The following is a 115,343-nucleotide window of genomic DNA, read 5'->3' on the forward strand; positions in this document are numbered from 1 at the left end:
TTTTATTGATTTATCAACCTGGTCAGGGAATCTCACCAATAGCACCTGGCATAATAATGTGACTTTAATGTACTGGGGATGGTGGGCATCTTGGTCACCTTTTGTAGGAACATTTATTGCTAGGATTTCAAGAGGAAGGACCATCAAAGAATTTATTTTAACGGTTTTAATACTTCCCGCAGCGGTAACTTTTTTATGGTTCTCAGCCTTTAGTGGCACAACCATTCAAGGCTTACTTGCCGGTGATCTAGCTCTTGTTCACGCGGTGGATGACAACATATCTACAGCATTATTTGTGTTTTTTGAGAAATTTCCATTCTCTATGGTTTTAAAAATTCTAGGTATGGTATTAATATGTAGCTTTATTATAACCTCGGCAGACTCGGGGGCCTTAGTAGTTGATGGAATTACCTCGGGTGGAAGTGCTAAAACAAAAGCTTTCCAAAGAATACTTTGGGCTTCTTTATCGGGAATAATAGCTGCTACGCTTTTAACCGGAGGTGGTCTAGATACCCTACAAGCTGCGGTTACTATCTCGGGATTACCTTTTGCTATTTTACTGGTTGTTATGGCCATTTCTCTTTTAATAGGTATAAGAGAGGACTATAAAACACAAATTAAAAAAACTAAAATCAAACAAGATAAGACCAATCAACAACTACTAAAGAATTTACTTGAACAACAGACCAATAAAAATCCAGATCATGAATAAAATTGCCATTACCTTAGATTTATCGCAAATCGATGCTAGTTTAATAAAATATGCTTTTGATTACCAAAAGGTTAATTCGGTTTGTGAAATACACTTTATTCATAATTTAATTCCTTCGGACCTACAACATATATGGGAAGATTATATGGAAGAGTTGGACATCGAAGCCTTACTGATAAACAAAATAAAGCAGAGCATCGAACCATACTTTAAAGATTCCAAAAAAGTTTATATTCACCTAACCCAAGAAGAACAAAGTGAAGCGGCAATTCAACAGGTTTGTTTATCCAATAACATATCTATCGTATTTTGTGGATGGAAAACTCTGGAGAATGGCTCTGGTGCCATGGCCCAAAAATTATTGCGTATTTTTAAAGCAACGTACTTTTTTGTCCCAATTAACTTTAAATACAATAACTCAAATATATTAATCGCCTCGGACTTATCGTGGCCCTTAAAGGGGCTTGTTACAACTCTTAAAGACACGAATATTATTTCGGTAAATTCCACTACAACCCTAATTAGAGCCTTTAATATTCCAGCTTTATTCTTTCCTATGGTTAAAGATGATAAATTAGAACAAAAAACAGCTAAACATTTAAATAAACTATTTTCCGATTTGGTAAAAAAGAACCCTGTTTTAGAGAAAATTGACTTTCAACCAATCTTTCAAGACAGCAAAAAGATTGTAGAGATACTACAAAATCAGTGCAAAATAAAAAAAGCAGATATGCTTTGTTTAGCCGCAAAGGGAGACAGTAAATTACGTTCGATACTAATTGGAAGTCTGACCAATAAGATACTAAACGCTCAGCCTTTTACCAGTCTGGTGATTGTACAAAAAACACTATAAACTATATTATTAAATACAGAAAAAGCCGTGAATATTAATAATTAATTCTCACGGCTTTTACTTTATTTTATCTAAGTATTATGCAATACTTGTTTGTATATTAATCTGAGAACTTAATATTTTATGTACCGGACATTTACCAGCAACACTCTCTAATCGTAATAACTGTTTGTCTAATAAATCTTTGTTTTCAAAACTAAGAGTTCGTATAAAAGTCACCAAAGAGGTCTCAGGATCCTTCTCCATGGTTATATCAATGGAAATTTGACCTAAATCCCACTGTTTCTGAGCGCTATACATGCGAAGTGTAATAGCGGTACAACTAGCCAATGAGCTAGCCAAAAGCTCGTAGGGTGTAAATCCTAAATCTTTACCTCCTAAACTCACCGGTTCATCGGCCAATATCTGTTTTTCTCCAGCTGTAATAGTTGTCTGGTAATTATCTTGTTTTAAATGTGCAATAACTCTAGCTTCCATAGTTGTTGTTTTTTAATCGGTTTTTATTTTAAAATTCTCCATCTCCTTAGGAAAAGGTACATAGGAATCACAATCAGTCTTAATTAACGGAAACTTACTGTAATCTTGATCAATCCAGGCTTGTTTTGCACGTTGCAACTCTAAGGGATCACTAGATAAAAAGTTCCACAGCAAATGCCTTGGCTGCTCAAATGGAGTCCCACCAAAAATATAAACCACAGAATCTGGAGCCATCTGAAATTCACAGAGTTTACTATCTTTAGCTATTAGAATATTTTTTTCAAAATAGGTATGCCCCTCACTAACCACAGAGCCCTTTAAAATATATAAAGCCGACTCACCATAAAGCCCGTCTCCAATGGAAATGGTAGCTTGCTTACTTGATTTAATTTCTAAGAAATATAAATCACTAAAAACAGGTACCGGAGATTCTTTTCCCAGGGCTTTACCTGCTATTAGTTTATAGGTTACTTGATCTTGAGTCCACTGCGGGAGTTCAGCCTTATCAATATGCACAAAAGAAGGTTCCATATTCTCTAACTCCTTTGGCAGGGCTACCCAGATTTGAAGCCCGTGAAGCATACCATCGGGATTTTTTTCACGAAAATTGTTACAAATTCGCTCCGAGTGCACCACTCCTTTACCAGCATTCATCCAATTTACATCCCCTGGGGTAATAACCTGATCACTACCAATACTATCTTTGTGATGAATCTGACCATCAAACAAATAAGTAAGAGTGGATAACCCGATGTGAGGATGAGGATCTACATCTAAATTATCATGATCTTTAAAACCAATTGGTCCCATATGATCGATAAAAGCAAATGGACCTACCATTCTTTTTTGTCGAAATGGAAGTAGCCTTCCAACAAGAAAATTTCCAATACTTGCCGCCCTCTCCTCTATAACTAATTCTACATTACTCATACCTTTAATTTATTAATTATATACCTTTTAAAGGTAAGAAAATATTAAACAAAATAAGTTAATCTAGGTTAATAAAACAGCCTTAAAAAACCCAGTATCAATACGAAATGCTTTGCACCACGCCCATTAAAGGTATTATATGTACTGTTTTTTGATCATATAAAAATAACATATCACTTGTTTTACCAATAAGTATTCCGCTTTGCCTTTGTCCTGGTGTAAACTGGACTCTTACCGGATTTTGCTTTAAGGTTTGTTTATAGGTAATCTTCCCATAAAACCCAGCAGCGAGTATCAAATAGACAACAAAGCATAAAACACTAAAAATACCTTTTATTTTTTTGTAAAACCAAAAGCGGTCTACATGCAATATACTTTTTGAATATTGCGTAGGAAAATTTTGCTGCCAAAAGTGATCTAAAACAAATAACCCATAAGTAAGTAAAAGGGTAATTAAGGTAAATAGCAGAATTCGAAAATCAGCAAAAGGGGCTATTAAAAAATCAAATACACTTGCGTATTCAAAAATATTAATCCCAAAAGCTTTATACTTATAATCGCTAAAAAGCATTCCAATACCAATTGCAAAAAGGTAAAAACCACTTATAAGAAATTGAAAATTCTTTACAATTTTAGCCGAAAAAAATTTAAAAAAATCAGAAGATTTCATAGCCAACACTTCTACTTATTATTAGTTATTCTTTTATCAAATATAAGCTTTTGGTGTGTATTTACTAACCACGATCTTTTTTATAATCAAATAAAAAACTAACAATTACCCTACCTATCTATAAAGGTATCAAGTATAAAGACTCAAATCTGTATTTTTACGTTAACTCTGGCCCATAGAATCTTTGTTTTATCTTTTATTGAATAAATCTTCTTTAACTATCTAAGCATACAAAAAAGGCAATCAACTTTTTAACAAGTTAATTGCCTTTAAAATTTATAAGAAAAACAAAAAAAATTACATATGCTTAAACCACTCTTTTAAACGAGAGAACTGCTCGGTAAAGAAATTCTCAGGTTCTTTATGTGGATCTATTTCATTAGGATCTGGTTTTTCCATTTTATCAATTGGTAAGATATGTTCATAGTAGGTACCTTTTAATAATCGTTTTAAAATTCCCTCACCCACAAAGCTCTTTCCATCATTTAATGCTTTAACAGCTTTTAATAATTGTCTGATATCGTATTGGAAAGGGGCAATATCGGGAACCTGTTTATTAGAGTTTGTCAACCCATATACTGCTAAACGAGCTGTTCGTACCGAACTCTCCATGGTAAATACCACATCGTTATTGGTCTCCACAAACTGCCCAACTAAACCTAAGTTAGAACAAGATTTTGGTACAATATCAGGTCTATCTCCCTTGGCTCTAGGCATAAACATGGAAGTAATATAAGGCATATAAGATGTTCTTACAATTGTATTTGCCGTTACATCATCTAATTGATCCTCGATTCCTAGGTGATAACATAATTCGGCTAAAATTTCATTACCTGTACACTCAGGCATTGCTTTTTGCACATAATTACCTTTTTTATCCATAAATAAAGCATAAACCCACAATACCAATACATCTTTTGGTTGGTCAGGGAAATGTGGTTGTCTATTACATGTAAAACTCATCAGCCAATTTGAATCGGTAATGGTAATAATACCTCCTGTTACGGTTTTCCCTGAAAAAGGATCATTGGTTGAGTGTTGCTTTAGTTTATCCACAAAAGCAGACTGACGACATGTTAAAGTAGCACTCATCCATCCACTTTTATCTATATCCGAGCAGAATTTCTCTGGATTACCAAATTCTTTACTCTTAGAGGCTAAGTTTTTCCATAATCTCCACCCTGGACTCTTACCACTAGTTGAGTTATCAATGGCTAAAACTGGTGCTTTTTGGTTATCTCCATAAAAAGTATCCTCGGTCATAGAACCTGTTGTGATAATCACATAATCCTCTGGTCTTACTTGAATAACCTGTTTCTCCCCTTTTTTTACAGTATGAATGGCACTTACCGACTTTTTACCTTCTATTTCGGTAAAGTCTAAATCTTCCACTAAAATTCCAAGCTCTAATTGAACACCTTTTTTACTTAAAAAACCACCTAGAGGCTTAACAAAAGTATCATGTTGGTTGTATTTAGGGAAAACTAAAGCAGAAAGATCATGTAAACCATCAATATCGTGTAAAAAACGGTGCATGTAGAGTTTAAATTCCAATAAACTATGCCAGTTTTGGAAAGCGAACATCGTTCTCCAAAAGATCCAAAAATTACTTGCTAGAAAAGTATCTGAAAAATACTGCTCGATTGTGACATTATCACATTCTTCTTTTTTCTTTAAAAGTACCTTTACAAGGGCATACTGGTCTTTTTTAGTTAAACCAAAATTATCAAAGTTTTTTACTATTCCTTTGTTATGGATCAAACGAGATACAGAATAATTCGGATCATTATCATTAATTAATCTATATTCATCTAAAACACTATAAGGCTCAGGAAGCTCCAAGGCTGGAATATCTTGGTACATATCCCATACGTTCTCATAGGTCATATCCATTTCACGTCCACCTCTAATTAAATAACCATCAGTTGGGTTACCTGATCCATCTAAAGACCCTCCTTCTACTTCTAATTGGTCTAAAAAAACAATATTACTAGGGGTGGCCCCTGTATCTCGAATAAAATAATAAGCAGCAGCAAGTCCTGCGATTCCCGAACCTACTATATAGATCTTACTATCTTTGATACATTTATTGGGGATTCCAATATTTCTTTGGTAATTTCCTAGTTCATCTGCCCAAGGCATGGTACGCTGGGTAGAGTTAACAGGAGCTGTTGTACTAGCATCTGGCTGGTGATCCACAGGTTTAATTGTATATGAATCACTAAGCACTTTTCTCAAATTTGGGTTTTCTTGGTTCATGTAATAGATTTTATTTTTTTACAATATCCTAAATTTAGCAAATTATTTAGCAATTAGCATATTTTTTAAATAATAATATTGAAAAAAAGTATTTTTTTAGCATATACAGTTCAACCAAATCAATCTAAAACCCTTGTAAATCCAAGAAAAACACCCAAAAAACAGTAAAAAAAATAAACCTTAATTTTATTAACATTTATTTTACAAACAAACCCTACCTTTACCTTTTTAACACCTAAAAGCATAAAAACAGCCTTTAAAGATGAAACCAAGAAAACCAAACCGCAATCTATTATCTATTGTCTTTAGTATAATTGCTGTACTAGGAATCTTATATATGCTATATACCCAAAATTTACTTTAAGTACCTTCAAAAGTAACTTACCAATAAATACTAAAAAAACACCCCAAAAAGTGTCTAACTTTTTGGGGCATGTCTATAACTTTAATCGGGGTACTACTAGTAAATTCTCCTATTATAATTATTTTTTTTGGCAACAGGGTATCCCCTACCTTTTTTAAATGATTTCTTGTATTTCAAAAGTTACCTTTTCGATGGGATAATCCTTCGAATCGGTCTTTACTTTACTTATCTTTTGCAAAACATCTAAACCTTCATACACCTCACCAAACACCGTATAATCACCATCTAAGCGCGGAGCACCTCCTTTGTGTAAGTAATCCATTGTTTGTTCGTCATTATAAGACCAGTTTCTATCTGACTTGGCGTTTAAAGCCGCCAAATCCTCTTGCGTAACTTTATCTCCTACTACAAAGTAAATCTGATTTAAAAACGAGCCTTTTTCTGGATTATCATCCCTACCGGCTCCAAGAGCTCCTACTTTATGATATGCTTGGGAATTAAATTCCGGGGCTAATCTCTTTTTCTTTTTTAAGGGAAGATCTTTCTCTCTTTGGGCTATATCAATATCATGCTCACCACCTTGAACAACAAAATTCTCCACCACCCTGTTAAACAAAGCATCGTTATACTCACCTTGTTCTATGGCTTGTAAAATAAGGGCTTGATGCTTAGGTGTAAAATCATATAACACCACTTTAAAATCACCATAATTTGTTTTAAATAGCAATTTATGACTCTGTGCCAAGGCACCACTTATACACAAAAAAGTAGCAAGGAATAATATTGTTTTTTTCATAGTAATTACATTTTGGAGTTAATAACAATAATTTAAAGATTCAATAAAGCATTTTATAAATGTAAGGAATCTTAAGTTTTAAAACTATAAAAAAAATTAATCACTAAGTAATAGATTTACCGATACACTAAAATTTATCTTTTTACCCTTTGCCTTAATTAGGTAGATTTAAAAAAACACACTGTAAAACATAACTACTTATTAATAATAGCTTTTTACTTTTTGTTTTTTTTAAATTTAGCTTTTAAAGTTTTCAAACTCAACAGTAGCCGAGAATTAAATTAAACTTAACCAAATAAAAAATCATTGCTTATATAAATGAAAATTCGTAACTTTTAACAAATAAAAATTTAATGTTATGACAAAAATGAAAGCTGCCCGTTGGCATGGAGCAAAAGATATTCGAGTAGAACAAATTGATATTCCTACCCCAGGTGATAACCAAGTAAAAGTGGCCGTTAAATTTGCGGGGATTTGTGGGTCAGACCTTCATGAATATAATCATGGTCCTCAATTAATCCCCTTTGATGCGCCATATCCCTTAAATGGTCATCAAGGAGTCACCACCCTTGGACATGAATTCTCAGGAATTGTAGAACAAATAGGAGCCAATGTGAAAGGCATTAAAAAAGGAGATCGAGTAGTTATCGAGCCAATCTACAAAAATCCTCAGAGTCCCTTTTATGCAACCGGACAATACAATCTTGGAGAACACCTTGGCTTTATTGGATTAACCGGAGATGGAGGTTTTGCAAACTATGTTGTTGTCGAGGATTATATGATCCATAAAATGCCAGAGAATATGACCTTCGAGCAAGGAGCAATGGTTGAACCAGCCGCCGTGGCAGTATATGCCGTTATGCAAAGTAACTTACAATTAGGACAAAGCGTACTGATCAGTGGAGCAGGTCCAATTGGTCTTTTATGCGCCCAAGCGGCTATAGCTGCAGGAGCAAGCCAAGTGATAGTAACCGATGTGGCACAAGCACGATTAGATAAAGCCAAACAAATCGGAGCCAGCCACGTTTTTAACGCAACCGACAAAGATCTAGACCAAAAAGTAAAAGCGTTAACCAATGGTCTAGGGGCTCATGTTTTCTTAGATTGCGCTGGTGTACAAAGCTCCTTTGATACGGGTTTACGTTTAATAAGAAATGGAGCAACGGCAGTCCTAGTAGCTTTATTTGGTAAGCCAGTACAACATAATGCCCTTGATCAAGTCTTACGTGAGATCACTATAAAGGGTGTGATAGCTTATCGAAATATTTTTGGTCAAACTATGGATTTAATAAGTAGTGGGAGAATGCCAGTTGAGAAGTTAATTACCAATAAAATTTCTTTAGACAATGTGGTTAAAGATGGTTTTGAAGTACTAGTATCTAATCCCTCACAGGTTAAAATCCTGATAGATATCAACAAATAGAACCTTGTTTAGCTTATCTTAAAGATATCTTTATACAGCTTAAAAAGATTGAAATTTTTTCGTTTCAATCTTTTTTTTTGCCTTTACCAAAAAAAATAGCCAAAATCTGGTAGGCTTTACTTTGAAAATAAAGCCTCAAACAAAAAGTGCCTGCTTGTTTGTTGTCATACAAATCACCAAATTTTAGAATTAATAAGTATATTTTGACTTCATTTTTTTAAAAAAAACAGAAAAAGAGAAAAGATTTATAGAAAAAAAAATATTTTTTTTCTGTGAAATTACCCACTTAAATACCGTTTTTTAGGTCAAAATCCCTATTATCTCTTGCCTGTAATTGACATTACCCCTGTTTTGATGGCCAATAACTGCGGCGAATATTTTTTTAAAAAAACAAAACAACAAACACCATATCAGCCACTTACAATCCAAACTAGCGATTACTCATTTTTTTTAAAAACGTCCTTTATAAAGTTAATAAAAAGTTTGATTATCTAAAAAATGATAAATATCATAAAATCTGTTTTTTCACAATTTTATCAAATTTACATCAACAAAACACTTTCTAATCAAATTTTAATTTGGATAATATTCAAAAATTTACATATTTTTGTATCAACACAAAACCAAAATATCGGTAGTTGTTAAACAAAGAAACAGTTTGTTTATTCACTTATTGATTTTTTTGATTGGGTGTAAAAATTGAAAAAGAAAAAGAAAATAAAAAAAAGTTAAGAAAATGAACAATCCACTGTTACAACCAATTAACCGTATCTCTTTGCAGGATTATGCTGCAATAACTTTAAAAATGACCAATGGATGTCCTTTAAGTGATATTCTAGAGGTATTGAATATTGATCCATTACAATATCAACAAGCCTCTGAATTATGGAATCAGCGAATGGTAAATGATAGTTCTTTACAACTATCTGCCATGTATGGCCAGATGTTTACAACTGCAACACATCATCCCATTTTATGTCAGTTGCAGCCAAATTTACATTTGTCTACCTTCTTACAATAAAACAAGCTGTAACACTTAAAAAATCAGGTTATTTGTAAGGTCTAGATTTACAACAAAATGGCCTAATAAGCAAACAACCAAAAACAACTTCACTTGGCTCTAGGCTATCCAAAAAGAGTAAGTGAGGTTGTTTTTATTTAAAATCAACAGTATTGTTTCTCACCCCATGACAATTAACTAATAGAAAAACAGAAAACTTAGCAATAATCTTTTTAATACTTGTTCTTTTTTTAGTACTTTGGGCATCTTAAATCACAAAAATAAAGACATCCCATTATGAAAAAAACATTATTAGCTTGCCTTTTGACAGTTTGTACCTTTAGCCTTTTTAGCTGTAAGCAACAAAATCCAACCCAAGATAATCTAGTTCAAGATGCTAGTGAAGTTCAGGATACAAAAACGCCAGAAGAATTGGAAAAGGAGCGTTTGGCAAGAGAAAAAGCAGATCAAGAAAAACAGCAGTTATCAAAGCCTTACAATGAGACTGAGAATGCACAAGAAAAGTTAGATCAATTAATTGATTTAGCTAAAGAAAATGGACAATATGTGTTTGTACAAGCTGGAGGAAATTGGTGTATTTGGTGTCTAAGATTTAACGATTTTGTACAAGATAATCCACAATTAAAAGCTATTGTAGATAAAAACTATCAATATTACCACCTTAATTACTCTCCTAAGAATAAAAACCAAGAGGTATTTGATAAATACGTACCTCAGGCCAAAGGTTTAGGGTATCCGTTCTTTTTTATCATTAATCCACAGAATTCCCAGGTAAAAGTTTTTACCTCTGGAGATTTAGAACAAGGTAAGAGTTACAGTTTAGAGAAAGTAACACAATTATTTGTAGAAAACGCCCCTAGTAAATAAGTTAGATCTATTTACAACAAACCTATATTATCAAATCCCTTGCCTTTAAAAAGCAAGGGATTTATAGTATTACCTAGTTGCTTAAAATTTATTATGTTTTTGTTTAGTTATTTTTATAACATCTAAATAAATAATATTAAATTTTACTATATTTACTTAAATACAAAACAGATTAAACAAAAAACATATATTATCCTTAAAAAAAAACACTATGACTAAAGACAACTCTAACAATCCTTATGAGCAGGGTCCAATTTACATACAGCAAGTTAAAAGCCAAACAAACGCTTTAGGCTTGGCTGGTTTTATCCTATCTATTTTATCGTTATTCACTGGATGGATACCGGTTCTTGGATGGGGAGTATGGTTTTTAGGCGCTTTATTCTCGGTAATTGGGGTCTTTAAAAAACCAAGAGGATTTGCAATCGCAGGTATTATTATTTCTTTTATAGGAATATTGTTTTTATTAATATTCTTTACTGCCTTACTTGCCTTGTAGAATTACAAGTTTTATAAAAACTGCTTTTTTAAAGTAATATAAAATACATTTAAAAAAGCATCGTTTTTATAAGTTTACTCTTAATGGCAATTTTTTAATTCTCATCAACCTCAAATCCTTTTTAAAGAGATGAAAGCTTACAGATTAAAAGTTCCGTTATTTCCGGCCATTTTACTACTTATCCCGGTTATCAATATACTATTTGTACAAGAGAAAACCCATAGCTTAAGTACTTTTTCTATTATTTTACTTTTTTCAAGTGGCTGTTTACTGCTTTTGTATATAAATAGTTTTTTTAAATCTCGCTGTGTGATAAACAACAATGAGCTACACATTTTTGAGGGCTTTTTTAACTACAATAAAACCATTGATATAGCAAATATTACAAGAATTGAAAAAATAAAAAGTAAAAAACTATTTAAATCTAAAGACTTCGCCCCTGTCAAAATTTACTTTAACAAATTTGATTCTGTTATTCTAACAATAACAAACCAAGAAGATTTTATTTCAATACTTAGACAATTAAACTCCAAAATCACCCTAACTAATTAGAGTTAATCATTAAAAAATACATTTTTTAATAGCCATACCTGCATTTTTAAATAGCTACTTTCTTATGGTAATAGGAAAAAAGATTTTAGAGTCACTCGGTTGATTATTTAAATCCATTAAAACATCAAAGTCCGCAATATTTAAATCATCCAAAACACTTATATAAGCAAGCTCGATAGCTTGCTTTTTCTTATCCGAAAGCTCGGTATTATAGCCCTGAAAGTAATATTCTTTTTCCTGGGTGTTTACATCCAAATTTACAGTTAGCAAAAAAGATAAATCATTTTTTAGATCAAGGGTGGAATAAAGCATTTTTGAAATGTTCTGTATTTGTTTGACAGCTTTAACAAACTGTGGTTGTTTATCATAAGCTAAGAAACAAGAGGAGTTTTTAATCACATTTCCTAACGAATCCACACAAGTGATCGTTTCTTTAGAATTTATCTTTACGCTTTTTTGTTGTAATCCGCTATTTAAAAACAAGGTAGTTTTTTCTGTGTTTTTTTGTCTTTTAGACTTGTTGAAGTAATATAACTTGTTTAACGATTTACTAAGCTGCGAGTCATCTTGATTACTAAGTTTTATATAAGAGGTTAAATTCACTGTGTAACCATCACTTGTATTAATACCTTGATAGGTTCTTTTCTCACTATACACACTGTCTTTATTAGTTGGTAAGAGTCCAAAATAATAAACATCTACAATTGTATCTTTTTTTAAGCTCTCTAACTTTTTAGCCTCATGTTCTTCCTTATAGTTTTTCATGATTTGCGACACAGTTATAGGTTGTTCTTTTTTTTGAGCATAGCTAATATTAACCAACATAAAGCAACCCGCTAAAACACTAGTAATTCTTTTCATATCTGTAGTTTATAAGTATAATACCGTTACATTTTTTTAATATCGTAGACTTAATTAATAGATTTTTCCTTGGCTTATTTTTAAACCCATCTAGAAAAGAAATCACAAGTAAACTAAGTTACGTTTTTATTTATGCGGTCTTAAAAAAAAACGTGTTATAAATATTTCATTAAATTAATCCGCAAAGCATTAATATAGTAGTAAATTACATAATAATAACAAATATGTGAAAAAGAATATTTTCAAAACTAAACTTCATCTAAGAGTAATCTTCTTATCTCCGTGTCCACTATACTAGGGAGCTGCCACTTTTCAATAAAAGCTAAAACCATTTTCTTTCCTCTTTGCTCTATGGATTGCTTATCCCAGGTAGAATAATTAAGTAATTCCAATTCCATTTTTGTAAGCCTTGCCTTATTTTGCTGAGCCTTAATAATCCTTTTTTGTAAATTTTCAAAACTCTGTACTGGCATTCTTTGGTAAGATAAATACATGTTTCCAATACTATAGCAATATCTATCACGATTAACCTTTTGCATGGTGTTTATATCCCTAAAACTACCTCTTATTTCATGCTGATCATCCTGCGGGTAGATTAAGCAAACCTTTGGCTCACCTTGACCAATATACCCCCCGAGTAGTTGTTCGATTTCCTTTAAAAAATATTCCAAACCAGCCCATGATTTAAATCGGCTTGCCTTGTGAATGTGTCCAATTACATCTCGCCATCGAAAGTGCTCTACTCGCCTTTGGGCAATGGTGTCTAATAAATACTCATTACTATGTGCCCTTGCTCTTTTATAATAATAATTGATATCACGAAAAGTATCCTCTTGGTTTAAATTTGAATTATTGCCCTGTAATAAAAAGCACATAATATTATGCCTTTCAATATAAAACAATAATTCTTGAATCTTAGCTAGGTTCTTGGCTTTTTCCCCGGACTCCAAAGTGGAGGATTTACTTGGTAGATCTCGCATAAAAATGGCTAATATAAGACCTAACATGTACTTACCGTATCCCCTTGGAAAGCTACCTATACGATATAAACTATACTGAATCTCACTTGTATAATAGTAATCAAAATCTTTATCGGTATCTACCAAATAAGGATTGTTGATAAAAAACCATAACATAACAGACTTTTTCATGGAGTCCAACCAAAGATTCAGTTCTTGATACCCCGCATAATTCACATGGTTATCTGCTTTTAACTCATCGAGTTTAAAATCAATTGTAAATAGGTGTTTTTGATAAGATTTAAAATCTGCAGACACCATATTGGCCCTTGAGAAATACAATAGCCAAAATGCTTTTAGAAAACCATCGTCATCCAAGGGTTCCTGTGGATGTCTTCCTAGCCACTTATAGACCTGTAACCAACTTTGATTTATGCGTTTTCTACTTTTATCAATTATTCCAGAAGCGGCCAATTGTTTGGATGTAATATAAAGCACTCTGTTTTTTAATCGCTCTAAACTAGAGAGCTGTTTCCCTCTAAAATTTAACGTCTCAAAAACCATGGAAACATCTAAATTCTTGGTTTTCCCCTGATGTAAATTTAAAATAGAAAACAAAAGAGATTTTGTAATTTTATCAATCCAAAACTCAAGGTCCTTCTGGGTAAAGTCAGCTACCTTTTGATAAAAATACGACTTGGCAAAACTTAAATTATGGGTATAAAGCGTTTCGGTTTCTTCTAAATCATAACTTGAGTCACTATAGATTTCACGAATTAAATAATTATGAGACGGTACATCTACGTGATAGCCAAAACGGTAAAGACTATTGCCATTAAACTGAATTTTCAAATAAGCTTCAATAAGAGAATCTTTAAAATCTGAGTCTTGCAAAGCAAAAATAAGCTGAGAAAGTAAAATTAAAATACTGGTTAAACGCTGTTGACCATCCACTATATTATATCCCGAAAAAACTTTATTGTTTACCAGTAAATTACCCGAGCCAACAATAAAACCTTCTTTTTTTATACTTTGAAGATCAAAAGAATTAAAGTCTGTTAAAGTTAAAATACCTGTAAAATGATAATCCCCTCTTAAATGATGGGTATTTTCTAAATCAATCCACAATTCCTCTAGTTCTTTTTTACTCCAAGAGTAACCACGTTGGTAATCTGGAATTCTAAAGATACGACTGGCAAATACCTGTTCAAATGAGATTATATTCATAGTTATATAGCTACTATTGATTTCTATGGCAACCATAAAAGGTTGGCGGGTATACAAACCATGCAAAATTAGTCAATTCTACCCAATGACTTGGGTAAAGTACCTTAAGCTACCTAGAATTTCTTTTTTTTTAGTCAAATCATTTCCGAGTTACTTATACTTTAGAGTAACTTGGATACAAAATTGCACTTTAAAAAAGTAGTATCTGTTATATCTACCAAAATAAACAACCCTAAAAACACTTGTCTAAATGTAAAGGGCTTACTTAATTACTCTTTTAAAAAAATAAAAATCCCAGTTTGCTCGCAAACTGGGATTCTCTATTTTTTTAAGTCCGGCTCCCCTATGGTAACTCTTGTAGGTTAACTTGTGGTTTTTCCAAAGGATAGTTTACTTCAAAATCTTGTCCTATGGGCGTATAATTATCGAAAAAACCTCCATTTTTTAAATAGAACTTTCCGTTTTCCACGCCACCTTGATAATCCATTCGAAATCCAATTCTAGCGGTGTTATCCGCAGAGAACTTCGCCTTTGTAACTGGAATCCACTGCCCGGTGGTATCTCTTACCCACTGATTTGTAAAATAAACCTCTCTGGATTTATCACCCTGTAAAGGAATAAAATTCTCTAAAAAGCTATGGAATCGTTTCAAGTAAGAATTAGTTTTTGGTCTAGAAAAACTAGCTATTAATTGCCACTGTGCTAACTCGGGAGCAAAAAACCAGGCTGTATATTGGGTATAGGAGTCTTGTAAGGGTTCCGCCTTTAATAAAAACTTATAGGTAAGGCCAGCCTTCCAATTATAAACTAAATAACTTTGTCCCCCAGATCCTTCATTTCCAAATTCACCTGTTTGTACATTTGGTCCTTTTCTTTGCAATAAAATCCTATCTTGGGCTGGAATCTCACCTGGATTATCGGTAACATACGGACTCCAAACTGAAAATAGTACGCGTCTTTGATCTTGTGAATTAACCTGTATACCGAAATATCCTACGTCAAAACCATTTGCCATGTAATAAGATCCAATAACATCTTGCCCTTTATCAACTGTAATTTCATTATAATAATATTCAATATCATTTGGTGTATCTACCTGGTAATTAAGATGTACAGAAGGTCCTCTTTGTCCCCAATAAAACATATTACCTTGATTGTCTTTCACCCAGTTATAACCATCTTCAAGTTTATCCGAGCCCACATAGTAGGCCACAACCTGGGCATAAGGACTTTTTTGAGAATCCAGAGCGGTTAAAGTAATCTCACAATACCCCGGTTTTTCAATGTTGAATTTACCAACAAACTGTTTTTTGGTAACTCCTTTATCTAGAGTAATAATCTTTTTTTGGTCTAATATCTGTATTTCATAACGTCCTTGTTCCATGTTTTTAGCAACACTTATCCAAAGGCTTATTTCTTGGGGTACACTTAATCTAAAATAGGTTTTAAAACTAACTTGTTTTTGTGTCCAATTCATGGTCCCTGAATCGTTATCCAAAGCTTGCATGTCTATACCAGGTGGAATAGCCCATGTATTACCACCAATTGGCAATAATGCTTCTTTGTCTGTAGAGCTGGCTTGCTGAGCAAAACCAAAATAAAAAAAACATAGAAAACTAATCCACAAATACAGTGTTCTCATATTAGGTAAAATTATCATAATTAACAGCCTGCTAAAATAAAACTATAATTACTATTTCACTTAAAAAACACAATTTAATTTAAAATTAAAACTTGACTAACCCAATCCATATCATCTTTTAAAATAACATCTGGTTTTATTCCTACTCCCTCATAGGGTAAAAACATCTTCCAATTATCCTTTAAATCGGTAAAACTCAACTTAAAATTAAGTGAAGGGCTGAAAATATAACTTCCATAATTCCTACCATAGGTAATAGTTCCCTTGGTGAAATTTCCGGCAATAGTAATTTGTCTATGCCTTTGAAGCCTTAAAACAAACTGCTCGGCATTACTTACAGTATTGAAATTTACTAACACAATTATTTTCCCGGAATACTTCCGCAAAAACTTCTCATATTTTCTTGAGTTCTTTTGACCTCCCCCAGTATTGTTTCTAAGATCAACTATAAGTACTGGATTTATTTTGGACTGTTTGAGTTGATTATAAAATTCTTTACTTTTTTTTAAGGTATTTGGATTCACAGCAAAACTACCTAGCTTTAAATAAGAAACAGAACTATCTATATCTACTAAGTCATAGACTTTGGCAGATCTTGTTTTATTGGCATAATTTTTTTTATCGCCTTTATCCACCTTAGTCCATTTACTTGCTTGAAATTCACCATCTTTAAATAAATCTAAACCACTAAAAAAAATTGATTTATCTTTTAAATCCTTAGTTACTAAGCGAAAACGATTATTACCCTTATCCAATAAATAAAATATAATCTCTGCTTTTTGCCAATTATCTAGCTTAGAATCTAATACCACAGCTTGATAAATCAAAGGAGATTCTTGAAATACCCCTACTGTAATTTTATGATCATAGTGATATATTCCCATGTAGTTATCAAAAGCAACATCCCTTAAAACACGGTTTAAACTATCTAAATTCAAATCACTTACGCTAAATGATTTACTCACGGAATCTGGGGTTGTCTTACTTAAAGGTTTTGGGACAATATGACCTATTAAATCATTATGGTAATCGGTAATATGATCAACTAATTCATATAAATATAAATAAGCACGAAGTTGTGATATGGATTCATGTGTAAATGTGTTTTTCAACTCCTGGTAGTATTGATCCGTTAAAGCTTGTTTGTTTTTTTGGGTCAAATACGAACTGCTTTGTTGTAAATTTTGATAGACAAAATCCAAGTCACTCAGCAAGGTAGCACTGGATATTTGGCAAAGACAGACCTGAAAAGATAGCAGACAAAAAACCAGTAACTTTTTTCTCATAAAACAACACTTGCTTAACTTAATTACAACTGCTACTAAAGTTATAAAATATTAATCAATAAGCTGTTAAATAAAATTTAATTCCTAAAACTATCTATTTAATAAAAGGTTTTTTATCATAGGGTAAATGACGTAAATCCCTAAAAAATAATTTTTATTGCTATTTTTTTTTTCTGCGCTCTTTAAAGTAGCCCAAAGACACAATCATCGATAAAATAAGAAGAGAAGCAGATATAATACCGTAAAAATCTCGGTACTGCAAAAAGCCCTTTTCCTGAAAAATTTCAACAAGTCCATAGCCATTTAAAAAAAACCAAATACATGCTATTACAAGCAAAGTAATTCTAAATCTTCTCATGCACAACGTTATTTATAGCACATCCTGTTTTAGTAAAATTATAATTTTTGATAACTCTCTAGAGTTAAGTCTTGTAAAAACTTAATCAATTCTTGGGGATTTTCACTAGTTAATAGATGAAACTTCCCTAAATTAATATGGACAATTACCTTGTTATCAGAATTTTTTTTCGCCCGACATTTTAAGGTCTGTCCCCCAATAATCACACCATGCTTTGCTTGATCAGAATCTGATATTGCCTTAGATATGCAATTAGCTAAATTTTTAGCGTCATTTTGATCTAGCTCTAAAGTTTTTGAATTAGAACAAATCACTACTTGCTTAGATTCTGATTCAAAATTAATTAATGGATGGTTTGCCATATTTTTTTTATGATTTTAGTATATAAAGAATCCTTTTAAAAACGCAATATTTGGTTTTTTTAAGATTCCTGCCAAGATACAAAAAAGGAGCTACTAAAAGAGTAACTCCTTAAACTAATCGCAATTTTATATCCACTTGGGGTATCAAAACAACGAGAATCAATTACCTTATAATAAAACCCATTTAAAAAACGGGACAATTACTAAAACCATTACGTTCCATAAAAGGATACTGTTTTTATTTTGAGCTCCAAAAACAGTAAAAACAAATTTCTTACCACCGATAAACCCAAGAAAACAGCATTTTTTATTTAATAAACTATTTCCCTATGCTTTCTCTGTTGTATTTCACACACTGTTTGATAGCTACTTTTTTGTCTTGATAGGTTTATTTTCTCTATTTTAAAAACAATTGCATCATCTAGAAAAAAAAGCCCCTTAGATGAATAAAATTCAACAGGGGCTTATTTATATTATTTCACAATGGCTTACTTAAAAATAAATCCACAGCACCAAAAACATAGGATACACCAAGTAAACTCTTATCTATAAAAGGGTTAAACAACACGACTAATTGTTTGCTTGTTGTTTTTTTTAAAACCGCTATCTCTGTTTTGTTTATTTGGTACTTGTTTTTTTTTATTTATTTTTAACTAAGAGCATTAAACTTTCCTGTCTTTTTAGTATTAGTATAAGATTAATCCAAAATGTTACACAAAAAGCGAAATATTTATTTAGAAACTAATATTTCGTTAAATTTACTTATTTAAATAACTTCCAATCTCAACCTCAGGGTATAACTCATCGTAACACAAGGTTTTATTATCGAGTTTTTTATAGATAAATCCGCGAGATAATTCTTGGGTACTATTACAACCAGCTGCGGCTAATAAATCTAAGAAATCCGATAGAATTCGCTGGTGGTAATTGGTAACTCGTTGGTGCTTTTGTTCTATTACCAGACCATTAACTAGTCTTGGGTTATTAGTTGCCACTCCAGTTGGACACTCATTTGTATGGCACTTTAGAGCTTGAATACACCCTATGGCAAGCATCATTCCTCGAGCTGAATTAGTTAAATCTGCTCCTATACAAAGCGCTTTAAAAATATCAAAAGCTGTAAAAATACGAGTAGCTGTAATAACGGTAATATCTTTTTTCAAATCATACCCTCTTAATGTGTCTACCACAAAAACCAATGCTTGTTCCCAAGGCATCCCAACATGATCGGTAAAATCCAGTGGAGCCGCACCGGTACCACCTTCCGCGCCGTCCACAATAATAAAGTCCGGCTTGATTCCAGTTGTTAACATAGCCTGGCAGATTTGATCAAATTCCACTTTACTCCCTATTGCTAATTTAAAGCCAACTGGTTTTCCGTTTGATAATTCGCGAAGCTCTGCGATGAATTGCATCATTTCAATAGGATTGGAGAAAGCCGAGTGACTAGGTGGGGAAAATATGGTTGTATGGGGTACAACACCACGAATTGCAGCAATCTCTTGATTGTTCTTTGAAGCTGGTAATATTCCTCCGTGTCCTGGTTTAGCGCCTTGTGATAATTTCACACTAATCATCTTCACATTTTCGATATTTGCACTTTTAGCAAAGTTTTCTCTAGAAAATTTACCATCAGTGGTTCGACAACCAAAATAACCTGTACCCACTTGATAAACTAAATCTCCTCCTAGTAAATGATAAGGTGAAATACCGCCCTCCCCTGTGTCATGCATGAATTTACCATTTTTAGCTCCGATGTTTAAAGCCGAAATTGCATTTTTAGATAAAGATCCAAAACTCATGGCCGAGATATTAAACAAACTTGCCTGATAGGGAGCCTTACATTGTGAATTACCTACAACAACTCTTGGAAAATCAGATAACCGTTTACCGGCATAAATACTATGACGCATCCAAGTGTAATTATCTTGGTAAACATCTAATTCGGTACCAAAAGGGTGATTTTCATTCTCTAGTTTAGCCCTAGCGTACACATAGGTTCGAACATTTCTACTTATTGGCTTACCTTTGGTGTTACCTTCTATAAAATATTGGTGCAATTCCGGAGAGATACTCTCAAGTAAAAACCGCATATGACCAATAATGGGAAAGTTTCTTAAAATAGTTCGTTTGGTCTGAAATATATCGTAAAGACCAACACCTAGAAGTCCCAATACAATAGCAGCAATACCAATGCTAGTTTTGACAAAAGTCAAAAATATCAAAACTACAACAACAAAGAAAAATACAGTAAAACGAATAGCAATTCTCATATCTAAAAAATTAATATCCTAAATTTAATTAATTTTAATCGACAATCCTATAAATTATTGGTAAAAAAAATAAACAATATAAAATTTTACGCAAAAATCACGTTATGCCCTTTGTGATGTTTTTTTTAATCCACACCAACAAAAACACGCGTTAATATAAAGGCAAAGGACCTATCAAACTGTATTATGATAGATCCTTTTTCTTGTCTTTAATACCTGTACCGCTATTAAAAACAAACCAATTTGAAAATTACTAATTATTATATCTCTATTTTTTACCAAGGGTTTTTTACCCAAGGACTTTGTGAATCATTCAATAGGCTTTCAACCAATTTTAAAGTATGACTCAAATTAGCATCACTTCCACCCCACATAGCTCTACCAAGGATATAACTATATGCAAAATCTTTCCAATTACTAAATTTTGAATTAGCCTTATCACTTACCTGGGTTATATACTGCCAAGCCTGTTGTTGGGTTAAATAATTCGCATCAAGGCATAAACGAGCGATAAAGATAACTCGACCTACATCCCAAGCCTCTACACCTAATTTTTGGATTTCCTGTACATTAGAAACAACATGTAACTTTTCAAGCTCTTTGAAGGTTGCTAAGAGGTTTTCCCACAAAGAAAAAGATTTATTTAATCCGGTTTGATCCTGATGATATGCCTTGCGCAACAAATGCTCACCTTCATCTTGATCTCCTAATAAAAAAGCCTTGTACACGGTATCAAAATAATAAGAAGAACCTGTGTTTGCAATGGTATCTAAAGTCTGTAAAGCTTCATCAGTATCGTGAATCCCCCACCACTCTACCAACAATGTAGTCACTTTATTACTGGTCAGGCCGGTTTGTAGAGAATTCAAATTAGCTCCTTGCTCTAAAGCATTAATTGACCCTTTTAATAGGGCTTGGTATTTATCTTGTGGCAAACTCACATCTTTATCCATATCTAAATAAATTAAGGTTTTACATTTGAATATCTATAAAAAAACACCTTTGAATTACAAGGTATTGCTTTACTAAAAAAAGCATTTATCAAAAAACATTTACTACATAGGGATAAAAACAAATTACAAGAACTAATTCCTTGATGACCTGTAGCGGCTATTTTTGAACTAAATGATATTCTAAATGTACGCCATTAGTATAATAAAACCTAAAATTAATTATGTTTTTTTATTTTAAAATACTAAAAATACAATATTAGAGCATTTATTTAACATAGAAAAAAACTAAATCACTATACAGGACAAGGCTTTGGTTAACTTAGAAATAAAAAAAGCTACTAGGATTCACTAGTAGCTTAAAACAATAAAATTATTTGTATACTATCAAACAAGTACTTCTTCCGCGCTTTTTCTAAAAACAAAATTTCCATAAATATGTCTTTTTGCAAAGCGAGTTGGCGAATCGGCATTTACCATCTTGATGTAGGTATTTCTAGGTACGCCTAAATATTCAAAACTAACACCATTGAAATGGGTAATCTTTAATGTTTGCTTTTCATAAAAAAAGTCATGAATGGCAAAACCGGTAATTATTTGCTCGTATTCTAGGTTGTTTTTCTGGTGCGTTTCCGGATGAATACTCACCAAAAAATGATACGCTTCAATAACAGTTTTACTGGTCTGCTCAGCTTGAGTTAAGCCAATGGGATCATTGGCAAACTTATCGGGATGGGATGCCTTCATAGCATTTCTATAAATATTCTTTAATTCTTGCAATGTAGCAGTTTTATCCACACCTAGAACTTTTCTAAACTCAATTACTCTTTTCATGTATTTTGACCTTTATTTCGGGGTGCAAAAGTATAAAAAAAAACAACCCAAATAACATAACTATCTCATTATTAATTTATTTAACTCTTTTTAGCATTTACCTCTTACTTGGTTTTAAATGCTATACATTACAGAATTATAAACTTGTTGTGTATTGTTTTTTTACTACCTGCTATTTTTAAAAGCTAAAAAAACAAGCTAACTTACTTTGGTTTGCATAGCAGTTTGCTTTGCCATTATAGCTTTCCATTTCACATATCCCACTATAGCCATTACAAATAAAAACGCGCTTAACAAGGCATAAAGATACAAGCCCTTATGAATCATAAGGGGAATACAAATGATGTTACTAATATTTAGATACAACCAATTTTCAATCTTTCTTTTTGCCATTAACCACATACCCGCCCAAGCAAATCCGCTAACCAATGAATCCCAGATTGGAACATCAGAGTCGGTATAATTGCTTAAAAACAAATAAAATATGGTGAAACTTACCAAAATAATACCCCATACTATAAAAACTTCACGCAAGTTGAGTTTGGTTATTTCCGCTTGTTTTTTCTGCCCACCAAACTTCCAATACAACCAGCCGTAAATACTCATTACCAAATAATAAATATTTAAGATAAACTCACCGTAAAGCTTGTGGATAAACATCACATAAAGGCCCAACACAATACCGGCTATACCAAATAGGTAAGTGTGCACATTATTTTTTGTGGCTAAAGTAACTTGTAAAACAGAAAAAAGTACCGCAAATGATTCGGTCCATGAAAACTGAAGAATAATGTCCTGCATCATAATATCTTTGATTAAATACATGATGAGATGATAAAGTAAATTAATCCCTTTCTAGCATTATCTAAAAGGTGTGGAAATAAATTCCAGGGTATCATCTCAGCCAAGGATCGTTAATCCTAAGCACCCCTTATTTAAAGGCCCAAAGGTAAACTTTTTTACAACACTAACTAACAGATTAAAAACAATATTATCTACCGAAAGACTATATAAGAAGTAGTCCATTAAATACAAAAACATTTTTTAACTTTAAAAAAAGCTTTGGCACTAACCAAATAAACAAAAAGCTTGGTAATCTCATAAGCTTGGCTGGGGAGATTAAACAGCCTAAAAAAAACACCTAAAATAACGCTTCCCCTTTAGCTCCCTTACTCTAATAAGAGCCAATAAAGCCGTATTAGGTTAAAAAGAACCTTTAAAAAAAAGTCATTTTTTCTTTTAAAAATTACCTTTTATTAGCAACTGGCAATTACATACTTTGTTTGTAAAGAGCAACCTAGAAATCAATTACTATTTAGTTTAAAAATTTCGTATTAAACAAATTCCCTCAGATTTACCTTTTTGCAAATAAAACTAAAAAACACCATAACTTGTTATATATAACAATCCATAAAACCCAAAGTAAATTGGAAACATATTGGGGCTATTATTTACATATAAATTTCTAAAAATCAAATATTTAATTACAATAATTCTCACTTTAGAAACCTTTATTAATCTATAAAAGCAAAAATTTACGTTAAAAAAATAACAAGTAACTAAACCTACATCTAGTCAGTTATAAAAAACAAATCTTTTTTAGAAAATAAGTTACAAAAACACACGATAGTTGAATAAATAATCATTTATACACAATATTTAGTGACATATTTTATACTTCATAAACTTTACATCTAATTATGTATATTTGCTTTACATCCCTAATTACTCAAATATCATGAGAGCATTAAAACTTGCTTTTACATATATTATCTTTTTTACCTCTACGTTATTACTAACCACTAGTTGTCAATTATTTAAAAAAGACACCCAATTAGATAATAAACCAATAGTTGAGTTTTTATCCAGTTATAAACGTCAACAAGCAACTCCACAGGAAAAACAAAAAGCCGACTCGATAGGTCAGTTAGTCTTACAAAGAGAAAACACCTTAAAGAACAGAGAGTTACTTGCCACTTACATCCAACATGTAAGTCCTGATTTACCTTATATTGATGAATTAGAAACAAGGTCCAAAAAACACAATGACCTTACTCATTTAGGACTTTCTCATTTTTATCGAGCAAAGCATTTTGAAAAAACATTTTCAAAGGATAGTTCTCTTTATAATTACACAAAAGCCGAGATGCTTTTCCGCCACACCAATGACACACTTAACTTAAGTCAAACCCTTACCTTTAAAGGAATAGTACTTGTAAACAATCGTATTTTTGAGGAAGCTGAAACTACCATTATTCAGGCAATGTCTTTGACAAATCACGTAAAAAACAGCAACCTTTTATATACGCAAAACCTAATGCTAGGGGCTACATTTTCAGGTCTTGGACAATATGACAAAGCCGAGCAGCAAATACAAAAGGCCATTGCGTATCTTAATAGTCCTGAATCCGATGCAGCTTATCCCCCGTATTTAAAGCAGTTAAACTTACTATCTGCTCAAAATAGTTTAACAAGAAATTACTTGGAATCCAAAGAGTTCAATAAGGCCTATGACTTAATAGAACAAGTGCAAAGCAATGCTGCAATTCAAGATCAAAAAAACTATTACGAACAAATCATATATGCAATTTCCCTGCAATCCTTAGCCAATATTAACCTACAGGTCAATAAATTAAAGAATATTGAAAAAGATATCAAACAAAGTATTTTTCTTTTGAATAAAAACAATGCTCAGGATGAAGAACAATTCTCTCAAATTATACTGGCCAAATACTTTTTAAAAACAAATCAAAAGCAAAAAGCTATTGATTTACTACAAAATATAATAAGTCACGCCAAACAAGAAAAATTACTTTTCCAAGAAAAACAGGCTCTAGCAGTTCTTTTACAAGCAACCTCGGATAATACCAGTGAGATTTTTAATCGATTTCAGCAAATAACCGATTTAATCAGTCAGGATGCCAATTCAATGCATAATACCTTTGCACGTATAAAACTAGAGACAGATGATTTATTAAAAGAAAACCGAACATTAGCCAAACAAAAAAGATGGATTACCACCACTTCCTTGTTCGTGCTTTTGATGACTAGTTTGCTTTTCTCTTTCTTTTTTGTTAGACAAAAAAACAAGCAGTTAAAAACTGTTGAACTTCTTCAAAAAGATACCGAAAAGTATTATGATTCGATTCTACAAATTCAAAGTGAGCTTAGTCAAGCTCGTAATTTGGAACGTAAAAAAATTGGGCAGGATCTTCACGATGGAATTATGAATAAAATCTTTATCACCCGCTTTTTATTAGAACAAATGAGCAACGAGGATTTTCAAACAAAAAAACAAGATTTAGTAAAAGAATTCCAAGAGATTGAAAAAAATATTCGTAACGTATCTCATGTTTTAGCTAAAGACAATGTATTTAGCACCAATTCGTTTTGTTCACTTTTAAGTGACTTGGTAGATTTGCAAAACAGAAACAATAAAACGCAATTTACATTCGAGATCCAAAATGGGGTTGATTTAGAAAAACTAGATACCAAAGCAAAAATTCATATCTATCGCATTGTACAAGAAGCTCTTCAAAATGTTCAAAAATACGCCAAAGCAACAAAGTCCGAGGTTTGTTTTAAAGAATCTGACAATAAAATTGCTTTGTCTATTACAGATAATGGCATCGGCTTTGAAGTTGGCCAAAACACCACTGGGATAGGTCTATCTAATATCAGAGCAAGGGCTAGTTTTATTAAAGCGCAATGCGAGATACAAAGTGCACCAGGTAAAGGCACCAGAATTCAAATACTATTTGGAGATTTAACTTAAAATCTTTCCAATTATAATGATTTCATTACAAGCCAGGTAGTGGAAGAAAATCTATAACAAGTACCATTTTTTAATTAAAGTAGTTAACCTACCATTTTTTAACTCACCTTTATTGTCAACGAATTATTGTTCAGCTCAAGGTGAGTTAAAAAAAGATATAGTGTGGTAGGGTTTTATTATGCTTTTTATACCCAAATCTTAATTATTTGCTATACCCGAGTTACAACAAAATTAATTTTGATCTACAGGTTCTTTAATTAAAAAGCACAACAGATATAAAATATGGCAAAATACAAAGGCTATTGCAGTTAGCATTAGTATGTTAATTGGTATTAAATTGGTAATGGCAGAGATTAAAAAAGTGACAAAAAGCTGCATAGATCCAAGTAATGCCGATGCCGATCCGCTATTTTGTAAAAAAGGTTCTAAAGCTATTTTTGTAGTAGTGGGAAACAATACCCCTAGGGTTAATATTAAAAAGAAAAGAGGTATTAATAAAAACTCTATTGGTTGTTTATTAATGCACATAACACATAAAATAATACTTATAACAAGGCCAAAAAAGATGGTATATTTAATAACCTGACGTATGGTTAACCATCTAGAGAGTATCCCACTACTAAGCCAAGCACCAAGAACTAAACCAATGGCATTAAAGGCAAATATGTAACTAAACAAAGTAGATGACAACCCGCCGTATTCCATAATTAAATAGGGTGCATTGGCCAAATAAATCATTAAAATACTATAGGTGATACTGCCAATTAAAGTATATTTCAAAAATGTATTTACCTGCAATACCTTTTTAAACTCAGCCACCATACTTGTTTTAACCTCTATGGTTTTATCTTTTGTCTCAGGTAGTAATAAAACTACACTAACCAAACAAATTATCCCTAGAACTACTAAACTAACAAAAGTGGCTTGCCAAGAAAAACTAGTGACTAAATAATTTCCCGCCACCGGACCTATAATTGGAGCTATACCGGCTATAATAGCCAGCAAAGAAAATACTCCCATGGTTTGAGACAACTTAAAATACTCATTGACAATCGCTCTTGCAATCACCACACCGGCACATCCGGCAAAGGCCTGAAAGAATCTAGCAATCCAAAACTGCTCTATGTTTTGGGAGTAAATACATCCTAGACTAGCTAAAATAAACAACAATAAAGAGATAACAATTGGCCATTTACGACCATAGCGATCAGAGATAGTTCCCCAAAATAACTGCCCTATAGCAAAGCCAGCCAAAAAGGTAGATATAGAGAATTGTACACTACTTAAATCAGTGTGGAAATACTGGGCCATTTGTAAAAATCCTGGCAAGTATAAATCGATACTAAAAGGCTCTAAGGCCGAAAGTAAAGATAAGATGACAACCACAAGTAGTTGTTTTTTGTTTAATTTACCCATATTTATTTTTTAGGGGCAAATCTACTGCCAACAATAATTTAAAAACTTATCTAAAAGGGACAAATCATTAGACTTTTTTGACTTTTGCTCGAAACTCCAATGGGGTTAAACCAGTAGCTTTTTTAAAGAAACGATTAAAGTAAGAAACTTCGGAAAAATTTAAACTATGTGATATACTTTGAATATTATCTTGACTGTAACCAACCAAACGCTTTGCCTCTAAAAGTAATCTTTCTTGCAACTGAGCCTTTAAACTTACCCCTATCCCTTTTATTAAAATCTGATTCATACGCTTTGGAGAAAGCCCAACTTTATCGGCATAAAAACAGGCATTTCGTTGGGTTAAAAAATACCTCTCAATTAAATCCAAAAGTGTGTGTAAACGCGAATCAATACGAATGTCCACCATATTTAAAACCGGCAAATCCTGTAGATGTATAATTAGAAGCTGCAAATATTTCTCTAATACATGAAAGCGCTTTTTCCCCTGGTATTCCAGGGAGATTAAATCCATTATATGGGTAAATAAATCAATTTTATCCGGAGTCAGACCCAATTGTAAATGGGTGTTTTTTGTAAAACTTTGCCATTTTGCCTCTAGGTGTAAAACCCGATGAAAACAATCCTTATCTACCGTAATACAGTACCCTTGCATACCAGTTGAATCCAAATAATGAACCTGTCCGGGGTAGGTAATCCACAATTGGTTTGCACCGAGTTTGTAACTCGTAAAATCTATTTCATGGCTTTGGTCTTGAACATGAGTAAACCAAAATATCTGATAGAAATTATATTGAAAATGTCCTTTAAAATTAAAAAAATCACCTAAGTCTTGAATTTTAAAAAACTCAATAGGGGTAGTTTTATCTAATTGCTCTAAACATACTATCTTTTTACTGTGATCCATCCAAGAAATTTTACCAAGATAAATAAATCCTATAACCCATTTGATTACCTAAAAAAAAACAAATTCTTATTTACCATATCTTGGCACAAAGGTAAATCTTATTGTTCTTCTTTGGTTTATATAACCCGATAATCTTCTTGTATTATTTTTTAAAAATTAGACTCTTTTCAAAAAGCTTCGCTATGGCAATTACTTTAAAAAACAAAGTACCCAAGCAAAGTCATTCCAAGTAGCTTTTGCTTATAAAAACAAATCCTAATTCACATTACATGGTTAATTGCCAGATTAAAAACGATTGATTTTTAAAAAACTTACTTTTAACCAATTACAAGTGAAATTTAATAAGCTCTGTAACACATACAAGCCTGTAGAGAAGAACCAGAAAAAAAAGTAATTTTTAATATTTTTTGACAATTTTGACAGAAAATGACAAGAAATTAACCTAAAAAAGTCGTGGTAACAGCCCTTTTGGGTACAGATTATTTAAAACACTCCATTTTAGATAAAAAAAATTTATATTTGCCAGAATAACCTTACTACACTTATTTTTATGGACAATCTAGTAATTGTGATTATAGATGACGAACCTAATAATCGCGAGCTACTTAAAAGATATATAGAACTTTTATATCCGCTAAGCAACCACACTTTTCACCTATGTAATTCTGTTAAAGCTGGTGTTGAAATAATTAAATCTAACCCGATAGATTTAGTTTTCTTAGATATTGTAATGCCTGAACAAGATGGTTTTGAGCTTTTTAAACATGTCAACCACTACAAATTTGAGGTAGTGTTCACCACGGCTTACCAACAATATATGCAGCGATCCATTAATGACTTTCAGTGTTTTGGTTATCTAACAAAACCAATTATAAAGGATGATCTTAAAAATATTTTTAATCGCTTTTATGATAAAATAAATAACACTAAAAAATACCGTTTAATCTCTCACAACAATAACAAACGTGAATTAATCAATTTAGATGATATCATTTATTGTAAAGGTGAGGGAAGTTATTGTGCTATTTATACCAGTGAAGATAAGTACGTACAAAGTAAAACCCTAGGAGAAGTAGAACAGGTCCTGCCCAGTGATAATTTTATGCGCGTTCATAAGTCCTTTGTTGTTAATTTGAATCATGTGAAAAACTACAGTAGAGAGTTCAAACAATTGCAACTTAAAATATCTTGTGTGGAAGAGCAAAACCTAATTCCAGTTTCTAAATCTTATAAAGATAAAATAGAGAGTTTAAATCTTTTAAAATCAAGCTCCAAATTAGTGGATAAAGTTTAATTTTCAAATTAGAGAATAATATTCAATTTTAAAATTGAGATATTACCTAAAAATAAACAGGCAAATTTATGCGAGTAATTCTGTTTGTTCTACTGCTATTTTTATCCCTATCTAGTAGTGCACAACATACAATAACCCAACGCTACACGGTTAATCAAGGACTAATATCCAATAAGGTAAATAAAGTTTTTATAGACTCACAAAACAATCTATGGCTTGGAAGTCCAGCAGGGTTAGTAAAAAAGCAATTGAATAAATTTGTCCAAGATCCACAGAGTATAAAATGGAAGTTCAATAATATTTTTGATATTACCCAAGATAGTTCAAAGGCAATGTATGTTGCTAGTTACGGACAAGGGGTACTTTTCATTTCGGATTCACAGTCCAAGGTTTACAGCACAAAAAACGGGCTTGTTAGCGATATGGCTAGAAGCCTGTTTTACTATAACGATCAAATTTTTGTAGGTACAAACAATGGCGTATCCATTATAAATACCAAAGATTTTTCCATTACAAATCCAGGATTTACCCAAAGTTATTGGCATCCGTTTGAGGTAAGTAGTTTTTTTCAAAGTAACGGTAAAGTATACGCCACTACCATTAACGATGGAGTTTTCCAAATAACGGATCAAAAATTAATTCCCGATGTAGATATCAAACGTATTTTTTCTAGCTTCGTGTATAAGGATTGGGTCTTTTTAGGTACTGCAAATGGGTTGATCCAACTACAAGCCAATACGTTAAAAACAATTGCTACCTATCCGATTAACAATGTTATGGATTATTTTGTTTTAGCAGACAAACTTCACGTTGTTTCCTCGGGAATCTATCAAAATTCAGGAGGTATTTATGTACAAAGTGATAAGGCATTTTTACCCATTGCAGATTCCTTAAACGTAAATGTAAATTCGATAGTTAGCGTAAGACTAGACAAAGAAAATCAATTCCTTTACTTGGCCAGCAAAGACCAAGGTTTGTACCGAATTGATCTAAACACTCCTATTTTTCATCAAAGTAGTTTTCAACTAGTTTACACCTTGAGCGTGAAAGACAAAGAGCACTATGTTTTTCATGACAAAGGTTTTACCTATTTATCCAATCATAGACCTTTAAAAGAGTTATCTCTACAGGACTTTAAAGATTACCAAGTTCAGCATGACTCTGCTTTAAAACATATCACTACCTTAGAAAACGACTTTTTTCCTTTAGATTATAATACCAAAGCACAAGACATTATCTTTTATAAGTCCATGTTAAATAAAGACCATGTTTGGGTTTGTAGCAATATTGGTATGTTTGAACTTGATTCCACAGGAGAAATTATAGGTTATTTACCAATCCATGTTTATCAATTTACCTTTTTTAACAACCAATTAGTCACACCGGTACCCTATGCAGGGGTTAGAATCTTTCAAGATATCTATAACTTAAAGTATAATTACTACCATAACTGGCAAGACAATACGATTCCTACCGATGTGGTATCTGTGGCAACCAGTAAAGATGCTGTCTATTTTGCAAGTGCTTTACAAGGGATATTTGAGTACAAACAAGGTAAATTTACCTCTTGGAAAGCAACAAACAAATTCGATGAATTAAAAATAAGGCATTTACTGGTGACTCCACAAAACATACTAATGGCCATTACCGATTTTAATGATATCTATAGTTTTGATTTAAACCAACCAGGCAAGCAAGAAGAACAACTCTTAATCCCGCATTCTAAAATAAAGGGACATGAACCAGCATTATTACAACATATTGATGGTGTTTTATATGTAGGAACAAACCTAGGAATTAATGTATTTTACCAGGATAGACAATTTTTCATTGACAAAGAACAAGGCATTATTGACAATACAATTTCTATGGGAGTTGGCCTTGATAACCAGCTTTATATCGCTACTAAAAAAGGATATTTTATTTTAAAAAACACAGTTTTTAAAAATAGACAACTGGTTAACTTAAAAGTTAAGCTAACTGGGATAACGGTAAACAACTCTGCTTATCCCCTACCTATTGACAGCCAAAAAGAGCCTTGGATAACCTTAGGGGCAAAACAAAATAATCTTAAGCTTAGTTTTGAGATTCAACAACCAAGTTACCCTGGAAAAATTGAATTCAAATATCGCCTAAAACAAGCAGAACCCTGGAACGTGGTTAAAGATGAGAAAAATATCCAACTTTATCACCTAAATGAAGATACCTACCATATCGAACTATTAACCACCGATTTACATACCGGTTCTAAGAGCATTTCCACGGTATTAAAACTAACGATAAAGCCGGCGTTTTATAAATCATCTTGGTTTTTAGTATCGTGTTTCATTATTGTTTTAGCTGCGGGAATTATAGGTTTTAAAATCCGAGTTTCACTACTAACAAAAAAACAAAATGAAAAGCTTCAGGCCATAAAAGAAAAAAACGAGCAACATAAAAAACAATTAACCTTTGAGAAAAAATTAGCCGATGTAAAACTACAGGCCTTAAAGAGTCAAATGAATTCTCATTTTTTATTCAATGTATTAACCTCTATTCAATTTTATATAATAACCAACAATATAGATCAGGCTCTATATTACATTGAAAAATTCGCTTCTTTAATTAGACTTACGTTAAACTACTCGGATTTAACAAAAGTTACACTTGCCCAAGAGATAGACTATCTCCAAAAATATTTAGAGATTGAAAATGTAAGAATGGAAACCCCTGTGAAGTTTAAAGTAAAAGTCCAAGGCGATTTTGACCTAAACCAAATCTTTATCAACCCTTTGTTATTACAGCCATTTATGGAGAACTCACTCTTGCATGCCTTTAACAACACCATAGAAAACCCTACCATTACCTTAAAGGTCCGAAAACAGAACCAGCGCTATGTTTTAACCCTAAGTGATAATGGAATAGGTTTTGACAAAGCATCAAATTCCAACCATATCTCCAAGGGGATTTCTATTGTTAAAAAACGACTAGCACTAACAAAAGAACATATTGGAGAATCTCTGGAGATTAAATCCAGTAAAAATGGTACAACAGTACATATTACTTTATAGAAAATAGACCTGTAATTCATAAAACAGAATTAATCTTTCTTAAAAGTCACTAAATTATCGCAAAACAATCTGCAAGGTAAATCCTAGGGTTCTTAGTAGAGTTCCTTCACAATAGGTTCGTACACTAAAAAAAATCAAGCATTGACTAGTTTTTACCCTTTGATTATAAGCTTAACTACTAATTTAGCATTCGCAATTTTTTAGTTATAGATCTGGAAAAGGGATTAATTTACTACCAATTTATAATCAATAACTTAGATGGCTTAAAGTGGTAATAATTACATTCTTTAGCTGTAAAAGGTTAGTCAGTATGAATTAAACTTGGAAATAACTAATAAATAAAAATGAAGTATTAAATTAAAAAACACCTGTTTTTTAATCTAAACAAGGCCTAAAATAACTGGCCTATGTTATATAGTTTTATAAGTCCCCACAAGATAATGGAATCTATAAAACCCAGTTGAGCATGAAATAAAATAGTTTGTTTTAAGGATCTTTGTCTGCAAACCACTTTATTTTAATAAGGAAGTTCTTTAGACTGGTTTAGATTCCATTTTCTTTTTTAAAGTTTACTATTGGCAGCTTCTTTATAGATTAATTTTTTAAAGACTAGTTCGTGCTTTAAGCTTTACAGGATTAAGTCCTTAGGCTATTTCTTCTTGGTTTACTGATTTTAATTCCATTTGCTTTCAAGGTAGTATTTACTTTGTAAAATCTTTCAAAAAAAACATTGACTTACTAGGTGCTATAACCTTTAAAACGAATATTGTTAACTATAAAATTCTTTGAATTTTAAAGTTATAACTAAACCCTTTAGATTTATTTTTTTACTCTTTTAGCCTCGGCTATTTTTATTGCCGCGTTGTATATATATAAGTTCTTTTTTGTCTTTTAATTCAAAAGTTAAGTCCCTTTATTTACCATCAATACCAAATAACTTTACAACAAAACAAATCCAATTTAAACTTTAATTACCTTATTGCTTTACATGCCAAAAAATATCATGATCACCCAGCTCACTTCCCTTACTATAAAAATCCTTTGGATTGTGATTTGTTAAATCTTTATATACCTTATTAAAGTGAGATTGATCTGAAAAAAAAGAATTAGCAATACGGGTAAAAGAATCTTTATCCTGTCCTTGGAGCCTATATTCCAAGGTTTTTCTAAATAAACATATTAACTGAAACCGCTTGGCTGAAACACCTAAATTAGTTTTAAATAGTCGATTTAAATGTTGGCGGCTCACTAAGAGCTGCTGGGCTAATTCAGCAATAGATTCGGGTGGACAAGGTCCTAAGATTCTTTGAACTCCTTGGGATAAAACCCCAAAATCGACTTCTATAAATCGCTTGGAAAGAAAACTATCCAACAATTCTCTTATATCATCTTGTTGGCAATTTTTAAATAAGATTTCTAGCTCTTTGTTTGTAAAAAACTCACCTACTTCTGCTATTTCATTAAATCGACCTTTTTTAAAGAATTGTTGAACCCCAAGTGGATAAAAAACAATCACAATTCGAAACACTCTACCAAACTGTCTAACCTTTAAAACCGAATCTCTTACGGTGGTATAAATCTGTAAAAAACCAGCCTTGGGATCAAACACTACTTCTTTGTCTTTATTTTGCAAATGAGACCTATATAATGATAAAGTAGATTTGTAGTGGGGAAAACAGTCAATCTGCCTGAGTGTACTATCATGTTTGTAATCCAAATAATAATACTCAACGTATTTTTTTACAAGCTCACATTTAGGAGTGAACGTTTCGAATCGATCCTTGGTTTGCATAGAATTCACAAAAAATATTAAACTTTTAAAAAACAAAAAAAACCTGTAATCTTATAATGCAAAATACAAATAATTATTAATAACTAATCACTTACAACTAATCACTTACAACTAATCACTTACAACTAACCATGTACAGATAATTAGCCGGTTTAACACAGTAAATAAATTTGCCATTATTTATTTAAGTGCCTACAAATAAAAATAAAATTGCGTTGAATTTTGTTTTAACCGTCTTTAATATCTATAAAAACCTACTAGATCTCCCAAGAAATGCTCTTGCCTTATTTCTACCTATATGTATTATTCTTATCTTTTAAAACAAAACCACTTGTTATTGGTAAATACATTTTTTTATATTTCAAATTCCCTTTATAACCTATAGCTACTAAGTAAATATTGACTCAATTACTTAGAGAAAAGCTAAAGAATAGTTTTTTTTAACCAGATCAATAAAAATTTTAATCCCAGCTAAATTTTGTTATATTTAAATAATTAAAACCTTTTTCAATATCCTTGTAATTGCTTTTTTAATCCAATATGTTTTTTTTGTATAATATAAGTTCTATATGAGAGTTCTATTTTTATTACTTTTAAGTTCCTATGTAGGTTTTTCACAAAACTTAGTAGTTCATTATGATCATCAAAGCCTTCATGCTAAACCAGAGGATATAGCTCAAAAGCACATTCTTAGCTATAAAGATGGTATATCTTACTTTGAAAAACAAGGAGATAAAAGCGCAGATTCACCAGATATAGATAATATTCCAAAGCAAATACAAAAACAGCTGCTAGAAGATATTAATACACTAGATAAAAAAAATTACTATTACAAAGATTTTAACAACGATGAATTACTTACCATTATAGCCAGGGAACAAGTGGTAGATAAGCTAATAGATTGGGACTGGCAAATCACGCAAGAGGTTAAAGAAATTCAGGGGCTTGTTTGTACAAAAGCTGTTTCAAATTTTATGGGATATCACTTTGAGGCCTGGTATACTCTTGAAATACCAGTAGGCATTGGTCCGGAATATTATCATGGCCTACCAGGGTTAATACTACATGCCTACAATTTAGGTTCTGAATATAAAGCTACCTTAATTGAATTTCCGCAAGATCTACCACAAATAAAAAAACCAGAGATTCCACTTGGACCTACCTATAGTTTTATACAAGCCCAAGAAATGATTCTTAAACCATCGGATAGTAAACCTATTAGAAAATACTCCATAGATGACAATACAACTATTCAAATAAGTATAAAAACTAGAATTAAAAAATAAAGCGATTGTTTTTTATTATGCGAGTACTATTCTTTTTTGGGTTATTAATCTTTAGTATAAAAACCTATGGGCAAACTATCCCCATACAAATCCTAGATTCACAAAACAACCCAATAGCGTTAACAACAGTGCAGCTATTAAAAGATAACAAGCCTATTTCTTATGGTCAGAGTGATAAAAATGGCAAATTATCTCTACAAACTAAAGGCAGCGCTTTTCCTTTGCAAATCTTCACTACCCATTTATCCTACCAACAAAAAAGCCTAACGCTCTACAGCACGGACTCCATTGTGATCCACCTTGAGCCTAAATACACTCAAATGCAGGAAATCACAATAACAAGTGATAATTACGATGTAACCCGCACAAAAGACACCATATCCTACACACTTGCTAAAATACTTAACGGTAGTGAAGTCTTATTAAAAGATGCTTTGGAAAAACTACCTGGTATAAGTATAGATGATAATAAAAAAATACTTTTTCAAGGTAGAGTAATTGATCATTTATTAATTGACGGATCTCCCTTTTATGGAGATAATCATCAACTAGCCACCGAACATTTAAAAGCAGATATTCTAGAAGCAGTACAGGTACTAACCAATTACAAAGAAAAAGGGGAACAAAATGATTTTTCCACAGGAAAAACAGCTGTCAACCTGCAAATAAAACAAGAGTATAAAAACAAAAACAATATAGAATTACTTGGGCAAGGTGACTTTTCTAAGCACTATCAAGGCAAAGGAAATCTCTATGGTTTTCATAAAAAAAGTAAACTTAGTTTTTTAGCGGACATCAATAATATTAACCAAAGTTTGTTTACCCCTAAGGATTATAAAGCCATATTAAATAAATCAGGTAAAGCACTTTTAAACCAAAGCAGAGCTTCTTTTTTTAATAATGTAAAAACTCCAGATTTTTTAAATAATGATAAAGATGCTAAACAAAAAACACACAAGGCAATAGCTTTAAACTACACCATAGATTACAGTGAAGATCGCTCACTGGAAATTCAAGGTTTTATGAGCTACCTAAATCAGCAATACCATCAACAGATCTTGCAAAGCTTTTATTTACCACAAAGTCCGCAAACCAGCCAGGATCAAAAATCAAACCAAAAAGCGAGTTTTACTTCCTTTTATATGAATTATAAAAACGCAAAAGAACAGGACTTTTATTGGAATCTTGGGGCTTATTATTTAGGCACAAATCCGCGTGATTTAAGTTTTTTCAATCAGCTTGATTTTGATTTAAAAACAAACTCCTTTATTGAACAAAACAACACTAATAAAGAGCATAGCTTTGGAGTAAACGCTCTTTTAAAATATAATTTTTCAAAAAAATCACAAGCACAAATTTTATTATTTACCGACTTTTCTTCTGTAAATTCTGACCTTTCTCTTTTATCAGAAAAACCCTTGTTCATCCACGAATCAAATGCGCTTTATTTAAATCAAACAAACAAGAAACAGTTATATTCCTATGGGAGTAAAGCTAGTTTTACCCACTTATTTGAAAATGCTTCCCTTAGCTTTGAGCTCACGGCATTACAAGACTTACAAAAAGGTGAAAACGCCAACAACCTACCCTCAGCTAGTTTGGATAAATTACATAAAAACTACTATATTTTAGGGGCGTATTACAATCAAAAATTATTTAAAAACAAAATCACGTTTAACATTGGAACGGATTATCTAACAAACCACAATACGCTTAGTCAAAGGTCAAATACCCGTTACAGTGTTTTTTTACCTTATTTAAAAGCTAGCTTTAAACACCAAGATATCGCTTTAAATATCGAGATGAAAAAGAATCTAAAATCCCCAGATATCGATGCGTTTTTCCAAAGTGATATTCTCCAGGACTACCAAAGCATTTTTCTAGGTAGTACTTTAAATTATAAAAATATTTTTACTCGTAGCCTTCAAGGTAATCTTTCTTATGGGAACCCTTTAAAAAACACCTTTGCATTATTGGCCATAACGTATTCCAAAGTAAAAGATCCACTTGGATTAAAGAGTCAAATAAATAATGATGTTTCTACAAGTTACTATGGCTATTTCGATTTTGAGAAGTCCTCTACCTTACTGCTTTTTTTACAAAAAAAGAGCCGTGTACTTCCCTTAGGAGCTAACCTACAGGTTTTCTATGCCCAAACACAAAATACCTCTAGTATAAACTCCTTAGATGCTATAACTAAAACAACCTTTAGTAAATACGATCTTTTTATGCAAAGCTATTTTAAACAAAGTTACTTTAATATAAAAGCAGGAATAGTTTTACAAGGTGTTAAGTCCCACAACCAAACTAAAACAGCTTCCATGTTAACCAACTATACACACCTTAAACCAAATGTAAAAATATTTGGAGAGTTACTTGCCGATAAGCTTGTGTGGGAAGTTAAATATGAGTATAATTATTACAAGACAACAAACCTCAAACAAGATCACTTTAGTGATATAGGATTTGAATTCAGCTACAAAATAAAGCCTGAATTTCATATGTTTATCCAAGCCAACAACTTACTTAGTTTAAACAAAAACAAGGTAATGCAAAGTCTTAATACAACAGAAAATTACATCCAGCAAAGAAGTATTCTCATGCTACAGGGTTATTTAAATCTAGGAGCTAAACTCACGTTTTAAAAACAATGGTCTGTTATTTAAAGACACCGTTTCACACACACAAGGTTCTATTTTTTTGTCTACTTTAAAATCAAGGGAGATATGGTCATAATTTAGTAATCACCGTCTCTTTCTAACATGTATTCGATAACTTGATTTAAACTAGCATATCCAGCAGGAAATTTCTCTAGTCCCTTTACCACTTCTTCTTTGGGGTAATTATCTACTATAAATTTAGCTAAATCTCCATTGATATTTATTCTATAATTATGGTGCTGTCCCAACTTGAGTATTTTCTTTAAAAACAATTCACTGTTAAACACCATCAGATCTGAGGCTATCTCCAAAATAACTTCATGAGGAACTGTGTTGTCTAAAACTTGAAGCATTTTTGCATAATTACCCTCACTTTGTAGTATTTGAAAATAAAGTAAACTAGTTGAAATCTCAACAAAGCTACTTGTGCGAAGTCTTGTGAGTAACCTAGTTCTGAAGTTTTTAAACTCTGGGGTAGATTCAAGCTGTTCTTTTATATACAAATAATCCTCTATATCACAATTTGAATCAAAAGTTTGTATTTGCAATCTAGCCAGTTGCTTTAAATCACCCCTATCCATATAAATATCTGCTAAGATACCAAAGTAAGGTAAATTGTACTGAGCACGCACATTTAAAGATATAATCTGATTGGCATATTGCTCTGTTAAATCCACATCGATAGGTAAAAGGTTCTCTAATAGAAAAATATTATAGGTGTTTTCGTAGCGAATTGGAGTAAATAAATGATAATACTCCTTAAATAAATCATACTCTACAAAAGTTGTTAAAGCATATTGATGTAGGGTAATATCGTTAAAATCAGTATTTTCTTTACCCTGTAGAAGTCTTATAATTAAAGGAACAACCACTGATTTATATTCCATTTTTGATAAGGTAATAAAAGTAAAGAACATCTTTAAATAAACCGGTTCATACTGGCTATTTACACGATTGCTCTCAATGTATTTTACCATATCATTTAAGATTCGTTCAACCGTGGAGCTGTCTTTTAAATTATAAACATAACCCAAAAATGTATTTAAAAACTGATCTATAAAATTACTTAGACGTTTTGAGGAGTAATCTACTTTATATCTAAAGTGTGAGATTTGTAAAACAATTCTAGCTACTATCTGTAAGCTTATAGACTGATTAACGCTCATCATTAAATACTTATCTACTGGTTTTAAAGACAATTCTAGCATTTCAACTAGATTTTTAATCAAAGCTGCATCTGCTTTTTTCTTCTTACCAATAACAACATTATAGGCCTGCTCAATAATTTGTTCAACTTGTTGCGGGGTATATTCCACTTGTTTTTCACTTTGGAAAGTAAGAACAAAATTCTTCTCTAACTCTTTATCCTTTTTAAAGTGCTGCTGCAACCACTGGTAAACTAAAGCTGGATCGGTCTGATTAAGTAACTGCTCACTAATGGTTAATTTAGCAGTCTTTACATTTTTTAAGACAGGTTTTTTTTCTTGACTTTGGCTCCCCTCTAAAACTTCATTTAACTCCATGACCATGCGAAACTTATGTACACATAAGTCTGATTCACTTTGACAATCACAGCTTATCGTGTGTATCTTCTTACCCTGTAAAACGAGCTGTACATCGTAGCTTGCTAGCTTTTGATCAACAAAACATACCCAATGACCTGGTGACTCACTCTCTAGCTCGCGAATAGGTAATTTACCAATACTACGCAGCTCTGTATTACTTGCCTGTTTTAAATATTGAAGTAAAGTCATAACCTAAAAATATTGCTTTAAAGACAAATATATATTTTAAAAAACACATCTACACTAATCCCAGGTGAAAATAACTGAAATACACCTACTTACAACAATACTCTTGCCATTGAAAAATATACTTGTCATTGAAAAAACCGCTATCCAGAATTAGATTTTACCGGTAGCAAACAACAAAAAACATAAATAACAAGGCAGCCCAAGCTACTGTAACCTTTAAATAAACAACAAGCATCCTTTGGAGTTTTTAAATAAAAAATAACTTCTCTACAATATGTATTTGAAATAAAGATTTAAGTATATTTAAGATAATACTAATGTTTAATGCTTTTACCTTTAATTCAATGTTAGATTTTTCTCCTACTAAAAATGGAATTGGTATTGAAATATCAGCAGATTGTTCTGATTTTGAAAACTATATGCTTGGATCTATAAATTTGATATAAATGACTATGCCAATTCTACTAAACCATGGATTCAACAGCAACAAAGATCTAAAGTACTTATGTCCTTTGCCTATGAAATACGAAAAGCTATGCAAGGCATGCGAATAATTAAAACAACACAATGCCCAATCCTCCAAAGAGACAAAACAGTGGTTGGTACTTCAATAAGTTATGTAGAATTCTTATTTTTTTATCAACGCCATAAGGGCCAATATGTTATATACGCCTACCACTAAAAAAGACCTTGCTCATCTTTTTATCCTAGAAGACAGATTTTTAGAATTCTCTTAAGCAGTATGACCCTTTAGGAGCCATCAAAAATAAAGACTTAACAAATAATATTCTTAAGCTTAACAAATAATATTCTTAAGACAGAATCCCCTATATATTTTTCATATTGTGTACCGCTTAGCTTAATTTTTTCAAATTACAAAGTGGGAAAAAGTCCTTTCGCCAAATTCCTAAACTTCTTAAAATAGCAATACCCTATAGCGCAGAGAACCAATATTATGAGAAGAACTTGAAAATCCAGCAAAAAAAATTCAACTGTGATCTAGATAGTCTTTCTATTGAAGATGATAACCTTGATTACCAGTCTTTTATATGGTGACTTTTAATAAGACAATGTTTTGACCTGGTAAATCTCAAAACCAAGACATGCTATAATTGCTAATTATCGTTTTATAATAATTTTCTTTGCCATAACTAAATCAATTACTGCAAACATAAAACCGGAGACTGGTTACTACGACCATAATAGACATACTGCGTTAAGTTATATACTACCTCACCGTGAAATGGTAACTACTTTTTCCGTTAATAACATTACTCAAGATGTGTTGAAATTCTTATCAAAACATGCAAGAGGAGTTATTCAAAACTGTACAATCTGTCAAAGCTTACAAAATTTCTTTATTCAAAGGATAACCAACTAGAGTTTGGATTAGATCTAATTAAACAAAACCCATAATAAACTCTTCTAAAACCAAATTGATGGTCAAGCTCTTAAACGACTTTTTTATCCCCCTATTTCAATTGCTCATTATTACCAAAATACAATTCAAATAACTCACCTGGCTTTTTACCTATGGCTTTTTCGATAAGAATTAGCTCATAAGCTTGTAAAGAAGCATCTGAATAATATAAATTATCCAACCTAATAACATCAATACCTGTAAGTTCACTTAGATTACGAGTCTTAGTTTTTGTAGATTCAAACTTCATCATAAATTTCCCAAAATCATTTCGTTTGCGCTCAACCATCACAGGGATCTTTCCTGGATAATCATCACTTAAAATACCGGGATATATAACCTCCGCAAGACTTACAAAATTTACATTGAATGATTTATATAGATTATAAAAAAAACTAGCCTTAACCCCCTGCTTTTTCCCTTGTAAAATTTTCGTAATAGAACTCGCATTAACTCCTAATAAGTCACTTAACCTAACATTAGATAAACTATTGTCCTGTTTTTGTTTTAAAATATAAATAGAAACATTCTTAGCTCCTTCTTTCTTAAACCTATCAATCATGGCAAAAACTTTAACAATTTTCTTTTTCTTTAAAATTTGCAGATAAAGAAAAAATTACTATATTTGAATTAATTATTAGAGACAGTAATAGTCTTAGACTTTTACAACGATGTTTTCTTGACCCGAAACTGACCATTTCATTCACCAAGAAAAATCGTGATGTCGCTCCATGTAAAAAAGTTTTATACTTTTGTAATTACATGTGAGCGGTACTCACGTATACTTTAGGTGAAACATTGGTTGGTCAGGCCAGGGTCTAGAGTGTGAGCCGCTCCTTGTATTATACACAAGTCCGGTTTATTATAACTCAAGAAATCATCGTTCATATAAAATATGTGAGCGATTTTTTATTTTATATCACTTGGTGATGACAACTCAAAAAGTTGTCTTTAATCTGTTTTAAATAAAATTCACTCTCATTTGGGTTAAGTGCATAAAAAATGATGTATCCTTTTTTAATACACTTTCTCCTTTGCTCTGATTATTAATGATTTTCATTACATCTTGTAAAAGGTATTTATTATTATCTCGAACCATAAAAGTAATTCCTTTACACGTGTTTTCCTAATAGGATATTATTTGAAAATTATTTTTATAAAGAACATAAAAATCATCAAGGACAGTCTGGTTACTCTATCAGATTGTTCTATGAAAATCATAGTCTTTAAAGAAGAGAATCTTTAAAGCTTAAAATACGACAAACTATAATTATAGTTTGGAAAAAGGGCTTACCTGAAGTCCTTATAGAACCATTCGTAAGTAGTGCTTATTACTAGCCACTTATGCCTTGCTGTGTGCAAGAACATAATACGTACATCGAAGTTTTCGAAATTTTTCAATTATTATTTTATTACAACCATAAAACTTGTTTAACCATTAAATCAAGGAAAACAATTATGAATTAAACACTTGTTGGTATGCAAGGCTTTAGTTAAAGGCTTTGTTAGGAAAGCTCTTTACATTAACTCTTGCTTACACTGTAGTTCCAATAATGAAATAATGTACTGTACTGATTTCATAAAGGTTTTTAATAGTTAGGTGAAATTACTACAACAACAAGTACTTAACACAACTCATGCGTCAAGTTCAAAGGGATTTTGAACAGCGCACATGCTAGACTATACCTTCTCTCTACTTCATATTATAAAATAGTAGAGAGGGGTTTTTAAAATTAAATTGCTGGAAATTTATATATATTATCGGGATGGATTGGTGTTGCAAGGATTGTTATAATCTATCGACATGTCCTAATATAACAAGCATTTGCTCATTAACCATCCCCAATTATAAAATTCCAATCCAAAGGTTTAAAAGTAAAATGCCTATGATTCCAAAACTACTTTACATAATTCGCAATCCTAGCATATAGGATATCTCTTTACTAACGTGAAAATGTTAATAAAAAATTGAAGAAATGAGCTAATCGAGTAAAAAGTCTTCCTAAGACTATAACTATAGCTTCGTTTAATAAATAACATTAGGATAACCAGTTATTAAATATAAAAAGTCTATTTTTTTGTATTTTTTATATCCGATATAGCTTAGAAAAGCAACCCTCCTTTTAAATAAAAGTCTTTACATACCTCAAAAGAACTCTTCCTGCTTTTATAAGGTTTGATAGCTAAACCAAACTTTAACTGTAGTTAAATACAGTTTTAGAAATAAAATTAAAAAGACTAAACCAACCAAAATTAAAAGAATATTATGAAATCAAAATCAATTCCATTTTATGGATATAGGATAGCTATGGTCTTATTAAGCCTATGTTTTTATCCAAATTTACTCCAAGCTAAGAGTCAGGAAGAAGATTCAAAAATAATTTATCAAAATAAAATTACAATCACCGGTGTTGTATCGGACGAATCAGGAGTTTTACCAGGTGTTATTGTACAAGATAAAGCAAGTAGCAATTCAACTTTAACCGACGCAGATGGTAATTACTCTATACAAATAAAACCAGGAGACATCCTTGAGTTTTCATATATAGGATATATAAGTAAAAAGATCATCATTACAAATCAAAAAACACTAAATATCACCTTAGATCAAGATACTCAACAACTAGATGAGATTGTTGTAAATGCAGGATATTATACAGTTAAAGACAGAGAAAGAACAGGAAGTATAGCAAGAGTGACTGCTAAGGATATAGAACATCAACCAGTATTAAATCCACTGCAAGCAATACAAGGAAGAATGGCAGGTGTAGATATCACTCAAAACTCCGGTGTGCCAGGGTCAGGATTTAATATTGAAATAAGAGGAAGAAATAGTTTGAGAAAATATCAAAATAATTCCCTGAATGGGAATGCTCCATTATATATAATTGACGGACTGGCTATTCCCAATACAAACCTTCTTAACTCAACCTTATCAAACTCGATCTTGCCTTTAAGTGATACTAATATTTTAAACACTTTAAATCCAAATGATATCGAAAGCATTGAGATCTTAAAAGATGCGGATGCTACAGCCATTTATGGTTCAAGAGGTGCTAATGGAGTAGTACTTATTACAACTAAAAAAAACAAATCAAATGATCTTAAAATTTCACTTTCGTCTGCCTCCTCTTTTAGTACCGTAGCAAATAAAATGAAACTTTTGAACACATATCAATTTAATCAGATAAGAGAGGAAGCTTTTAAAAATGACAATATAACTACTTTTCCAAATTCTGCCTTAGACTTAAACGGTGAATGGGACAAAGATAGTTACACAGATTGGCAAAAGTTACTTATAGGAAATACTGCAAGAAGTCAAAACTATCAATTATCTATAAGAGGCGGAAATAATAATACCACTTTCTTCACTTCATATAACAATGATAACCAAACTACAGTTTTTCCAACAGACAATGGCTATAAAAGACATACTTTTTTACTTAATCTTATACATAATAGCTTAGATAATAAATTTTCCCTAAACACTATAACAAACTACTCTATACAATCTAACAACCTTATTGCAAATGATTTAACAAAGACAGCCTTAACTATGCCGCCTAATGCTCCATCTTTATATAATCAAAATGGAGCATTAAATTGGAACTTTCCTGCTAACAATAATCCAATTGCAAATATGTTTGAAACTTATAGAAATAATAGTAGCATGTTATTACTTAAGGCTGACTTTAGTTTCAAAGTAAATAAAAACTTAACTCTTAAAATGATAACTGGATATACAAGTACAAATACGGAAGAGAACAGGATTACACCACATACAATTTACAATCCTGACTTAAATTATACATCAGCACAATCCAAATCACAAAACACAGTAAGAACTAATAAAAATTATATATTAGAACCGCAAATATTGTTTTCTCCACAAATAAGTAAAAGTCTAAATATAAATGCATTAGTTGGTTTCACATACCAGAATAATGAAACAGATGCACTCCATTTACTAGGTGAAGGATTTCAGAGTAATGATTTCATATGGAATATAGCGGCTTCAAAAAATAAAACCATTTCTCAAAGTGCTAATCTTCAATACAAGTACACTGCTATATTTTCTAGAATTAATCTTGACTACAATAGCAAATATTTACTAAATATTACGGGAAGACGAGATGGTTCATCACGGTTTGGTTCTAATCAAAAGTTTGGGAATTTCGGTGCAATTGGTATGGCTTGGATTATTTCAAATGAAAATTTTTTAAAAGATAATTCCTTTCTCAACTTTGCAAAACTTAGAAGTAGTTGGGGTACTTCTGGAAGTGACAACATTGGAGACTATCAATATCTAGATTCATATAGTGTAAAAACAGCAACCTATGATGATATTCCCGGTTTAGCACCATCCAGATTACATAATCCAACTTTTAGTTGGGAAAAAACAACTAAAAGTGAGGTTGCTTTAGAACTAGAATTTATAAACCGCAACATGTTTCTTGAATTAGCATGGTACAGAAATATATCTACAAATCAATTAGTAGGTGTTCCTCTACCAGGAACTACGGGGTTTTTATCTATGCAGGATAATCTTCCAGCTAAAGTTGAAAACAAAGGATGGGAAATTAACATTTCTTCAAAAGTTATAAATACAAAAAACTTCAAATGGACTACTGCATTTAATATATCATTTCCAAAAAACACCTTGATTTCTTTTCCAGATTTAGAAAGCTCTACATATGCAAATACCTATATAGTGGGTAAAAGTACAAACTTGGTAAAACGATTCTATTTTGAAGGTATAGATAAAGTTAATGGCAACTATTCATTTACTGATTATAATAACGATTCAAAAATAACGTCACCAATTGATGCACAAAGTCTTCATGAAATTGAGAAAAAGTATTATGGTGGCTTCTCTAATTCCATAAATTATAAAAAATTCCATTTTGACTTCTTACTTCAGTTTGTAAAGCAAGTCAACTATAATTACAATGCATACATTCCACTTTTAGGTTCTTTAAATAACATGCCAGTTGAAGTTCTGTCATATTGGAATGATACTTCCGAAAATTATAACTATGGCAAGCCTACCTCTGGAACAAACAGTAGTCTATTAACTAGTTTTTCTTCATTTATAAGTAGTTCAGCTACCATTTCAGATGCATCTTATATCCGACTGAAAAATATTTCGATAAGCTATCAAACACAATTATCAAAAAAAGATGTAAAACTATATATTCAAGGACAAAACCTCTTAACAATTACAAATTATTTTGGATTAGATCCTGAATTTACTGCTATAGGTTACCTACCCCCATTAAAAACATTCTCTTTTGGAATTCAAATCACATTTTAAACTACTAGTAATATGAAAAATATAATAACACACATTTTCTTTTTTATTTTAATTACCACTTCCATTTCATGTGAAAGTTTAATAGAAATAGATCTACCTACAGATCAAACCAATACAGAAAATATTTTCAAGACAGAAGAAACAATAACATCAGCCCTATCCTCACTTTATTCAGATATTCGCGAGACTTCCCCGTTTACGGGTGGAGCGTCGGGATTAAGTACAACTCTTGGGCTATATACAGATGAATTAGAGTCTTTATCTACCTCTGTTACCTCATCAAACTACTTACTATACACTAATAACATAGCAGAAAACACGGCAATCATTGCAACATTATGGAATAACTCTTACTCTAATATTTATTCAATTAACTCATTTATAGAGGGACTTGAAAAATCCGAAGCTTTACCTGATAACAAAAAAAATATCTTTCTTGCAGAGGCGTATTTACTTAGAGCACTATATTATCAAACATTGATACAACTATTTGGAAGTATTCCATACACAACTTCCACAGATCATAAAACAAATACAGTCTTAAAAAAAACTGACTATATGGATTGTTTATTATTAATAGAGAAGGATCTATTAATAGCAAATGAAGGGTTGACTTATACAAGCAGATCTATAAATAAATTTTATCCAACCAAAATAGTAGCAGAAATACTACTATCCACTAATTACTTACTGCAAAAAAAATACGAGCAAGCAGAGCTGTATGCTTCTAAAGCTGTAAACAATCCTGAATACAAACTCGAAACAGAACTAAATTTAGTTTTTAAAAATAACTCCAGAAGTACGATATGGCAAATTAGTAATAGTAACAGTACTGCTGCCACCTGGGAGGCGAGAACATTCATTATTCGCACCTCCTCACCTCAGTTTTGCTTATCCTCATCATTATATAATTCTTTTTCAAATTCAGATCTAAGAAAAGAAGCCTGGACTAATGTCTACCCTCTCAAAAATCTTCCATATAGCAACAAATATAAAAATGCACTTTCTCCAAATACAGATGAGTTTTCAATAATGTTTCGAATTGAAGAAGCTTACTTCTTACTAATAGAATCTCTAATATATCAAGAAAAAGAAAAACAGGCAATACCTATCTTAAATCAATTAAGGCAAAAAGCAGGGATTACTAAGGCACTACCAAACTCATTAACCAAAGAGCAGGTCATTCAAGAAATGTTAGATGAAAGCAGAAAAGAGTTTTTTTTAGAAAGAGGAAAAAGATTCTTCGACCTCAAACGTAACAATAAACTCAACACACTAAAAAATACAAAACCTAACTGGCAAGATGATCACTCCTTATTCCCTTATCCAGAACGAGAGACTTCACTTAATCCTAATCTAAATTCTATCAATGAGTAAATATTTCTATATCTTATGTTATACTTTCTTTTTTGTAACATATGATTTTTATCCACAAAACCTGCCTACTGATTCTATTTTTAACAACGTGTTTAATGTACAAATGAACGCATTAAGCTCCGATGGTGAATGGCTTTTTATTCATAAAAAAGATCAATTTAATATTACGAAAGATAGTACCTACTTAGTAAACACTAATAATTCCAATCAAAAAATAACTAAATTAGGAAAGAAAAATGCTTTTTTTGAAAATCATTCCATTTCGTATGATAAATCAAGTAAAATTTTAAATATCTTCAACTTAAAAACAAGGTTAAATATTAATTTAGAAAACATATCATCTAAAAATCTATATTTTATAACTAACGAATCACTAATACTGTTACAAGATGACACATTTAATTCTTTTAAATTATTAAAAATAACGAAAGATAATACCATATATACAGTTTGGGAAAAACCAATCAATCAAACCTCACTACTTGATCTAAATGAGGAAATGTCTATATTAATATATCAGAGTAAAAATCCCCAGAAAAATTTAGAAATTATCGATTTAAAGTCTTTGAATATCAATAAAAAAAATAAGATTAACTACATAATATCAAGTGTACTATGGGATAAAAACTTTCCTGTAGCATTTTTAAATCCAACTGGGAAAAATAACCGAAAAATTCCTTTCCTTACTTTTCTAAACTATGAAAAAAACACACAAGCCCTAATAAAACTAGATAGTATCTACTCGTATAACAATATAGAAGCAATATCTCCAACATCATTTAAATTAACAAAAACATATATTTCTACTCAAAAAGACTATAATGTTAACGAACTTGGGATATGGAGTACAAATAATCGCAAAGTAAGTCAGATTAATTTTGAATCTGACTCTTCTAACATATACAACTCATTAACAAACATCTATGAAACAAATCCATTAAAAATTTACGAAATTGATATTTTAAAGGATCAATCCTCGCTGGCACTAGGTAATGGCTTAATTATATTTTATGATAATCATCAATACTATGATTACACTAATTTATATTCGGCTAGAAAACGAGATATCAGTATTTATAACCCATCTACCAATAAAGTTAATACAATAGTAAAAGCCCAACCCGATCCATTAAATACAACTAGTTTGTCGACATTTGGCAACTACTTTGTATATTATACTTCTAATAAAGTAATTATATATAACGTAATCAAAGAGAAAATTGAAGCTGAATACGCATATAAAAAAATAAATTTTGATCCCTACAAAATTTTCAAAGATCAAATTAGATATTGGACAATAGATGAACGTTTTTTTATCTTCTCGGTAAATTCAAAACTTATTAAATATGATACATTACTACAGACTTTCATAACAATAAAAGAAAGTAAAAAAGATAATTTACGCTTTAAGATTGAAAACAAAACTATACGGCATATTGGTTTTCACCAACTACATTCTAGAGTTTTAAAGAATGCAGAAACATTAATTGTACATGAATTTAATATGACTAATAATACTTTTTCGCTTTATAAACTGCAATCTAATGAACAAGAGAATATTTTATTCAATACAAAAGATCGAATCTACGACATATATCATAGTGAGGACTATAATACAATAATATATACCTCAGAGAACTTTAATATTCCGCCGTCAATTTACAAAAACAAAAACGGGGCAAACAAAAAAGTGGGTTCATCCTATTTTCCGGAAGAAATATATAATTGGAAAAAACAAAAAGATATAAATTTTAAAGATAAATACTCTAACAATCTAAAAGGAACTTTATTCTATCCTGAAAACTTTAATAGTGATGAGAAATATCCTTTAATTGTACATATTTACCAATTTCAACAACATTTAGCAAATACTTTTACTTACCCTAAGTTTCAAGATGGAGGTTTCAACGTCGACACTTTTTTAAAAAACGGTTATTTTGTTTTTTTTCCGGATATTTTAGATAGTAAAGACGGTACAGGACTATCAGCTTTAAACTGTGTTGAAGAAAGCTTAAAAACGGTACTAAAGCAAGAGAAATCAATTGACAAGTTAAGTCTAGGAATTTACGGTATTTCTCATGGTGGATATGAAGTCAATTTTATAATTACTCAGACTAATTTATTTAAAGCTGCTGTTAGTGGTAATGCAAATGTTGATCTAGTAAGATCATATTTTTCCTTTAACAATGATTTCTCATCTCCCTTCTTATTCCAATTCGAGAATGGACAATATAACATGGGCGCTTTTTTTTCTAATAAAGAAAAGTTTTTAAGCAACTCACCTATTCTTTATCTGGATAAAATTGATACGCCTCTCCTCTCATTCACAGGAAAAAGGGATCAAAATATAGACTGGGAACAAACTAAAGAACTTTTTATTGGCATGTTACGTTATAAGAAGCCCCATATTTCATTAGTATACAAAAATGAAGGACATGGGATACAAAATATAGAAAACAGAAAAGATTTAACTAAAAGGATATTAAATTGGTATGATCATTTTTTAAAAGGGAAACATCACGACTGGATAATACAATTTACGGAGTTTGATAAAAATAGAATGACGCCCAATTAAGGGCGTCATATATAATTACATATCTATTCTAGGTTCATACAAAGGTAATGAACACTTAATTTCTTGCGTAATCGGATCTTCGTGTAAGCCATATACACTTTCATTCCCTACATCAGTAACATATGTACATGGTAAATTCCCATCAGTATCACAAGTAAACTCTAAAACAACACAATCAAATCCTTGAGAGTCAATTCGTTGATAGGCATCCACTTGCGATAAAGAGTTACCAGACATTGCATTTGTTGCAAATGCTCCTCCAATTGCAAGAACAAATACTGCGATTTGTAACCTTGCTTTTTTAATTAATTTAAACATAATAATTAAATTTTAATAATTAACCTCTTTTTACTAAGGCGAGGGTAAATCCTTAACAAACTTATCGGTTAAATTTCGCGCGAGTCTAAACCGCACAAGTTTGGAGCCAAACAAACCATATGCATACTGGTTTGTAAAAATTATGTCTGAAAGCTTTTGATCATCATTGTGGTAGATTAAAAAGCTTGCGACATAAATTCCCTTTCTAAAATCATAGATATCGATAATACTGGCTTGTTTCATTACATTTTTGGAATCATTCTGTCCAAGTGAATTAGATACTATAAACAAGAGATTATCTTTAACAGTGATTTTTCTATTAATCGCACTCATAGGAGTGATCTTTTTATCTGTCCCATTGCTCAGTCTTGAAGAAGATACATTTGCAATAGATGTTGTGTCTATGGTCTTTAATAAATCTATTTCCTGTAAGTTTTTATTAGCAGTCAAATACCGGTTACTGTAGTAGTAAGTGTATATAACATCGTTATAATTATCACTATAAGCCAGTAACCCATCTGTGGCGAAAGAGCCTGTGGAAAAGGAACTTAGTATATCTACATTTATCTCCACCCTAGGTGAACTCTGCTGTAATATCCCTAAGACATGGGTAAGGTCGTTTCCGATCTGCGCCTTAAACACTATCTTTGAGCTATCCATGGGTATAAAGTCCGTGAAATAAGTATCCTTAAAACTAAATACAGAACTTTGTTTAACTTGCATAGTATTATCTAATCGTCCATTAAACACAATAGGAATACTACCATCGCCTAAAAAGAAATACGGATATACAGTCTTTAATTTTAAATATCGATATCCAAAATCTGTTGAGTCAATACTTATTTGAAAATCTTGTCTTTTTAAAAGACTATCTACTAAAATAAATCGAAGTGGTGATAAGGTGTTTCCTAAATAAACGGAATTATTATGAGTTCCCGAAAAATAAAAAGTATTTACCTGTAAGTCTATTTCTTTGTCCTCTACCATGCCATGAGGAAGGTATCTTCTAATAAATGGATTCTCTTTTTTAATAATATATTCCGAAGATAAAAATACACATATAATAAAAAAGCTGCTAAGTAGTGTAATTGCAGTAAATGCCCACCAAAACCTTTTATCTTTATTTTCTAACAAATATGCCGCTACTATAGTCAAGCAACTCACTATAATATTAAACCACAAGTGCTCATTCCACCCCAAATTCTCCAGCACACCACCACAGGAACATGGTACAAAATCACTATAGTTTAAAATCAGATAAATATATAGACTAAAAGCTAGCATCAAGCCGTAACTTAAGTATAACCCAAGTAATCTAGTTTTTTTACTTGCAAGTATTACAGCCAGTATAAGTTCTGTTATAATAACTAAGTAAGAAATTAATTTTGCATACGCGCTCAGCAAAGGACTTTGGGTTAACTGTATTTGAAACTCAGAAAAAACAATTAACTTACTCACCGATGCGTAGACAAACAACACGACAAGAAAATAACTCACAAACTGTATATACCTAGCTCTCATAATAATTGATTTTTCATGTCGTATAAAACTACAACTATTTAATAATCAACTCAATGAGTGTTTTTACGCCTTTATTACCTGTTTTAAGAATTATTTAACAAACTAGACCTAAATAGGATGTCCTAATCCGTATTTTCTGACTGATCAGATGGCAAAGAGAAAAAGTACTTATTTTGCCACATATAGTAAATAACAGCAGAAAAAGTAGGCTGATTGGTCTTTTTTAAGATTACAGATTTCGATTTTTCTATGCCTTTAACTTTACCATGAAAATAATCGGCTATAGCTGCTGTTGTGTAGCCTAAACCGGTTAATTTTATAATCTCCATTTCCTTAAGTGATAACTGAACTGTTGATTTTTTTAGGTCTTGTAATTGCTTTTTCTTCTGCTGGTCCAATACTTTTTTATTTCGACCAATACAATCTGTTATTTTTTGTAAGGACTCTATACCTGCTGATTTACTAATAACATCCATTATCCTATAATTGGCCAGTTTTCCTAATATCCCTTGTGTTAACTCTCCCGATAGTATTGCCACTGGAATGTGGGAGTTTAGCTGCTTTAGTCTTTCTAAGGTCTGAAAACCATTTAATACAGGCATATTCAAATCTAAAAATATCATATTTATTGGTAGATTGGTTAGTCCCTGTAAGAGATCCTCTCCGTTTTTAAAAAGATGAACTTTTTTACATAAATTCTCACTGATTAAATACCAGCTTAAAAGTTGGCTATAAGAGCCCTGATCCTCTGTAATTGCTACTTCCATAATAATTAATTTTTTACGTTAAATCACCATATCATAGTGTGATAAAACAACGAACATAATTTTTTTCACGCTTAGTCTATAACTAACTAAGAACTATTGTAATGCATAATTTATTTACTGTGTGTACACTTTTATACTGATAGTCAGCACCTAATTGCGTTAATCTATATCGAATATTACCGATGCCTTTACCTTTTTTTGATTTAATGGTTGTTGTAAAAGGATTAAATAACATACCGTCATTAATAATTCGAATCACCAATGAGTAACCTCTGCTTATTACGTATACCCTTACCCAACTTGCGCCGCTGTGTTTTAAAATATTAGTTACCAGCTCATTTGTTAAATAATATATATGATGGAGCTGCTCCCTATTTACATTTTCCAATAAATTATGCCCCTTATAAAAATAGTTTACACCACCTATCTCAAATTGCCTGGCAAGACTCTCCCCTAACAAGCTATTTAACTCATAGCAAGCATTCTGAGTAAAAGAATTATTTAAAACAACCGACTTAATTTTGTTTGGCAGCTCTTTTAGAATTTGTAAAGCTTCGAATAACATAAATCGCTGGTCTGAGTCCTTATTCCTAATAAGATACATACTCACAAAAGTGCTAGCCTTATAAATATCGGAATTAACCTCATCGTGAAAATCAGGTAAAAGAGAATCAACTAATTTTGAAGTTTGTAATTTATAAAAGTCATTATCGGGATTATCTATAAGATAATTATATAGAATAACCCGATATTTTTGAACTACACAACTAGTAAGTAATAGACCTAATCCAAAAAATGCCAAAAGCGAATTAATTATCCCTATAAGAGTTATTACTTGAGTTTCCATACACCAAAGGATATTAAGGTTCCACAAACAATGGCATCAATTTGTCCTAGGTGACAAGCCAAATTAACCCGTTTATAACAAAGAAAAGCAGGAGCAATAAAAGTAGAAGGAAAAAGACAAGCAAGACTGAAAACAAAGCTTGCTAAAATAAAAAAAGCTCCTGGAGCTTTCAACAGTGGTATGGGAGCAATGGTTGTTAACCACTGCTTTAACCAATAATAAGTCGCAATCATTACAAACAAACCCATTACGAAGTTTTGCATCACATTGTAATTCAACCCTTTATTAGTACGCTGATAAAATATAGCTACTACAAAGCAGGTAAAAAACAGAATTGTTACAAAAGGGAAAAAGTATTTAGGTTTTTTAAAAGTCGTCTTTTTATACAGGGTATAAACCGATAAAAAACTAAGTAGATAAAATACCATTTGAAACTTAAAGCTACCCATTGGGTTAATTTTTAAGATAAACGGAAAAATGTAATTATAAAGTCCAACTATAGCGCATAAAAAAATCACACCAAAATAAGACTTGTAGAGCCGGTAATCTACTTTATTTATAAGTAAAAGTAACACAGGACTTATACCGCTAAGAAAACTCAAATGTACCAATAAAACATAAACCATATCTTTTGTATTAGGTTAACCAAAATCGTGTCATGCCCCACTGAAATTGCGATAATAGTCCACTTAGAGCATGAAGGTAAAGGTGTATATAAAAACACTTTAATTACCTACACGGCCCCACCTTTTATTTATTGAACCTAACGCAGTTTAGTAAACCACTTCGAACTAGACTGATAAATGTTTTTTTCTTTGCTTATTTTTATTTTATCTAGTTGTATTTCTTTTGAGTTTGAGTTTTATTGTAACAAAATAAAAGTCTTCTTGCAGTTTTTAAGTTAAGATAAAAACATATTTAAAGAGTTTATTCTGATATTCTTGAATTTATTAATATTTACATTAATACTTTTCTGATCTTATGGGCTAATACCATACCAATTTAAATTAATGCTTTTCTTATCTTACAGGCAAGTGCTATACCACTGTAGCTGTACATCATAACTTATATAAATAGGTAAATAACACTGGTATTTTAAATTTGTTTGGGCTCTTTTGTCATGTACTTAGCAAGTACTTCGTTTTTGTTGAATTTTAAGTGATCTTCCTAAACAAATGCTTCTTTAAACCCCTGTTTCGTGTTTTATTAACGGAGCTTTGAATCTGTTTTTTATACTACCTTTTATTTTTGTGTCATACGATTTTTAGATATGTTGTAACCATATGCCTACTTAATAGGCACCTATGTAAAAAATACTATGTCAAAGTTCAACAACTTTATCTTAAAAAACAACACCTTGATTTACAAATACTTAATTTAAAACTAGAATCTAAAAACTTTTAACACTATTTCGTTTTAAAATTGAAAAATACCCAAAATAGAATACTTTATCACAAATAATTAACTATAATTTCATATTATTAATTTTTATATCTTAATTTTAAAAAACAATACGCATTAATACTATTTTCATTAATTTTAGACCAATCAAATACTCACTTATCTGTATTTTCAACTAAGAGAAATGATTTTAGTTACCCTAGTTTATATGTCCTAATACAAAAAAAAATCTAATCTTTATGTAATTAAAGACTAGCGTGGATATTCCACTTCAAACTGCACCACTCTGATGGACTGCACCCTAAAAGTTAGACACTTTTGCCAGAATGTCCACTAGGGTAAAAGCAAATTTAGATAACCTGTTTTTTAAATATTTTGAATACTTCAAACAAATAATAATACGAACTAACAGATAATAAACAACAGCTTATAAAGCATAACTATTGATCTGTTATGCAAGATTTTTTAGTTGAATCTACTATATAAAAGCTTACTGTAATTTGTTACACCAAATTACCTTAGTGATTGGTTAATCTTTTGAATTTTATAAAGGTTATTTAAAAATCTAAAAATTCCGTAAAAAAAATTTGCTCCAATAATTAAAGCAAATGCAAATTTTAAGAATATATAAATTAACCAGCCTATTAATGGTAAAACAACGAAATACCTAGCAGTGAATCCATGCAATAATTTCCAGCCGGCTATAAATGAAAAGCCAAAGTAAAATGCCACACCATAAATAGTAAGTAAACTATTCCAATTAAGTAAACCCTCTTTTGGAAAACTAGGACTCGATAGCATAAAATAAGCTAATAAAACACCTATAATACCCGATAGAACCATTACTTGGTTATCTTTTATATACCTATTTTTTTCATAAAGTAAATGTGCGTAATTTGATCCCATTATTGCTTGACTAAATCTGTTTTTAATATATATCCTATTTGTTTTTCTTGCCCCTGTTCTACCTGTACTTTAAAGAAATAATTGGTAGATGTTATACTATCCACCTGAATGTTTTGGTCTAATAAGGTAATTTCTAAACTTTTAATATCTGGTTTACTATACAGTTTAGCGGTGTGTTTAGTGGTCCATTTACTTAAAGGGATTACTTGACTTGTTTGGTTTATAACTCCATCTATTTTACTGTAAAAAGGATTAAAAAACACGAAAATAAAAAATGCTATTCCTATTAGTTTAAAAATGGTAAAAACCGACAAATACTTCTTTGTCTGTGCCCTTTGAATTTCAACAACTTGTTTGTTTAACTCCTCAAGTTTACTTTTACTTTGATGGTAGTTAGAGATTAATGCATCAAATGCAGAGTTATCCCAATAAGAGCCTGTTTGCCCAGAATTAACATTTCGATCTTTTTCCCTATTGGTAAAACCTTTTAAATTTTCATCCTCTTTTTGCTGGTTGTGGGTTATTAAAACAGAATAAGCAATGTTTATCTTTCTAAAAATTCCCAATAAAAATGCATCATCCTTTACCTGATCAGGATGATATTGCTTAGATAGTTTACTGTAAGCCATTTTTACTTGCTCTAAAGAAGCATTAGGCTCTAATCCTAAAATTGTATATGCTTGATTTAAATCCATAACCTAGTTAATTACCTGCCAATTTCTTACTTTATCTTGCCAAATATGGACAACAAGTTTTCCCTTATGGTAATTACTATATTCCCATTTTTGGGTATCTGCTCCTTGATAGCTAATATCGCTAGGTAAGCCAAAACCAACCTTTAATAAATCAATTGGCATGTCTTTATACATTTCTTGATTAAAACAAGACTTTACCTCTGAGAAACTATAACGAGTTTCAAGTTGTTTCTCTAGGTCCGTTTTAGTAGTTTGGATTTGTTTTTGAGTGATTTTAATCTGGTCTTTCAGATGACTCAAGTAGGATTTTTTCTGTGCCTTTTGTCTATTTTGCATGATAACTAGGTAGACAAAATACAACAGAACACTTAAAAGCCCTATATAAAAAAGAGGCTCCTGTGGTTGTACTTCTGATTGCATTTTTTAGTGTGTTGTTGTCTTAGTAAGCAAATATAAAACAACCCTATGTGTTGTTGCAAACTGTTTTTAAGTAAATTTTAATAATTCCCATTTCGTTGCACAATCATTCTCACTTAAAAGTCTGTAAAAAAGTAACTTATTTATCATAAATAGATACAATCCAACACATAACAAATCACCAACTCAATAGATGATTAACAAGCTGAAATATTTAATTTTTTATGGTATTTAAACAATCCAAGGAACTAACACCACTCTTGCGTTCAAAAAAGTTTACTAAACACCAATACTTTTTTCTTAACTTAGGTATGCCAGTGCTTTATCTATTAAATAATTTAATCCAACTTCTTTGAGTACGGGGTAAATTTCTGCCTTTTTTATTAATTAATTTAATCAGTATAATTATTTATCCATTAAGCCAATTGCTGCAGTACTTTATCTATTTCAGTTTTAACGGAGTCCCCACTATACACCAAGGAATGTTCCGTATTTGTATAAGGTCCACCCCTGTGAGCACTAAACCAATTAAAAGACCCAACACAAATACAATCCTCGTCTTTAATAACAATCTTACTATGTACATTCTGGGTCACTATAACCTCTACTCCTAACCCCTGTAACTTACTAACAGCTTGCTGGAATTCACTTTGCTTGGCTTTACTTGGTTTATTATTACTAAAGGTATTAAACCTTCTATCGGTATAAATGGTAATTTTTAAAGAAGAATTGGTCAACAAATCCATATAATCATTTGATTCTATAGTGCGGTAAATAAGCCATGGAGACACAATAATTACTCTTTTATTAGCGCTTTTTAAAATTTCCTTTAAAAAAACATCATGCGCTTGGTAATCCGTTAGGGTTTGCACGGGATTAGAATCTACTACTAAATCTTCCCGGATAAACTTAGTATGATATTGGTGTTTATAAATAAGTTTGTTATTTGAATGTGCATACAGATACTTTGCTAAAATTCCACATGGTGTACTTTGATTTGCATTAAATAAAGACATATCGCCAAAAACAAGGAAACTATCCTTGGCTCTAGATACCGCTACATTTAACATGCTAGGGTCATTGTTTATAAAACTTCCACTTTGATGAATGGAATAAGTAGGAGAAAAAATAACAACATTTCTTTCTGCCCCTTGCAAAGAGTGTACGGTTCCCACAGTGATTTTCTTTAATTCTGGAACTAAGGATTGATCTTTTGCCTGTCTCAAATAATGAGATACAGCGTTTGATTGCTGTTTAAATGGTGTAACAACGCCAATAATATCTTTGATTTGTTTTGTGGGATACTGATCTAATAATTGCTGATAATTATTTATAATCCAACCAGCAATTAACTTAGCTTCCAGATTATTTACCCTACTACCTTTAAAAGTTTCACATTTACCATCAATGTGTAAATAGCCCATTGCAGGTAAAAAATCTGATTTTGGCGCATCTGCTCTGCAAGGTTGTAATACACCTTGGTAACACAGCTCGTTGCAAAAAGCTATAATTTGATTATAACACCTTCTATGTTCATATAGATACATACCGCGTTGTAAGTCTTTTTGTGGTATATAAGCCGTTTTGTGTTGAGAAACACGCATCACACTACCTTTATTTGTAGTTATGCCTTTATCTTGAAGCTGTTCATAGTCATTTTCTAGTTGCTCAATACTCCCTTTGTCACTTAAAAGCCCTACATCTTGTAAATTTCCTATATCTATACTTTTAGTAAGACTATTTATTGGCGGGATTTGTTGTATATCACCAATAACCAATGACTTTTTAGCAAAAGCAAAACTTGCCCCAGCAACCTCGGGTGAAACCTGCCCGGCTTCATCCACAATCAATAAATCTATAAAGTCATATAAGTAATCTGTTTTGGTAACATTGTTTTGTAATTTTCTACTATAATTTACATATAAGGGTAGCATAAAACTAGTCATAACACAACAAGGTGTTATCTTCATTTGTCGGTACCAAGCTGCCTTTTTATATTTCTCAAAACTATATCCAGTGCTGGCTAACTCCGAATTACTGACAAGTTCTTGCATATCTAAAAGCCACCTAGCTTCCCAGTAATGAGTTGCTATCCAAAACATTTCAAAGCGAACAGTGGTATCCATCTTTTGATCGATAGATTCAAAGCTATCGGTGATGTTAAGACCCAGATCTAAAGATTCAAGAAAATCCTCTAACTGCTGAGTAACTTTTTTAAATGCGGTGATCTGCTGCATTTTATAGGCTATAAGATTTTTATAAGACTCTATAACCTTGTCAAATGTAGCTACGTCAAAATCAGTGAAATTAAAAAACTTTCCAAAATTATTTTTTTTGGCATATAAAACAGCCTTCGCATTTCTTTTTTTTGCCAAAGCACTTACAAAACTTAATGAAGTATCTAATAGACTTTCTTTAGCCAGATACTCTTGCCAAAGATCCTCCATGTGATTTACCTCAAATAAATCTCTACCCAGGCTATCTTCTATCACTGTAAGCTCTTGGGGGCAATAACTGGGATCTAATTCTAACAGATCATAAACACGCTGCTTACTTTGGTTGTATTTTTTATAAAATTTTTCTAAATCCTGTAAAATCTTATACTTGCTCTGCAATAAATCATGTAAAGATTCCTTAGCTTTTTTTAAGGATATTTGTGACACTTGAAAAAACTCACTAGCCTTTTGTATAAAACACATTAGTGCTTTATTAAAATAGCTTTCGCTCTCCAGGGATTTGAAATCCTCAAACACCATGTACCCTTTACTTTTAGCTTTACCAGCATTTTTAGAAGATGCAAAATAACTACCAAAACTATTCACCTCAGGTAGCCATCTGGAGTATAGTAATCCAACACCAGTGGAGAAATCTTTAAAAAAAGCATCAATAATATTAGTCACTGCTTGATTGTTTGTACTAGTGGCAATAATTACAGCGGGCTGAGTTTGCTCTAATGCTTTGGAAACCCAAAGTGAGGCTACAACAGATAATACCATGGTTGTTTTACCTGTACCCGGGGGACCATTAACAGGTAAAACCTCCCCATTTGAAATGGCCAATAAACTAGATATCGAATCGCGCTGAGCTTTAGCCAAAGGAAATTGATTATTATTATGTCCTACCCTTTTTACAAAGAAATTAGTTGAGTCTTCTAATGTTTTTTCTTCTTTAGTTTTTAAATTAGCAAAATTCTTGTAGAGCAATAATTCATTTTTGTTGGTCTTTCTCTTATATAAATCATCATACACACCAACAATTGACCCCGAGACATCTAAAAATTCCCGCACAAATCCACCAAACTCAATTTCAAGGTAATTTTCCAAGACACTGTGGTCTTTGATTACAGATTGTAAAAGATTATCAATGTATAATAAATACTGTTTCCATTTGTTATCATATTCTTGAAAAACTTGTAAAAAACCCTCTTTACTGCTTAATAATTCACCTACTTGTAAGTCCCACTGTTTATTGTAATTGGCAAGTACTTCTTTAAAATTTGGGTTTGCGGTAATATACAAATCTTGTATTAAGGATAGCTTATCGTTATTAAATTGAGTATTGGTAATAACTTTTTGATTCAATAATTCTTGAGCTAAACCTTGTAAGTAAATAGGTTCAATTTCCTTTTTATAGTACTTTTCCCAACTATAATCACTTTGATAATTAAAACAAGGAGCCTGATTTTTAGAAATATATAAATCATAATCCTTTAAATTCCCAATATTGTAATCTTCTTGATCCAAAGGAGATAGTAAGTCTCTAGGAATAATAGGACTTTGGCCTGGGTAAATAAATCCACAAGAGGACACTTCTACTTTTATGGAAATAGGAAAGAATAACTCCGGAGAAATGTCTAACTCATTTTGTAAATGAGAAGCCATTTTTTTAAATCCTTTAGGAATATAACACGAGGTTATAAAAGGAGTTTGAAAACCAAGTAAAAGTTTTTGTAATACACTTTGGCTTTGTACATAATTGGTAAAAAAACTAGTGTTATTAATAAAGTTATCTTTTATTTGTTTTTTAGTGAATTTACCTTGGCCAAAACGCTTATCCACTAGAGAATTTCTCCAATACTTAGTTACTTTCTTAAAATCTTCCATTGTGTAGTTTACAGAGTTGTTTAAAAGCCTAAAATAAGCAAGAGCTTAGGCTTTTAAACAAAATTACAACAAAAAATCAAAGTGCTGTTAATACGCCTTTATATAAGATGGCTATATGCCGCTAATTTTATAATATAACCCACCAATTAGTTTAATAAGCCACCTAGGTTATCCATTAAAATTATCGCCAAGATTAAGTTTATAATTCATCAGAAAGCGCCATAATTTACATGTTTTAAAAACACAAATTTCCAAAATAGTTTTATTTAATTAATGTACTGTCTCCTAATATTTTACAATAAAGTAGATAAAGCCTTAATCAAATAGATTTAAAAATAAATCAAGCATAACTTTCTAACACATGCCATGACCTTACTAACTACACTTAGTCAAAGTACAAAAAAGATTAAACCTTAAAAGTTAAAAGACTGCTTGTAGTAAAACCTTAAAAGACAAAAAATAATCTTTTACTCTTTTATGTTTTTTTTTTAAAAGTAAGAATACAAAATAAAAAAAGCTACTTTTCAAATCCTCGAGGTAATTTTGAAATATCTAAGTTCGTTGGGTCAGCTCCTTTAATTAAAGCTTGAATAACCTCTTGTTCTTTAAATTTCTCAAACTCATCGTAACTTAAATCAAACATAATCTGCAGATTTACCTGGGTTATAGCTTCCTTACTATCTATATACTTATCGCTGTACATTCTAAAGAATTGTTGCTTTAAAATTTCACGTACTTGAAAGGATTTATACTTAAGAAAATCTCCTTCTTTGATTAAAAAAATTCTCTTTAAAGCAATAAAGTCATTTAACTCACTGGTTGTTATCCAGTCATCTTTTAAAGTATAATAGCAGTATTGCAATAAATACTCCAGCACATCTTTTTTGCTTTGTTGTAAATTGTAACTATGAGCCTTTATATAAGCCATAAGTGTTTCCATCTTTATTTCGGGCTCTAAAATTAATTGCAATATATCCGAAATACATTTGTTTTCAGTAATACTTGCATTAGTAAAAGCCTTAAAATTATCTGATAAATTGTACATACTAAAAAGTTTTAAAAAGTAATAGCTAAAGGGTTTATTAGCGTGGTTTACAACTTTTAAAAAAAGCATAAACCCTTTTTGATATAATTCATAAACCTATAAATAAGGCTTTATTGTGCTAATCCTACTCTAGATGCATAACAATAGCTGGTGAAAATTAATTTTGCTCAAGAATTAAAAATTTTTTCCTTCCCAAAGAAAATAAATACACTAAATACAATATCGCCGGGATTAAGAGCAATAAAAAAAATGACTTTTTTAAGACAAACACACCTAAGAGACTTACCAGAACACAAGCTACTATAACTGGAACAATCCATAGGGCTAAAATAAAAGGTTTTACCACCATATGGGTTAACTCCTGTTGATTTGTATCAATGTATATCGGATTGCTTGAACACCAATCTATGTGCGCAGTGACTTTAAAGACACCTTTGGGTAAAGTAAATTCCTTGGTTTGTCCATCGGAAATACTACCTACGGTCTTACCATCAATCTTTATTCTATATTTTCTATACCCATATACAAAGTTACTAGGACGATTAACTGTAAATACTGCCATAAATAGTGTTAGATAATTTATTAATAATTATTTGTGAATCAAGTTACAAATAATCACGTAATTATAGTCTGTTTTTTAAAGCTAAATTAAAATCTGGATATCCAATCAACAATACAGATAAAATCCGAAAATACAGTAGAATGTTACCTATCAGATTTTAGACAAAAAGATAGTATGGGGATTTTAAACCATTGGGTAAAAACGGACCTAAGTTTACTAGGCAAAGTAAATAAAATTGCTTTTCAGATGCAAAGTAGCGACGGTTCTGGATATTGGATGAATACCCCTGCGTACTTTTGTATGGACGATATAACTATTATCCACTAATCAATACGTTTAAAAAAAATTAGCTTAAGAGTCATTTAAATATTCAAGTGATTTTACTTTATTTATTAATAACCTCTAGAATTTTTAAAGATAAAATCCTAGAGGTTATTTTATTGATAGCTTAACAGTTATGATAAGGCATTGGAATATCTACCTGTAATTCAAATGCTTCTATTTGTTTTATGTAACTATCAAAGCCGTTTTGTTCAGCGTAGAATATCACTTGTTGCTTCTCGTGGATAAACTCCACCACTAGATAACTATATCCTGCACCTTTAGCGGGTAATACATTTTGAATAATAATTCGATTAATATCTGCAAGGTTATAAACAATGGCTAACTCTTTGGATCTAAAACCTAGGGTTTGCTGCTGCTTATCCAACCAAATCGAGCTCTTGTCTGGATTTCGATCCATGATAGCTTTAGGTGCTAAACAAACAAGGGGATTGGTTTTATAATCCGGGTGGAACTCACACAGATAGTCTAAATCAATAACCTGAATTGCCTGTGTATTTAAATCTTCCAAAGGTTTTAATAACTTATCCCTATAATCCCTTTGATTATTTATATACATATTTGTAGCCCCATCATCATAACCACTACCCTTATCAAAGGTGTATAATAAAGTAATATCTATTCCTTTAAAATCAAAAGTCCAGTAATTCTGATCTTCTCTTTCATACACGCCAGTTTTATCCACTATTGGATTTAGGAACTCTAAAGACTTTTTTAATTCATAGTAACTTTGCTGGTTATTTTGCTTATTATAAAATTTACAATAATAGGATTGCACTGCTATATCTTGTTGTTTATTGTCTAAAGAAGTATGTAGATTATCCACTAAAATATTACCTATTAAAACTGGATAATTAAATTTATAATAAACCGTTTTGTAATCACTAACATAACTCTGACCTAGATTCAATGCAACTAATTCCTTATAAGTAGTATCCCACAACACAAAAACCTCTGGTTTACTTAAAACTGTAAAACCACTATAAATATCACTTGTCCCTACTTTTAAAACTTGATAATTCTCAGGCTCCTCTTTAAGCCATATGCGCTTTTTCAAGTCTTTTTGTGAGTCTAAAACCTGATAAAATACCGAATCATCAAAACCGAATTTTTTGGATAAAACAGGATAAATCTCCTGTAATATCATAGGGGTAACTTCTATATAATTTTGGTGATAATCAAACAAAAGTAAACGCAAAGAGTCTTGATACTTATCACAATAGGCATATTGTAATTTAGATAAATCTACTCGTAACAACTCTCCTTTATTAAAATAATATAGGTAATGACCCTCAAAATAGGCTTGTTTCTTACTGGAAAAGGAAACAACTCGTTGCTTTGCTTTTTGGTCAGCAACAGCTTTCTTTTTAAAAAATCCAAACATATCTACAATTTTAAAAAAGTAATACCAGGCACTTTTACTCCTTGAAAAGGATACCTTTTTCAAATTCATATTAATACTTTATAAAGATAATTAATACAACTATTAAAACATCTGCCTTGTTTAAAAATTCTGTGTTAATTTTTTATTATTCTAGCTAAAGGGGTTAGATTAATTTACTGTTTTATAATATACTCTCACTTATCTATCACTTTTATTCCCCATATACGCCGCGTATAGCAAAGAAAAGCAAGGATATCACATCTGAAAATTTGAACACATAGTCCCTTTAAAAAAGGTAAAAATTGAAACTTACTAAATAAATCTATATTAAGACAAAGAGTCTTACTGTATTACTAATGTGGTAAAGGACTCTGAGGCTTAAAAAAAGATCTAAAACCACAAGTCTTATATTATAGCAAGAATAACAAAAAGCAAAAAAACTTAATTACGTAACTTTTTTAAAAATTTTTAGGATATACTATTTTATATTGTATATTTGCTCAAGAAATTAAAAAACGGGGATGTAGCTCACTTGGTAGAGCGTTTGGCTGGCAGCCAAAAGGTAGTGGGTTCGAATCCCATCTTCTCCACTTAATAAAAAGCAATCTCTTATAAATAGAGATTGCTTTTTTTAGTTTAATATCCAAAAGACCAGTAACACCCCAGTTACTTTTGGCAAGTACACTGTAATTATTTTTTTTATAGTGTTTCTTTTTTTTTGCGTAGTTTCCAATTTTTGTACTTAACCTATTATCTATTATCTTAAGTTGATCTGGTTAGCGGTTTTTGTATTTGTCATATTTTATTGTTATCTTGGTGAGATACCAAGGGATAGAATATCTCTATTTTTTTTAGAAAGACAAAGAAAAGTTGAACCCTTAAAATTCGTGCTATGTTTACTAAAAACTCAATTGCTCCCTTTAATATTCTATTAATAGCAATATCTTGTTTTATCTTGATTTTCTTTAGCTATAGTTTTGGCAAACAAGTTGCTTTAAAAGCAAATAACATGGAACAAACAGTTCCATAGACTGGTTAATGAAATCCTTGTTGTTAGGCTAAAACCACTTTAAATAATAAATCTAACTAATAAATTATAGACATTAAGCTAATTAAAAAACAGCTTATACCCTTTGAGTTTTTCGTCTCTACATGGGAGAGGTTAACAAATATATACCACCGTTATTTCACTACAACCTAAAAGTAGACTGGGCCATTTGTATTTTTTTTCTATTTCCCTTTAATACGATCCAAAGAAGAATGTATAGACAAAGTAATTGATTATTTAAAAAATTCCACACAAGCAATACTAGAAACCTGGAAAAATTCACTCACTAGAGTTAAACCACCACTTTGGTTATTAAAAGTAAAGACCTGCAAGGAATCACTTAACTGATTACCTACAAAAACAAATTCCCCCAATGGACTAATTAAAAAGTTTCTAGGCCCCTTAAGAGTACTTTGTTCTCCTATTTGTTTTAAGGTTCCTTTCAGGGAATCCACCTGATAGGATAAAAGCCAATTCTTTTGTCCCCTTACACTAGCAAGTAAAAACTTTCCATTAGGGTGGATGTGAATATCTGCACTGGCCTGTTGTTTATCCTTATCACAAGGTATCTCTTGTATTAGTTCTAACTCCTTACCCATTTCAAATTTAAAGGTCATAATGGTGTCACTTAATTCATTGATAACATACACCATCTTTGCATCTTGACTAAAACATAGATGCCTAGGTCCACTACCTAAGGCTACCTTTGTGGTAGATTGCAGGGTTAGATAGTTTAATTGTTTATCATCTACTGTAAAACAATAAATGGCGTCTGCTCCCAAATCGCATGCTAAAACATACTTCTGACATGGGCTATATATTGCGCAATGTAAATGCGATTGTTTTTGTCTTATTGGGTGAACACTACTTCCTTTAAAATCTATTTGCTGAATTACTTGATTTAAAGCTCCATTTGCATCTATACTTACCACAGTGATGCTTCCAGATAAATAATTAGCCACAACGGCCTTGGTTGCATCTTTATTAATTGATACATAACAAGGGCCAGATCTTTGTAAACATACCTTATTTACCATGGTGATTTCCTTGTTTTTTTTTTCTACATGTAAAGCAGTTAAAAAACAAGCTTCAGGATCTTTGTTTTCACTAACCGCGTAAATAAAATCCTTATTTACCGCCACAAAAGAAGCATTACTAACCCCATAGGATGACCTAATTTTAAATGACTTTGTCAGGGTATTAAACTCGGTGAGGTAAACCCCATGGTCAATAGATTGATTAGTATAAGTTCCTAAAATTAAATACATATTATTCTTTTTGTTAAAATTACAAATTAAAACACTAACTTTAAGATATTTATAAAAATTAAACCCATGATATACGAAGAACTTTTAGGCAGAACGGTTGTAGTAACAGGAGCCTCTAGCGGGATTGGTAAAGATATTGCTTTGCGATTGGCCCAACAGGGAATGAATGTGGTAGTAAATTACTATAAAAATGAAAAACAGGCCCAAGAGGTAGTAACTCAAATTCTAAATAACAAAGGAAAGGCTATTGCTGTATATGGTGATGTCTCTAAACAAAAAGACTTACAAGAATTACTTAATCAAACACTAAAGGAATTTAAAAACCTAGATCTATGGATTAATAATGCAGGTCTACAAATACAATCCGCCTCCCATTTGGTTGAATTAAGCGATTGGCAAAAAGTAATCGATACTAACTTAACAGGAGTATTTGTGGGCTGCCAATTAGCAATCGATTACTTTTTAAAACAAAAAAAAGTCGGTAATATAATTAACATATCCAGTGTGCATCAACAAATACCAAGGTCACAGTTTGCAAGCTATGCCACAAGTAAAGCGGCCGTTGAAATGTTAAGTAAAACACTTGCTTTAGAATACGCACCCAACAACATCCGCATTAATTGTGTGGCTCCTGGGGCGATTCAAACACCTATAAATACAGATTTTAACGATAAAAAAATAGTAGAAGCAGTACTTGCTAAAATTCCCATGCGAAGAATCGGCCAAGTCCAAGATGTTTCCAACTTGGTTAGCTTTCTGGCAAGTGATCAATCTTTGTATATAACAGGGACAACTATGTATGTAGATGGTGGAATGACCTTATATCCATCTTTTACCAGTGATAAAACCTCCTGAGAATTCTATACTATATAAGAGCAATCCCTTAGTTTATTTACTAAGTACTACTAATCATGTGTAATTTCGTACAATAAGAGTTGGTTTTATATTCTTGTTTTAATTGTGATAACCCAATTAGAAAAGGTAAAATTTGTTTTGTTTTTCACCACAATAAACAAAGCTGTTCATACAGAAATTTTTATTTTTTTTAATGTGTAAACTAAGCAGATTTACACCATTATTAACGCTTTTAAATAGTATAAGTACACAAAAAATAATAAAATTATTAGTTCTGTGTCTAACTTGTGTATCTATGACATCTTGTTATACAAGTAGATTAGCCGTAGGACAAACAACTGTAAATAAACTAGTAATTGAAATCAGCAAAGTAACAAAACCACGCTGTAATAATTGGTTTAGTTCCTTTAAATAAGCGTTATAAGGCAAGTGAGTTTCTCAATTAGAATCCAAACTACCCTTAAAACGCCAACAAAGTTTTACAGCAAGATTATAAGAGTGTATCGCATTGAGAATCTACACACCAACAACAACTTTTTATATTTCAGTTCCAAAACAAGGCGAAAGAAAATAAACAAATACCCCAAAAAGATAGTAATAGAAATACCCCAAAAAGTGTCTAACTTTTTGGGGCATGTCTAGTTAGATACTTTTGGGGCATTTTTTTTTTGGCCAACAACCAGCTCGGTTGTTTTATAAAAAGAATCACCCAAGCCTATCATTATTTTTTTTAATCTATCAAATATCTGATAACAAGAAAATAACTGTACATAATACGATTATTTAACATGTTAAAATTTCGCAAGTTTACAAACCTTTTAAAGATTAATGCAATTAATGCAAATGTTTATTGGTGTTTTTAATTGCCATCTCATTTTTTTGATCAATCCAAGCCTGTCCTTTTAATTTACGCATTAAAGTATCATATCCTCTCATAATAGTTACATTATAAGCCGCTTTAGCTAGGTTACTTATTTTTGAAGGGAAAGCGCGAAGACTCATGGAAAAACCTGGCGTTAAATATTTCATATAATGCCAATATCCCTCAGGCATATAAAGCATCTGGCCATGTTTTAAATTACATACATATCCCTGTAAGTGTTTTAATGCTGGAAATTTATCGAAATCTGGATTATCAAAATCGATATCCTCACGTGATATCAAAGCATGAGGTACTTTGTACATATACTTACTTTGATCAGGAGCAAATAAAATACACTGTTTATCTCCATGGAAATGAAAATGTAAAATATTTGAATAATCAATATCAAAGTGCATAAACACTTTTGAACCTGCCCCTCCAAAGAAAAGCATTGGTAGAGATTTTACTAAATTAAGACCAATATCTGGCCATTTAAAATCCTTTTTTAAAGAAGGAACCTCTTTTATAATGTTATAAAGAAAAATACGATAGTTAGTAGGCTTGCTTTCTAATAAATCGATGTACTCTCCCATTTTCATGGTAGCATGTGCCTCATTAAATCCATCTTTATGACTAACTGGTCTATCATCATATAAAGGAACCTGTTTATCACCGGCTAATTCTTTGATGTACGATAAATGCCATTTTTCATAAGCAGGCCAGTCCTGGGTTAATCTTTCAATAACCACGGGCTTTTGCTTCTTAAAATAGTTTTCTATGAAATCTTGCTTACTTAAAGTAGTGTGTCTATCTATTTCGTGAAGTCTAAGTTTTCCCATATCTTAATTAATAATAGATCAAAGTGAATATTAAATTTATGTAATTACAAAATTAATAAACCATTACCAAAATATAAAAATTATCTTTAAAAATATAGCTAGATTTAAGTAACAACACCAGTAAAGCTAATAATTTTGCATTAGTATAAAAAAATAAACTTTAATTTAAATAAAAACAAAAAGATTTTACTCTAATACTCGAAAGATGTAATAATTCTACTACACTAGTAGTTTAAAAACACCTGTAAATCTACCATAGAGGATCCTTTACAAAAATACCTGAGTCTTTTTTGCATTTAAACTTGTTATTAAAAGCTATTGTAAAATAGTTATTTTACTTGTTTTTTTTAATTTGCGTCTAATTAAAGAGCTCATTAAACTTGTTTACCTTTCAGCATTTTATTCCAATATAAATAAGGCAACAAATACTTTTTCAAAGCCCACAAACGCCAGTGCTCCTTATCGCTATTAAACACTAAGATTTGCTTTAATTTAGGGTCTGGAATAAATTCGTTTTGATAATTAAACTCAGCCAAAACCATTTTGCCATACCCTGTAACTAATGGACAAGAAGAATAACCATTATAATTGGCATTATCGGCCGGTTTGTTTTGCAGGAGTTTACAAATATTATCCACCACCACAGGAACTTGTTTTCGAATCGCTGCCCCTGTTTTTGCCGTTGGTAAACCAGCCACATCTCCAAGACCAAATATATTTGAATATTTATTACTTTGTAAGGTATTTAAATTAACATCCATCCAGCCTTGATTATTAGCTAAATCAGACTCTTTAATAAACAAGGGAGCTACCGAAGGAGGAGCTAGATGTAAAAAATCAAAGGACATTTCTACGATGCCTTGTTGCAAATTATTAACTATCGAATCATCGGAGATTACCACACAATGATTTACATCGCTAACTTTAAAATAAACTTTTTTATTCTCTGGGTCAATTTTTATAGGATTGTGAAACGGCATAAAGTTAATACCATATCTGGCCACTACCTCCATTAAAGTATTTGCAATAGGCTTTACTCCAAATATGACACTACCGGGCATTGGGAAGTATACTTTTGTCTTATCTAAGATTCCTTTGCGTTTAAAGTAATCACAGGCCAGATACATAATCTTTTGTGGGGCCCCACCACACTTAATTGGGGTGCTGGGCTGGGTAAAAATAGCTGTCCCTCCCTTAAATTTTTGTAACATTTCCCACGTTTTCTCCGGGTCTATATAATTGCTACACACAACCCCTTTATCTAATGCTTGCTTTAACCCTTCAATTAATGAAAAGTCATACACAAGTCCGGGACACACCACCAGGTAATCATAGGTAAAAACATCGCCGGTTTTTGTTGTTACTGAATTGGATTCTCCCTGAATCGCACTAACCATATCTTTTATCCAAACAACTCCAGGGGGAATTAAATCTTTTGTATACTTTATGGTCTTTTGCATTTTATAGGCCCCCGCCCCAACTAGGGTCCAAGCTGGCTGGTAATAGTGTTTTTCAGCCGAGTCTATTATTGCAATGTCCAAATGACTATCTTTTTTCTTTAACTGAGCCCCTGTCATAATTCCAGCAGTCCCAGCTCCTATAATGATAATTGAATAATGGGTTTTCATAGATGTAAATATTATTATTACACAATATAATAATATATTTATTTAATTATAATCCTATACTTTTTTTTAATTAAAATTAAAAACATTAACACTTTTAAAGTCATCACAAAAAAAGTATCCATCTGATTTACATAACTATATTTTTTTTCTTTTTTTACTTTACTTTTTTATGTTTTATAGATAGAAATTCCCCCCTTTAGTAGACCTTAGCTTTTACAAAGTGCCCGTTTTTTATAAAAGGTAACCAGGTAAATAAAATCATTAAAAAAAATTAGTCCTTTAAAACACTCCAAAAAAACACCTAGAATAAATCCTATATACCTATATTTTAGCTTACTAAAATGAAATTAATTAAGTTAAACTAATCTTTATTTTCATTCCAATAGTAACTATCAGGATAAGATCTTTGTCCAAAAACAGCCGTACCTATCCTTAGAATAGTTGCTCCTTTTTCAATAGCTATTTCCAGATCATTACTCATACCCATTGATAATTCGGTGAGTTGTACATTGTCTATATTTAAACTGGTAATTTCCTGTTGCAAACTTTTTAGTAAATCAAAACATTTACCTACTTTTTCAAAATCATTACTAAACACACCAATTGTCATTAGCCCCTTTATTTTAAGGGTTGGTAGTTTTGAAACCTGTTCTACAAGCCAGGCAGCTCTTTGGGGTTCTATTCCAAATTTACTTTGCTCAAAGGAAGTGTTTACCTGTATAAGTACATCCATGGTTTTGTTTTCATAAACTAAGCGTTTATGCAGTTTTTCTGCAAGCTCTAAGCGGTCAATAGAATGAATACAAGATACACTGTACTTTATTAGATCTTTTATCTTATTGGTTTGAAGATAACCTATAAAATGATTACTGTGAAAAGTATGCTTTAAATCTTCAAACTTCGCTTTAAGCTCTTGTACTTTATTCTCGGCAATACAAGTATAACCGTTTTTAAGGGCTAGTTGTATATTTTGAGCAGAAACAGTTTTTGTTGCCAACAAAACCTTTATTTGCTTTGGATCTCTGTTATATAATTTACAGGCGTTATGAATTCTTTTTTCAAGCGCTTCAAGGTTCTTTAAAATTTGTTTTTCCATTGGTTATTTTTAATTTAAATTACAAAATCATCCCAGATTAAAAAGGCTTTTTTTTATCAAACTAGCACTTTTTTAGCTTAATTAAGTACTACTAATCACGGTAAAAAGCCTTTTAACTATAAACAGTCCCGGGAGATATCCCCCGGGACTGTTTTTTAAAGATTTAAACTTTCATTTTTTTATCTTACACAAGCAAGTATTTGTTTTAGCTTATCTATTTCTAAGTCACTAAGTGACTTTAAAGGTTTTTTTAAATAACCCGCTTCTATACCTAGTAATTCTAAGCCTGCTTGAATAGAGCGTGGTAATCCTTTATCTACTATAAAATCAAGTAAATCAACCTGTTTGTAAAAAAGTTCTCGCGCATGAAACAAATCACCTTTTTCAATGGCCTTATAAAGACCGATACTTAACTCAGGGATTAAGTTTGGTGCTGCGCTACACCAGCCGGTTGCTCCTATAGAAAAAGCAGCTAATGCCAGGGGATTAGAACCATTAAATATGGCAGCTTTGTCCCCTAGATTATTAATCAAATGCTGCATTCGCTTTATATCCCCACTACTCTCTTTTATCATAGTAACATTGGGGATTTGTACTAAACGCTGTAATAAGTCCACAGACATATCCACCCCGGAGGTAGCCGGATTATTATAGACCATAATTGGGATGGAAATCTGCATAGCCACTGCTTGATAGTGTTCAAATATCTCATCCTGGGTTAGTTTCCAATAACTCATAGGTATAATCATAACAGCATCAGCTCCTGCTTTTTCAGCAAATTTTGCGTGATAAATGGTCTTTTGTGTTGTTAAATTAGACACCCCTACTAGAACTGGAACGCGTCCAGATACTTGTTCAATGGTAGCTTGAACGATGGCCTTTTTTTGCGAATCGCTTAAATAGGGTAACACCCCTGTACTACCTAAAGGCGCAATACCATCACATTGGTTTTTAACCAAATTTTCCACATGCTTTTTAAAGACCGGAATATCAATATCTTGATCGGGAGTAAAAGGGGTAATCGGATATGCGATAACCCCCTTAAAAGGTACATTTTCTATCATTTTATTACAGTTAAAAATCTCTACCTTCTTCCTCGCGAAGAGCTACTCCTAAATTTTGTAATTGAGGAGCATTCTCACAGGCTATATATTTGGCATACTCTGTATCGCTTTTATTCTCATGTTGATGCCAAGCCCAAGAAGGAATATAAATTGCATCTCCTTGCTTCCATTCAACTATCTGATCCTCTACTCTTGTCCACCCCTGACCTTGAACAACATAGAGTATGGTTTCATAGGTATGGCGGTGCAAATGGGTTTTTTGTCCTGGAAGTAATCCCCCTATAGTCATACTAATATTTTTACTGGGTAGGTCAACGAAAAATACAGGATGTTTTCTTTCTTGCGAAAATTGATCATGCTCAGGTGCACTCTCCACACTTTTATGAATAATACAAGGGGGTTTTACATAAACTGGTCTTGCATAGGTCTGGTGAAAATCCTTTGAGCTAAATTGCTTTTCTTGCACGGTAGACTCCACTGATGTTTTAATAGTCTGTTTAAATTCTGACATAATTAATTTTGTATTAGTTATTTGCATTATTGCATGACAAAACTATTGTATATTTGGACCATGTATCTGATACAGTTTTATTAATTATTAATAGTCCAGATGTTAAGAAAGTGGAATTTTGAAATTCATATTGAAAAAGAGTCGAATCAACCTATTTATTTGCAAATAGCAGATGCTATTATAAAAGATATTCAATCCGGAAGACTAAAGCCAGCAGATCCACTGCCTGGTAGTAGAAGTCTTGCTGAAATTTTAAAGGTAAATAGAAACACCGTTGTGCAAGCCCTAGATGTACTTATTATAGAACAGTGGCTTGTTTCCAAGCCAAGGAAAGGTACTTTTGTTGCCGAATCGTTACCTGATTTAAGTAACTTAAATAAGTTTTCCTCAACGCAAATTGCTACAGAACAAGCTCCAAAGCAACAATTTTATTTAAAAATTGATGATGGAATTCCCGATAGTAAAATAGCTCCCATTGCACAGCTTGCCAGGGCATATAGAAAGGTATTTAACATCAAGGGGAAATGGCAAATGATGGGATATGCCAATGAATTAGGAAGTGTCCACTTTAGAGAATCCATTGCCAAGATGCTCAATCATCAAAGAGCAATGCAGGTTAACAAACAAAACATATGCATTACCAGAGGAAGTCAGATGGCCATGTATTTAACGGCACATTGTTTACTAGAAAAAGGCGATTTCGTACTTGTTGAAGATCCTGGTTACAAACCTGCTTGGAAAGCATTTCAAAGCGCGGGTGCAAATCTTCAAGCCATACAGGTTGACAAAAATGGATTAATAATCCAGCAAGTTGTACACTGTCTAGAAAACAATAAAAAAATAAAAGCTGTTTATATTACACCTCATCGTCAATACCCTACCACCGTTACCCTTAGTCTGGAAAGGCGTCTTGAATTAATACAACTATCCAATGAATATGGCTTTACAATCATTGAGGATGATTATGATAATGAATTTCACTTTGGCCACAGGCCAGTGGTTCCTGTTTCAAGTTTTTCAAAACTTAAAAATTATATATACATAGGCACTATGAGTAAAGTGGTAGCCCCTGCACTTCGCATTGGATACCTGGTTAGTAATAACTTAGATTTTATAGAAAAAGTAGCTGATTTACGTAAGATAATAGATGTTCAAAGTGATAGTATTATGGAAAAAGCTATTTTACAACTAATTGAAGACGGAACAATTAAAAGACATTTAAAAAAAGCAACTCTATATTATAAACACAAAAGAGATTTAATGCTTGGTTTAGTTGACATTCATTTAAAAGACAAAGTATCTTATGTAGCTCCTCAAGGTGGTCTTGCATTATGGATAGTACCGAAAAAGGCAGTAAACTGGATCGAAATAGCCAAAAAATTACAAGAAAAAGGTATTACAATTACCACACCTGATCATTATAGTTTTGATAAAACCGTAAATGGACTACGAATAGGTTATGGTGCAATTAGTGAATCGGAAATGCAAATTGCCATTGACTCTATAGCCAAAGAATTGGAATAAATAAACAAGGGTAAGACAAAAACAAAATTGTAAAGCGCTTATTTTTAAACCTTTATTTTAATTAAGTAATATAAATCCGGTATATACCCCCACAGGGTGTCCTGTGAATTGTGTCACAAAATGAAATATCAACAAATAAAGCGTGTTTTTTTAAATTATTAAAAAATCTATCTAAGTATAAAAGAAAATTTTTAAAAATATACTTTGCTTATGTATTACTTTTTTTTTGACAAGCTAAGCATTAAACAAAAAAATCCACTTAGTTACCCCAAGTAGATTTTTATATGCCTTAATTTTTTGTTTAACAAAAGTCCCTAACCGTTTTACAAATAACTATAATTAACCAAAAACAGTTTAGCCATAGTAAACTCTTTTACTTTTATTTATGGGTTTATTACTCCAGCTCTCTCCAACCGCTGGTCATAATAGCGAAACTCTTAAATGCCCAATTTAGATCATCGTAATTGTAACTAGGCGTAGCTGTTTTACTAACTAAATTCTCCTTGGCAACTGCATGGGGTTTAATTTCTTTAGGCTTCATTACTAAAGTTGGTGTATTACTATCTTGGTAATAGATATCTAGGGCTAAAATCCCACCCTTCTCCTGTAAATAAAACGGGTGTGTAAAATTAATAACAGGACTAAACAAATCACTGGTATACACCACTATCTTATACAATTGCATAGGTAAAGAGGAATCGATAACCTTTGGTTTGTAAACAACCACATTACACTGGTATCCCAAAATAGTTTGTTTTTCTCTTTGCGGCTCTCGATTAAACTCACTTAAGTCTAAAGTATTTACGGCATTTGCGCCTTGATTACTACTTGGTTTATATTCCACAAAAATACTTGTATCCTCCTTGGCAATATGCGGAGTATTAACTAGGGTTTTAAAATACATACTACCTTTATCCTGTAAAACATTATGATAATGATTCATATTCCAACCAAATCCTTTAACATCAGCTAAAACCTCCTGATCCTTAATATAATAAGTGCTTTGTGATATATTGGAAGTCATTGCAAAGCCCACAAGTGGGTTTTGTTTTGCATTGGCTTGTATAACCTGAAATATGGTTTTTACTTCTGGATCGTTTTTAAGTAAATTTTCATATTGCTTTTTTACATCTCCAGTTAAAAAATCTACCTTCTCAATGAGTTTTCCTAACTCTATATCGTTACTAAAAATTCCCATTGAAATAGTCCCTTCTTTAAATGGTGTTTGCTGAATTTTGTCTTCCTGTTTAACATCTGGCTTATCTTCGGCAGAAGTACAATTACAAAAAAGTAATGCTCCTAGTACTAGAACACTTGTTAATATCTTTGTCATATATTGAATATTTTTAATTAAACTTATTTGGGTTTAACTTGGGCTTAATTTAGGCTTGCCTATTAGATGAGTTATTGAAAAAATAGCTCTTTTCAAGATAATTACAATCCCCCCTAACCCAAGATTCGCAAGCGCGCTTGCTAATAAACTTTTTAAGGAGTTTTTCTGTTTTTCTATTGGATAAAAAACAAAAAAGAACTCTAATTATATAATGATTAATGGCTTGGTTATTATAAAAAAGTTTAAGTGGATTAATAACATAACACCTTTTGTACACTATTATATAGAGTTCTTAGATTACCTTTTTCTTTTAAAAACAATAGAACTATTGTTTAACTCCTTCAAAATAAAATTCTATATCAGACTCAGATTGTGCTCGGGTTTGAATTTCAATGGTCTTATTATCTTGATAATAAAATAAATAACCTTCTACACTTGCTGGTAAAGAATTAACATAGTAACTCTTAGAATTGCCATCATAAACTACCTCGCCTTTTACGGTAAAGGTTTTAGGGGTCACTGTTGAATAGGGTTCATTTAATTTAGGAGTTACCTTTAATTTATTATCTGCTTGTTTGGTAACGGTAATTACAGCATCATAATAATTGTACTGATCCAACCCCCCTGAGCTAATCGTTCCTTTATAAGTACCAACAGCCAAATCTATAGATACTTTTTCTTCTTGGGGTTCTTGATACGAATTGTCATCTTTACTACAACTAGTAGCGCCAAGCCCAATTACTAATGCAAAGACAATTGCACTGGCTTTAATTTTAGTGGTTAATTTTATCATAATTTTATTATTTAATCAATAAGTCACAAATTTCAATAAAACATAAAATCACCACAATAATCAAAAACATTGATTTATTATCTAATGGTTTACCATTATTTTCAACATATAAACAACAATGGATTTGTTTTTTTTAGATATTTGCCTTTTTATAAATAAGTGATGTTTAGAAATATATTAATTGTTTTTTTTATCCTATGGTTTCAAGCAAAAACCCAGGCCCAAGATTTAATTGCTCTAGATCAGCAAAAGTATTTTGATCAAATTCAAAAAAACATACAAACCAATACAAACGATAGTATACGACTTTTAAATTATTTATTATTATCCGAGTACTTGGCCCCTTTGGATAGCATAAAAAGCAAAGAAGCACTACATAAAGTTTTACACACCGGTAAAAAGGATATTCTTGTTAAAGGGACAATACAATACTATCAAGGGGTCTATTATCAAAATCAAAACAATATAAAAAAAGCAATTAATAACTACACTAAAGCCATTGAATTGTTTAGCAGCAGTCAAGTAAAAAGTCCTTTATTAATTAAAGCCCATTACAACAATGCCTATATACAAGTACAAGATAAAGGCTATGACTTTATGGTCCAAACCCTCACAAACTACTGTATTCCACTTAGCATAGAACTCAAGAATTCTGAACTCTTAGCCTATAGTTACACCCAATTGGGACTTACCTTTATGTCGGTTGGACAATTTAAAACAGCCCAAGAGTATCACAATAAAGCCTTAGAGGAATTAGAAAAATTACCACGCTTAAATTCAGTTCATTTACTCACCTTTTTAAATTTGGTGAGTAATTATTGTTATATGCCAGATAGTAAAACAGCTAAAGTTTATTTAGATAAAGCCAAAGAGCTAATCAAAGACTATCCCGATTCACCACATTATACCAATTACCACTACCAAGAAGCTATGTATTACACCACTATACAAGACTTTGATAATGCTCTAAGAACCTTGGAAAAAGGTGTTAGATTGGCAAAACAAAAAAAACAGCCCAAGCAATTAAATCTGCTTTACTTTCGTATGTATAACGTGTTTTTAATGCAAAAAAACTATGTAAAAGCCAAAGAATTATTAGAACACATTTTACAAGAAAACATATTAAGTAAAGAGGCTTTTAATCGAAGAGTCACCTATACCCAACTCGCTGGGGTGAATAATATACTTGGTAATAGTCAACAGGCCTATGAGTGGATGAAAAAATCGGCGGCTCTAGGAGATAGCTTACAACAAAGCAAGATCCTAGAAAAAATGAATGAACTCGATGTGCTACTTCAAAGCACAACCAAGCAAAGAAAAATAGATCAGTTGGAGCTTCAAACCAAGGAAAACGAACTAATTAACCAGAGTAAAAACATGCGAATTACTTTATTAACAACAGCCTTATTGCTATGTTTTATCATCATGTTTTTAGTCTACAGAAACTACAAAAAACAAATCCAACTCAATCAACAAATCCACATTAACCATCAACAAGAACTTGTGTCTATTGAAAATCAGCGTAAATTTCAAGCCAGTCAAGCTATTTTACAAGGCGAAGAACAAGAAAGACAACGAATTGCCCAAGACTTGCACGATAGCATGGGGGGAATGCTAGCAAACATACGAATGACTCTTTCGGCTAAAAACAACATCGATGATTTCCCGATTCTGGAAAAGATTGATAAATCCATTGCTGAAATGAGAAGAATCTCACGAAATTTAATGCCGGAAACCCTAAAAAACCTAGGTCTAGAAGTAACCCTTAAGGAGCTATGCCAGAGCATGTCTCAAAAAGATTTTCATATACAATTTGAAGCATTCAACCTGTTTAATGACATAGACTTTAAAGTGCAATTAACCCTTTATCGCATCACCCAAGAAAGCATCAGTAATATTATAAAGTATGCCAGGGCCAAAAATGTTATCGTACAAATTAGTCAGACCAATAACATTGTTAATTTAACCATCGAAGATGATGGAATTGGCTTTAATAAAGACAAAGTGAAATACGGATTAGGACTTATTAATATTAAAAACCGAACAGCGCTGATTAACGGGAAAGTAGATATAATTTCCCAGCCTGGTCAAGGTACAACAATAAATATAGAATGTAATGTCTGAAAAACAGCTAAAACTAGTAATCATAGATGACCATCCTATGGTATTAGAAGGACTCAAATCTTTACTGAATATCGAAAAAAAGTTCAAAGTATTTTGTTTTACAAAAGGAGCTGCTGCTTTGGATTTTATTCAAGAAAACAAAACCGATGTGGTGCTTTTAGATATTGTTTTAAATGATGGTAGTGGATTAGACTTTTGTCAATTAATCAAAAAAAGCTCACCACAAACAATTGTAATTGGGATAAGCAATCAAGAGGAGAGAAGTATTATATTTCGCTTTTTAGAAAATGGAGGTAACGGTTATATTCTAAAAAATGCAGACGCTTGTGAAATATTAAAATCTATAGATAAGGCCATTCAAGGCGAATTAAGCTTAAGTAAACAAGTCCAAGAAATCATTCTACAACCTACATCAAATAACTTTGAGTTACCCAGACTAACAAAACGTGAACAACAGATCTTAAAATCCATTTCTCAAGGAAACACCTCAGCCCAGATTGCAGAAGTTTTATTTATATCTATTATTACCGTAGAAACACATCGAAGAAATCTACTACAGAAGTTTAAAGCAAAAAATATGATTGAACTTGTAAAAATAGCCACCGAAAATAATTTGATATAAAAACTTTTGTCTGTTTTACCCTAAAAAAGCTTTTAAGCCATATTTTTTTCAACCAACTATCTTTAAAAACTCCGCTTGCCTATTTTACAATATTCTTATAAGAATAAGAAAATTTTGGTTTTATAATCGCTATTAGTAATAGATCTAAAACTAGAGAAACTTTTTAAAATAGCTTTTTTTTATCATTTTTAAAGTTATTTGAGCATTTTATATAACTAGAGAAAAGTCTTTATCTGGTAGCTTGTTTACTTGTTTATCGATAAAACAGACCCAATATACCCTTTCGATTTATACTTTAAACTCTAGCATAATTAACCAGCGATCAAGACGTTTTTCCACTTTGTTTACTGTTGAGAAATTCAAAAAAAAGTCGTCTTGTAGTCTTTGGAATCGAAATTCAAAATACCACTTGCAGTTATTTTAATCCTCTGAAAATCAAACACAAAACTACTATGTATTTAACGTTACACATATAGGAGGTTTTACAATAAAACACCAGTAATTTATATCTCACCTAAGCCTACCTTTTAAAATCATAAGAACTTTCTACCAAAAAGCCCCCTTATGGTAAATCTACCCTTAGATGGCAACTAAATGGTATGTAAAAAAAATAGAACTAGGCATTCCTTAAAAAGTTTCTAACTTTTTAGAAGCAGTCCAAACAGCCTTTGTATAACACGGATATAATATAAAAAAACTCTAGATAGATATTACTTGTGTTATCTACCTAGAGTTTAATACTTATTTTATTTGCCTTTTTTGATCTTTAAATGATAAAAATCTAATACTTTACCATAAAATACTTGATATGATTTATAAGTTAAAACTATAGATTAATTTAATACCCAATGAGGTAGTTTTTAGTTTTTTACTACTACTTTGATAACTACTATTTAAATCTAACGCTTCATTTACAATTCCTTTATAACCAATTACCTGCGAATCATCCTTGTGTTTAAAACCTTGATTAGTTAAACCAAGATCCATAAACAAAGAGGCCTTTAAGCTATTATCATAAAACAAATCCAGCTCGGTTCCTACCTCCAGAACATAAGAAAACCTAAAGTTAGCATCGCCTTTTTTGGTTTGACTAAGGTTCTGAAAATTTCCAAAACCTAAATATTCGGGTTCAAAGAATTCCACATTATACTCTGGAAAATAGCCACTGGTCTTTACTTGCTTGGCCTGCAAGTCTACTTTATTTGATAAACCTATTCCAAATTTAACTCCTGTTCTTACATATAAGGTGTTGTTATCTAAAAACTGATACCCCACAAGTAAAGGAATAGATAAATGAGTAGTTTTCCAGGTTTCTTGAAAACTAGAGGCTAAAAATCTGAAATTAAATTCCTCAGATTCTATATCAATATAATCTTTATTTCCCTTAATATTTGACCCTTTTACTTTACTATGAGCAAGGGAAAATTCCAAACCAGAGAGAACACTCCATCTTTGATCTATTTCATATTTGTAATTCGCTCCAAAGGTGAAATTCATTCCGCCCTTCCCTTTAAAATCTGCCACAGTCCCTTGCGTTAGATTCACTCCACCTGCCAAATAAAATTCTACTTGACTCAAGGAATAAAAAAAACTTCTAGGAATTACTAAATCCTCTTCTAAATCACTTAGCTCCTTATTAAAATTATTGCTAAGCGCCGTTTTATCTAAAACAAAATCATTGGTACTTACCAAAGGATCCCTTAATGCTTGTTTGGGTAAAAAAGCTAAATCTTTTATAACTTTATCTGAATTCCCTGGAACCTTCACCGGGGTTATAGCCCGTACTTTTAAAGGACTAATAAAAAAACAACCAAGGCATAATAAGCCCCAAAAAAAGGGCTTAATATGACTTTTTCTAACCACTGTGTTACAAGTGGCATTATTAGGTTTTATTCTATAGGATATCATTCTACGCATCTTGTTTTATCTTTTTATTTAATTACCATAATTGTAAACGAATTTTGTTTGCCATTATGAGTTACCACTAGGTAATACACGCCATAGCTTAAATTCTCTTTAATAGGTATTGCTGATTCATTTAAAGGCAATTGACCATAATCCACTAACTGTCCTTGTCCGGAAAACAATCGGTAACTTGCTCCATGAAAATCATTAGAATCTATATCATATCGCACTGTTAGGTTCTCTCCAACTCTAACTGGGTTAGGAGCCACTGTTACAGCATTTGTAACCATTTGCTTAAAGTTAATTTCACAAGTTTGTATAACTCTACCATCTTTGGTGGTTAAAACAGCACTATAAGAGGCCGTGAAATCAATTTTGTCATCTGATACTGGCCCAGCACTATATACCTGCCCACTTGAGATTAACTCTCCTTCTTTAAATATTTCAAAAGTATCAAACACGTAGCCTCCATTTGTCTTGGGATTATTATTAATGAACAATAAGTTATTATACTTTGTCATTAATATCTTAGATGTATCCACATTAGACTCAAGCTTAATTTCATAGATAGATGTAAATCCGTCTTGATCTGAGACTGTAATTAGTACATAATCCGATGTAGGTTTTCCATTTACCACAGGAATAATAATATTTCGAGATGGCTTAACACTATAATTTTCATTAGCCACTACCTCTATAACAACAGGCGAATCACCTTGTAAGCAACCCAGATCAACTACTTGATATGTATTAACTGGATCATAAACTGCTCCATTTACAAGTAACTTATCAATCTTTAAAGAAGTATTTTCCTTGGTTTCCACAATGAAATCTTGGCTAGCAACTACCGTATTGTAATTCTGATCCCCTTCTTGCATAGCGGTAACTATCATTACTCCAGGACCTGTAACACTCACAAATCCATTTGAAGTTCCCTTAGCGAAATTAGCCGGACTCATATTAGAATAAGAATAAGTTAGAGGTAAACCACTAGAAGAACTAGCATTTAACTGTACCGATTTTTCTTTAGGGTAATCCAGCGTTATAGCACTATCAAATCCTATTATCTTTTGATCTGCTTTTAAAATGGTAAAGTTGGCCGAAACAAAATTTAAATAATAGTTTTTATTAGTTTGCAAAGAGCCTTGCTCTATTTGATATACACCAGCATTCTCCCCTTGTTGTCTTTGCACCTGTCCAGATAAAACCTGTTCTTGGGTATCTTGATTTACAAGCCCTAAGACTTTTATAGTTAAACTAGGGTCAATCTGATTATAGACTTTGCTATTCGCTTGAGCCTCTACCACTAAGGTAGCTCTGGTGATTTGTAATTCAGAACCAGTAAAAACCACACTATAATTACTTCCTGCATTTAAAGTTCCAATTCCAATTGGATAAGAGCCTACATCTTGACCTATAGCACGTGATAATGTTCCTTGAAAAACTTTATCTGCATCCACATCTTGTGGTAAACCAATAACCTGATAACTCAGATTTGGATCAGTAGTCCCATAAACTTTGCTTTGCCTATCTGCCTTTACTTCCAAAGGTAAAGCAGTGATGGTTAAATTCGATCCCTGAAAAGAAATTTTATAGTTAGCATTGGATTGTAAACTTCCAATATTAATTGGGTATACGCCAACATTTTCTCCTAGATCTCGAGATAAACTTCCTTTTAAAACACTTTGAATTTGGTCCGATCCTTTTAATCCTGTAACACGATAAGTAAACACTGGGTCCTCTTGTAAGTACATCTTTTCATTAGCCATGGCAATCACCTGTAAATTAGAAGGTAAAATGGTTAATTTAGCTTGGTTAAAAACAAGCTCATAATTATTAGATGCCCTTAAACTACCAGGGGTAATGGCATAATCGCCTACATTTTCCCCCGCAATACGGTAAAGCTCGCCTTGTAAAGCGTCATTGTTTAATAATCCAGTCACAGAGTACTTAAATGGTGGATCTATTTGACCATAATCCTTGGTTAGATTTTCAATCTCTACCGTGGCTTTTGCCTTTAAGATAGTAAATACCCCATTTTGGAAATCCATCTGATAATTTGAATTAGGACTTAAATTTCCTTTTTCAATAAGGTAAGTACCCACGTTTTCTCCACTTTGACGCTTTAAACTACCGCTAAATATATCTTGTGGAGTTGAGCTTTCTACTAAGCCATCAACACTGTATGTTAAACCAGGATCTTGATCTGCATAAATCTTTTGTGCAGAGATAGCCTTCACCTTTAGCATTTTTGGTGTAATATCTAAATTAGAGCCATAAAAAGAAATTAAACTACCATCATTTATTTTTAAACTACCTTGCATGATTTCATAACTCCCCACATCCTGACCAGGCTCTCTTGTAAGCGTACCGGTTATACTTTGTCCCTGACCGAGTCCGCTAAAGGAATAAGTCAACTCCGGATCGTTACTTCCATAAGTTTTAGCTAAATAATTGGCCGTAACTACAATTTGATCTCTAGCAATAATCAATGTCCCTGGAGTAAAGTCAATAGTATAGTTTGGTGTGATACTGTGTAAAGTTCCTTGATCAATTCTATAAACACCGACATTCTCACCTGGCTCTCTTGTTAAATCACCTATAATTAAATCTTCAGTAGCCTCTGAGGCTATTGCTCCATGTACCAAGTATGTAAACAAAGGATCTTTATCACCTTCTACTTTACTAAGGTAATTGGCCTTTACTTGAAGTGTTTTAGGTGTGATTATAAGCTCATTTCTTTCAAAAAATATCATATAATTTAAAGAAGACTCTAAACTACCTTGCTCAATTAAGTAGGTGCCCACATCTTCTCCGGGTTGTCTTTGTAATTCCCCTATAAATACATCTCCTACTAGATCTCCATTGGTAAGACCTTGAGTGGTAAAACTCAAAGCAGGATCACTTTGTCCATAAACTTTACTTTTTTGCTCAGCCGTAACTGTTAAAACAGTAGGAGTAATAAAGAAATGACCTGGAGTGTAGTTAATTTGATAGTTTGTATTAGCCTGTAAAGATCCTTGATCAATAGAATACGTACCTACGTTCTGCCCTGGTTCTCGTTTTAAGCTTCCTGTTAATACATTTACTTGCACATCATTATTAACCAGTCCAGTAACTCGATAGGTTAAAATAGGATCAGCACTTCCATAGACTTTGCCATTGTCATCTGCCTGGATAATTAACTCAGCTGGTAATATACTAAATTCCGCACCTTTAAAACCAACCTCATAATTATCCCCTACATCCAATGTCCCTAAGACAATGCTATAAGTTCCTACATTCTGCCCTGGATCTCGTTGTAAACTTCCCGTAACAACATCCTTATCTAGTAGGCCTTGTATCTCATAACTCAATAATGGATCTTGTTGTCCATATACTTTTTCATTGGAAATAGCCTTTATAGTTACATTTGCCTTGGTGATTTTAAATTCACTAGCAATTAGATTTACCTTATAATTTCTATTAGCTTTTAAACTACCTAATTTTATAGGATAACTCCCCACATTTTCACCAAAATCTCTGGATAATGAACCACTTAGAATAAATTCCGGCGATTCATCATACATTAACCCTAGTATATCATAACTAAGAATTGGATCTACAGATCCATAAACTTTAGTATTTTCTAATTCCTGAGGTTTAATAGTTAATTCAGCAGGAGTAATAGTTAATTCACTAGAAATAAAATTAATAGGTCTACCTGAGGAAACTTGCAAGTCTCCTTGTTCTATTACATAAGTACCTACTTGATTACTTCCTGTTCGGATCAAATTACCACTTAATGTTTCTCCTTGGGCAAGTCCCGATACCACATAGGTTAACTTAGGGTCTTGTTGTCCGTAGGTTTTAAATTTACTTTGAGCAGTTACAGTAACCGAACTAAGCTCAGTTATACGAAATTCGTTTTCCTTGAATTCTATATTATAATTGGCATTAGCCACAAGATCTCCCTGTAATATTGGATAAACACCGATATCTTCGCCTTTAACACGAGAAAGACTTCCTGTTAAAACATCAATAGCCTGATCCTGATATGCAAATCCTGTTACTGAATAAGTAAACTCAGGATCAATATCTCCATGTACTTTACTATCGGGATTGGCCTTAACATTTAAGTTTGCGGCAGAAATCTGTAGAGCTGCCCCTTGATAAATCAATTGATAATTAGCCGAAGCCTCTAAATCTTGCCCAACTATATCATAAATACCAACATTTTCTCCCTTTTCACGAGAAAGTTTCCCCTTTAATATAGCATCGCTTTGCAAATCTTTATTTTTAAGTCCCTTTACACTATAGGTTAATAAAGGATCAGCCTGGCCATAGGTTTTGATTTGTCCATGAGCAGTTACTGTTAAATTGCTCTTTGTAATGGCAAGCTCACCCGGGGTAAATTCCAAGTTATAATTCCCATTACTTAACAAGCTACCCTGAACAATAGGATATTTCCCAACGTTTTCTCCTGAAATACGCAATAAACTTCCGGATAACACCTGATAAGCAGCATCGTTATTTACAAGACCTTTAAGGCTATAATCTAAAGTTGGATCAACCCCGCCATACACTTTCTCTTTATCATTAACCACTACTTGTAAAGTAGCTTTTTCAATACTTAAGATTCCCTGTTGATAATCTATCTGATAATTCTCACCAGCGCTTAATGACCCTAAAAGAATTGGATAATTTCCTACAAGATTTCCTTCTTTACGGTGTAAAGAGCCTGTTAACTTATCTCCTTGAAGCAATCCAGTTGCCTTATAGGTAAGATCTGGGTCACTTTGTCCATAAATCTTCGATAAATTATCGGCCTGTAGAGTTAAAACAGCTTTGGAGATCGTAAAGCTTGCTGGTTGAAAAAACAACTGGTAATTATCACTAACATTTAAAGTTCCTTGACTTATAACATAAGAACCAACATCTTCAGAGTCCATTCTAACTAATTCACCCTGGATTACATCCCCAGGTGTATCGTTATTTACTATACCTTTTACCTGATAAGATAAAACTGGGTCTGGAGTACCATAAATTTTGGTTGTATCCACAGCATCAATATACAAATCAGCCTTGGTAATATGTAAATCTGCCGCTACAAAAACTACTTCATAATTACTATCTATCGTTAAACTACCTTGTAAAATTTTATAAACTCCAACATCCTGAGGTTGTTTCCCATCCACTTTTTCTATTTGCAAATCTCCACTTACCTTATCCCCAGCAGCCAAGCCAATAACCGTATAGGTAAGAGGCTGATCTGGCTCTCCGTAGACTTTAGTTTGGTTATCGGCAATAATCCTAACCTGGGACTGTATAATAGAAAATAAATTACTATCAAATTTTATAAAGTAATTTTCATTGGATTTTAAACTACCTATCATTATATCATAGTCACCCACATCACTTCCAGGTTCGCGGGTTAAGCTACCGGTTAGAACCTCACTTTGCTTATCTTGATAAGCATAACCACTAGAGATATAAGTCAATTCAGGATCTTCTATTTGTGTATAACTCTTGGAAGACGCATTTGCCTTTACTTGTAACTCTTTTGGATTTATAGTTAAGGTTCCTTCGATAAAAGTCACATCAAAATTGGCTGGCGCAGTTAAAGACCCCATTTTTATCTTATACTCTCCTACATTTTGTCCTTTTTCTCTTATAGGGGTACCTGTTAAAACTAATTCCTCAGATCCGGTTTCACCTACAACTTGGTAATCAAAATATGGATCTGCTTGTCCATAAGTCTTTTGTTTATTGTTTAAAACAACGGTTATAGGAGCTTTTTTTATCTCAAAAATCGCTTCTTGAAAATCTATCAGATAATTACCACCAGCATTTAAACTACCTTGCTCAATGTCATAAGAGCCAATACTTTCTCCCGCCGCTCTATTTAAAGCACCTTTTACAACAAGATCTTTTTCATCGGAATTAACAAGTCCTTGAACTGTGTATTTCAACACCGGATCTACTTGTCCGTAAAGCTTACTGTTATTTTCAGCTATTATACGTAAAGGAGCTTTTGAAATTGTAAACAGGGCTTTTTTATAAGATACAGTATAATTTTCAGATGCTTTTAAAGTACCTTGTTTTATTTCATACTCCCCTACACTTTCTCCTTCTTCTCGGCTTAAGCTTCCTGTTAAAACATCCCCTTGTAATAATCCATCTGTGTGATATACTAAAACAGGATCTTTTGCCCCGTAAACTTTACCTGTAGGCTCAACTTGTATGATTAGTTGCTTTGGTGTAATTACAAACTGAGAACCAATAAAGTCAATTTCGTAATTTTTCCCTGCCGATAAATCGCCCTGATTTATATTATATTGACCAATTCCCTGGCCCTGATCTCTTTGTAATTCTCCAACGAAGATTGCCATAGTATCAGGATGCTTTAACCCAGAAACTGTATAAGAGAAAACCGGATCTTCGCTTCCGTACTCTTTGTGCGCACCCTTAGAGGCTTGAACTGTAAGTTTTGCAGGTGTAATTTTTAAAACCGAGCTTGTAAAATTTATTTTATACTGAGAATTGCCTTGTTTGTTTACTACCTTTAAAGTACCTTGATTAATGTCATAGCTTCCAACATCCTCACCAGGGACTCTAGTTAAATTACCCACTACCTGTTCTCCTTCTTTTAATCCTATTACTTGGTAAGTTAAAAAAGGTTCCTCCGATCCATAAACTTTAGTAGCAGGCTCTGCAATAACGCTAATTTCACCTGCAACAATAGAGAAGCTACCCGGGGTAAACTCCATGGTATAATTATCATTGGTTTTCAAAGTACCTTGTTCTATGGCATATGTACCCACGCTCTCCCCTTGGGTTCTAGAAAGCGCCCCGGTTAAAACGCTCTGAGGTGTATCATTAAAACCATAACCACTACTTATAAATGTAAACTCTTCTGGATCACTTGATCCATAATCTTTACCTGTATTATTTGCCCTTACATTTAAAACAGCCGCAGTAATGGTAAAATCTGTATTAATAAAGTCATAGGAATAATTATCCGATACAACAAGTTCTGTGTCTAACACTTTATATTTTCCAACATTCTCTCCTTGTTCTCTAATTAACTTACCTTTTACTACATTACTTTCTTGGTCTGGATTAGCCACACCATTAAGGCTATAACTTAATATAGGGTCGTTTTGTCCGTAAAATTTACTTTGTCCATTTACCTTGATAGTCAAAGGAGCTTTGGTAATTTCTAAATCACTTGGTGTATATACTAAGTGATAATTCTCATTAATAATTAACTGATCAGCTAAAATTTTATAAGTACCAACATTCTCTCCTTGTTCTCTGGTTAAACTACCCTGTAGTACATCTTTAATCTTATCTTGAAAACTTAATCCATTTATATCGTAAGTAAAAACAGGATCAGGCGCGCCATATACTTTGGTTTGCTTTTTAGCCTGGATTTCTAACATAGCGGCAGTGATATCAAGGGTGTTGGAAATAAAGTTTAATTCATAATTTGGACTCGCAAACAAATTACCCTTTCGTATTTGATAATTCCCAACATCCTCTCCACTTTCCCTAGAAAGAGCTCCGAATAATACCGTATCTACTGTGTCATTGTTCTTTAGACCAACTAAATTGTAGCTCAAAAATGGATCTACATCTCCATATACCTTTGCTTGTTTATTAGCTGTTACCATTAATGGCGCTGGTATAATTTTAAACACACCACTAGAGAAATAAATTTGATAGTTTCCGCTGATATCCTTTAAAGAACCCTGTTCTATTTTATAGTTATCATAAACTCTGGTACCTGTCTCACGACTTAATTCGCCTTGCAAAACACTCTGAGGTGTATCTCCATAGACAAAACCATTCACGGTATAGGTAAGAGTTGGATCTACATCACCATACTCTTTAAAATGGTCAATAGCTTGAACAATTAGAGTACCAGGATGAATTACAAATTGAGAACTAGTATAAGATATTTCATAATTATTATTAGTAATTAAACTACCTTGATTTATAGAATAAGACCCTACTTTATTTACAGTAGGAGTTTCTCTTTGTAAACTTCCCGAAAGTACAGTAGGATTATTCTGATCCTCTAATTTATATCCACTTACTTTATAGGAGAAATCCGGGTCACTCTCTCCATAAGTTTTATTGCTTGGCAAAGCTGCAACAAATAAAGTTGCAGGAGTGATTGTAAAAGTACTTTCTACAAAACTAAAAAAATAGTTATCGTTTCTTGGACTTAAATCCCCTTGAAGAATCTTATAAACTCCTTTGTCTTCACCTTGTTGTCTTGCCAAACTACCTTGTAAAGCACCGCTACTATTATCCCCATAAGCCAAGCCCTGTACTTTATAACTTAACACAGGGTCTTTATCGCCGTAAACTTTTGTATTAGCCTGGGCTGTTACTAGCAATTCTTTGGCTAGAATTTGTAAATTCGCACCCTTATATTGAATCGTATAATTCTCTCCGGCAGATAAACGATCTCCTAAAATAGGATATGTCCCAACATTAAGGTTATTATCCTCTCTATACAAACCTCCTATAAACAAATCATCCGTATCATCAAAGGCAAAATTGACAGCCTCCCATTTAAAATCAGGAATCTCTTGACCATAAGACACGCTTACCGGGCTTGCTATAACAATCAACTCTCTTGGGATAATGGTATAATTGGTAGGTTGTAATTCTATATTATAATTTCCCGAAATATCTTTTAGTGTTCCCAAAGAAACAGCATAGCGACCTACCTTAATTCCTTCTGATCTAGATAATTCACCTTGCAATACATTGGCTATATTATCAGAAGAAATAAGTCCTTGATAAGTGTATTCAATAGGAGATATATCCGAGTTCCCATAAACTTGCAAAACAACATCGGGCTGTATCTTTAAATTCGCCTTGGTAATCTCTAAATTAGCCGATACGTAAGATTTAATAATATAATTTTCATTGGAAGGACGTAGAGTTCCTTGTAAAATATCGTAGGTATTAACATCTTTAGGACTTGCAATCTGTTTATCTGCTAAATAATAAGCTAAGCTACCGGTTAACTGCTGCTCTTTATCTTGTCCTTGAACTAACCCTTCAACTTGATAGGTAGGCGCAGCGATGGTCTGACCATACACTGTTTTTTGTCCATTAGCCTTTATATACAGTTCTTTTGCTACTATGGTTAAAGTAGCCTGCAATTCTTTTTGAGTATAATTATCTCCATAATTTACAGTAGCCGTGACATTATATTCTCCTACTTGGGTCTTTTGATTATTATTGTATTGCACCTTACCTGCCTCTACTACTTCTCCGGTTTGATTATCAATTACTACTAGTGATTTAGGTGTTCCATCATAAGAAAAATTAGCACTATTAAAACTCAGATCCAAAGTAGCTTTTGTTATTATAAAAGTACCTGTTCTAAAAGTAGTTTTGTAATTTCTTTTACTATCATCACTAGAACCTTCAAGAGTAATCTCAACATCATATTGACCAACATCTATTGGTCCGTCTGAAATAACATTATCACCTTGTTTATATATTATTGACGATGTGAATGTTGCCCCGTCAACAGAAGGCTCTAACTCTACAGGGAAATCCAGTTTCTTACCCTCATACATCTCGGAAACACTAGTGATTTTTAAAAAAGGCGCTTCTATCTGGGTAATGGTTAACGTAGATTCAAGAGTTTTAGCATCAATTGAAGGTCCATTAGGTACGTTATATGCGGGAATCTGCGCAACAACATTATATACTCCCGCTTTTACAGGAGGATTTGCTTGGGTATAAACCTCACTTGGAATAGCGTTATTAGTATATGTATAAACTATTTGATCTTGTGGAGGTAAATTAGTACCTTCTACTACCAAAAAGTGTGGTTTCCCATTATAATCTACTTCTTGTGAATTCATATTCCCATCGGCTTGAATTGCTACAATAGTTAAATCAATAACCTTTTCCCATGAATTATAATTAGAATTATAATTTGGAGATTCAGAATCACCATTAGCTACTGCTTTAACCTTATATGTACCGGGTAGACTTGGATATTGATTCGGATCAAAAGGTGTATTGTCTTGCTTAAAATAGGTGTATTGTATATCAAAATTGTCGGCCTGGTCTCCGGTAACTTCTACTTGAATAGGACTACCTGTAGCTGTTACATTCTTACTATCAAAAGTAAGTCCTGTTATTTCAGCTGGATTTATGCTTAAAAAAGCCTCACTTTGCCACTGCACATAATTAGGACTACGATTTAAAGTAGCAATAACCTTATATACACCAACGTTAATTACATCTTCTGGTTGTACAACTTGTGAATCGTTGGTATAGGAGTATATAAACTCATCGGTATCTAAAATTCCCTCTCCACTTGCTTCTATGCTCTTTATAGAGCCATCATAAACAAAGCTTTTGTTTTTTAATTCGATAATACCAAAGTCATTACTTGGTGTAATAACCAAATTTGCCCATAAGTTCAATTCCTCATAATTAGGATTAGTTAAACTAGCCTGTACTTCATATTCTCCTGCATCAACAGGGTTAGTTAACAAAGGATTATCTCTATCTCCCTTGTTATAATAGGTATAAACTACATCACCTAAAAATGGTTGACCTTCTGCACCTTGTACGGAAACTGAAACCTCTTTACCATCATATTCATAGGTTACGGACTCTAAGGTAATTCCTTCAAAACGAGCCTTACTAATAGTAAAAACCCCGTCTTTGCGAGTAATATTGTAATTCTTAACATTAGGTATAACAGTAAGCTCACTAGTTGAAATATCATAATTTCCTACATCGTTTCCAGGCTCTCTAGTTAAACTTCCTGATATTTCATCCTGGTAGAAAAGTTCTCCTTGGCTAATGTGATATGATAAATCAGGTTGATTTTCATTAAAAGTTATGTTTATATCATCAGCTGTAATAGTAATATCAGCCGGTAAAATTGTATAGGTAACTTCTGGTATTACTATAAAATTATAGTTCTCACTTCTGCTTTCCTGTGTAAGGCTATTGTTTATCTCTAAATTCTCCCCATTAATAAAATAAGTATCCACATCATTACAAGTAGGACACGAGCGATTTAAACTCCCCTGAAGTTCATCTCCTGGGGCTAAAGAACCACTTGTTATCTCATAGGGAATATCAACAGAATCACTTCCGTAAACTGTGCTTACCGGGGTAGGAGTTAGTGTTAAATCTCTTTTTGTAATATTAAAAAAAACACCGGAGTTAAACTCTACGTCAATATTGGTGTTAGTCTCATAATCGTCGGCTAATTTGATAAGGTACTTTTCTACATTCTCACCCTGTTCCCTAGTTAATTGTATATTTAATTCTTGGATGTCTAATTTTCCTTTTATAAGATTTGTATCAAACTCTAAATATGGATCCTTCTCTCCATATACCTTACTTTGCCCTTGTTTTGGAATAATTTGCAGTTCCGCTGGAAGAATCTGAAAACGATCATCTTGACTAATTTTAATAGTATAGAAATCTTTGTCATTTTTTCCCTTAGCACTTTGTAAACTCGTAGTTAAAAAAAGATACTTTTCAACATCCTCTCCAGGCTCACGGGTTAATTCTCCGGTAATTCCCCCATCTTTATATACCCCCTCAAGAGTATTGACCGTATAATTTAAAACAGGTTCATCCTGTCCAAAATACTTAGACAAGGTGGTTGGCACAATCTGAACTATTGCAGGGTTAATAGTCAATGTACCAGGAATAACTATCAAATCGTATTTATCGGCATCCTTGCTAAAACTAAGGGTCCCTTTATTTATATTATAAGTACCTATTTCTTCCGAATCTTCCCTAGCTAATGCTCCAATGAAGGTAATCCCATTAGGAAGTTTACTACCTTCTGCTAAGTTGTAAGTGAATTCCGGATCCTCTTCACCATAAAATTTATCAAAACTATCTACCTCAACTTTAATGGCTTGTTGTACTACTTTTACTTTAATTTCCACAATTTCACTTATGCAGTAATTCTCAGCTTGGCTATATACATAATAAGTAAAAGTACCCACTTTACTTATATCAGGTGTAATAGGATTTTGAGAAATTTTATCTACATCAATATCTCCGTCTTTATCACTTGGGGCCCAATAAAGGTTATCTCCAGTAGCCTCTAAAGCTTTAGGAGTATCCCCAATGGCATAAATCACCTCGGTTTGAGTAACAGGGGCCGGCACAAAATCACATTGCATTTCATAAGCACCTTGTGTTACACTTATATTCCCATTTCTAGGTTTTGCGTTAAAATCTCGGGAATCCAAACCAAATTTGTTAATTACTTTTTCATATTCAGCTTTATTCCCACCGTATATTTTTTTGTTCTTACCTATAGGGTTTATTGAAAAATAAGGATGCTCGTTAATATTAGTATTTTTATAAAACACTAAGTCAGTACGGGAGTTTCCCCCTACGTTATTTGCCGTTGGAATAGGGTCAATACTATTATTGTCGTTTCTCCCAATCACACTACTACCAACGGTATCCCTTAGAACTGCGGCGATATTTGTGACATATTGAATTTCGTTAAAATTTTTCACTCCTCTATTTTCATAAATAATAGAATTCCAAATCGCTGTACTGGAAGAAAGTGGTTTACTAGCGTAACCATAAAATTCAAATTTAGGTCCCCCTGCAAATAAGCTTGCATAATTATTTGCTATGGTCGAATTTAAAAGCACTAAATGGCTACTATCTTCAATCATAATAGATCCGGCTGAATTAGCGCTATAATTTCGCTCTAATAAACAGTTAACAAAATAAATAGAATTATTACTATTATTATTAACCCCTATACTATATTTATCGTTTCCAGTAGAGGAATATACCGCACCATTACCTACAGAATAATTACCATAAAAATGAACATGTGAGAAAACTATATCAATATTTTTAGCATCTGTACTTTGTGTAATAACCCCTAAAGCTGCACTATTATTGCTAGCAAAACTACTAGTCCCTTGAAAAATAGTAAGGCCCCCATCTTTGGCATAACCTCCATAAATAATTACTCCATCCACTATAATCTTTGCGTTTTCTTTAGCCGCGATATACAAAACCCTTGCTGTATTTTTTGTATTATCTTTTATTGTAACAGGTAATTCTCCCTGATTACTTACTTTAGTAGATCCTGCTAAATCTCCACTTAAATAGGTCTTATTAGCCGCCCAATCTCTTTGATTCAAGCTCGTTTCATCGCCTTTAAATCCACCATAAATCTCAATACTAGAAGTTATAACAAAACCACCTTTCTGTGGGTCTTTAGTAGCAGAAATCTCCTGAGTATCGTAATTATATCGAACATCGTATTTGGGCAGGTAAGTCCCTTCTTTAATCCAAATTTTGTATCCATCTTTACCTTTTACCCACCGCAAAGCTTCGGCTAAATCCACCGAATTTGCCCAAGATGATCCATCACCTGTTCCATTTGGAGAAACATAAATTACATTGTCTTTTGTAGGTGCTAACTCAATTCCACCACTTTGAGCTAGAGTGGTTGTAACAAAAAAAAGAGCTATACAACATTGTAGTAGTCTAAACATATGCTTGCTTATTAATTTACATTCTATTACTAAAAAAAACTATAATTGTTAATTTTAGTAAAATTAATAAAATAACACAATATTAAAACAAAAAGAAAATAATAAAATTAACAATTATCAAAAAAAGAAAAGAAAAACATAAAAAACACCATAATGTTTTTTGTTAACTTCTTTAGATCATTGCCCGGTAAACCTTATAAAGAATTATATCCAATTTATAATAAGCTAATTATTAACTTATTGTAACTTTTTTTGTTAAAAACAATAAAAAAACAGCCAATTACTATTTTACTTATTTGTTTATAATCCTATCCTATCTGATTTTTATTAAAAAAATAATTGGATGAGAATCGTTAAATAAATAGGTGTTAAATTTTACAGAATCAGAAAAAGTCCATCTTTGCTTTGATTTTAGACATACTGCAAAAAGACAGACACTTTTTGGGGTTATATCTAGAGTGTTTTTTCTCGTGATTTTAATTCTTAAAGAATTTTATAAATCTAACTCGCTTTAAAAGTATACTAATCTCCCTACCCTTTTCTTTATTAGTCATTAATTGAGAAAATAAACTTGATATCTTAAAATAGCTTCATAGAATTTCTGCCAAAAACAATTAGTAACCATTTACCTCTTATTAATATTTGAAAAGATTGGGATTTATCTTGTTGATGTATATCTTTACGATAAATGTAAAAAAGTAGATAATGAAAACTATTGAGGTTGTAGCTGCAATCATAAAAAAAGATAATGAATTTTTTTGCGCTCAAAGAAATACTAATTCTAAGGAATATTTAGCCTATAAATATGAATTTCCAGGTGGAAAAGTTGAACCTAATGAAACCAAAGAAGAAGCACTTTTAAGAGAGATTAAAGAAGAGTTAAATTGGGAAATAACAATTAACAACTTTTTTATGACCGTTAATCACACCTATCCAGATTTTAATCTAATTATGCATTGTTATTTGTGTACAGCTGCAAATTTAGATTTTCAATTAAATGAGCACCTTTCCTATAAATGGTTAACCTTAAATAAACTGGATTCTTTAGACTGGGCAGCAGCAGATATTCCTATTATCGACAAACTACTTAAAGAGAAATAATCATGCAAAATCATTTTCTAGATAGCCTAAGAACTGGCTATGTCGATCATTTATACCCCTCAGTGGTTAAATATCGACCGGAAATACTTATTAATGATTTTAAAAAACAAAAGAAAGTTCTATCTAGTGTTCTATCTCTTTTACTAGAATGTCAAGAATTTACTTTTAGTGTTGCTTTTTTAACCAAAGGAGGACTTGCTGTTTTAATCACCACACTTGATCAACTCCAAGATAAAGGAGTTAAAGGGACTATAATTGTATCAAAGTACCTAAATTTCACTAGTCCTTATGCCCTAGAGATATTATTAAGGTATAAGAATATAGAGTTGCGAATTGATACAAAAAATGACTTTCATGCTAAATGTTATACCTTTAACATAGATAATACATTCACCTTTATTATTGGAAGTAGTAATCTAACAGACAAAGCATTAACTACAAATTACGAATTCAACATAAAAACTAATTCTCTTGTAGATTCCGAGTTAGCCAGACAAGTTATTGGTGAACAGAAACTAATAAGAGAAAATTCCATTTTAGTAACTCAAGAATTTATTGAGAAATACAAAGTAGAATACGAACAAATTAAAAAAGCGCGAGCTAATGTAGATAAATACCTCATATCTTTTGAACCCAATAAGATAACTCCAAACACAATGCAAAAACAAGCATTGGAGAATCTTAAAAAATTACGAGAAAATGGGGCCAAAAAAGCTTTACTTATTTCAGCTACTGGAACTGGTAAAACTTATCTATCGGCCTTTGACGTAAAGAATTTTAAAGCAAAAAAAGTACTCTTTATTGTACACCGAAGTAATATCGCTAGTAAATCCATGGCTTCTTTTGAAAAGATAATTGGATACAATATTGATTCGACTACTAAAATTCATTATGGACTTTTAGATAAAGATAATAAGGACTTTGATAAAGATTACATCTTTTCAACCGTGCAAACTATTAACCGGGACGATACCTTAAATAGATTTGCTAGAGATCATTTTGACTATATTATAATTGATGAGACTCACCGAGCAGCTGCAAAGTCTTATCAAAAGATCTTGGACTATTTCACTCCCAAATTCTTCCTTGGAATGACTGCAACGCCCGAGAGAACCGATGAGCAGGATATCTATGGTTTGTTTGATCATAATATTGCCTATGAAATAAGGTTAAATCAAGCCCTAGAGGCAGATTTACTTACAACCTTCCATTACTATGGGATTAGTGACTTTACCATTGATGGAGAATTAATTGATGAGAAATCAGACTTTAATAAGCTTGTCGATAAAGCAAGAGTAGAGCACATTTTAGAAAAAGTTAACCATTACTCTACCGACTGCGGGCAGTACAGAGCATTAGTGTTTTGTTCAAAAGTAGAAGAAGCAGAATCTCTGGCTAAAATCTTTAACCGCAAAGGCTATAAATCACTTGCCCTTTCAGGGAAAAATACAGAAGCTCAAAGAGAAAATGCCATTTTGAGTCTTGAATCAGATCAACCAGACCGTTTGGAGTTTATTTTTACAGTTGACATTTTTAATGAGGGGATTGATATACCTAAAGTAAATCTGATAGTGATGCTAAGGGCCACACAAAGTGCTATTATCTTTGTCCAGCAATTAGGAAGAGGCCTACGTAAGGCTAAAGATAAATCTTATGTAACGATCATTGATTTTATCGGTAATTATCAAAACAACTACCTAATTCCTATCGCTTTATTTGGAGACACTTCTTATAATAAAGACCACTTAAGAAAAACTATTAGCCAAGGGAGCTTACTTCTACCAGGAGCTTCGACTGTTGAGTTTGATTTGGTTTCTAAACAAAGGATATTTGATTCTATAAACTCCACCAATCTTAGTAAAAAGAAAGACTTACAACATGACTATACCCTATTAAAGTACAAATTAGGCCATACTCCTAGCATGGTTGATTTTATTGAATATGGTTCTAGAGATCCTTATCTGTATGTATCGGAGTTTGGTTCATATTACAATGCAGTAAGATATTTTGAAAAAACACAAACTGATCATATAGACTCTGATTTACAAAATATCTTACGCTATTTTGATTCTGAGATAAACAATGCCAAGCGCATACTGGAAACTTATATTATAAAACAGTTACTTAAAAATAACCAAGGTATTTCAATACAAGATTTAAAAGATGGTTTTAAAGCCACTTTTGAATTTGACATCACTAATCAAGATGTAGAGTCCGCCGTGAGAAATATTAATTTCGATTTCACTACAACAAAATATAATAAAAAAAATGTAACCCTAAGAAACTCGGACTTTTTAAAACAGAAGTCTTTATATAACGTAGTAGTACAAGAAAACCATATGCTTAATCTTTCCAAGGAATATAAAGCAATACTAAAGTATAACCCAGTTTTTAATGAATACATTTCAGATAGTGTAAAGTGTGCTTTATTAATCTACACACAAAAATTAATTAGGGAGAATTACCAAGTTGAAGCAGGTTTTATATTAAATGAGAAATACAGTAGAAAAGACGTCTATAGAATCTTAAACGAATCAATAAATCCTGTTGGTTTAAACATCGGTGGGTATAAAATAAATGACTCAAATACAGCTTTTCCTATTTTTGTGAATTACCATAAACAAGAAGGAATAAGTGAGACAACTAAATACGAAGATGGCTTTATAGACAATTCAACTTTTCAGTGGATGAGTAAAAGCAACCGATCTTTAAATAGTCCCGAAATTATCACCTTACAAGAACATGCCTTAAATAATATTGGCATCTATCTTTTTATTAAAAAAGATAATGATGAAGGAGCAGACTTTTACTTTATGGGATCCTTAAAACCCATTATGGATAGTTTTAAGCAAAGTTATATGCCAAGCACTACAGGAAATAAAACAAAAGTAGTAGAGGTTACCTTCTTGTTAGATTACCCAGTTAAAGAATCGCTGTATAATTATATTATCAATAAATAGTTCTGTTTATAATAAGCCACTATTAAGTATTTACATATTAATGCGCATTCCGGTCTAAAATGAAATGCCTATTTTCAATTCAGCTTAGACCAGAGTGCTTATAAAGTATTGTGATAAGTTTCTACATAAGTATTTTTGGTAAAGCACTACAAAGTAGTAGGTAGGGTGAAATTCCAAAATTAGACATTTCTATCCTTCACAAGGAAAGTAATACCCTCAAATTCTCATAGTTAAACCTCAAACTATTTAACAAGATTAAATATCTAGTAAGTATTCGGGTCGACTGATTGTCTACTTTCTTCAAAATATATACCTACACACCCTCTAGTTCAATATTTTAAACTTAAGTACTTATAAGATTTTACAAGGGATAAACGGCACCCCATACATGACACAAACTAAATGATTATAGAAAAACTAAGAAATAATTAAAAACATATTTCAATGTCTTAAAACTACGATGCAAGCGATTTTAATTAGTGTTACTTTTTTGCCATCATGCCTTTTTAATCAATTACACGTTGAACAGCATCGATAAAAGACTGTCTATGAGCAGTGAGCTCCTTAGAGCTAGCTTTTGGCCAAGCTGCCATTTGAGCAATTACAAGATTTTTGTGTGGATTGATATAAATCATTTGACCAAAAATTCCGAAAGCGCCATAACTTCCATCCTTAAAAACCCACCACAAATAACCATAACCATCGCCCTGGTCATTGGTTGGATAAAGTACTGACGTAGCATCTTTAAGCCACTGGTCTGAAAGAATTTTTTCATCTCCAATTTCACCCTTACCCAACATTAGCATTCCTAAACGTGCGAAATCTCTTAAACTAGCCGAAAGTCCACTACCACCTAAATTAAGATCACTGCATTCATCCGCTAACCAATAGGCAGAATACTCCATTCCAAATGGTTTCCAAATCTTTTCAGAAATATAATCCGCTAAGCTTTTTCCTGTGGCTTTCTGAACTAGAATTCCCACTAAATCAGTTTCACCAGTACTGTAGTTCCAATGCGTACCCGGTTTATATGCAAATTTTAAAGGCTTCATATAAGTCAAAATATGTGATTCACTGCCTTGACATTCTCCCTTGTACATTTGTGCGACATCTGATTTTGGATCTTCATAATCTTCATTCCAAGCAATACCCGAGGTCATGGTTAATAATTGTCGAACAGTTACTTCTCCGTAATCATGTCCGTTAAACTCATGGATATATTTTTTTAAAGGATCCTCTAAACTCTCAATATCGCCTTGTTGTAAAGCGACTCCAACCAACATCGAAGAAACAGATTTTGCTACAGAAAAAGAAGTCCAAAGCGTCTCTTTATTACTTTGCTCAGCATATTTTTCTAGGCGAATATAATTATCTTTTATTACGATAACACCCTGAACATGGTTGTCATTCATGTAGGTATCCAAAATCGTGTCGTCTTCCCACTTTGGGGTTATATTATTATAGGTTTCAAGCGGCGTACTTTGAGCAGAAGAAGAAATAGAAATACTCGGAAAAATAGCATGCATGATTGGGAAGCGGCGTTCCCTTTGTTCTTGCGACCAAAAAAGTAAACTTTCAAGTTTCTGTCCCATGGTTTGTCCAGGTATTTCTGCAAGTTCATTATCGGGCGATTTTACTTGTAGAATTTTATTGTCTTGAGCTATAAGACTTAGTGAACTAAATAGGAAAAACAGAAATAGGAAAAATGGTTTTTTAGTGATCATAATTTTTTTAGAGATTGCTATTGTGAATTAGAAATAAATTATTGTTTTTTTTCGGAGGAATATAACCTAAAGGCTAATAAACTATGTAAATAAAACATGAAAAGAAATTTAAATAATACGCTCACTCTATTATAGTGAAATATTATACTCTGTAACTTATTCCATAAATAATATTTTTTCTAGCCCCTTCCAGTTAAGGATACCACAAAATTCGCTAAATAAATCTTATAATGCCCAGATTTGATAAAGAATTTAAATTCTTCATCAAACCTGGTTTTATATCCTTTAGAGAATTAAAAACAACATTACATTAAACTTGCTGTTCAAGGATAAAACAAATTACCTTCCGATACAATATGTTAAAATGATTGATTTTCAACAATATACCTATTATATAAGGTACAGATGTGATATTAAAACTTATAATACTATACCACATATTAATTTTCAAAAGTAATATGTGGTATTGCTGTTCTTAAAACATTAATTGTCACTATAGTAGTATTAGTTTCTTCTAGTTAACCGATTACTGAAATTTACGGACACTGTACCAAAATCTAACCACAAGGTTTTTTTTGAACTTCCATACTAAAAGATCCAAGATATGTAGTATCTAAGAAACAATTCTAGTTGATTAAAATAGTCTCTCTTTTTACCCTAAAAGTTTCTAATAAATCTGTTCCACGCAATTTTTTTAATTCTGTTAGATTAATTAAATCTGAAAATTTCATAAAATCTTCTTCACTAATCAAAGTATATTCTGTTATTTGTTTTTTTAGCCATGGATCAAAGATTTCAACCAACCTTTTATTACTTTTAGAAATATTTGAATCTTTTGGTAAGATGCAAAGATTATAAATGTTATGTTGTATTATATCTTTATTTTCTAATGTAGAACTCCTAAATAACGATTTAGGTATTATATGGTCTACTTCTAAAGAATAATTAGAAGTTGGACCTTGGATTTCTCGTAGCGCATAGTAATGATATAGAATTGGTTCTAAAATACTCTTGTTAATATTTTCGCCTAATATTTTATTTTCCTCCAGAACTTCTAAAATTAATGACTCCCATTTACTTAGTTCTACTGGTTGCAAAACTTCGGGTAAACTCTTGAAATTTGATATATTTCTTGCAATTAACCCATCGCTTGACCCCCGCCATTGACGTGTTACATATTCGTAAATTAAATTATCTAATAGGATAAATGCGTTTTTTTGAAATTGCCTAGCCGTTTCGTTACCAACAGGTTCTTCTTTCCGCTCCCAATCCAAATACATTAATATTAAAAAATTAAGCGAAATAGCATCACTTAAATTACTCATCATTGAGAAATTGTAGGATTTTAAAAATTTGAAATAAGGTGAGCTCATAATTAATTTCTGTACAGAATTAAGTTTTGTAACCAATTCTTCATAATGAATTTCCCAACTGAATTTTTTGTTGGTACCTAATGAATCTATATCTTCTTTTTTCACTCCTCCTTCAATTATTCCGGAGATAAGTTTGAAACCTAAAGTTAATTTTTTTTCGAAGTCTGTTTTATTATCTGAGAAACTTTTAAAAAAGAAATCTACATAATCTAGACGTCCTAAAATTGTACCAGCCAAGTCCCATTTAACTACATCATCATTTTTGACTCCAATAGAGTTATAAAGGTTAGTTATAGCCGTTTTCTGTTTTTCAGTAGGATTCTTTATTATTCTATTCCAACTTGGTTTAGCAGATAATATTTCAACGGCAGTTAGTGTAGTACCTTTAGAATTGATAATATTAAATATCTTCTGAGAATCAGTAGATTTTAAATCTTTAACTTCAATGAGACCAATTTTAGAATTTGTATATAGAGTAACTATTTTATCAAGAATATCAATTCTTTCGAATATACTATCCCAATTTCTTTCTAATGTTAACTTTAGCTTTGTTTTTGCTTCTTCTTTCACCTGTAATCTATAAAAGACAAAGTCTACAAAACTTTTTTGCTCTTTATAATTTTTCGATTCATCTGTACAGAAATTTTTATACTCTGTAATGAATGTTTTAACTCTCTTAGAATTTAGCTTCCTAGTTCCTGATTCTGAATCAACATAGGGTAGTGATATAACGAATTCAGAAAAATCAAAAGGACGAGTAAAACCATTAGAAAATTTATTTTTATTATGTGTTAACTTAATAATATGCAAAAGAAGATTCAATCCTGACAAGTTTTTATCATAATCATCCATCATTTCTTCATCTGTATTACTTTTTATATATAATAAGTCCTCTACTTCAACAGAACCATCAATATCTTCATTAGATATCTCAATTAATTCTTCATCTTCTAGATACTCAGAAATTTTGAACCAAAATTTTTCTTCTAATTCGTGTAGCTGATCATTGTTACTAAATCCGATATATTTTTTTGCCCAATCATATACATTTTCAGGATCATTATAAAACTGTGTAAGAGCATTTCTCCTTTGTCTCCCGTCTAAAAGCCATCTTGTTGTATTTGACTCACTTTTCTCAATATTCAATATTGTTACTCCAACTGGATATTCTTTAAAAATACTAATACATAATTCAAAATTTTTTCTACTATCCCAAGTTTGCTTTCTTTGAAATCTTGGTAATTTTATGTTGGAATCTTCCACAAAAGTCTTTAAAGGTTCAGGTCTAATTTCGTACATTTTCTAAAGTTTTTTTTTGCAAATAGTAATAATCAACTTTCTAGTCTGAATTTATCAAACATTTAAGTAGCATTAATTTATTATTCTTTTAGTTGTGTTTTAATATCTTTTAGTTATTTGAATTTTGCGTACTATAAATTAGCAGAGCATTTGTAAACGCCGATCTACAAGTATACAATTTAGCAATAAAAATATAATACAGATGTAGTAAAAAAACTTCTATATCAAATATAAATAGTAACTTCCTAGGCAACTTACCGAAGTTATTAAAGATTGACTTAAATACATCTTTATTTTTTAAAAAATCATTATCAAAAGCTTAACTAGAGTAGTAAGTTGGATTACCTAAATTACTTATCCCACTGCAGCCTTTTTAATTCTAAAATTCAACTTTGATTATTTAATCATTAATTTTTTCACGCCAATAAATTGGTTCTAAACTATCTATATTATTCGAAACAAATTCTATGCCTTTAGCTGAGAGTTTACCAACAAGAGAAAAAGGTCCCCACTCTTGTGGTTTTACTAGTTTACATGGTACCAATAAACTTGGTTTATAGGGGATCTTATAAACTTCTCCACTTAAACTATTTTTGATAAAATAATCAGCAGCCATCGGTATGTTTTCATCAAAAGATTTAGAGGTTGTTATGATACTTCCTATAAAGTTAGATTCGTCATGACCTTCCCAAAAAATTATATAGTGAAAACCTGCCTCTTTAGATCTATTTGTTGCTTCTAGAATATCACCTTTATTTCTCATTTTGTTTGAAGTTTTTAAAATTGTCATCTTTTCATTATTACTTACAGCAAACCACTTTACTTGATCTTAGGTATTGAATTACTTAAGATTATTGTTAAAAATACAAAACTAACAATAACTTGCAAAGTAGCTATGTTAAATCCTGTAGCATCCAAAGGTTTTATTAAATCATAACTAACTGTTAAAGAGTTAGCAAAACTATACCAAATAGAGTTAGTTATACCTAGTTCTCCGTTTGGCCCCCATTGAAAAGAAGAACTGTAAGGGTATTTATATAAATAAGCAAAACACACATTTGAAAAAGCTATTGAAAGCATTAAATTAATAAATCTACTTTTTATACGCTCCAAATCCATAGTATCAAGCATATTTTCATCTTTCCAAATGTGATAGTAAAAATAAGTATATAAATTATAAAACAAAAGATACCATATGAATACTGTTGTAAAACAATTTTCAAAATCTAATATTATTATAATTAAAAGGAACAGCCATTTAAGAATTACAAATACATCTATTGCAAAGCGTATAATACGTCGCCTATCATTTGAATCTAAACTTCCTTTATCTTCACCACAACATATATAAAACATTAACTCCTTGAAAGACTTTACCAAATTAAAATCATTTAGAATTTTTGTTATTTTATTAAAAAAAATAATAAAAAAACCATTTTCAGTTCTATAAATAAATTTCTTCATCTCTGTCCTTTTCAATTTTAATTTCTTTCTCTATTATTCTAAGATTATTTAAAGCCCAATTTTTCACACTACTCTTTTCGTGATTAGATAATTTCTCAAATATTTCTCTTCGTCCTTCAAGTAATGGAATTACTGACCCAGACCAAGTAAAACTCCCCATATTGATGCTAAAGCTCCTAAGTACTGTTTCATCTTCACCAAATTCAGATAATAATCTTTCAGCAATTGGATTTAGTTTATTATAAATATCATTCTGACCATCATAAATAGGAACTAATTCGGCTAATCTTGCTGGTGCAATTTCATTATTTTTATTTGCCCACTTAAAAATTGCATCAATATTATTTCCTTCAAAGAGAAGTCCTAGAGAACTATTTTGGATTCCCCTATTTTTTGCACCTAAAATTTGTTTAAAAGCACAAAAAATAAAATAATCCTCACCGATTCCTATCAAACAATTAGCTAATTCATCCCAAACTACATCAAAATATGTTGAAAGTAATACTTTATAAATATGTTTAGCTGTATTTTCAATGTTGAATACGTTCTCTAGAGTTATATTACTAATAATTATCTGGTTATATTTTACAGCTATTTCATTTGATCTCTCACTTTCTATATAATCGATCATAAACATACCGATTCTATAATCAGAAAGGATAAAATAATCCCCATATTTGAGAATGATTGTTTTAGTATAACTTTTAATAACGTTATCAGTGTTAAGTCCATTCTTTAAAATATAAAAAAGAACCTGACAAATAAAAGGTATAAACTGTTTAGTTATTTTTATTAATTCATTGAGAAAAGAAATTAAACTTTCGGATGGGCAGTCTACAAATGCATTAGAGTATGAAAATTTACTTAAGGTCATTATATGGTCTGGGTTTTCACGTACCAAATCAATTAATTCATCAAAATATATGTAACCTTTTTTATCTGATGTAATTAAATAAATATATAAATACTCTAAATCTTGAAATCTTACAATACTCTTATATAATACTTTTTTATTGCTTGACGATAAATTAGACGCAAAACCTTCTAATATTGAGTAATTTCTTTTATCCCTTGGTAATTCATTTAAAATCGTTAATGTTTGATCTATAAAAGGTTTAATCTCTTCTAGTTTAATAAATTTTGAAATCTCCGAACCAAAATATCTAGTATAAAGTGGATCCGAAGAAAGAACTACAGGTAAAGAATCTTTCCAGGAAATTTTTTCTTCGATAAACTCTTTCCCGAGATTTCGGTAAAAAGAATTACTTTCTTCATGTGAAATAAAGGAAGAGTTAAAATCATCCTTGACTTTTTTATATTCCAATAATTTAAGTCCGTGCACGAATTTAAAAGTAAAGCTATCGCAACTTAAACGTTCTACTAAGTGGTCTATTCTTTCTAAACAATCACCATATAAAAAATCATAGTTTATTTTTCTTACGTGGATTAAGCTCTCTAGTCCCTCAATACAACTCCATTTTTCCTGTTCAAACAACACTTCTAGCTTACTAAAAATAAATTCAGCTTCTTTATATCTTATGAAAGAAAAAAGTGAATCTAAAATAATTTTTATACGTATATTATTAAGTGTGTTATCTGTTAGTATGGGCTCTATAATTAAATTTATTATACTTTTCCAATAATTAGTAATTTCTTCTTCTGTTTGTGGCATATATTCTTTTAAAGTGACTACTCCATGCTCTTCTGCTCCAAGTATCCTACTAAAATGAGATGAGGATAGAGCAGATTCTATACATTTAAGAGCTAATCCTTTAGAAGAATTATCTACTCTTTTATATCCCCATTCTAATATATTAAAACGTTCAGCTAAATTAGCTTGAGTACCAGGTAAAAATATTTTAAACAATGACCTTAGCTCTCCAACAGAATTATTTGCCCAATGTTCATTTTCTGCTAAAGCAAACATAAAAAGCGTCTTAACACTAATACTAAAAGTAGATTCAATAAAACACAGCTTACTTAGAGACAAAATTATATTTCTTCTCCCAGCAACTATTCTTAATAAATCTTCTTGCGTCATCCCTCCATAAATAGCCCATAAAGCTTGCGAGGTTGACTTAGGATTCACTTCAACAAATGAGCGGAAGAGGCGTGAACCTAATTCTGTATTTAAAACTTCCGCGTTATGAAAAGCCCCACCTCTAGATGTTAAGTTTTCAACGATTTCAATTGCTTTTTTTTGAGTTCCAAAAAATCTCATTTGTTTTGCTAAAGACTCCATAAGAGCGTTTCGATTTTCAAAACTTTCTATCGCAGCAATATCATTTATTATACGTAATATTTTATCACTGTCACATGTACTCAACCATTCACTTGCTAAATATAATGCTAATGGTATTGGTCTCATTTGTATTTTCCTTCCCCTTTTTTCGAATATACCTCGTTTTAAATAAAAATTACATACCCCTCGAAATTGATTTATAATTATTTCGTGAGAAAAACTATTAACTGATGTAATATCTTTTTGTGTAGCAATAAACTCTAATTGTTTACTTAAATCATCTTCGAACCCAAAACTTGAAAATAATGAACTAGCACATAATATTGCTTTTTTTTCATCATTACTAGCTTCACTTCCTAATAATTTTTTTAAAAGTGTTTTGTCATCTAATAAGCCCAATTCCTCTACTCCCTCTTTCCAATTTTCACAAATTAATGTAGCCATTAAAGGATTGTTATCCGAGAAATCTTTAATTCTTTTCTTTATATAATCTTTATTACGATCTAAAACAAAATATTCCTCTATAATCTTATCAACTATTGAACCTAAATTCTGATTAGTAATTTTTAGGTAATCAATTTTAGGATTTTTGCTTTCCTCTATTTCTTCGGGATTAGAATCCACTGTAATTAAGGATAATTTATTAGTAGATTTACTAAAATAACGTAATAATTGTGTGTGCGTATCTTTGTCACAATTGTCTAATATTAATACCTTATTTTCCTCATTTTTTTGAAGATCCGTTACAATTTTTTTTAAATCTAGATGACTATTATCTTGAAAATCGTAATATAAAGCTTGAGCTGAAAAAGCTTTACTTTCAGCATCCCCTTTAGGTCTAAACATTTCTAGTAATAATCGTGACTTCCCTAGACCTGATAGCCCTAATATTCTAACAGTTCTATTCGCTATTATAGAGCACTTTATTTTTTCAATTGTTCCAGAAACAAACTCATTAATAACAAATGGTAGGGAGCTGTCAAATAACTCATTCCATTCCTCCCATCTATTAAACGGATAAAACTTAGTATTTTGTTCAGTTAATATTCTTTCAATACATAATCTTAACTCATCAGTTAAAGTAGTAGTTAAATTTAATTTAACAATTTCTTTATTAGAATTTTCATTATACTCATACTCAATTGGACGCCTTAAATGTTTTAAATCAAAAGGCATTAAATTTGGTTCAATTTTTAATGATCCAAAATCACTATTTATAATACCTATGATTTTAGATTCAGTTAAATTACTATAAGCAATACCATATTCTATAAGGACATTAGGATTTGGAGTAGGTTTATTATCTTTCCGATATTGTACTCTATTTATTTCGTTTATATACTCTGGAATTTTTCCATTTACAAAAGTTAAATCTGCTACAAAAATATTTGCTTGAGGAATTCGTTCATCCATAATTTTAGAAGCTAATTGTGGTGATCCAGAAACTTCTCTTGTAGATTCTTCAAGTATTAATGTGTTTTCATTAAATAGTGGATCTTTTTCTAAATTTTTTATAGCTTCTTCCAAACATTCTTGTATAAAATTTTTATTATATATTAAATCTGTGGATGATTGCCAAGAGTATACTATCTTAATTTTCATAATTTATTATTTTTGTATAGGTAAACTAGACCTATGAGCCTTATAAAATCTTTATTTACTAAGTCAATGCTGAAGCACTTAATTATACATATTATGTAAAAACATACGCAATATGCCATATCATACTGCTCTCTAGTTTCTAAATCTAAAACTCTTTGGCTGCTAAACATACTTATAAATAAAACCTTAGTTCCTTTTTAATTCTGATGGCACAGACATAACATGCGTTCAGATAGCTTTGCTAAGGTCAATTTTAATCCAGTTTTTTAGCCAAATACTTATATCATTTCTTTTTTATCGAGATTACAATTTAGTTCTAAATAATTAACTATTAAAGCATTGAGTATCACGTTTGCTATTGGTTTATTTTAGTTATTTATTTTTCACCTTATTTGAAAGACTATCTAATATCTTTAAATATTCTTTTTGTTCTTCTCCTTGCTTCTTCTTGATAAATTTAATCTCATCTTTTAAAAAGTCTATTTCTTTGGCATTATTAGTAGAGAAAGTGTATAAAAGTGACGATAAAGCTACAAGAGCAGAAATTGCTGAAATCCAAAGTGCTCTAATAGCTATTTCATTAGTTTTTGTTGAAATATTATTTGCATCTATAGCAATAACATTAGCCTCAACTGAAGCTAATAAACTCTCTCTTTTTAATTGCTCTTGTTCTTCTTCATTTTTAAGTTTTTGTTCATATTTATCTAAACCGCCATATCTTTTTGCTTGCAATCCTTTTTCTGTTAGTTTAATAATTATATCTTCATTCTCCCATCTAATTATTTCAAAATAGCCATTACTAGTAAAATAAAGTCTTACAGGATTAATTATACTAGGAATCTCTTCTTTTTTCTGTTTTTGATAATTACTCCCATCAATAGGTAAATTCCATTCTAAAAACTCATCGATCAAAATATTTAAATCAAAACCATTTTCTATATCGACCTTATTTTTAATGTTGTCTAAATAATAAAATACAGCGATAGCTAATTCTCTAGGATCATTTCCAAATATACTATTCATAAGAGGTTTATTATCTCGAAAACCCGCTAATAAATGTATTCACAAAATCATAGATTTTATATGTAACACGTTCTATTTTGGTGCTGCGTTCTTTTAAACTTGGTTTTTTCATCATTAATCCGACTATTTCTTCACGTAGAGGCTTTTTATTTGTGAATAAATACTCGCCAATCACATGCTCTAATTTATCCTGGTCTAAGGCTTCTGCTTTACTGATTTGCTCAATTGCTTCTTTGCGTTCTATTTCTACAAAATCTTCAAAGGTATTGATTACATCCTCATTTTCTGTAATCAAAGGAAGGTTCCTTTGAATAAACTTCTCAATCAATTCCTTCTTACTTCTCAATTGAATATCAGAATTTAACAAGTCTTGAATCATTTTTTCTTGGCTAGCTTTTTCCTGTACTGGAGCTGCTTGTAAACGAACTAATAGATTTAAAATATAGGTTACATTAATTTCATCTCGGTGAATTAACTCCAATTCAAAATCTAGATCCTCTAATATAGAGTGCCCTTTATCAGGATTAGCGTGTACTCCCTTTGTTTGTTCATATAAATCCAAATACTTGCTTTTATAATCCTCAAACTCTTGGCTTGTTATTGGTAACTCGTCAAAAGAAAAGTCAGCATATTGCTTCATTTTATTGACTAAACGCATTAAGTCTCTAAACGCCTTAATAAATTCAGCTTGCTCTTCTTCATCCTGTAGCTCATTTACGCTATCTACTGTAGGAACAAGGCTAATTAGTTCTTGATATTTTTCATTTAGTTTTTCATCTAGAATCTCATAAGAAGGCTCTATGATCTCTCCAGCTGCATCCGCATTAGCAAACAGCTCAATAGCTTTATCTGTAGCTTCTTTTAAATTTCGGTAGCAAACAATATTACCATGTGATTTTACTTCATCCAAGATACGATTGGTACGTGAATAGGCTTGGATTAAACCATGATAGCGTAAATTCTTATCTACATATAAAGTATTTAAATGCTTACTGTCAAATCCCGTTAAAAACATATTGACTACTATCAAAATATCAATCTGCTGGTTTCTCACTCTATTTGCAATGTCATTATAATACTGATAGAATAAAGCAGAGTCCTTGGTCGAATAATTGGTGGTAAACATTTTATTGTAATCAACAATGAAGTCGTCCAACTCCTCGCGTTTAAACTTCGCAAAATAGTTATCCTTATCTTCAGCCTCCATTCCTAACTCATCGTCTAAATCGTAAGTAGCATTTCTTTTTTGTTCTTCATTAGCTGCATAGGTAAAAATAGTAGCCACCTTTAAATTGTGTTCACTACGCTCTTTCGCCTCTCTAAATAACTTATAATAAGCTACGGCTGCATCTGTATCACTTACACAAAACAAACTCGTAAAAGCTCTATTATGCGTTTTACGATCGTGGTTTTGTATGATATGCTTAACGATAGCTCTTTGCCTTTTGGGAGAACTCATTACTTCAGCTTCATCAATCTTATCGATGTCAATATCTTCAATATAGTCTTTCTGTTTAAACGTGCGAATGTATTCAATCGCAAAGCGCAATACATTCCCATCGCGAATAGCATCTGTAATTACATATTTATGTAGTGGTTTTCCAAATAAGGTTTCGGTCGTACGTGTACCATATTCATTAGTTCCTGCATTGTTAGGAAAGATAGGAGTACCTGTAAAACCAAACATTTGAGCACCTTTAAAAAAGGTCTTAATATTTTCGTGTGTTTCTCCAAATTGCGAACGGTGGCATTCATCAAAAATAAAAACAATGCGTTCGTTTTCTAAGGCTTTCATATCCTTTTGATAATATCCCTTAGAAATAGCATTATTCAGCTTTTGAATAGTCGTAACAATTAATTTATTACTACCTGCCATTTGTTTTACCAATGTCTTGGTATCGGTGGTAGAGTCAATACTTCCTTTGCTAAAACTATTAAATTCGCGAGCGGTTTGGGTATCAAGATCTTTTCTATCCACCACAAATATCACTTTGTGTACTTCAGGTAGGTTAGTTAATATCTGAGCAGCTTTAAAAGAAGTCAACGTTTTACCACTACCCGTTGTGTGCCAAATATATCCGCAATCCTTGGTCGTTTTTACCTGATTAATGATTGCTTCTACCGCATAATATTGATACGGACGCAATACCATTAAGGCTTTTTGGGTTTCGTTCAATACAATGTATTGGGTAATCATTTTTGATAAATGACACGGATTCATAAAATCAGCAGCAAACTCGGATAAGTTTGTGATTAGCTTATTTTCTTTATCAGTCCAATAAAAGGTTTGTTTAAACGAGCGATCTTTTACTCTTCCATTACAGTAGTACTTGGTGTTCACTCCATTGCTAATAACGAATAACTGAATAAATTGAAACAAGCCAAAACCAGCACCATAGGAATGTTTCTGATAGCGATTAATTTGATTAAACGCTTCTTTTAACTCCAACCCTCTACGCTTTAATTCTATCTGTACTAGCGGTAAACCGTTGATAAAAATTGTAACATCGTATCGGTTTTCATAACTTCCCTTCATGGTTATTTGATTGGCAACCTGAAATTCGTTTTTACACCAGTGCTTACTATCCAATAACTGGACGGTTTTATTCTCACCTAATTCATTTACATAAGGAATGCGAGAGCGAAGCGTTTTCGCACGCTCAAAGGTATTTCCCTTGTTGATGTAAATGAGTATTTGCTTTAACTCTGAATCGGTTAAAGTAACTTTATTGTGTTTCTCAATCTGTTGTTTAAAGTTAGCAATCACATCCTGCTCATCTTTAAGCGTAATGCGTTGATAACCTATACCAACTAACTGATCGAGTAAATTATTTTCTAATAGTTGTTCTGGTTGTGTATTCATTATCTCCTAGTAAAAAGATGTAATTCCATTTCAGCTAAAGTTGAATATTCAGTTCCTTGTAAATATTCTTTAGCAAATTCAATTACTATTTTATAATCGTTAATATCCTCAAACTGTGTCCAAGGTTTTAACGGACTGACTTTAAGCTTTTGTTGAATGATGCGATCTACAGGAAAATGGGGTGGAGTGGCAATCCAACCACTGCACCATTGGTATTTTAAATATAAATTCAACAACTTCTGGCTTACACCTATATTTAAAGAACCTTTTTCGAATAGATAGTCATAATTATCTTTCGAATAGTCGCACAGTTCCTTTATGTTTTGATAATGTTGTTCCTCATTCACTTGATTGTGATATTGAGTTACTAATTCGGTATCAATAAATATTTTCAATTCTTTTCTAAAAGCTATACGTTCTTTTTCAGAAGTTTGTTTTATATAAGCATTAGAGCGTTGAAAAGCACCTTGAATAGCTAATACCCAAAACTCGTATAGTAAAAATTCTTTGCTCATAATTTTTTGGTTGGTTTGATACTATACAAACATCTGCTGCAACATCGCTTTTTTAAAGTTCTGTGTTTGGCTTATTTGTTCGTTTACTTTATCTATACTATCGTCTATAAACGACAAGAAATCTGCTATTTTTTGTTGTTCTTTTTCAGAAGTTGGTAACATATATTTTTTACCATTTAAAAAATCTTCATTATTAATATTCATAGTGTTTTTAGCTCCTTTTTGAACTAATGGTACTAAATAATTAAATGTTTCTACTTCTGAAAGAAATAAATCATGCAATAGCATTCCTAAATAAATCGTCTTTGGCTTAAAAACAGCATAAAGCGGAGAAAGTACTGCTGAACGATTAAGTTTGTTTTGTTTTATAATTCCAAATGGAAAACCACTTGTTGGACTCTTTGTATAAACAATATCGTAAGGGTTTACAACTTTATAATGTTCTATATTTTCAGATGAATAAGATCTTCCTAAATGCTCAATCTGATTTATTACACCTTTTTCTTTAGCAACAGAAACTACTTCAGTGTACTTGTTGCCTTTGTTTTTTTCTTTATGCTCTAATAATATATCTTTTAGTTGAAAACTATTCCACTCCAGAAAAGCATTCCCCTTCTCATCTTTAAAACGAATCTCTTGAGAGAACAATTTTTGCATTAGACCTTTTTTGTATAGTGTAAGTTGTTCTTTCTTTTCCTCCAATAAATTTATTTTGTTATCTATCGTAAATAAATAATCGGCTATCTTTTGTTGTTCGGGAAGAGAAGGTAAATTTAAATACAGTGATTTTAGATGATCTGAATAAATATGAATAACTGAAATACCCTGTGACTTCTTAGCGATATCGTATTTCTTTTTATTATTAAAATAATATGCAAGAAATACACCATTTTCTTTTGTTTTGATAATATTTAAATCTCCTCCTAAAGCAATATTATCTTTAATAACACATGAAGCTGTTGCAATATCTAAAGCTGATTCGCCAGAAGCAGGAATAATTATATCATTTGCTTCACTGAAAACCAAATTGGTTTCATCTAAATTGGTTTTAGAAACTATTTTATTAATTACTT

At 31.7% G+C, this 115,343-nt stretch carries 73 protein-coding genes and 1 tRNA gene (2 of these 74 cut by a window edge); 23 read left to right on the top strand and 51 right to left on the bottom strand.

Translation table 11 applies throughout. The features are described from left to right. Both ACYSNV_RS07805 and ACYSNV_RS07810 read left to right on the top strand, forming a co-directional pair. A protein-coding gene (locus ACYSNV_RS07805) for a BCCT family transporter (protein ID WP_461762004.1) crosses the window boundary here: on the top strand, window positions 1–712 show its 3' end. Its footprint begins 908 nt before the window's first position; the window shows 712 of its 1,620 coding nt (coding positions 909–1,620); its start codon lies beyond the left edge, outside the window; its stop codon occupies window positions 710–712. Continuing rightward, the gene (locus tag ACYSNV_RS07810; protein ID WP_461762005.1) at window positions 705–1,565 is read left to right on the top strand and encodes an adenine nucleotide alpha hydrolase family protein; all 861 of its coding nucleotides are present in this window, start codon (window positions 705–707) and stop codon (window positions 1,563–1,565) included. The genes ACYSNV_RS07805 and ACYSNV_RS07810 overlap by 8 nt, the downstream gene beginning before the upstream one ends. 78 nt (window positions 1,566–1,643) lie before the next feature. Here the strand turns inward: ACYSNV_RS07810 and ACYSNV_RS07815 are convergent, their stop codons facing one another. The 5 genes from ACYSNV_RS07815 to ACYSNV_RS07835 form a co-directional block, all read right to left on the bottom strand. Next, a complete protein-coding gene (locus ACYSNV_RS07815; RefSeq protein ID WP_461762006.1) occupies window positions 1,644–2,042 on the bottom strand; it encodes an OsmC family protein in 399 nt (132 codons plus the stop codon). Between the two features lie 12 nt (window positions 2,043–2,054). Beyond that, complete coding sequence (locus ACYSNV_RS07820; RefSeq protein ID WP_461762007.1) at window positions 2,055–2,972, bottom strand: pirin family protein; 918 nt, start codon at window positions 2,970–2,972, stop codon at window positions 2,055–2,057. A gap of 97 nt (window positions 2,973–3,069) precedes the next feature. Next, complete coding sequence (locus ACYSNV_RS07825) at window positions 3,070–3,642, bottom strand: hypothetical protein (RefSeq protein ID WP_461762008.1); 573 nt, start codon at window positions 3,640–3,642, stop codon at window positions 3,070–3,072. A 297-nt stretch (window positions 3,643–3,939) separates the two neighbouring features. Further along, complete coding sequence (locus tag ACYSNV_RS07830) at window positions 3,940–5,901, bottom strand: oleate hydratase (protein WP_461762009.1); 1,962 nt, start codon at window positions 5,899–5,901, stop codon at window positions 3,940–3,942. 518 nt (window positions 5,902–6,419) lie between these two features. Next, window positions 6,420–7,061 carry a peptidylprolyl isomerase gene (locus ACYSNV_RS07835; protein WP_461762010.1) on the bottom strand — a complete coding sequence of 214 codons (642 nt, stop codon included), beginning with the start codon at window positions 7,059–7,061 and terminating at the stop codon, window positions 6,420–6,422. Between the two features lie 358 nt (window positions 7,062–7,419). On the opposite strand from ACYSNV_RS07835, the gene ACYSNV_RS07840 reads away from it, so the two are divergent. The 5 genes from ACYSNV_RS07840 (at window position 7,420) to ACYSNV_RS07860 (ending at window position 11,423) form a co-directional block, all read left to right on the top strand. After that, entirely contained in the window at window positions 7,420–8,484 is a 1,065-nt protein-coding gene (locus ACYSNV_RS07840; RefSeq protein WP_461762011.1) for a 2,3-butanediol dehydrogenase, read from the top strand. A 736-nt stretch (window positions 8,485–9,220) separates the two neighbouring features. Beyond that, complete coding sequence (locus ACYSNV_RS07845; RefSeq protein ID WP_461762012.1) at window positions 9,221–9,505, top strand: hypothetical protein; 285 nt, start codon at window positions 9,221–9,223, stop codon at window positions 9,503–9,505. A 276-nt stretch (window positions 9,506–9,781) separates the two neighbouring features. After that, window positions 9,782–10,372 carry a thioredoxin family protein gene (locus ACYSNV_RS07850; RefSeq protein WP_461762013.1) on the top strand — a complete coding sequence of 197 codons (591 nt, stop codon included), beginning with the start codon at window positions 9,782–9,784 and terminating at the stop codon, window positions 10,370–10,372. Between the two features lie 211 nt (window positions 10,373–10,583). After that, window positions 10,584–10,871: a hypothetical protein gene (locus ACYSNV_RS07855; RefSeq protein ID WP_461762014.1), complete on the top strand. Its 288-nt coding sequence runs from the start codon at window positions 10,584–10,586 to the stop codon at window positions 10,869–10,871. A 129-nt stretch (window positions 10,872–11,000) separates the two neighbouring features. Then, window positions 11,001–11,423: a PH domain-containing protein gene (locus tag ACYSNV_RS07860; RefSeq protein ID WP_461762015.1), complete on the top strand. Its 423-nt coding sequence runs from the start codon at window positions 11,001–11,003 to the stop codon at window positions 11,421–11,423. A 54-nt stretch (window positions 11,424–11,477) separates the two neighbouring features. On the opposite strand, the gene ACYSNV_RS07865 is transcribed toward ACYSNV_RS07860, so the two are convergent. The 10 genes from ACYSNV_RS07865 to pnuC form a co-directional block, all read right to left on the bottom strand. After that, window positions 11,478–12,284 (bottom strand): hypothetical protein, encoded by an 807-nt coding sequence (locus ACYSNV_RS07865; protein ID WP_461762016.1) that lies wholly within the window; start codon window positions 12,282–12,284, stop codon window positions 11,478–11,480. Window positions 12,285–12,532: 248 nt separating this feature from the next. Then, window positions 12,533–14,470 carry a DUF262 domain-containing protein gene (locus ACYSNV_RS07870; protein ID WP_461762017.1) on the bottom strand — a complete coding sequence of 646 codons (1,938 nt, stop codon included), beginning with the start codon at window positions 14,468–14,470 and terminating at the stop codon, window positions 12,533–12,535. Window positions 14,471–14,813: 343 nt separating this feature from the next. Then, entirely contained in the window at window positions 14,814–16,112 is a 1,299-nt protein-coding gene (locus ACYSNV_RS07875) for a DUF3472 domain-containing protein (RefSeq protein ID WP_461762018.1), read from the bottom strand. Window positions 16,113–16,186: 74 nt separating this feature from the next. Next, complete coding sequence (locus ACYSNV_RS07880) at window positions 16,187–17,398, bottom strand: S41 family peptidase (protein ID WP_461762019.1); 1,212 nt, start codon at window positions 17,396–17,398, stop codon at window positions 16,187–16,189. Between the two features lie 160 nt (window positions 17,399–17,558). After that, on the bottom strand, window positions 17,559–17,756 hold the full coding sequence (locus ACYSNV_RS07885; RefSeq protein ID WP_461762020.1) for a hypothetical protein: 198 nt from the start codon (window positions 17,754–17,756) through the stop codon (window positions 17,559–17,561). 38 nt (window positions 17,757–17,794) lie between these two features. Then, window positions 17,795–18,118: a hypothetical protein gene (locus ACYSNV_RS07890; RefSeq protein ID WP_461762021.1), complete on the bottom strand. Its 324-nt coding sequence runs from the start codon at window positions 18,116–18,118 to the stop codon at window positions 17,795–17,797. A 758-nt stretch (window positions 18,119–18,876) separates the two neighbouring features. Next, a complete protein-coding gene (locus ACYSNV_RS07895) occupies window positions 18,877–20,391 on the bottom strand; it encodes an FMN-binding glutamate synthase family protein (RefSeq protein ID WP_461762022.1) in 1,515 nt (504 codons plus the stop codon). 275 nt (window positions 20,392–20,666) lie between these two features. Continuing rightward, window positions 20,667–21,344 carry a DUF1266 domain-containing protein gene (locus ACYSNV_RS07900; protein WP_461762023.1) on the bottom strand — a complete coding sequence of 226 codons (678 nt, stop codon included), beginning with the start codon at window positions 21,342–21,344 and terminating at the stop codon, window positions 20,667–20,669. Window positions 21,345–21,728: 384 nt separating this feature from the next. Continuing rightward, a complete protein-coding gene (locus ACYSNV_RS07905; protein WP_461762024.1) occupies window positions 21,729–22,175 on the bottom strand; it encodes a KTSC domain-containing protein in 447 nt (148 codons plus the stop codon). A gap of 198 nt (window positions 22,176–22,373) precedes the next feature. Further along, window positions 22,374–22,979 carry a nicotinamide riboside transporter PnuC gene (gene pnuC / locus ACYSNV_RS07910; protein ID WP_461762087.1) on the bottom strand — a complete coding sequence of 202 codons (606 nt, stop codon included), beginning with the start codon at window positions 22,977–22,979 and terminating at the stop codon, window positions 22,374–22,376. Window positions 22,980–23,913: 934 nt separating this feature from the next. On the opposite strand from pnuC, the gene ACYSNV_RS07915 reads away from it, so the two are divergent. After that, the gene (locus tag ACYSNV_RS07915; RefSeq protein WP_461762025.1) at window positions 23,914–25,950 is read left to right on the top strand and encodes a tetratricopeptide repeat-containing sensor histidine kinase; all 2,037 of its coding nucleotides are present in this window, start codon (window positions 23,914–23,916) and stop codon (window positions 25,948–25,950) included. A gap of 231 nt (window positions 25,951–26,181) precedes the next feature. On the opposite strand, the gene ACYSNV_RS07920 is transcribed toward ACYSNV_RS07915, so the two are convergent. Continuing rightward, window positions 26,182–27,366 carry a multidrug effflux MFS transporter gene (locus tag ACYSNV_RS07920; protein ID WP_461762026.1) on the bottom strand — a complete coding sequence of 395 codons (1,185 nt, stop codon included), beginning with the start codon at window positions 27,364–27,366 and terminating at the stop codon, window positions 26,182–26,184. Between the two features lie 67 nt (window positions 27,367–27,433). After that, window positions 27,434–28,273, bottom strand: coding sequence for a helix-turn-helix domain-containing protein (locus ACYSNV_RS07925; protein WP_461762027.1), 840 nt, complete (start codon window positions 28,271–28,273; stop codon window positions 27,434–27,436). A gap of 550 nt (window positions 28,274–28,823) precedes the next feature. On the opposite strand from ACYSNV_RS07925, the gene ACYSNV_RS07930 reads away from it, so the two are divergent. After that, window positions 28,824–29,567, top strand: coding sequence for a LytR/AlgR family response regulator transcription factor (locus ACYSNV_RS07930; RefSeq protein WP_461762028.1), 744 nt, complete (start codon window positions 28,824–28,826; stop codon window positions 29,565–29,567). A gap of 68 nt (window positions 29,568–29,635) precedes the next feature. Then, window positions 29,636–32,617, top strand: a complete 2,982-nt coding sequence (locus ACYSNV_RS07935) for a sensor histidine kinase (protein ID WP_461762029.1) — start codon at window positions 29,636–29,638, stop codon at window positions 32,615–32,617. Window positions 32,618–33,593: 976 nt separating this feature from the next. Here the strand turns inward: ACYSNV_RS07935 and ACYSNV_RS07940 are convergent. Further along, window positions 33,594–34,409, bottom strand: a complete 816-nt coding sequence (locus ACYSNV_RS07940) for a helix-turn-helix domain-containing protein (RefSeq protein ID WP_461762088.1) — start codon at window positions 34,407–34,409, stop codon at window positions 33,594–33,596. A gap of 569 nt (window positions 34,410–34,978) precedes the next feature. On the opposite strand from ACYSNV_RS07940, the gene ACYSNV_RS07945 reads away from it, so the two are divergent. Further along, window positions 34,979–35,695 carry a GLPGLI family protein gene (locus tag ACYSNV_RS07945; protein WP_461762030.1) on the top strand — a complete coding sequence of 239 codons (717 nt, stop codon included), beginning with the start codon at window positions 34,979–34,981 and terminating at the stop codon, window positions 35,693–35,695. A gap of 17 nt (window positions 35,696–35,712) precedes the next feature. Then, the gene (locus ACYSNV_RS07950) at window positions 35,713–38,340 is read left to right on the top strand and encodes a hypothetical protein (protein ID WP_461762031.1); all 2,628 of its coding nucleotides are present in this window, start codon (window positions 35,713–35,715) and stop codon (window positions 38,338–38,340) included. Window positions 38,341–38,432: 92 nt separating this feature from the next. Here the strand turns inward: ACYSNV_RS07950 and ACYSNV_RS07955 are convergent, their stop codons facing one another. Both ACYSNV_RS07955 and ACYSNV_RS07960 read right to left on the bottom strand, forming a co-directional pair. Continuing rightward, a complete protein-coding gene (locus tag ACYSNV_RS07955) occupies window positions 38,433–40,109 on the bottom strand; it encodes a hypothetical protein (protein ID WP_461762032.1) in 1,677 nt (558 codons plus the stop codon). A 1,472-nt stretch (window positions 40,110–41,581) separates the two neighbouring features. Next, window positions 41,582–42,091: a hypothetical protein gene (locus tag ACYSNV_RS07960; RefSeq protein WP_461762033.1), complete on the bottom strand. Its 510-nt coding sequence runs from the start codon at window positions 42,089–42,091 to the stop codon at window positions 41,582–41,584. A gap of 1,704 nt (window positions 42,092–43,795) precedes the next feature. Here ACYSNV_RS07960 and ACYSNV_RS07965 point away from each other — a divergent pair. The 3 genes from ACYSNV_RS07965 to ACYSNV_RS07975 all read left to right on the top strand — a co-directional run bounded on the left by ACYSNV_RS07965 (window position 43,796) and on the right by ACYSNV_RS07975 (window position 50,795). Then, a complete protein-coding gene (locus ACYSNV_RS07965) occupies window positions 43,796–46,843 on the top strand; it encodes a SusC/RagA family TonB-linked outer membrane protein (protein WP_461762034.1) in 3,048 nt (1,015 codons plus the stop codon). Window positions 46,844–46,855: 12 nt separating this feature from the next. After that, window positions 46,856–48,220 (top strand): RagB/SusD family nutrient uptake outer membrane protein, encoded by a 1,365-nt coding sequence (locus tag ACYSNV_RS07970; protein ID WP_461762035.1) that lies wholly within the window; start codon window positions 46,856–46,858, stop codon window positions 48,218–48,220. A gap of 103 nt (window positions 48,221–48,323) precedes the next feature. After that, window positions 48,324–50,795: an alpha/beta hydrolase family protein gene (locus tag ACYSNV_RS07975; protein WP_461762036.1), complete on the top strand. Its 2,472-nt coding sequence runs from the start codon at window positions 48,324–48,326 to the stop codon at window positions 50,793–50,795. 15 nt (window positions 50,796–50,810) lie between these two features. On the opposite strand, the gene ACYSNV_RS07980 is transcribed toward ACYSNV_RS07975, so the two are convergent. The 11 genes from ACYSNV_RS07980 to ACYSNV_RS08030 all read right to left on the bottom strand — a co-directional run bounded on the left by ACYSNV_RS07980 (window position 50,811) and on the right by ACYSNV_RS08030 (window position 63,377). Continuing rightward, complete coding sequence (locus tag ACYSNV_RS07980) at window positions 50,811–51,113, bottom strand: DUF6520 family protein (protein WP_461762037.1); 303 nt, start codon at window positions 51,111–51,113, stop codon at window positions 50,811–50,813. A 33-nt stretch (window positions 51,114–51,146) separates the two neighbouring features. Beyond that, entirely contained in the window at window positions 51,147–52,634 is a 1,488-nt protein-coding gene (locus tag ACYSNV_RS07985) for a MauE/DoxX family redox-associated membrane protein (protein WP_461762038.1), read from the bottom strand. Window positions 52,635–52,756: 122 nt separating this feature from the next. After that, window positions 52,757–53,401, bottom strand: a complete 645-nt coding sequence (locus ACYSNV_RS07990; RefSeq protein WP_461762039.1) for a response regulator — start codon at window positions 53,399–53,401, stop codon at window positions 52,757–52,759. An 82-nt stretch (window positions 53,402–53,483) separates the two neighbouring features. Further along, window positions 53,484–54,248, bottom strand: coding sequence for a sensor histidine kinase (locus ACYSNV_RS07995; RefSeq protein WP_461762040.1), 765 nt, complete (start codon window positions 54,246–54,248; stop codon window positions 53,484–53,486). After that, entirely contained in the window at window positions 54,233–54,697 is a 465-nt protein-coding gene (locus ACYSNV_RS08000; protein WP_461762041.1) for a hypothetical protein, read from the bottom strand. Before ACYSNV_RS08000 ends, ACYSNV_RS07995 begins: the two co-directional genes overlap by 16 nt. Before the next feature lie 1,465 nt (window positions 54,698–56,162). Next, on the bottom strand, window positions 56,163–56,555 hold the full coding sequence (locus ACYSNV_RS08005; protein WP_461762042.1) for a hypothetical protein: 393 nt from the start codon (window positions 56,553–56,555) through the stop codon (window positions 56,163–56,165). Next, window positions 56,555–57,250, bottom strand: coding sequence for a J domain-containing protein (locus tag ACYSNV_RS08010; protein ID WP_461762043.1), 696 nt, complete (start codon window positions 57,248–57,250; stop codon window positions 56,555–56,557). Before ACYSNV_RS08010 ends, ACYSNV_RS08005 begins: the two co-directional genes overlap by 1 nt. A gap of 3 nt (window positions 57,251–57,253) precedes the next feature. Beyond that, a complete protein-coding gene (locus ACYSNV_RS08015) occupies window positions 57,254–57,670 on the bottom strand; it encodes a hypothetical protein (protein WP_461762044.1) in 417 nt (138 codons plus the stop codon). 413 nt (window positions 57,671–58,083) lie between these two features. Beyond that, on the bottom strand, window positions 58,084–61,770 hold the full coding sequence (locus tag ACYSNV_RS08020) for an AAA domain-containing protein (protein WP_461762045.1): 3,687 nt from the start codon (window positions 61,768–61,770) through the stop codon (window positions 58,084–58,086). 517 nt (window positions 61,771–62,287) lie between these two features. Next, the gene (locus tag ACYSNV_RS08025) at window positions 62,288–62,815 is read right to left on the bottom strand and encodes a hypothetical protein (RefSeq protein WP_461762046.1); all 528 of its coding nucleotides are present in this window, start codon (window positions 62,813–62,815) and stop codon (window positions 62,288–62,290) included. Window positions 62,816–62,972: 157 nt separating this feature from the next. After that, window positions 62,973–63,377 carry a hypothetical protein gene (locus tag ACYSNV_RS08030; protein WP_461762047.1) on the bottom strand — a complete coding sequence of 135 codons (405 nt, stop codon included), beginning with the start codon at window positions 63,375–63,377 and terminating at the stop codon, window positions 62,973–62,975. A gap of 117 nt (window positions 63,378–63,494) precedes the next feature. On the opposite strand from ACYSNV_RS08030, the gene ACYSNV_RS08035 reads away from it, so the two are divergent. Then, entirely contained in the window at window positions 63,495–63,704 is a 210-nt protein-coding gene (locus tag ACYSNV_RS08035) for a DUF4465 domain-containing protein (RefSeq protein ID WP_461762089.1), read from the top strand. A 121-nt stretch (window positions 63,705–63,825) separates the two neighbouring features. Here the strand turns inward: ACYSNV_RS08035 and ACYSNV_RS08040 are convergent, their stop codons facing one another. After that, window positions 63,826–65,103 (bottom strand): hypothetical protein, encoded by a 1,278-nt coding sequence (locus tag ACYSNV_RS08040; protein ID WP_461762048.1) that lies wholly within the window; start codon window positions 65,101–65,103, stop codon window positions 63,826–63,828. Between the two features lie 517 nt (window positions 65,104–65,620). Between ACYSNV_RS08040 and ACYSNV_RS08045 the strand changes: the two genes are divergently transcribed. Then, a tRNA-Ala gene (locus ACYSNV_RS08045) sits at window positions 65,621–65,693 on the top strand. A gap of 691 nt (window positions 65,694–66,384) precedes the next feature. On the opposite strand, the gene ACYSNV_RS08050 is transcribed toward ACYSNV_RS08045, so the two are convergent. Beyond that, entirely contained in the window at window positions 66,385–67,419 is a 1,035-nt protein-coding gene (locus ACYSNV_RS08050; RefSeq protein WP_461762049.1) for a lactonase family protein, read from the bottom strand. A 66-nt stretch (window positions 67,420–67,485) separates the two neighbouring features. On the opposite strand from ACYSNV_RS08050, the gene ACYSNV_RS08055 reads away from it, so the two are divergent. Then, entirely contained in the window at window positions 67,486–68,274 is a 789-nt protein-coding gene (locus ACYSNV_RS08055) for a glucose 1-dehydrogenase (RefSeq protein WP_461762050.1), read from the top strand. Between the two features lie 834 nt (window positions 68,275–69,108). Here ACYSNV_RS08055 and ACYSNV_RS08060 read toward each other — a convergent pair. The 5 genes from ACYSNV_RS08060 to ACYSNV_RS08080 form a co-directional block, all read right to left on the bottom strand. Then, the gene (locus ACYSNV_RS08060) at window positions 69,109–69,975 is read right to left on the bottom strand and encodes a cupin-like domain-containing protein (RefSeq protein ID WP_461762051.1); all 867 of its coding nucleotides are present in this window, start codon (window positions 69,973–69,975) and stop codon (window positions 69,109–69,111) included. 374 nt (window positions 69,976–70,349) lie between these two features. Continuing rightward, a complete protein-coding gene (locus ACYSNV_RS08065) occupies window positions 70,350–71,603 on the bottom strand; it encodes an NAD(P)/FAD-dependent oxidoreductase (RefSeq protein WP_461762052.1) in 1,254 nt (417 codons plus the stop codon). A 361-nt stretch (window positions 71,604–71,964) separates the two neighbouring features. After that, window positions 71,965–72,699: a YggS family pyridoxal phosphate-dependent enzyme gene (locus ACYSNV_RS08070; RefSeq protein ID WP_461762053.1), complete on the bottom strand. Its 735-nt coding sequence runs from the start codon at window positions 72,697–72,699 to the stop codon at window positions 71,965–71,967. 179 nt (window positions 72,700–72,878) lie between these two features. Further along, window positions 72,879–73,763, bottom strand: coding sequence for a dihydrodipicolinate synthase family protein (locus ACYSNV_RS08075; protein WP_461762054.1), 885 nt, complete (start codon window positions 73,761–73,763; stop codon window positions 72,879–72,881). Window positions 73,764–73,773: 10 nt separating this feature from the next. Next, window positions 73,774–74,274 carry a cupin domain-containing protein gene (locus tag ACYSNV_RS08080; RefSeq protein WP_461762055.1) on the bottom strand — a complete coding sequence of 167 codons (501 nt, stop codon included), beginning with the start codon at window positions 74,272–74,274 and terminating at the stop codon, window positions 73,774–73,776. A 99-nt stretch (window positions 74,275–74,373) separates the two neighbouring features. Between ACYSNV_RS08080 and pdxR the strand changes: the two genes are divergently transcribed. After that, the gene (gene pdxR / locus ACYSNV_RS08085; RefSeq protein WP_461762056.1) at window positions 74,374–75,798 is read left to right on the top strand and encodes a MocR-like pyridoxine biosynthesis transcription factor PdxR; all 1,425 of its coding nucleotides are present in this window, start codon (window positions 74,374–74,376) and stop codon (window positions 75,796–75,798) included. Window positions 75,799–76,192: 394 nt separating this feature from the next. Here the strand turns inward: pdxR and ACYSNV_RS08090 are convergent, their stop codons facing one another. Then, on the bottom strand, window positions 76,193–77,131 hold the full coding sequence (locus ACYSNV_RS08090; RefSeq protein WP_461762057.1) for a hypothetical protein: 939 nt from the start codon (window positions 77,129–77,131) through the stop codon (window positions 76,193–76,195). Between the two features lie 325 nt (window positions 77,132–77,456). Beyond that, entirely contained in the window at window positions 77,457–77,924 is a 468-nt protein-coding gene (locus tag ACYSNV_RS08095; RefSeq protein ID WP_461762058.1) for a hypothetical protein, read from the bottom strand. Between the two features lie 162 nt (window positions 77,925–78,086). On the opposite strand from ACYSNV_RS08095, the gene ACYSNV_RS08100 reads away from it, so the two are divergent. Together ACYSNV_RS08100 and ACYSNV_RS08105 are read left to right on the top strand one after the other, a co-directional pair. After that, the gene (locus tag ACYSNV_RS08100; RefSeq protein WP_461762059.1) at window positions 78,087–80,048 is read left to right on the top strand and encodes a tetratricopeptide repeat-containing sensor histidine kinase; all 1,962 of its coding nucleotides are present in this window, start codon (window positions 78,087–78,089) and stop codon (window positions 80,046–80,048) included. Next, window positions 80,041–80,670, top strand: a complete 630-nt coding sequence (locus ACYSNV_RS08105; RefSeq protein ID WP_461762060.1) for a response regulator — start codon at window positions 80,041–80,043, stop codon at window positions 80,668–80,670. Before ACYSNV_RS08100 ends, ACYSNV_RS08105 begins: the two co-directional genes overlap by 8 nt. A gap of 813 nt (window positions 80,671–81,483) precedes the next feature. Here ACYSNV_RS08105 and ACYSNV_RS08110 read toward each other — a convergent pair. Next, a complete protein-coding gene (locus ACYSNV_RS08110) occupies window positions 81,484–82,587 on the bottom strand; it encodes an outer membrane beta-barrel protein (protein WP_461762061.1) in 1,104 nt (367 codons plus the stop codon). Between the two features lie 14 nt (window positions 82,588–82,601). Continuing rightward, on the bottom strand, window positions 82,602–96,104 hold the full coding sequence (locus ACYSNV_RS08115) for an MBG domain-containing protein (RefSeq protein ID WP_461762062.1): 13,503 nt from the start codon (window positions 96,102–96,104) through the stop codon (window positions 82,602–82,604). Window positions 96,105–96,809: 705 nt separating this feature from the next. Between ACYSNV_RS08115 and ACYSNV_RS08120 the strand changes: the two genes are divergently transcribed. Together ACYSNV_RS08120 and ACYSNV_RS08125 are read left to right on the top strand one after the other, a co-directional pair. After that, the gene (locus ACYSNV_RS08120; RefSeq protein WP_461762063.1) at window positions 96,810–97,205 is read left to right on the top strand and encodes a (deoxy)nucleoside triphosphate pyrophosphohydrolase; all 396 of its coding nucleotides are present in this window, start codon (window positions 96,810–96,812) and stop codon (window positions 97,203–97,205) included. Between the two features lie 2 nt (window positions 97,206–97,207). Beyond that, window positions 97,208–100,165 carry a DUF3427 domain-containing protein gene (locus tag ACYSNV_RS08125; protein WP_461762064.1) on the top strand — a complete coding sequence of 986 codons (2,958 nt, stop codon included), beginning with the start codon at window positions 97,208–97,210 and terminating at the stop codon, window positions 100,163–100,165. A 506-nt stretch (window positions 100,166–100,671) separates the two neighbouring features. Here ACYSNV_RS08125 and ACYSNV_RS08130 read toward each other — a convergent pair. From ACYSNV_RS08130 to ACYSNV_RS08170, 9 genes are all read right to left on the bottom strand, one after another. Beyond that, a complete protein-coding gene (locus tag ACYSNV_RS08130) occupies window positions 100,672–101,889 on the bottom strand; it encodes a serine hydrolase domain-containing protein (RefSeq protein WP_461762065.1) in 1,218 nt (405 codons plus the stop codon). Window positions 101,890–102,515: 626 nt separating this feature from the next. After that, entirely contained in the window at window positions 102,516–104,561 is a 2,046-nt protein-coding gene (locus ACYSNV_RS08135) for a DUF262 domain-containing protein (RefSeq protein ID WP_461762066.1), read from the bottom strand. A gap of 400 nt (window positions 104,562–104,961) precedes the next feature. After that, a complete protein-coding gene (locus ACYSNV_RS08140; RefSeq protein ID WP_461762067.1) occupies window positions 104,962–105,351 on the bottom strand; it encodes a hypothetical protein in 390 nt (129 codons plus the stop codon). A 29-nt stretch (window positions 105,352–105,380) separates the two neighbouring features. Next, window positions 105,381–106,025 (bottom strand): hypothetical protein, encoded by a 645-nt coding sequence (locus ACYSNV_RS08145; RefSeq protein WP_461762068.1) that lies wholly within the window; start codon window positions 106,023–106,025, stop codon window positions 105,381–105,383. Then, on the bottom strand, window positions 106,006–109,869 hold the full coding sequence (locus ACYSNV_RS08150) for a hypothetical protein (RefSeq protein WP_461762069.1): 3,864 nt from the start codon (window positions 109,867–109,869) through the stop codon (window positions 106,006–106,008). The genes ACYSNV_RS08145 and ACYSNV_RS08150 overlap by 20 nt, the downstream gene beginning before the upstream one ends. 372 nt (window positions 109,870–110,241) lie before the next feature. Then, window positions 110,242–110,892 (bottom strand): hypothetical protein, encoded by a 651-nt coding sequence (locus tag ACYSNV_RS08155; RefSeq protein WP_461762070.1) that lies wholly within the window; start codon window positions 110,890–110,892, stop codon window positions 110,242–110,244. 10 nt (window positions 110,893–110,902) lie between these two features. Continuing rightward, entirely contained in the window at window positions 110,903–113,755 is a 2,853-nt protein-coding gene (locus ACYSNV_RS08160) for a type I restriction endonuclease subunit R (protein WP_461762071.1), read from the bottom strand. Further along, window positions 113,755–114,270, bottom strand: a complete 516-nt coding sequence (locus ACYSNV_RS08165; protein ID WP_461762072.1) for a hypothetical protein — start codon at window positions 114,268–114,270, stop codon at window positions 113,755–113,757. Before ACYSNV_RS08165 ends, ACYSNV_RS08160 begins: the two co-directional genes overlap by 1 nt. Window positions 114,271–114,291: 21 nt before the next feature. After that, on the bottom strand, window positions 114,292–115,343 hold the 3' portion of the coding sequence (locus ACYSNV_RS08170) for a restriction endonuclease subunit S (protein ID WP_461762073.1). Its footprint extends 184 nt past the window's final position; the window shows 1,052 of its 1,236 coding nt (coding positions 185–1,236); the start codon falls outside the window, past its right edge; the stop codon is at window positions 114,292–114,294.

Source organism: Myroides sp. LJL119, from assembly GCF_054871605.1.

Coding starts and splice junctions, on each gene's coding strand:
- ACYSNV_RS07810 (WP_461762005.1), top strand. CDS start 705: ATGAATAAAATTGCCATTACCTTAGATTTATCGCAAATCGATGCTAGT.
- ACYSNV_RS07815 (WP_461762006.1), bottom strand. CDS start 2,042: ATGGAAGCTAGAGTTATTGCACATTTAAAACAAGATAATTACCAGACA.
- ACYSNV_RS07820 (WP_461762007.1), bottom strand. CDS start 2,972: ATGAGTAATGTAGAATTAGTTATAGAGGAGAGGGCGGCAAGTATTGGA.
- ACYSNV_RS07825 (WP_461762008.1), bottom strand. CDS start 3,642: ATGAAATCTTCTGATTTTTTTAAATTTTTTTCGGCTAAAATTGTAAAG.
- ACYSNV_RS07830 (WP_461762009.1), bottom strand. CDS start 5,901: ATGAACCAAGAAAACCCAAATTTGAGAAAAGTGCTTAGTGATTCATAT.
- ACYSNV_RS07835 (WP_461762010.1), bottom strand. CDS start 7,061: ATGAAAAAAACAATATTATTCCTTGCTACTTTTTTGTGTATAAGTGGT.
- ACYSNV_RS07840 (WP_461762011.1), top strand. CDS start 7,420: ATGACAAAAATGAAAGCTGCCCGTTGGCATGGAGCAAAAGATATTCGA.
- ACYSNV_RS07845 (WP_461762012.1), top strand. CDS start 9,221: ATGAACAATCCACTGTTACAACCAATTAACCGTATCTCTTTGCAGGAT.
- ACYSNV_RS07850 (WP_461762013.1), top strand. CDS start 9,782: ATGAAAAAAACATTATTAGCTTGCCTTTTGACAGTTTGTACCTTTAGC.
- ACYSNV_RS07855 (WP_461762014.1), top strand. CDS start 10,584: ATGACTAAAGACAACTCTAACAATCCTTATGAGCAGGGTCCAATTTAC.
- ACYSNV_RS07860 (WP_461762015.1), top strand. CDS start 11,001: ATGAAAGCTTACAGATTAAAAGTTCCGTTATTTCCGGCCATTTTACTA.
- ACYSNV_RS07865 (WP_461762016.1), bottom strand. CDS start 12,284: ATGAAAAGAATTACTAGTGTTTTAGCGGGTTGCTTTATGTTGGTTAAT.
- ACYSNV_RS07870 (WP_461762017.1), bottom strand. CDS start 14,470: ATGAATATAATCTCATTTGAACAGGTATTTGCCAGTCGTATCTTTAGA.
- ACYSNV_RS07875 (WP_461762018.1), bottom strand. CDS start 16,112: ATGAGAACACTGTATTTGTGGATTAGTTTTCTATGTTTTTTTTATTTT.
- ACYSNV_RS07880 (WP_461762019.1), bottom strand. CDS start 17,398: ATGAGAAAAAAGTTACTGGTTTTTTGTCTGCTATCTTTTCAGGTCTGT.
- ACYSNV_RS07885 (WP_461762020.1), bottom strand. CDS start 17,756: ATGAGAAGATTTAGAATTACTTTGCTTGTAATAGCATGTATTTGGTTT.
- ACYSNV_RS07890 (WP_461762021.1), bottom strand. CDS start 18,118: ATGGCAAACCATCCATTAATTAATTTTGAATCAGAATCTAAGCAAGTA.
- ACYSNV_RS07895 (WP_461762022.1), bottom strand. CDS start 20,391: ATGAGAATTGCTATTCGTTTTACTGTATTTTTCTTTGTTGTTGTAGTT.
- ACYSNV_RS07900 (WP_461762023.1), bottom strand. CDS start 21,344: ATGGATAAAGATGTGAGTTTGCCACAAGATAAATACCAAGCCCTATTA.
- ACYSNV_RS07905 (WP_461762024.1), bottom strand. CDS start 22,175: ATGAAAAGAGTAATTGAGTTTAGAAAAGTTCTAGGTGTGGATAAAACT.
- pnuC (WP_461762087.1), bottom strand. CDS start 22,979: ATGATGCAGGACATTATTCTTCAGTTTTCATGGACCGAATCATTTGCG.
- ACYSNV_RS07915 (WP_461762025.1), top strand. CDS start 23,914: ATGAGAGCATTAAAACTTGCTTTTACATATATTATCTTTTTTACCTCT.
- ACYSNV_RS07920 (WP_461762026.1), bottom strand. CDS start 27,366: ATGGGTAAATTAAACAAAAAACAACTACTTGTGGTTGTCATCTTATCT.
- ACYSNV_RS07925 (WP_461762027.1), bottom strand. CDS start 28,273: ATGGATCACAGTAAAAAGATAGTATGTTTAGAGCAATTAGATAAAACT.
- ACYSNV_RS07930 (WP_461762028.1), top strand. CDS start 28,824: ATGGACAATCTAGTAATTGTGATTATAGATGACGAACCTAATAATCGC.
- ACYSNV_RS07935 (WP_461762029.1), top strand. CDS start 29,636: ATGCGAGTAATTCTGTTTGTTCTACTGCTATTTTTATCCCTATCTAGT.
- ACYSNV_RS07940 (WP_461762088.1), bottom strand. CDS start 34,409: ATGCAAACCAAGGATCGATTCGAAACGTTCACTCCTAAATGTGAGCTT.
- ACYSNV_RS07945 (WP_461762030.1), top strand. CDS start 34,979: ATGAGAGTTCTATTTTTATTACTTTTAAGTTCCTATGTAGGTTTTTCA.
- ACYSNV_RS07950 (WP_461762031.1), top strand. CDS start 35,713: ATGCGAGTACTATTCTTTTTTGGGTTATTAATCTTTAGTATAAAAACC.
- ACYSNV_RS07955 (WP_461762032.1), bottom strand. CDS start 40,109: ATGACTTTACTTCAATATTTAAAACAGGCAAGTAATACAGAGCTGCGT.
- ACYSNV_RS07960 (WP_461762033.1), bottom strand. CDS start 42,091: ATGATTGATAGGTTTAAGAAAGAAGGAGCTAAGAATGTTTCTATTTAT.
- ACYSNV_RS07965 (WP_461762034.1), top strand. CDS start 43,796: ATGAAATCAAAATCAATTCCATTTTATGGATATAGGATAGCTATGGTC.
- ACYSNV_RS07970 (WP_461762035.1), top strand. CDS start 46,856: ATGAAAAATATAATAACACACATTTTCTTTTTTATTTTAATTACCACT.
- ACYSNV_RS07975 (WP_461762036.1), top strand. CDS start 48,324: ATGAACGCATTAAGCTCCGATGGTGAATGGCTTTTTATTCATAAAAAA.
- ACYSNV_RS07980 (WP_461762037.1), bottom strand. CDS start 51,113: ATGTTTAAATTAATTAAAAAAGCAAGGTTACAAATCGCAGTATTTGTT.
- ACYSNV_RS07985 (WP_461762038.1), bottom strand. CDS start 52,634: ATGAGAGCTAGGTATATACAGTTTGTGAGTTATTTTCTTGTCGTGTTG.
- ACYSNV_RS07990 (WP_461762039.1), bottom strand. CDS start 53,401: ATGGAAGTAGCAATTACAGAGGATCAGGGCTCTTATAGCCAACTTTTA.
- ACYSNV_RS07995 (WP_461762040.1), bottom strand. CDS start 54,248: ATGGAAACTCAAGTAATAACTCTTATAGGGATAATTAATTCGCTTTTG.
- ACYSNV_RS08000 (WP_461762041.1), bottom strand. CDS start 54,697: ATGGGTAGCTTTAAGTTTCAAATGGTATTTTATCTACTTAGTTTTTTA.
- ACYSNV_RS08005 (WP_461762042.1), bottom strand. CDS start 56,555: ATGGGATCAAATTACGCACATTTACTTTATGAAAAAAATAGGTATATA.
- ACYSNV_RS08010 (WP_461762043.1), bottom strand. CDS start 57,250: ATGGATTTAAATCAAGCATATACAATTTTAGGATTAGAGCCTAATGCT.
- ACYSNV_RS08015 (WP_461762044.1), bottom strand. CDS start 57,670: ATGCAATCAGAAGTACAACCACAGGAGCCTCTTTTTTATATAGGGCTT.
- ACYSNV_RS08020 (WP_461762045.1), bottom strand. CDS start 61,770: ATGGAAGATTTTAAGAAAGTAACTAAGTATTGGAGAAATTCTCTAGTG.
- ACYSNV_RS08025 (WP_461762046.1), bottom strand. CDS start 62,815: ATGTACAATTTATCAGATAATTTTAAGGCTTTTACTAATGCAAGTATT.
- ACYSNV_RS08030 (WP_461762047.1), bottom strand. CDS start 63,377: ATGGCAGTATTTACAGTTAATCGTCCTAGTAACTTTGTATATGGGTAT.
- ACYSNV_RS08040 (WP_461762048.1), bottom strand. CDS start 65,103: ATGTTTGGATTTTTTAAAAAGAAAGCTGTTGCTGACCAAAAAGCAAAG.
- ACYSNV_RS08050 (WP_461762049.1), bottom strand. CDS start 67,419: ATGTATTTAATTTTAGGAACTTATACTAATCAATCTATTGACCATGGG.
- ACYSNV_RS08055 (WP_461762050.1), top strand. CDS start 67,486: ATGATATACGAAGAACTTTTAGGCAGAACGGTTGTAGTAACAGGAGCC.
- ACYSNV_RS08060 (WP_461762051.1), bottom strand. CDS start 69,975: ATGGGAAAACTTAGACTTCACGAAATAGATAGACACACTACTTTAAGT.
- ACYSNV_RS08065 (WP_461762052.1), bottom strand. CDS start 71,603: ATGAAAACCCATTATTCAATTATCATTATAGGAGCTGGGACTGCTGGA.
- ACYSNV_RS08070 (WP_461762053.1), bottom strand. CDS start 72,699: ATGGAAAAACAAATTTTAAAGAACCTTGAAGCGCTTGAAAAAAGAATT.
- ACYSNV_RS08075 (WP_461762054.1), bottom strand. CDS start 73,763: ATGATAGAAAATGTACCTTTTAAGGGGGTTATCGCATATCCGATTACC.
- ACYSNV_RS08080 (WP_461762055.1), bottom strand. CDS start 74,274: ATGTCAGAATTTAAACAGACTATTAAAACATCAGTGGAGTCTACCGTG.
- pdxR (WP_461762056.1), top strand. CDS start 74,374: ATGTTAAGAAAGTGGAATTTTGAAATTCATATTGAAAAAGAGTCGAAT.
- ACYSNV_RS08090 (WP_461762057.1), bottom strand. CDS start 77,131: ATGACAAAGATATTAACAAGTGTTCTAGTACTAGGAGCATTACTTTTT.
- ACYSNV_RS08095 (WP_461762058.1), bottom strand. CDS start 77,924: ATGATAAAATTAACCACTAAAATTAAAGCCAGTGCAATTGTCTTTGCA.
- ACYSNV_RS08100 (WP_461762059.1), top strand. CDS start 78,087: ATGTTTAGAAATATATTAATTGTTTTTTTTATCCTATGGTTTCAAGCA.
- ACYSNV_RS08105 (WP_461762060.1), top strand. CDS start 80,041: ATGTCTGAAAAACAGCTAAAACTAGTAATCATAGATGACCATCCTATG.
- ACYSNV_RS08110 (WP_461762061.1), bottom strand. CDS start 82,587: ATGCGTAGAATGATATCCTATAGAATAAAACCTAATAATGCCACTTGT.
- ACYSNV_RS08115 (WP_461762062.1), bottom strand. CDS start 96,104: ATGTTTAGACTACTACAATGTTGTATAGCTCTTTTTTTTGTTACAACC.
- ACYSNV_RS08120 (WP_461762063.1), top strand. CDS start 96,810: ATGAAAACTATTGAGGTTGTAGCTGCAATCATAAAAAAAGATAATGAA.
- ACYSNV_RS08125 (WP_461762064.1), top strand. CDS start 97,208: ATGCAAAATCATTTTCTAGATAGCCTAAGAACTGGCTATGTCGATCAT.
- ACYSNV_RS08130 (WP_461762065.1), bottom strand. CDS start 101,889: ATGATCACTAAAAAACCATTTTTCCTATTTCTGTTTTTCCTATTTAGT.
- ACYSNV_RS08135 (WP_461762066.1), bottom strand. CDS start 104,561: ATGTACGAAATTAGACCTGAACCTTTAAAGACTTTTGTGGAAGATTCC.
- ACYSNV_RS08140 (WP_461762067.1), bottom strand. CDS start 105,351: ATGACAATTTTAAAAACTTCAAACAAAATGAGAAATAAAGGTGATATT.
- ACYSNV_RS08145 (WP_461762068.1), bottom strand. CDS start 106,025: ATGAAGAAATTTATTTATAGAACTGAAAATGGTTTTTTTATTATTTTT.
- ACYSNV_RS08150 (WP_461762069.1), bottom strand. CDS start 109,869: ATGAAAATTAAGATAGTATACTCTTGGCAATCATCCACAGATTTAATA.
- ACYSNV_RS08155 (WP_461762070.1), bottom strand. CDS start 110,892: ATGAATAGTATATTTGGAAATGATCCTAGAGAATTAGCTATCGCTGTA.
- ACYSNV_RS08160 (WP_461762071.1), bottom strand. CDS start 113,755: ATGAATACACAACCAGAACAACTATTAGAAAATAATTTACTCGATCAG.
- ACYSNV_RS08165 (WP_461762072.1), bottom strand. CDS start 114,270: ATGAGCAAAGAATTTTTACTATACGAGTTTTGGGTATTAGCTATTCAA.